Here is a 115,343-nt window from a genome sequence, read left to right as displayed (position 1 = left end):
AGCCGGCGTATCGCGCGGCGCTGCCGCACGCGGCGCGGCTCGCGGAAGCGGTCGGGCTCAGCGTCGCGCTGTCGGTACCCGGCGCGCTCGGGCCGACGATCGTGCGCATCGAGCGCGGCGGCTATCCGCTGCACGTGAACCTGCACGTCGGGTCGGTGATGTCGCTCGACACGACAGCCACCGGCCGCGTGTTCCGCGCGTTCGGCGAGCCCGCGCAACTCGACGCGATGGCGGCGAGTCAGGCCGGCGCCGGCGACACGCTCGCGGGCGCCGAAGGCGATCGGCCGACGTCCGATGCCGGCGCGTGGCAGGCCGAACTCGACGCGATCCGCGCACGCGGCATCGAGCGCGGCGTCGATCGGCCGAGCCCGGGCGTCAGCGCGATGAGCGTGCCGGTGCTGGATGCGGACGGACGCCTGCAACTCGCGCTGACGGTCATCGGTTCGACCGGGTCGATCGACGTCGGCTGGGATGGCCCGATCGCGACGGCGCTGCGCGATGCGGCGCGGCAGGCGACCGCGTCGCTCGACGCAGCGCACGACGTGCCGCCGCTCGTGCCGGGGTCGACCGCCCTTTCGACGGCCCAGCGCATGCCGCCCGCGCTCGCCGACGACGCGAAGACGCAGCGCGGCATCAACGCACTCGACAGCACCGGCGACCTGCTGCTCGCGCTCGTATCGGCTGGCCGCGCGCTGCCGCTGCGCGATCTCGCGGCGGCAGCCGGGATGCCGGCCGCGAAGGCGTTTCCGCATCTGGTGAGCTTGCAGAAAATCGGCCTGCTGAGCCGCGACGACGACGGCTGCTTCGGCGGCGGCCCGCTCGGCCAGGCGCTCGGGCTGATCGCGATGCAGCGCGTGTCGCCGACGCGCGACGCGGAAGCGGAAATCGTCGCGCTGGCCGGTGCGACCGACATGAGCGTGGCCGCCGCGACGCTCGGTCCGCTCGGGCCGACCGTGATCCGGCTCGAGGAATCGGCGCGGCCGCAGCACGTGAGCCTGCAGGTCGGCACGGTGATGTCGCTCGTGAATACGGCGATCGGACGGATCTTCGCGGCCGGCATGTCCGACGACGTGCTGGCCGGCCTGCTGGCCGACGAGCCGGTGCGCCTCGCCGGCCGCGCGACGCAGCTCGACGATGCGTTCCGCGCGCGGCTCGCCGCGATTCGTGCGGATGAGCTCGATTTCGCGTTCGACGCGCCGGTGCCGGGCATCGGGACGATCGCCGCGCCCGTGTTCGATCACACCGGCAGCATCCGGCTCGTGATCGCGATCATCGGCTCGTCGCGCGGCTTCCCGCGCGGGCCCGACAGCGACCTCGCGCATACGCTGGTCGCCGCGACGCGCCGCCTGTCGTGGCGGTTCGGGTGGATCGGCGGGTAATCGCCGCCGCGCCGCCGGCCCCTCTCCGCAGCCTCGCTTTCCCTTCCCCTTTGCTGCGCGTCAACGCGGGAACCGTGCTTCGGCGCGGGTCTCGTCACGCCGGTTCGCCATGCAAAGGCCGGCGCGGCTCATCGCGACACCCGTTGCGCGACAGCAACACAAAGTGTCAGGAATTCTCATATAACGAAATCGCATTTCACAAAGCGGTGACGTTCCTCTATGATTAGGGTTATCCCTAACTCACCACCTATATGGGGCTTCGTCATGCAAACGTCTAATGTCTCCGATCGTTCCACCCAATCCGCTGGCTGGCTCGCACGTGTTGGCGAACTGCTTGCAGAAGCATGGGCACTCCACCTCGAGAACTGCGAAGTCATCGCCGAAGCGCACGCACGTCTGCCGCGCTGAACGCAGCGACCGGCCGCCGTCCGGCGGCACGCTATCCGGTTGATCCGCTGCCGGGACGCGCGCCGAAAGGCCGCCGCGTCCGGCATCGGTGCAGTTGGCAGGTATCAGTAAAAAGGGCTGAATGGCCCTGATGTGAATGCGCTCACGCGACGTGGGCGCGCTGATGGCGTTGCAGTGGCCGCGCCTGCTGTGCCGCTGCGGCGGGAACCGCGCCGGCTTGCGGGATTGCCCGCCGTCCGTTGTGCATTGCGCATTGCGCAGTCGCGGCGTGTCGCGTCATCGGGCGAACCGTGTCATCTGCGGTCGAGCCCTGTCGCTCCCCCGTCGGCCCCTTCGCACCACTCGTCGCGCCCTGTCGGATTGCTGCTCGCGCCGTATCGCACCGCTCATTGCGCCGCATCGCACTTTTCCGGGCGCGGTCGCGACGGAAGAATCATCCTGTTTCTCTGTCTAGTGGATTGGCCCGCCTGAATCCGGCTCCGCGTCCCGCGCACCGGCCGTTCCAGCCCGATTACGCCCCTCTTCTTCACTACGGCCGCGAACCCGCGACCACGACGCTCCGCGGCCTGCGGCCGCCACGTCACACCTGAATCGACGGCACGTCCTTCATGCACCGCAGCGCGAACATCGAGCGGCTGTGCCGGATGCTCGAAATCCTGTACAGCTTCTCGCGCAGAAAGCGCTCATATCCGGCGGTACCGTCCACCGCGACCTTGATCCAGTAGTCGTATTCGCCCGACACCAGATACGCCTCGAGCACCTCCGGCAGCGCCGCGAGTTCCGCGCCGAAACGGGCCAGCGCGTCGTCCTCGTGGCGATCGAGCGTGACTTCGAGGATCACGATGTCCGCATAGCCGAGCATGCGCTGGTTGACGAGCGCGACGTAGCCGTCGATGTAGCCGTCGAGTTCGAGCTGCCGCGTGCGGTTCCAGCATGCGGTGGTCGACATGCCGATCTGTTCGGCCAGTTCGGCGTTCGACAGACGCGCATTTTTTTGCAGTGCACCGAGGATCTTGCGGTCCTGGTTGTCGAGGGTTTTCGGCGTGCGTTCGCGGGTTGCCATGATAGGAAGAATCTTCTACTGAAAATCCAAATTCTAGCTGAACAGAATTCCGGTTTCAGACTGATTTTGCTGGAAAACAGGAAGCCTTTTAACCGGCCGGCTTGATACATTTTCTCCATGCCTGTCGTCCGGCACGCTCCCCGCGACAACCCCTTCGCACGGGAGGCCCGGCCGCAATCACGAGTTGCGGCGCCGGACACGCAGGCATGCAATGTCCCGCCTCCCGCGCGCCTATCCGGTTGCACGGGCCGGCGCCTGATCCTCCGTTTCCGCACTTCCGTCATGTCGTTCAGGCTTTATCTGTCGTTCGTCGCCGCATCCGCCGTCCTCATCTACGCCCCCGGCCCCGTCAACCTCCTCACGATGAATCACGCGTTGCGCGCCGGCTGGCGCCGCGCGCTGCCGTGCGTGTGGGGCGGCACGCTCGCCGTGCTGCTGCAACTCGCGCTGACCGCGCTGTGCCTGAATTCGCTGGTCCACCTCGACGAGCACGCGCTGACCGTGCTGCGCTGGGCCGGCGCCGCTTACCTCGTCTGGCTCGGCTGCAAGCAATGGCTCAGCCGCGCGCCGGCCGCGGCAGCCGCCGCATCGGCAGAAGCCGGCGGCACGGCTGCCGACGACAGCGACGGCGACACCGGACGCGCGCTGTTCTGGCGCGGCGTCGCGACGTCCGGCCTGAACCCGAAGACGCTGCTGTTCTTCCCGTCGTTCTTTCCTCAGTTCATCGTCCCGGACGCGGACTGGAGCCTGAACGCGCAATTCCTGCTGCTCGCGGCGACCTTCACGGTGCTGTTCGCCGGCGGCGTCGCGTCGATGGCGCTGTTCTCGCACCGGCTGAGCCGCGCGTTGCAGCGCCCGGCGCGGATGCGCGCGATGAATCGCGTGACGGGCGGGCTGCTGGTCGGGATGGGCGCGATCATGGTCGGCTGGAACTGAACGGCCGGGCACGGCTGCCGTCAGGCGCGGTCGTTCCGCGCGGCAGCCGCACGCCGCGTCATGCCGCCCGGCGCGCGGCCGGTACAATCGCGCGATGTCCGAACTGCTCACTACGGCGGCCTGTTCGCCGTGTCGATGGTCGCGGCGACCCTGTTCCCGCTCCAGTCCGAAGCCGTGCTCGCCGGCCTGCTGCTCGCCGGGCGCGAACCCGTATGGGCGCTGGTGCTGGTCGCGAGCGCCGGCAACGTCGCGGGCTCGGCGATCAACTGGGTTCTCGGCCGCGGCATCGAGCACTTTCGCGACCGCCGCTGGTTTCCGGTCAAGCCGGCCGCGCTCGCCCGCGCGGAAGGCTGGTACAGGCGCTATGGGCGCTGGTCGCTTCTGTTGAGCTGGGCGCCGGTGATCGGCGATCCGCTGACGGTCATTGCCGGCGTGCTGCGCGAACCGTTGCCGACCTTCGTCGCGATCGTGACGATCGCGAAGGTCGGACGGTATCTCGCCGTCGCGTGGCTCGTGACGGCCTGACATCGGCCGCCCCGGGGCCGCGCCGCCGCCGCCCCGTATCGCGGTCTGCATCGCCCCGTCGCGGCGGCACCTGCATTGGCCCTTCGCATTGGCCTTTCGCATTGGCCCTTCGCATTGGCCCTTCGCATTGGCCTTTCGCATTGGCCTTTCGCATTGGCCCTTCGCATTGGCCTTTCGCATCGGCCTTTCGCATCGGCCCTTCGCATCGGCCCTTCGCATCGGCCCTTCGCATTGGCCCTTCGCATTGGCCCTTCACAGCGGCCCTTAGCATCCAGCCGTCGCATCGCCTCATCGGATCGCCCGTACGGATCGCGCCGTCGCGTCGCGCCTCCGCATTCGCCCGTCGCGCTTCCCGGTCGCATCGCCCCGTCGCATCCAGCCGTCGCGCTGTCCCTTCGCATCCCCCTGCATCGCACCGCTAAAGATTTCGCCGAAGCTGCCGTATTCCTTACAGTGTCGCGGTGACGCGTGCGTTCCGCCCTTGTCCCACCCCACTCAGGATGCCGCATGAGATTGACTCAATTGGGCCGGGCGAGCGTCGGCGCGCGCCTTGCCGCGCTCGCGTGTGCGCTCGTCGCGCTGCTGTTCACCGTCTTTGCATGGGCGCTCGCACACTTCGCCAGCCAGCAACTCGCCGACGAGGCGCACGCACGCATCGCGGACAAGGAGCAGTCGATCCGCGCGATGGTCGAGATGTTCGACAAGGCGCTGTCCGCCGAAGCCACCCGCGCGATGACGCTGTTCGCGAGTTTCCTGCCGCCCGATTTCTCGCTCGACGCGACGCGCACCGTCGACATCGGCGGCGTCGCCGCGCCGGTGCTGTCCGCGGGCGGCCAGCCGCTCGATCTCGATTACGCGATTCCCGACCAGTTCCTGAAGAAGAGCGGCGCGATCGCGACGATCTTCGCGCGCGACGGCGACGATTTCGTGCGCGTCACGACGTCGCTGAAGAAACAGGACGGCACGCGCGCAGTGGGCACGCGCCTCGATCGCGCCGGGCCCGCGTACGCGCCGCTCGTCGCCGGACGCAGCTATACGGGGCTCGCGAAACTGTTCGGCCGGCCGTACATCACGCAGTACAAGCCGGTCACCGACGCGACGGGCCGCGTGATCGGCGCGCTGTTCGTCGGCCTCGACGTCGGCGCCGAACTGCAGGTGGTCCAGGACGGCATCCGTGCACTGAAGATCGGCGACAACGGCTACTACTTCGTGCTCGATGCGTCGCAGGGCGCGCCGCGCGGCACCTTCGTCGTCCATCCGGATGGGGCCGGCCAGCGTGCCGACGACACGCGTGCGCCGTACGCGCAGATGCTCGCGGCCGGCCAGGGCCGGCTCGCGTACACGTCGGCCGACCCGGCCGCGCACGATGCGCGGCCCACCGCGAAATTCGTGTCGTTCACGACGATCCCGCAATGGCAGTGGCTGGTCGGCGGCATCGCGCTCGACGACGAGCTGCTGGCCGGCATGCGCACCATCCGCAACCGCTTCCTGATGATCGCGGCCGTGCTCGTCGCGGCATTCGCCGCGCTGTTCGTCATGGTCGTGCGGCGCGTCGTGAGCCGGCCGCTCGATGCGGCGGCCCGCGCCTCGGAACGTTATGCGGCCGGCGATCTCAGCATCCGGATTCGCGACGGCGCGGCCGCGCGCGGCGCCGCGGGCAACGACGAGATCGGCCGGCTCGTGCAGGCGGTCGACGGCATCGGCGACGGCCTCGCGCGGATCGTCGCGCAGGTGCGCGGCAGCGCGTCCGACATCGCGCGCGGCACGGTCGGCATCGCGGCCGGCAGCGGCGACATCGCCGCACGGATCGCGACGCAGGCGAGCAGCGTCGAGCAGACGGCGGCCAGCATGGAGCAGATCACGGCCGCCGTGCAGCAGAATGCCGAGCACGCGGCGCAGGCGAACGCGCTGGTCGCGGACGCATCGGCCGCCGCGACCGACGGCGACACCGCGGTGCAGCGCGTGGTCGCGACGATGGACGACATCGGCCGCGCGACGCGCCGCATCGCCGAAATCACGAGCACGATCGAAGGCATCGCGTTCCAGACCAACATCCTCGCGCTGAACGCGGCGGTCGAGGCCGCACGCGCGGGCGAACACGGCAGGGGCTTCGCGGTGGTCGCGGCCGAAGTGCGCGCGCTCGCGCAGCGCAGCGCGGCCGCGGTGAAGGAAATCGACGCGCTGAGCGCCGAATCGTCGACGACCGTCGAACAGGGCTACCGGATCGCGGACGCCGCGCGCGGCACGATGCGCGACATCGTCCAGCGCATCGAGCAGGTCAGCACGCTGATCGGCGAGATCAGCGCCGCGTCGCGCGAGCAGTCGACCGGGATCGAGCAGGTGAACCAGGCCATCACGCAGATCGGCGAGGCGACGCAGCAGAACGCGACGCTGATCTCGGATGCGGAGCGCGCGGCCGTCGCGTTGCGCGACCAGGCCGCGCAGCTGTCGGAAGCCGTCAGCGTGTTCCGGCTCGAGCGCACCGCGTGACACGCGACGAACGGCCGGGCCGCCGCCCGGCCCGCCCGTTACTTCTTGTCGCCGGCCAGATCGATCGCCTTGTCGGAGCCAACCGCGTTGCGCAGCTGGAATTTCTGGATCTTGCCGGTCGACGTCTTCGGCAGCTCGCCGAAGCGCACGGCCTTCGGCACCTTGAACCCCGCGAGCAGCTGTCTGCAGTGCGCGACGATCTCCTCCTCGGTCGCGCTCGCGCCGTCGCGCAGCTCGACGAACGCGCACGGCACTTCGCCCCACTTCGGGTCCGGCATCGCGACGACCGCCGCGACCGCGACGGCCGGATGCCGGTACAGCGCATCCTCGACCTCGATGCTCGAGATGTTCTCGCCGCCGGAAATGATGATGTCCTTGCGGCGATCCTTGATGCGGATATAGCCGTCCGGCGTCAGCACGCCGAGATCGCCCGTATGGAACCAGCCGCCGTGGAATGCTTCGTCGGTCGCCTTCGGGTTCTTCAGGTAGCCCTTCATGCAGATGTTGCCGCGGAACATGATCTCGCCGAGCGTCTCGCCGTCGGCCGGCACCGGCGCCATCGTGTCCGGGTCGAGTACCGTCGCGCCTGCTTCCAGGTGATAGCGCACGCCCTGCCGCGCATTGAGCCGCGCGCGTTCGTCGTCGGGCAGCGCATCCCAGTGCGCCTGCTTCGCGCACACGGTCGCCGGGCCGTAGACTTCGGTCAGCCCGTACACGTGCAGCAGGTCGAAGCCGATCTCCTTCATCTTCGCGATCACGGCCGGCGCGGGCGCCGCACCGGCGACCATCGCGTGCACCGTGTGATCGATGCCTTCGCGCAGCTCGGCCGGCGCGTTCGCGATCGCGCTCTGCACGATCGGCGCGCCGCAGTAATGCGTGACGCGTTCGCGGCGGATCAGGTCGAACACGGTCTTCGCGTCGAACTTGCGCAGGCACACGTTCACGCCCGCGCGCGCCGCGACGGCCCAGGGGAAGCACCAGCCGTTGCAGTGGAACATCGGCAGCGTCCACAGATACACCGCGTGCTTCGGCATGTCCCATTCGAGGATGTTGCTGATCGCCGCGAGATACGCGCCGCGGTGGTGATACACGACGCCCTTCGGGTCGCCTGTCGTGCCCGACGTGTAGTTCAGCGCGATCGCATCCCATTCGTCCGCGGGCAGCGTCCATGGATGCTCGGGGTCGCCGCTCGCGACGAACGCCTCGTAATCGGTCGCGCCCGCGAAGCGCGCGGCGTCGGCCGGCATCGCGTCGGCGACGCTGACGATCTTCAGCCCCGGCAGTTCGAGCGCCGCGCGCTGCGCGAGATCCGCGTATTCGGTATCGACGATCAGCACCTTCGCCTCGCCGTGACGCAGCATGAACAGCACCGACGAGATGTCGAGCCGCGTGTTGATCGTGTTGAGTACCGCGCCGGCCATCGGCACGCCGAAGTGCGCCTCGACCATCGCCGGAATGTTCGGCAGCAGCGCCGCGACGGTGTCGCCGCGCGCGACGCCGGCCTGCGCGAGCGCGCTCGCGAGCTGCTTCGCGCGCGTGTACGTTTCGCCCCACGTGCGCCGCACGTCGCCGTGCACGATCGCGAGGCGCTCGCCGTAGACCTCGGCCGCGCGGACCAGAAAATCGATCGGCGTGAGCGGCACGTAGTTGGCATCGCGGCGGCCGAGTCCGGCCTCGAACATCTGCGTCATGATCCTGTCTCCCGGTTTCTATCGACCGGCGTGCATGCACCCCGGATCGTTTTGATGTGGTTCAATTGCCGACAGCCTAACGGGCGCTATTGTGAGCCGTCTGTCATCGAAACGACAGAGTACCCCGCGAGCGCTGCGCGTTATCCCTATCCTCGCAAACCCGCATCCATGCACGACCGCTCCGTTGCGCCGCCCGACGCGGCCGCCCTCGCCTCCGGCCCGCCGGCCGACACGCCGCTCGAACCGGGCCCGTTGCCGCCGCTCGCCGCGCTGTTCGGCCAGTGCGCGTGGTTCCGCGCGCTCGCGCCGGAACATCAGGCGCTCGTGCTTGCACAGTCGCGCGCCGAGCAGCGCGAAGCCGGCGACGTGGTCGCGCAGCGGCTCGCACCATCCGAATACTGGATCGGCGTACATCGCGGGCTGCTGAAGCTCGCGATCTTCAACGCATCGGGGCGCGGCTGCACGTTTTCGGGCGTGCCGTCGGGCGGCTGGTTCGGCGAAGGCAGCGTGATCAAGCGCGAGTTGCGCAAATACGAAGTGGTCGCGGTCCAGCGCTCGACCGTGCTGTTCGTGCCGGTCGACACGTTCCATGCGCTGCTCGACACGAGCCTGCCGTTCACGCGCTTCGTGATCCATCAGCTGAACAACCGGATGGGCGAGTTCATCGCGTCGATCCAGAACAGCCGGCTGCTCGACGTCGACGCGCGCGTCGCGCAGGCGCTCGCGCAGCTGTTCAACCCCGACCTGTACCCGGACACCGGCCCGTCGCTCGCGATCTCGCAGGAAGAACTGGGGATGCTCGTCGGCGTGTCGCGGCAGCGGATCAATCAGGCGCTGCAGCAGCTCGAGAAGCGCGGCGTGCTGCGGCTCGCGTACAACCAGATCGACGTGGTCGACCTGGCCGCGCTCGCGCGGGTCGGGATGGAGCAGATCTGAGCGACGCGCGATGAACGGAATCGTCGACGCGGCGGCATGCACGGCCGGTGCGGCTGCCTCGCGTTCGCCGCTGCGCGCGCACGCTTTTGATCCGATGAATCGGGCAGCCATCGCCGCGTGCCAACCTGACAATCCCGCCAGTTTCGCGCCAGTAACCCGTTCCGCCCCGACGCCTATCATTCGGGTTCCCTTCACCGACGCCTGACCACCGCCTGTCCCGCCGCCTCCATGTGGATCGTCAACCTCGCGCTCAGGCGCCCCTACACGTTCATCGTGATGGCCATCATGATCGTGCTGGCCACCCCGCTCGCGCTGATGCGCACGCCCGTCGACGTGCTGCCCGCGGTCAACATCCCCGTGATCAGCGTGATCTGGAATTACAACGGCTTCTCCGCGCAGGAGATGACCAACCGCATCACGGCCGTCCATGAACGAATCCTGACGACCACCGTCGGCAACATCCAGCACATCGAGTCGACGTCGCTGCCGGGCATCGCGGTCGTGAAGGTGTTCCTGCAGCCCGGCGCGAACGTGCAGACCGCGATCGCTCAGACGGTGTCGTCCGCGCAGGCGATCGTGCGGCAGATGCCGCAGGGCGCGACGCCGCCGCTCGTGATCACGTACTCGGCGTCGAGCATTCCGGTGATCCAGCTCGGGCTGTCGAGCAAGACGCTCAGCGAACAGTCGCTCGCCGACATCGCGCTCAACTTCCTGCGCCCGCAACTGATCACGATTCCGGGCGCGCAGATCCCGTTTCCGTACGGCGGCCGCACGCGCGTCGTCGCGATCGATCTCGATCCGCAGGCACTGCTCGCGAAGGGCCTGACGCCCGCCGACATCGTCAACGCGGTCAACGCGCAGAACCTCGTGCTGCCGACCGGCACCGCGAAGATGGGCCAGACCGAATACCGGATCGACACGAACGCGTCGGCCGACACGATCGCCGACATCGACAACCTGCCGGTCCAGACCGTCGGCGGCGCGACGACCTACCTGCGCGAAGTCGCGTCGGTGCGCGACGGCTTCGCGCCGCAGACCAACGTGGTGCGCCAGAACGGCCAGCGCGGCGTGCTGATGTCGATCCTGAAGACCGGCGACGCATCGACGCTGAAGGTGGTGTCGGACCTGAAGGCGCTGCTGCCGAAAGTGATCCCGACACTGCCCGAGGGGCTCACGATCACGCCGCTGTTCGACCAGTCGGTGTTCGTCAACGCCGCCGTGCAGGGCGTGATCCACGAGGCGCTGATCGCCGCGGTGCTGACCGCGATGATGATCCTGCTGTTCCTCGGCAACTGGCGCAGCACGCTGATCATCGCGATCTCGATTCCGCTGTCGATCTTCACGTCGCTGATCGCGCTGTCCGCGCTCGGCGAGACCATCAACATCATGACGCTCGGCGGGCTCGCGCTCGCGGTCGGCATCCTGGTCGACGATGCGACCGTCACGATCGAGAACATCGAGCGGCACCTGCATCTCGGTACCAATCTGCACGATGCGATTCTCGAAGGCGCGGGCGAAATCGCGGTGCCCGCGTTCGTGTCCACGCTGTGCATCTGCATCGTGTTCGTCCCGATGTTCTTCCTGACGGGCGTCGCGCGCTACCTGTTCGTGCCGCTTGCGGAAGCCGTGGTGTTCGCGATGCTCGCGTCGTACGTGCTGTCGCGCACGCTCGTGCCGACGCTTGCGATGCTGCTGTTCCGCCCGCAGCAGGCGAGCACCGGCCCCGACCATTCGACGTCGCATTTCGCGCGCATCCATCACGCGTTCAACGATGCGTTCGAGCGGCTGCGCGCGTGGTACATCGTACTGCTCAGCATGCTGCTGGTGCGCCGCCGCTTCTACGCGATGTGCTTCCTCGGCTTCTGCGTGCTGTCGACCGGCCTCGTGTTCGTGCTCGGCCGCGACTTCTTCCCGAATGCCGATTCCGGCAACATCCGGCTGCACATGCGCGCGCCGACCGGCTACCGGATCGAGGAAACCGCGCGCCTCGCCGACCAGGTCGAGCGCGTGATCCGCGCAGCGGTGCCGCCCGACGAGCTCGGCGCGATCGTCGACAACCTCGGGCTGCCGGTGAGCGGCATCAACCTGTCGTACAGCAACAGCGGCACGATCGGCTCGCTCGACGGCGAGCTGATGATCGCGCTGAAGCCGGGCCATCGCCCCACGCAACACTACGTGCAGACACTGCGCACGCTGCTGCCGCAGCGCTTCCCGGGCGTCGAGTTCTTCTTCCAGCCGTCGGACATCATCACGCAGATCCTCAACTTCGGTCAGCCCGCCGCGATCGACCTGCAGGTGCTCGGCAACGATCTCGCGAGTAACATGGCTATCGCGAGCAGCCTGATGAAGAAGATCAGGCAAATCCCCGGCGCCGTCGACGTGCACGTGCTGCAGCGCAACGACGAACCGACCCTGGTGGCCGACATGGACCGTACGCGCATGCAGCAGCTCAGCCTCTCCGCGCAGAACGTCGCGCAGAACATGCTGATCTCGCTGTCCGGCAGTTCCCAGACGACACCGTCGTTCTGGATCAACCCGCGCACCGGCGTCCAGTACCCGCTGCAGATCCAGACCCCGCAATACAACATCGCGTCGATCGACGACCTGCTCGGTACGCCCGTTTCCGCGAGCGGCCGCACCGGCATGCCGCTGCAACTGCTCGGCAACCTCGTGCAGATCCGTCCGGTCGCGAGCCCGGCCGTGATCACGCACTACAACATCCGCCCGGCGATCGACCTGTACGTGAGCGTCGAAGGCCGCGACCTCGGCTCGGTCGCGGGCGAGATCGACCGGATCGTGTCCGACGCGCGCGCGACGCTGCCGCGCGGCACCGAGCTGTCGGTGCGCGGCCAGGTCGAGACGATGCGCACGTCGTACCTCGGCCTCGGCGCCGGCGTCGCGATGGCGATCGTGCTCGTCTACCTGCTGATCGTCGTGAATTTCCAGTCGTGGCTCGATCCGCTGATCATCGTCAGCGCGATGCCGGCCGCGCTCGCCGGCATCGCGTGGATGCTGTTCATCACCGGCACGCACCTGAGCGTGCCCGCGCTGACGGGCGCGATCATGACGGTGGGCGTCGCGACCGCGAACAGCATCCTCGTCGTGTCGTTCGCGCGCCAGCGCCTCGCGGCCGGTGCGCCGCCGCTGACGGCCGCGCTGGAGGCCGGCGCGACGCGGATCCGCCCGGTGCTGATGACGGCGCTCGCGATGATCATCGGGATGGTGCCGATGGCGCTCGGTCTCGGCGAAGGCGCCGAGCAGAACGCGCCGCTCGGCCGCGCGGTGATCGGCGGCCTGCTGTTCGCCACCGTTTCGACGCTGCTGTTCGTGCCGCTCGTGTTCGGCGGCGTGCATGCGCGGCTGGCCCGCCGGCGCGCGCGCCGCGCCGGACACTGACTTTCGCTCCACTACCCGGTTGAATTGGTTGAATTCATGGAACAGAAACATCACAGCTCCGTCGGCATCCAGGTGGACGAACACGGCATGCACCTGCCGACGCGCACGTCGGTGTCGCGGCGCGGGCGGATCGTCCTGATCGTGATCGGCGTGCTGCTGGCCGCGGGCGCCGCGCGCACGATCGTCGTCAACGTGCTGAACCGTCATCGCCTCGACGCGGTCGCCGAGCAGAACACGCGCCAGTATGTGAGCGTCGTGCATCCGGTCGACGCGGCGACCGGCGGCAAGCTGACGCTGCCCGGCACGCTGCGCGGCTTCGTCGAGGCGCCGATCTACGCGCGCGCGAGCGGCTACGTGCTGCGCTGGCAGGCCGACATCGGCGCGCACGTGAAGCAGGGGCAGGTGCTCGCCGAGCTCGATACGCCCGAGTTGAACCAGGAACTGGCGCAGGCCACCGCGCAGCGCCAGCAGGCGCAGGCCGCGCTCGCACTCGCGAAGACGTCGTTCGATCGCGCGCAGCAGCTGCGGCAGCGCGATGCGGTGTCGCAGCAGGAGCTCGACGACCGGCAAGGCGCGTTCAACCAGGGCACCGCGACCCTCGCGGCGGCCGATGCGAACATGCGCCGCCTCACCGAGCTGAAGGGCTTCCAGCGCATCGTCGCGCCGATCGACGGGATCGTCACGCAACGCAACGTCGATGTCGGCGACCTCGTCAGCTCGGGCAATGCGGGCCGCGCGCTGTTCACCGTCGTGCAGGCCGACCGGCTGCGCCTGTACGTGCAGGTGCCGCAGGCGTACGCGCAGCAGGTGAAGGTCGGCCAGCACGTGAGCGTCGCGCAGGCCGAGCTGCCGGGCCAGACCTTCGACGGCACGATCACGCGCACGTCGCAGGCGATCGACGTCGCGACGCGCTCGTTGCAGATCGAGATCACGCTGCCGAACCCGGACGGCCGGCTGCTGCCCGGCGCGTACGTGCAGGCGACGCTGCCGATGACGCCGGTCGGCCGCCTGCAGATTCCGGCCAGTACGCTGCTGTTCCGTGCCGAAGGGCCGACGGTCGCGGCCGTCGACGCGGACGGCCACGTGCATCTGAAAGCCGTGACCGTCGTGCGCACGATCGGGCAGACGCTCGAAGTCGACGGCGCGCTGACGCCGAACGACCGCCTCGTCGCGAACCCGAGCGACGCGCTTGCGAACGGCGACACGGTCGTCGTGCAGGCGGCGCAGACCGCGAAACCGGCGTCCGCGGCGGCGGGAGCGAAGTCGTGAGCGCGATGCGCGCCCGCGTGCGCCCCGCCGCGATCGGCGCCATCGCGGTCGTCGCGGCCGCGGCGCTGTCAGGCTGCACGGTCGGCCCCGACTACCGGCGCCCGGCCGTCGACACGCCGGCCACGTGGCGGCTCGATCCCGCCGATGCCTACTGGCACCCGGCCGCGCCGGCCCGCGCGCCGCTCGATCCGGCCTGGTGGACCGCGTTCGGCGACGCGCAGCTCGACGCGCTCGAAGCCGATGCGCTGCGCAACAACCAGAACCTGAAGGCCGTCGCCGCGCGCTACGATCAGGCGAAGGCGACGCTCGCGTCGGTCGCGTCCGCGCAGTATCCGGCCGTCGGGCTGAACGCGAGCGGCCAGCGCTTCAAGATCTCCGCCGACCGGCCGCAGACCAACTACGCGACGAAGAGCATGTCGACCGTGCAGAACGAGATCCAGGTCGGTGCGAGCGTCAGCTACGAACTCGACCTGTTCGGCCGCGTGCGGCGCACCGTCGAAGCCGCGCAGGCCAGCTCCGAGCAAGCGCGCGACGATTTCGCGAACGCGCGTCTGGTGCTGACCGCCGACCTCGCATCGAGCTATTTCATGCTGCGCGAGCTCGACACCGAGATCGACGTCGTCCGGCGCTCGATCGACCTGCAGCAGAAGGCGCTCGACTACGTGAGCGCGCGCCACGATCTCGGCGCGGTGTCCGGCCTCGACCTGCTGCAGCAACGCGCACAGCTCGACGCGACGCGCACGCAGGCGCAGCTGCTGATCCAGCAGCGCGCGCAGGTGGAAACCGCGATCGCGACGCTGGTCGGCACGCCGGCGCCCGCGTTCGCGCTGCCGCCGCGCGTGGTGCCGATCAACGCGCCCGCGCTGCCGACCGGCATGCCGAGCGACCTGCTGCAGCGGCGGCCCGACGTCGCGTCGGCCGAGCGCGCGATGGCCGCCGCGAACGCGCAGATCGGCGTCGCGCGCGCCGCGTATTTCCCGCGCATCGCGCTGTCGCCGGACCTCGGCTGGGATGCGACGCGGTTCTCGGGCCTGTTCACCGTGCCGGCGCTGCTGTGGTCGATCGGCGCGTCGGTCAGCCAGCCGCTGTTCCAGGGCGGCAAGCTGAAGGCCGGCGTCGATTTCGTGCAAGCCGGCTACGTGGCCGCGCAGGCCAGTTACCGGCAGACCGTGCTCACCGCATTCCAGGAGGTGCAGAATGCGGTGACGGGCCTGTCGGTGCTCGCACAGGCCGCGCAGCAGGCGTCCGCGGCGGTCGACGACGCGCGCCAGCTCGTGTCGCTCGCGCAGGACCGCTACGCGGGCGGCCTGACGCCGTTCATCGACGTGCTGACGGCCCAGCAGCAGTTGCTGACGAGCGAGCGCCAGGCCGTGCAGATCCAGGGCCAGCGCGCGGCGCTCGTCGTGTTTCTCGCGAAAGCGCTCGGCGGCGGCTGGGACGGCGGCGCCGCACCGACCGACGTCGCGGCGGCCGGCCCGCAGCCTGCCGCGAGCAACGGCCCCTAACCCGGTTACGCACACACGCCTATGAAAGTCCTGATCGTCGAAGACGAACCGAAAGTCGTCGAATACCTGAAGAGCGGCCTGACCGAGGAAGGCTGGGTCGTCGATACCGCGCTCGACGGCGAGGACGGCGCATGGAAAGCCGTCGAATTCGAATACGACGTGGTCGTGCTCGACGTGATGCTGCCGAAGCTCGACGGCTTCGGCGTGTTGCGTGCGCTGCGCGCGCAGAAACAGACGCCCGTGATCATGCTGACCGCGCGCGACCGCGTCGACGATCGCGTGCGCGGCTTGCGCGGCGGCGCCGACGACTACCTGACCAAGCCGTTCTCGTTCCTCGAACTGATCGAGCGGCTGCGTGCGCTCACGCGCCGCGCGCGCGTGCAGGAATCGACGCTGATCTCGATCGGCGACCTGCGCGTGGACCTGATCGGCCGCCGCGCGACCCGCGACGGCACGCGCCTCGACCTGACCGCGCAGGAATTCCAGCTGCTCGGCGTGCTTGCGCGGCGCAGCGGCGAGGTGCTGTCGAAGACGACGATCGCGGAACTCGTATGGGACGTGAACTTCGACAGCAACGCGAACGTGGTCGAAACCGCGATCAAGCGCCTGCGCGCGAAGCTCGACGGCCCGTTCGCGGAGAAGCTGCTGCACACGATCCGCGGGATGGGCTACGTGCTCGAGGCGCGCGACGAAGGCGACGCGGAGAAGCACGCATGAAACGCTCGATCACCCTGCGGCTGTCGGCGATGTTCGGCATCGTGTCGCTGCTCGTGTTCACGCTGGTCGGCTGCGGGCTGTTCGTGATGATGGAGCGCCAGCTGTTCGCCGAGCTGCGCGCGACGATCGACACGCGCGCGAAGGTCGCGCAGATGATTGTGTCGCACGCGACCACGGCCGCGCGCGGCCGCCTGATGCAGGAAAAGCTCGCCGACCTCGAACCGCCCGACGGGTCGACGCGCTACCAGGTCGACAGCCCCGACGCCGATTTCCGCTTCGGTCATCCGGTCGACGGCGTGCCCGTCGGCAAGCCGTTCGGCGCGTTCCAGCAGTACGCGCTCAACGGCAGCAGCTACGACGTGATGACGAAGACCGTCGCGATCGCGGGCAGCGGCGAGCGGCCCGACCTGAAGCTGATCGTCGCGACGTCGTGCGAGCGCACGCAGAGGATGCTGCGCCGTTTCGTGTGGACGCTCGCAGCGCTGATCGCGACGGCCACCGTGCTGACGCTGCTGCTGAGCCGCGCGGTCGCGCGCTTCGGGCTCGCGCCGCTCGAGCGGCTGTCGCAGGACGCGGCGGCGATCAGCGCGACCAATCGCCGCCAGCGGCTGCAGACCGACGCGCTGCCGACCGAGCTGCGCGACCTCGCCGCGTCGTTCAACGGCGCGCTGGAGCGCATCCAGCAGACCTATGCGCGGCTCGAGGCGTTCAATGCGGACGTCGCGCACGAGTTGCGCACGCCGATCAGCATCCTGATCGGCCAGACCCAGGTCGCACTGACGAGCCGCGACCGCTCGGTCGACCGCATGCGCCAGACGCTGCAGTCGAACCTCGAGGAATTCGAACGGCTGCGCGTGATCATCAACGACATGCTGTTCCTGTCGCGCAGCGATCGCGGCGAACGCGCGACCGACCTGAAGCACGTGTCGCTCGCCGACGAAGTGCGGCGCATGCTCGATTTCCTCGAAATCCCGCTCGACGAGGCGCAGTTGCGTGCCGAACTGCACGGCGATGCGCGAGCGGCCGTCGATCCGTCGCTGTTCCGCCGCGCGATGACGAACCTGCTGATCAACGCGATCCAGCATTCGGCGCCGGGTGCGACGCTGAACGTGACGATCACGCGCCGCGACGCGCTCGTCGACGTGTCGGTCGCGAACCCCGGCGAGCCGATCGACCCCGTGCAGCGCGCGCACGTGTTCGAGCGCTTCTACCGGCTCGAGGAAGCGCGCGCGAACAGCAAGGAGAACCACGGCCTCGGGCTGTCGATCGTGAAGGCCGTCGCGGAGATGCATGGCGGCAGCGTGTTCGTCGCATGCTCGGGCGGGATCAATACGTTCGGTTTCTCGGTGTCGACGCAACCGTGCGGCGGCGGCCCGCTGCGCACGAACGATGCCGGCGACCCGCAGCCGCTGCGCCCGGCCCCCGCTCCGCGCGCATTGCACTGACGGCGGCCGCGCCGCCGAGGGCAGTTTTCTTCAATACGGGCACGCGCTGCTTCTTTAGTCTCGATGCGACTTCGACTTTCGCATGGAGACACCTGATGAGCATGCTGATTTCGATGGCCGCGTTCGCGCTGGCGTCGTCGATCACCCCCGGTCCCGTCAATATCGTCGCGCTCAGTGCGGGCGCGCGCCACGGTCTCGGCGCAAGCCTGCGCTATGCAGCCGGCGCGACGCTCGGTTTCGTCGCGCTGTTCCTGCTGATCGGCCTCGGGCTGCACGCGGCGCTCGCGCGCTGGCCGATGCTGACCACGGCGACCCAATGGTCTGGGATCGCGTTCCTGCTTTACCTCGCGCTGCGGCTCGCGCTCGACGACGGCCGGTTGTCGGCCGACCCGGACGCGCGTGATGTGGCGGGCCCGTCGGCGGTGGCCGGTGCAGCGATGCAGTGGTTGAATCCGAAGGCGTGGCTCGCGTGCGTGGCCGCGATGGGCGCGTATGCAGCCGACGGCGATCGCGCGCAGGTGTGGCTGTTCGCGGCGCTGTATCTGGTGATCTGTTTCGCGTCGATCTCGTGCTGGGCGTATGCGGGTGCATCGCTGCGGCATCGGCTCGCGAATGCGCGGCGGATGCGGTTGTTCAACCGCGCAATGGCGCTGCTGCTTGCGGGCAGTGCGCTTTATTTGCTCGATGCGTAGGAGCGTCGCGGCGAGGTGAATTGTTGCGGGAGATGTCGCCAGCAGGCGATGAGCGACGCGTCGCCGGGTTTGCGGTTTGCGGTTTGCGGTTTGCGGTTTGCGGTTTGCGGTTTGCGGTTTGCGGTTTGCGGTTTGCGGTTTGCGGTTTGCGGTTTGCGGTTTGCGGTTTGCGGTTTGCGGTTTGCGGTTTGCGGTTTGCCGTTTGCCGTTTGCCGTTTGCCGTTTGCCGTTTGCCGCTCGCAGTGTGCCTCTCGCGGTGCGCCGCGCGCAGTGCGAGATGCGCGATGCGCATGCAGCACCGAACCGCCCTTTCCCCGCTCAGTTCGCCGCGCTTCGATACTGCCCCGGCGTCGCGGCCGCGATGCGACGGAACGCGCGCTGGAAATGCGCCTGGTCCGCGAAACCGGCATCGAGCGCGACGTCGGCGATCGGCCGTCCGCGGCGCAGCTGCGCGCGGCCGTACTGCACGCGCCGGTCGATCAGGAACGCGTGCGGCGTCATCCCGTAACGCGCATTGAATGCGCGGATCAGATAGGACGGCGACAGATCGGCCGCCGCGCAGATCGCATCCAGCGTGACGGACTGCCGGCAATGGGCGGCGATGTAGTCGGCCGCGCGCGCGAGCTTCGCGTTGTCGGCACCGCGCCGCGTATCGTCAGGCAACGCGCGATCGAGCGCGCCGTGCAGCCGCGTGAAGAATTCGACCGCCGCGCTTTCCTTGCCGAGCGGATCGATGCCCGGCGCGACGAGTATCCGGTAAAAGCGGCCGAACTGCGCGAACAGGTCGCGGCGTTCGGTCAACTTCGGCGAAAACCCGTGAAAATCGCGGTTCGGGTCGCGCCCCAGCGAATGCTGCAGGCGCGCGAGCCACGGCACGTCCACATAGACCATCCGGTAAGCCCATGCGTCGGGGCCGTACGGATTGCACGCATGCACCTGCTCCGGATCGATGAGCACCAGCACGCCGCGCCCGACGTGCTCCTTCGTCGCGCCGTTCAGATAGGTGCTCGTGCCGCCGACGATCGCGCCGACCGAAAACGTGTCGTGCGTGTGCTTCGCGTAGCAGATCGCCCGCCCGTCGTCGACGGTGCGCGCTTCGATGAACGGCAGCGCGGCGTCGCGCCAGAATGGCGACGGCACGGTAACGGTATGGACGGAACGGCTCACGCGACGGGCTCCCGGATCGAACGGCGAACGCACACCGTACAAGACTGCGCGGCCCGATGCAACCGCGAACCGACGCTCCGCGGCCGGATCGCCTAAGCTTTGGATTCCGGCCGCCGCGCCTGACGCGGCGGGTTCCGTTCCCTGTTCCAACCGGTACCGCTCATGCACATCGATCTGACAGGCAAGACCGCGGTCGTCACCGCTTCCACCGCCGGCATCGGGCTGGCAATCGCCGAAGGGCTCGCGCGTGCGGGCGCACGCGTCGTCGTCAACGGACGCAGCGACAAGTCGGTCGAGTCCGCCCGCGCGCAACTGCGCGCCGCGGTGCCCGATGCGGACGTCGACGGCGTCGCCGCCGACCTGTCCGACGCCGCCGGCGCCGCGCGCATCGCGCAGCACACGCCGGACGCCGACATCCTCGTGAACAACGCGGGCATCTATGGGCTCAAAGCGTTCTTCGACATCGACGACGACGAATGGAACCACTACTTCCAGATGAACGTGATGTCCGGCGTGCGTCTCGCGCGGCACTACCTGAAAGGCATGCTCGCGCGCAATACGGGGCGCATCGTGTTCATTTCGTCGGAATCGGGCCTGAACATCCCGGTCGACATGATTCACTACGGATTCACGAAAACGGCGCAGTTGTCGGTCGCGCGTGGCCTCGCGAAGCTGGCGGCCGGCACGAACGTGACGGTCAACTCGGTGCTGCCGGGGCCGACGATGTCGGAAGGTGTGCGCAAGATGCTGAAGGCGCAGGCCGACGAAACCGGCCGCAGCATCGACGATGTCGCGGTGGAGTTCGTGCGCAGCGAGCGTGCGAGCTCGATCATCCAGCGGCCGGCGACGACGGAGGAAGTCGCGAACCTGGTCGTGTACGTGTGTTCGCCGCAGGCGTCGGCGACGACGGGCGCGGCGTTGCGCGTCGACGGCGGCGTGGTCGATACGATCGCGTGACCGCAGCATCACGCGATGGCGCAACGCGCCGCCGCTCCCCTATCGCGCCGCGCTCTTGCCCGCCTGAAGCGCGCCCTTGCGATCGGCGTCCATGCAGGTATCGAAGCCGTGTTGCGTGACGGCGCCGGCATTGTCGAACACGACGAAGAAAGCACGGTGATCGTTGCCGTGCTCGATGAAGTAGTTGTAGCAGACGCCGCTGCCGTTGCGGACCATCCACACGCTGCGCGGGTTGCCGCCGGCGCGCACGACGTCGGCGCGCGTCGCGCCGTGCCGCGACGCGGCCCGCGCGAGCGGCGTGCGCGAATACGAGAACGGCAGCCACGAGTCGAACCACGCACAGCCGTGCAACATCAGGCAGCTGGCGGCCAGGGACAGCGTCGCTGCGGGACGGGACATCGGAATCAATCGCATGCTCGGAAAAATCTGCTGCGCCATGCCGGCGTGATCGAAAGCCCCATGCTACTCGACCTTTGGGTCCGGATCGAAAAGAAATGTAGAGACTTGTTTCCGATGCGCGGCACGCGGCGGCCCGGCACACGCCCGATCGTCACGAACCGTTGCGATGCAGGGCCGGCCCGCGCGCACATCCGCACCCCGGCGCCCACGCGGCGAATCGGCTCGACGGATCGCACCGTCACGCGACCCATTCCGCCCACAGCATCGTCAGCACGGTCATCAGCGCGGGACCGACGAACAGCCCGATCAGCCCGAACGTCTCGGCGCCGCCGAGAATCCCGAACAGCACGAGCAGGAACGGCAAGCGGGTCGAGCTGCCGATCAGCACCGGCCGCACGAAATGCTCGGCGACGAACACGACCACGAAACCGATCGCCAGCACCGCGACGGCCCACACGGTCGAGCCCTGCACGAACAGCCAGAGCGCCGCGCCGCAGAACACGATCGGCGCGCAGAACGGCAGCATCGCCGCGACGGCCGTGACGAGGCCGAGCAGCGCCGCGTGCGGGACACCGGCAAACGCATACGCGACGCCGAGGATCGCGCCTTCACCGAGCCCGACGACGACGAGGCCCGTCACCGTCCCGTACACGGCCGCGACCATCCGCTCGATCAGCTCGCCGCCACCGGGCCCGAACGCGCGCCGCGCGCCGTGCTGCAACGCGCCCGACAGCTTGTGGCCGGCCCGCATGATCACGAACAGCGTGACCAGCATGAAGCCGAACTCGAACAGCGCATGCGCGAGCTTCGAGCCGAACTGCCGGCCGAACGCGATGAACTTCTCGCCGTTCGCGCCATGCATCGCCGTGCCCGCGTGCAGCGGATGACCGAGATTGGCCTGCCACCACTCGGTGATCTGCGCGGAGCCGTAAGGCAGGCGGCTGACGACGTCCGGCAGCGCAATCCCGTTGTCCTGGATCGAGTGCAGCCAGATGCGCAGGTCGTGCTCCTGCGAGATCGCCTGCCCGAGCGCGATCGCGACCGGCAGCACGACGAGCAGCGAAACGCCCGCGGTGATCACGGTCGCGATCAGGGTCGGCCGGTTGCGAAACCAGCGGTCCGATTCGAAACGTTTCAGCAGCGGCCACAGCGCGATCGCAATCACGCAGGCCCATGCGATCGCGGGAAGGAAATCGCGGATCACCCACAGCGCGAGCACCAGCAGCGCCGCGTACAGCACGGCGCGGGCGATCTGCTGCGCGCGCGGCCGCGCGGCGGAATCGGAAGACGGCGGGACGTGTGCGCCCATGGCACCTCTGTCGAAATGAAAAATGGCGGTTCGCGCAGGCCGAAAGCCTGTTCGAACCGCCATTCTATCCATCGATGCCGCAACGGCATGCGCACGCCGTGCCAAGCATTGTCAAATGCGTGCCGTCGAAGCCGTCGAAGCCGTCGTGTCGCGCGGCGCGGCGCGTGCTCAGGCCGCCTTGTCGGCGACGCGGTAGCGTTCGAGCCAGTGCGCGTACGGCGCGGGCAGCGTCCACGACGGACGCTCGACGCCGAGCTGCTTGGCCGCATAGTACGGCCAGTGCGGATCGGCCAGATGCGCGCGCCCGACCATCACGAGGTCGAGCTGCTGCTCGGCCACGACGCGATCGGCGAGTTGCGGCGTGTCGATTCCCCATGCGGACGACACCGGCAGGCCGGCCTCGCGGCGCACGCGTTCGGCGATCGGCGCGAGGAACGCCGGTCCCCACGGAATCTGCGCGTCGGGCGTCGAGAAGCCGACCGACACGCTCAGCATGTCGAGCCCTTCCTGCTTCATCCTCTGCGTGAGCGCGATCGATTCGGCGAGCGTTTCTTCATCGCGGCCGTCGTATTCGATCACGCCGAGACGCGCAGTCAGCGGCAGATGCTCCGGCCACACCTGACGAACGGCCTTCAGCGTGTCGACGAGAAAGCGGCCGCGATTCTCGGCCGAACCGCCGTACTCGTCGTCGCGCTGGTTCGAGTGCACCGAGAAGAAGCTCTGGCCGAGATAGCCGTGCGCGAAATGCAGCTCGAGCCATTCGAAGCCGAGGTCGCGGGCGCGCTTCGCCGACGCGACGAAGTCGGCCTGCACACGGGCGATGTCGTCGTGCGTCATCGCACGCGGCGTCTTCGGCAGGTGCGCGCCGAACGGGATCGCCGACGGGGCGATGGTCTGCCAGCCGCGCGGATCGCCGTCGGGGATGTGGTCGTCGCCTTCCCACGGACGGTTCGCACTCGCCTTGCGGCCCGCATGCGCGATCTGGATGCCCGGCACCGAGCCGGCCGCCTTGATCGCCGCGACCGACGGCGCGAACGCGTCGGCCTGCGCATCGGTCCACAGCCCGGCACAGCCCGGCGTGATGCGGCCTTCCGGCGACACGGCCGTCGCCTCCGCGATCACGAGACCCGCGCCGCCGCGCGCGATGCCGGCCAGATGCACGTGATGCCAGTCGTTGACGACGCCGTCTTCGGCGACGTACTGGCACATCGGCGGCACCGCGATACGGTTGCGCAGCGTGACATCCTTGAGTTTGAACGGTTCGAACAGGGCAGACATCCACCACTCCTTTGCTTGGTTCTGCGAAACGACTGGATGAGCCGCCGTGCGGGGCGCACGACGGAACGGTTCGGGCCGCCGCCGGGCCGGTCGGGCCCGGCGGCGGAAACGGCCTGACGCCGGCGCTGCCGGCGCCGCGGCCGGCTTACTGGCGGCCGAGCTTCGCGAGCAGCGCCTCGGCCGCGGGCTCTGACGATGCGGGGTTCTGCCCCGTGATCAGCAGGCCGTCGGTGACGACGTGCGGCGCCCAGTCGGCGCTGCGCTCGAACTGCGCGCCGTTGGTCTTCAGCATGTCCTCGACGAGGAACGGCACGACCTCCGTCAGTTCGACGGCCGCTTCCTCGCTGTTGGTGAAGCCCGTCACGCGCTTGCCGCGCACGACCGACTCGCCGGTTTTCGGGTCCTTCACGTGGCGCAGCACGCCCGGCGCGTGGCACACGGCCGCGACCGGCTTGCCGGCCGACAGCGCACGCTCGATCAGACCGATCGAATGCAGATCCTCGGCAAGATCCCACAGCGGGCCGTGCCCGCCCGGGTAGAACACCGCGTCGTAATCGTCGATCGACACGTCGGCCAGCTTGCGCGTGGCTGCGAGTTCGGCCTTGGCCGCCGGATCCGCGTCGAAGCGGCGCGTCGCGTCGGTTTGCGCGGACGGATCGCTGCTTTTCGGGTCGAGCGGCGGCTGGCCGCCGTTCGGCGACGCGAGCGTGAGCTCGACGCCCGCATCCTTGAACGCGTAATACGGCGCGGCCAGTTCCTCGAGCCAGAAGCCGGTTTTCTTGCCGGTGTCGCCGAGCGTGTCGTGCGAGGTCAGGACAACCAGAATCTTCATGATCGGACACTCCTTCGAAATGGGGGAACGGGGCCGCGTCGCGGCGGCAGCGCTTCGCGCATGCGACGGTCCGCGGCGGCGGCGCGCCTGCCGGTTAGGCCGCACGCACGCGCCAACGTGCGGCGCGTCTGCCGAAAAAATTGCTCTCGTCTATTAGACCAGTCGTCTAGAAACAGACTCGAAAAAATGACGGCGTCTCTGCCCGACAGCATCCCGGTGCGATGTGGCATTTTCGCGTCGAGTGCGTATGCGGCAGGAACGGCGTCGCATCCATGGACCGGATGATAGCGCCGGATTAGACCGGTCGTCTAGAAGCATCCCTGCCATTGTCATGGCTTTTACCAAAGAGCGGCGCGCGGCACGCGCATACGCTGCCGCCCGATGCGTCGCGCCAGCCCTCGCCGCCCCCATCAGCCGTACAGCGGCCCGTCCGTATCGCCCGCGTCGATCACCGGCGTCTCCAACCGCTGCCCGTGGGCGCCGTCCGCGAGCAGCGCGAGCATCAGTTCCGCGAGCGAGCGCCCCGTCGCGTGTCCGGTCGGCTGCACCACCGCCGTCACGCGGTGCGGATGCGCGACGTCCGGCGGCACGCCGTCATAGACGATCAGCGACATGTCCTTCCCCAGCCGCACGCCGCCGTCGGCGAGCGCCCGAAACGCGCCGGCGCCCGCGATGTTGTTGTCGACCAGCAGCGCGGTCGGCCGCTCGGCCAGCGCGAGCAGTGTCTGCACGCCCTGCTGCCCGCCGTCGCGCGTGAACGCGCATTCGACGAGCAGCGCCGGATCGGGCGCGATGCCGGCCTCGCGCAGCGCGGCGAGATAGCCGGCGCGGCGCTGCATCGCAAAGTTCAGCGACAGCGGCGCGCTGATCATCGCGATGCGGCGATGGCCGAATCCGATCAGCCGCCGCACGGCATCGCGCGCGCCTGCCTCGTTGTCGAAGTCGAACCATGCGTACGGCTCGACGGCCTGCGTCCGGCCATACGCGACGTATGGAAATGCATTCGCCCGCAGGTATGCGAGCCGCGGATCGTCGACCAGCGTGCGCGCGACGATCAGCCCGTCGACCAGCTTGCCGTCGACGAGCCGCCGATACGTGTCCAGTTCGGCGTTCGGCCGCGCGGACGCGATGATGAAGTCGAGATTGCGCTCGGCCAGCCGCTCGGTGATGCCGGCGACGACCTCGCCGAAGCGCGGATCGCCGAGATCGCCGGCGCCGAACGGATAGACGATGCCGATCGTATCGGCGCGCCCGGTCGCGAGCCGGCGCGCGGTCGGATCCGCCACATAGCCGAGTTCCCGCGCGGCCTTCATGACGCGCTCGCGAGTCACCTCGCTCACGTCGTCATAGCCGTTCAGCGCGCGGCTGACCGTCGTGCGCGACAGCCCCAGCGCGTCCGACAGCGCCTTCAGATTCACCTTCACGTCGCTCCTCGCGTAGTGCATTCCATCCGGCAGAAGCCGCGTCGAACGGCAATTATTTCCGAATGGCAGTTATTACCGTCAAATATTTATCTTTTGACGTCCAAACCGGTTTGAAATAGCATCCAAACCGGTTTGGACATCGATGCCGCCGTAGCCGTTCCCTTTCACCGTCAACGGAAGACAACGCCGACATGACTTACTTGCCCTTTTGCCGCGCGAGCGCGGCCAAACGTTTGCTGTTCGCCGGCGCCGCAGCGGCCGCCTTCGCGTCGGTCGCGCATGCGCAGACCGCCGGCGCACCCGCGCCTACGCCCCACACGCAGCAGGCTTACGATCCCGAAAGCAACTTCACGATGCGCTGGACCCGCGCCGACATCCGCCAGATCGTCGCGCAGTCGCACACGGCCGGCGCCGACCGCAACTCGCTGCCGCAGGCGCTGACGATGCCGGACATCCCGCAGGATTTCCCGCTGATCAACCCGAACGTCTGGGTCTGGGATACGTGGCCGCTGGCCGACCTGCGCGCGAACCAGCTCAGCTACAAGGGCTGGGAAGTGATCTTCTCGCTGACCGCCGACCCGCACGCCGGCTACACGTTCGACGATCGTCACGTCCATGCGCGCATCGGCTTCTTCTATCGCCGTGCCGGCGTGCCCGCGTCGCAGCGGCCCGCGAACGGCGGCTGGACCTGGGGCGGCCATCTGTTCCCGGACGGCGCGAGCGTCAAGGTGTTCGGCACGTCGCCGATGACCAACAACGCCGAATGGTCGGGTTCCGCGCGCCTCACGCACGGCGACAACGTGAGCCTCTACTACACCGCGACGTCGTTCAACCGTTCGGCGCCCGGCGGCGCCGACATCACGCCGCCGCAGGCGATCATCACGCGCGCCGACGGTCACATCCATGCCGACGACAAGCACGTGTGGTTCACCGGCTTCGACGATCACAAGGCGCTGCTGCAGCCGGACGGCAACTACTACCAGACGGGCCAGCAGAACACCTACTTCTCGTTCCGCGATCCGTTCGTGTTCACCGATCCCGCGCATCCGGGCAAGACCTACATGGTGTTCGAAGGCAATACCGGCGGCCAGCGCGGCGCGCGCACCTGCACCGAAGCCGACCTCGGCTATGCGCCGAACGATCCGTACCGGGAAGACCTCAACGCGGTGATGAACTCGGGCGCAGTGTATCAAAAGGCCAATGTCGGGCTGGCCGTCGCAACGAACCCGCAGCTGACCGAATGGAAGTTCCTGCCGCCGATCCTGTCGGCGAACTGCGTCGACGACCAGACCGAGCGTCCGCAGATCTATCTGAAGGACGGCAAGTACTACCTGTTCACGATCAGCCACCGCACGACGATGGCCGCCGGTGTAGACGGCCCGGACGGCGTCTACGGCTTCGTCGGCAACGGCATCCGCAGCGACTTCCAGCCGCTGAACGGCGGCAGCGGGCTCGTGCTCGGCAATCCGACCGACTTCTCCGCGCCGGCCGGGGCGCCGTATTCGCAGGATCCGAACCAGAACCCGCGCGAATTCCAGTCGTATTCGCACTACGTGATGCCGGGCGGGCTCGTCGAGTCGTTCATCGATGCGATCGGCCCGCGCCGCGGCGGCACGCTCGCGCCGACGGTGAAGGTCAACATCAACGGTACGTCGACGTCGGTCGACCGCTTCTATGGCCGCGGCGGCCTCGGCGGCTACGGCGACATTCCGTCGAACCTGCCGGCCACGGGCGCCGGTCACAACGACGGCGGCCCGGGCACCCGGCCGTGAGGCCGTGAGGCCGTGAGGCCGCGAGGCGAAAGTCCGTGCGGCCCTGACGCCGTAATGGCGGCGACCCTGTAGTCCGCCGGTTCGGCAGGAAGGCATCGCGCGTGTCGCGTGCCCGCCTGCCTTTTTTGTTCCGCAGACCGTGCATGCCGCCGTCGCCGGCAGCATGCGCCCTTCTTTCCGCTTCGCGCCGCGAAGCACGGAATCCCTGCATGAGATCGATGTTTTTGCGCTTTTCCTTCCGGCTCGCCGGACTCCTGCTCGCGTGTGCGTCCGGCCTGCAGACGGCACACGCAACCTGTGCCGCGCCGCTCGCGAGCGACACGCCGCAATGGCGCCCCGCGCTGCACTACACGCCGCAACGCAACTGGATGAACGATCCGAACGGCCTCGTGTACGAACACGGCCGCTATCACCTGTTCTACCAGTACAACCCGTTCGGCAACGACTGGGGCAACATGTCGTGGGGCCACGCGACCAGCACCGACCTCGTCCACTGGCGCGAGCAGCCGGTCGCGATGCGCACGAACGCGACGGAGGAAATCTTCTCCGGCTCGATCGTCGCCGACACGCACAACACATCCGGTCTCGGCGCGCCCGGCGACACGCCGCTCGTCGCGCTTTACACGAGTGTCTACAAGGCCGGTTCCGGCCATGCACCGGGCACCCAGGCGCAATCGCTCGCGTACAGTCTCGACCACGGCGCGACGTGGCAGCCCTATGCGCACAATCCGGTGCTCACGCTCGATCCCGAATCGAAGCAGTTCCGCGACCCGAAGGTGTCGTGGTACGCGCCGGGACGCTACTGGCTGATGACGACCGTCGTCGCCGACGCGCAGGTCGTGAAGCTCTACCGGTCCGACGACCTGATTCACTGGTCGTTCCTGAGCGACTTCACGCTGCCGGACGTGCCGCATGCGGGCGCGCTGTGGGAAATGCCCGACCTCGTGCCGCTGCCGGTCGACGACGATCCGCGGCACGTCAAATGGGTGATGATCGCGAACGTCAACCCCTGGTCGATCGCCGGCGGTTCCGGCGCGATGTATTTCGTCGGCGACTTCGACGGCCGCACGTTCGTCCCGGATCGCGTCGCGCCGGCCGGCTCCGATCCCGCGCAGTTCCGCTGGGTCGATCATGGCGCCGACTTCTATGCGGCCGGCACGTTCTCCGGCGCGCCGGGCGCGCGTCCGGTCGCGATCGCGTGGATGAGCAACTGGGATTACGCGGCGAACGTGCCGAGCGCGCCGTGGCGCGGCGCCGCGACGTTGCCACGCGAACTCGCGCTGAAAACGATCGGCGGCGAACCGACGCTGGTCGTGACGCCGGCTGCCGCGTTCGATGCGTGGGCCGACCGGCAGCCTGCCGTGCATGAAGGCGATCTGAGCGTCGACTCGACCATGCGCGTATTGTCGGCGGCCACGCGCGGCATCGTGCAGCGCATCACGGTGACGCTCACGCCGCAGCGCGCGGCCCGTGCCGGGCTGATCGTGCGCGGCTCGGCGGACGGCAAGATCGGCACGCGAATCGTGTACGACACGGCGAAACGCACGCTGACGCTCGACCGCTCACGCTCCGGCGCCACGGCTTTCAGCGGCAAGTTCAGCCGCGAACACATCGTCGATTTGCCGCTCGAGCACGGGCGCTTGCAGCTCGAAATCGTCGTGGATCGCGGTTCGGTCGAAGTGTTCGCGAACGGCGGCCGCACGGTGCTGACCGACCTGATTTTTCCGCCGCTCGACGCCGACCGCGTTGCCGTATTCGCCGAGCATGGGAGCGCGACGTTCTCCGGGCTCACGGTGACGCGGCTCCACGGCGGCGATCGTGCCGATGCGGGCGGTGAGGCCTGTGCGGCGCGATAGCGTCGCGCGATTGCACCGCGGGGCTGCGTCTTCCGGCGTCTCGTCGGCCGCTGCAGCGCCGCCCCGTTCGAGCTTCCGTACGTAAGGCAACGCCGGACGGCGTTCCAGTCGGATGGCGCCGCTGCACCGTGTGCGACGGATGCGGCGGGCCGGCCGACATGCCGCGCGAAGCACCGTGTCCCGCCCCGACGGCTCTTGCGGGACGTGCTCGGCGTTCGCGCCACGCATACGCATGGTCGAGCGGGACGCACTCGCTCGCGTGCATTCCCCGCGGTCAACCGGGCGTGCGACTTCCGGTATGCTGACCGGCATCAGATTCTCGCATCCGAGGTAACCACCACTGCGATGGACATCGCGATCCGCATCGACGGCCGTCACGACCTGACCGGCCAGATCTTCCGGCAGTTGCGCACCGCAATCGTCGACGGGCGGCTCGAAGGCGGTGCCCGGCTGCCGTCGACGCGCGATCTCGCGAAGCAGCTCGGCGTGTCGCGCAAGACGACGCTCGACGCGTTCGAGCGCCTGGTCGCCGAGGGCTACCTCACCACGCGCGCGGGCGACGGCACGTTCGTCGCCGACGGTCTCGCGCGCGTACCGCATGCGGCGGGCCCGACGCCGTCGCTCGTCGACGACACGCCGCCAATCCATGCGCTCGACGCACGGGCGCTCTGGAACGACCTGCCAGACGCGCTTGCGATGCCCGCGCCGCAGGACACGCCTGCGTTCGACTTTCGCGGCGGCGTGACCGACAAGACGCTGTTCCCGTTCGACGCGTGGCGCCGCTGCCTGCATCACGCGTTGCGCCAGCAGGCCCGCGGCCCCGGCCAGTATCACGACCCGGCCGGCGATCCGCAGCTGCGCGGCGCGATCGCGCGCTACGTCGCGTTCAGCCGCGCGGTCGCGTGCGGCTGGGACGACGTGCTCGTCACGCAAGGCGCGCAACAGGCGCTCGACCTGATCGCGCGCGTGGTCGTGCGGCCGGGCGACGTCGTCGCGGTCGAGAATCCCGGCTATCCGCCGGCGCGCGCGGCGTTCGCGTCGCTCGGCGCGACGGTGATCGGCGTGCCGGTCGACGCGCACGGCCTCGTCACCGAACGGCTGCCCGACGAAGCCCGCCTCGTCTACGTGACGCCGTCGCACCAGTTTCCGCTCGGAATGCCGATGTCGCTGGACCGGCGCGTCGCGCTGCTCGAATGGGCACAGCGCCGCCGCGCGGTGATCATCGAGGACGACTACGACGGCGAATTCCGCTTCGAGGGCCGGCCGGTGGAGTCGCTGAAGAGCCTCGATCGCACGGGCCTCGTCGCGTACGTCGGCACGTTCTCGAAGACGATCTTTCCGGAACTGCGGATCGGCTACGCGATACCGCCGCGCGTGCTGCGCGGCGCGCTCGCGAAAGCGAAGCAGATCGTCGACTGGCACACCTGCACGCTGACGCAGGCGGCGCTCGCGCGCTTCATGCTCGAAGGCGATTTCGCGCGGCACCTGCGGCGCGTGCAGAAGCACTACGACGCGCGCCGCAAGATGCTGCTCGCACATCTGCGCGGCGGCCTCGCGCCGTGGTTCGACACGATCGCGCCGTCCGCCGGCATCCACCTCGCCGCGCACCTGAAACCGGGGCTCGACGAAGCCGCGCTGATCCGTGCGGCCCGCGCGCACGACATCGGGCTGTACGGAATTTCGGCGTTCCACGTCGGTTCACCGGCACGCGCCGGGCTGCTGTTCGGCTATGGCGGAATCGACGCGCTGCGCATCGACACCGCGCTCGCGAAACTGGCCGTGCTGCTGGATTCGGGCGAAGCAGCCGGTTCGCCACTGGTTACCTGAATTTTCCGGAAATTGGCCATTCAAGCAGTCCAGTGGCACGCATAAAGTGGGTCCTGTCGCGCCGCCGTGCGCATCAACCGGAAAAGGACCTGCCATGCAACCGCGCCTGAACTTCTATGCCGCCAGCCCGAACGCGATCAAGGTGATGCGCAACGCGGAGGAATTCCTCGCGAAGAGCTCGATCGAGAAGCCGCTCGCCGAACTCGTCCGGCTGCGCGCGTCGCAAATCAACGGCTGCGCGTTCTGCGTCGACATGCACACCACCGATGCGCGCAAGGGCGGCGAGACCGATCGCCGCCTCGCGACCGTCGTCGCGTGGCGCGAAACGCCGTTCTTCACCGAGCGCGAGCGCGCGGCGCTGGAATGGACCGAAGCGCTGACGCTGATCGCCGACCACCACGTGCCCGATGCCGTGTGGGAAGCCGTGAAGCCGCATTTCAGCGACGAAGAGCTGTTCGACCTGTCGTTGCTGATCGCAACGATCAACTCGTGGAACCGCTTCGCGATCGCATTCCGCAAGATGCCCGAGTAAGGGGGCGACGATGATGCGCTGCCCTTCCCGCTCCACGCCGCGCCGCGTGCTGGTGTGCGCGTCGCTCGCGCTCGGCGCCGTGCTGCCGGCCGCTGCCGATGCACACGATGCCGGCGCCAACGTGCACGCGATCATGCGGCAGGCCGTGCCCGAGGCGCCCGGCAAGCTCGCCGTCGTCGCGACGGTCGACTACGCGCCCGGCCAGGCGTCCGAGCCGCACCGCCATCTCGGCTCGGTGTTCGCGGTCGTGTCGAAAGGTGAAGTGCTGTCGCAGGTGAACGACGGCCCCGAGCGCCGCTATCGTGCCGGCGAAGGCTGGTACGAACCGCCCGGCTCGCGGCATCAGGTATCGCGCAATGCGAGCGCGACGGAACCCGCGCAACTCGTCGTGTTCGGGCTTACCGGCGAACACGATCCGCTGAAGTCGCCGATCGATCGATGACGACGCTTCAGGGGCGCGCGCCGTGTCGGGCACGCGCCCAAGGGCCGGGCTGTCGGGCGGCGAACAGCAGGGTCCGGCGCGGGTGCGCGCGCTCGCCGGCGGCCCGCGCGGGCTGATCGTCGACGAACCGGCTGCGCTGCCCGCCGCGCAATTGCCGCGACGGCCCACCGCGGTGGTTCCGCCTCGCCGCTCCCCGACATCTTCTCGCGCAGTTCGCGCCGCCGGCCGTCCCCGGCTTTCCCGTTAGCCGCTTCCTACATTCGACGGCCGGCACGCGCACGTTCGTCGCGCCGCTAACCCGCGATCCCGCGCCACCACTCGCCGCCCGCCCGGCCGCGCCACCGCGCGCGAAAACCCTTCCTTGAAATTAACTAACTCATCAATTAGCGTCGTCTGCATGAACGCGAAAGCCACCGTCGCCCGGCCGCGCGGGCGCCGCCCGTCGGTGCACGACTTCGACCTGCGCGACCACATGCTCGACGTCGCGATCCAGCTGTTCGCGGAACGCGGCATCGCCGCGACGACGGTCGCGCAGATCGCCGCGGCCGCCGGCGTCACATCGGCGATGGTCCACTACTACTTCACGAATCGCGAGCAACTGCTCGATGCGATCGTCGAGGAACGGCTCGCGCAGGTGATCGCGTTCGTGTGGCGGCCGACCGCGCCGCAGACCGAAAACGATCCGTTTGCGCTCGTGGCCGAACTCGTCGACCGGTTCTTCGACGTCACGCACCGGATGCCGTGGCTGCCGTCGATCTGGCTGCGCGAGATCGTCCATGAAGGCGGGCTGCTGCGCGAGCGGATGATCCGGCGCATTCCGCTCGAGCATGTCGCGCGTTTCGCCGAACGCATCCGCGCCGCGCAGCAGCGCGGCACGCTGAATCCGTCGCTCGAACCGGCGTTCCTGTTCCATTCGATCATCGCGCTGGTGATGCTGCCGCTCGCGACCGCGAAGCTGTGGCAAAGCGCGCGCGGCCTGCCGCCGATCGATCGCGACGTGCTGCATCGCCATGTCCGCGCGCTGCTCGAGTCCGGCATGCAGCCGCCCGGCGCCGCACCGCCCGCACGCGCCCGCTCGTCACGGAGGCGCTCGTGAGCCGGGCCCGTGCGCTGCCGCTCGTGCTCGCCGCCGGTGTGCTGCTCGCCGCTTGCGGCCGGCCGGCAGACGACGGCACGGCGTACCAGGGTTATGTCGAAGGCGAATTCGTCTACCTGTCGTCGTCGCAGCCGGGCACGCTGACGCAACTGTCGGTCGAACGCGGCCAGGCCGTCGCCGCCGGCACGCCGGTGTTTGCGCTCGACGCGGTCAGCGAAACGGCCGCGCTGCAGCAGGCACAACACCAGCTCGCGGCCGCCCGCGCGCAGCTTGCCGACCTGCAGACCGGCAAGCGCCCGCCCGAAGTCGCGGTTACGCGCGCGCAGCTCGCGCAGGCCACTGCACAGGCCGCGCGGGCCGCCGCGCAACTCGCGCGCGACGAACGCCAGTACGCGGCCGGCGGCCTGTCGAAACAGCAGCTCGACGATACGCGCACGGCCGCGCAGACGAGCGCCGCGCAGATGCGCGAGCTGCAGAACCAGGTCGACGTCGCGCGCTTGCCGGGCCGCACGCAGCAGGTCGCCGCGCAGGCTGCGCAGGTCGATGCCGCGCAGGCGGCCGTGGCCGAAGCGCAGTGGAAGCTCGACCAGAAGCGCGTGGCCGCGCCGGCCGCCGGGCGCGTGTACGACACGCTGTACCGCGTCGGCGAATGGGTGCAGGCCGGCAATCCGGTCGTGCAGATGCTGCCGCCGCAGAACCTGAAGGTGCGCTTCTTCGTGCCGGAGGCCGCGATTGCGTCGCTCGCGCCGGGGCGCACGATCGCGATCCATTGCGACGGCTGCGCGGCCGACGTGCCCGCACGCATCACGTACGTGTCGAGCAACGCCGAATACACGCCTCCGGTGATCTACAGCAACGAAAGCCGGACCAAGCTCGTGTTCATGGTCGAGGCGCGCCCCGCGCTCGCCGACGCGCCGAAACTGCATCCCGGCCAGCCCGTCGCCGTGAGGATGCGATGAACGCGCAGCCGGCGCCGTACGCGATCGACGTCGACCGCCTGAACAAGCGGTTCGGCGACAAGCACGTCGTGAAGGACGTGTCGTTGCGCGTCGCGCGCGGCGAGATCTTCGGCTTTCTCGGACCGAACGGCAGCGGCAAGACCACGTCGATCCGGATGATGTGCGGGCTGCTCACGCCGGACTCGGGCAGCGGCACCTGCCTCGGCTACGACATCGTGCGCGACAGCGCGCAGATCAAGCGGCGCGTCGGCTACATGACGCAGCGATTCTCGTACTGGGAAGACCTGTCGATCCGCGAGAATCTCGATTTCGTCGCGCGCGTGTACGGGATGCCCGATCGCCGCGCGGCCGTCGCGCGCGCGCTCGACGGGCTCGGCCTCGCGAGCCGTGCGGACCAGCTCACCGGCGCGCTGTCCGGCGGCTGGAAACAGCGCCTGGCGCTCGCCGCATGCATGCTGCACGAGCCTGAACTGCTGCTGCTCGACGAACCGACCGCCGGCGTCGACCCGGCTGCGCGCCGCGACTTCTGGGAAGAACTGCACCGGCTCGCCGCGCAAGGGATCGCGGTGCTCGTCAGCACGCACTACATGGACGAAGCCGAGCGCTGCCACAAGCTCGCGTACATCGCGGACGGCGAACTGCTCGCGCAGGGCACGTCGGCGGAGGTCGTCGCGTCGCAGCACCTGTCGACCCGCGTGGTCACCGGCGCGCACCTGGCCGAACTGGCCGCGCGCCTGCGCACGATGCCGGGCATCGACCAGACGGTCGTGTTCGGCTCGGTGCTGCACGTGAGCGGGCGCGACGCCGCGCGGCTCGACGCGACGCTCGCGCAGGTATGCGGCGACGCGTCGTGTCAGGTCGCCTCGATCGACACCGGGCTCGAGGACGTGTTCATCTACATGATGGGCCGCGCGCACGGCCCCGTCGGCGGAGCGCCGGCATGAGCGCGCGGGCGACCCTGCGCGGCGCGTTCTCGGTCGCGCGCTGGTGGAGCATCGTGCTGAAGGAATTCCTGCAGCTGCGCCGCGATCGCGTGACGTTCGCGATGATCGTCGGCGTGCCGATCATCCAGCTTGCGCTGTTCGGCTTCGCGATCAACACCGATCCGAAACATCTGCCGACCGCGGTAATCGTCGCCGATCAGAGCCCGTTCGCGCGCAGCTTCATCGCCGCGATGCGCAATTCCGCCTATTTCGACATCGTCGGCACGCTGCCGGACGAAGCCGCCGGCCGCCATGCGCTCGCGCGCGGCGACGTGCAGTTCGTGCTGAGCGTGCCGGCCGGTTTTTCGACGCAGTTGCTGCGCGGCGAGCGTCCGTCGCTGCTGGTCGAGGCGGACGCGACGGACCCCGTCGCGACCGCCTCGGCGATCGGCGCGCTGCAGGGGCTCGTGCAGCCCGTCGCGGACAAGGACCTGACCGGCCCGCTCGCGCACCTGAACGGCCGCCCGCCCGCGTTCGACGTCGTGCTGCACCGCCTGTACAACCCGGAAGGCATCACGCAGTACAACGTCGTGCCCGGCCTGATGGGCGTGATCCTGACGATGACGATGGTGATGATGACGGGCCTCGCGATCACCCGCGAACGCGAGCGCGGCACGATGGAGAACCTGCTCGCAACACCCGTGCGCCCGCTCGAGGTGATGACGGGCAAGATCGTCCCGTACGTGTTCATCGGGCTGATCCAGGTGACGATCATTCTCGCCGCCGCACGGTACGTGTTCGAGGTGCCGTTCGTCGGCGGCGCGTTCGCGATCTACCTGTCCGCGCTGCTGTTCATCGCCGCGAACCTGACGGTCGGGATCACGCTGTCGTCGCTCGCGCAGAACCAGCTGCAGGCGATGCAGCTCGCGATGTTCTATTTCCTGCCGAACATCCTGCTGTCGGGCTTCATGTTCCCGTTCGCCGGCATGCCGAAATGGGCGCAGTTCATCGGCAACCTGCTGCCGCTCACGTACTTCAACCGCCTCGTGCGCGGGATCCTGCTCAAAGGCAACGCGTGGGCCGACCTGTGGCCGTCGGTGTGGCCCGTCGCGCTGTTCACCGTGGTCGTGATGGGCGTCGCGCTGCGCTTCTACCGGCGCACGCTCGACTAGGAGACGGACAATGAAACCGGCTTCACGTCGCGCGTTCGGCATATCCGCCATGTCCGACGCCTTCGGCACGTCCAGCACCTTCGGCACGTCCCGCACCTCCGGCACCTCCGGCGCCGCCCGCCGCGGCGCGCTGCTCGCCGCTGCGCTGCTCGTCGCCGGATGCGCGGTTGGGCCGGATTTCCGCGCGCCGGACGCGCCGGCCACGCAGCGCTACACGCGCGATGAAGTGCCGGCGACGACGGCGGCCGCGAGCGGCCCGGCGGGCGACGCGCAGACGTTCGCACCGGCCGCGCATACGCTGCAACGCTGGTGGACGCGGTTCGGCTCCGAACCGCTGAACCGCCTCGTCGATACCGCGTGGCAGAACAGCCCGACACTCGCCGAGGCCCGCGCGCGGCTCGACGAAGCGCGGCAGAACCACGCGGCGCAGGCCGGTGCGACGATGCTGCCGCGCGTCGACGCGAACTTGTCCGCGACGCGCGAGCAGGTCGACATTGCCGCGTTCGGGCTACCGGCCAACGTGCCGAATCCCGGGCCGTTCACGCTGTACGACGCGTCGGTGAGCGTGTCGTATGTGCTCGACGTGTTCGGCGGTAACCGGCGCGCGCTCGAAGCGCTGCGCGCGCAGGTCGACTATCAGGCGTACATGCTCGACGCCGCGCGGCTGACGCTCGCGGCCAACGTCGTCGCGACCGCGATCCTGCGCGCGTCGCTCGCCCAGCAGATGGCGCTCACGCGGCAGCTCGTCGACGCGCAGACGCGCCAGTTGCGCATCGTCGAAGCGCGCTTCGCGGCCGGCGGCGTGTCGCGCGCCGATGTGCATGCACAGCGCGCGCTGCTCGCGCAGACGCAGGCATCGCTGCCGCCGCTCGCGGCGCGCTACGCGCAAGCCGGCCACCGGCTCGCGATCCTGCTGGGCGCGCCGCCGGCCACCGCCGAGTTGCCCGACCTCTCGATCGATGCGCTCGCACTGCCGCGCACGGTGCCGGTCGCGCTGCCGTCGACGCTCGCACGCGAGCGGCCCGATATCCGCGCGGCGGAGGCCATGCTGCATCAGGCGAGCGCGAACGTCGGCGTCGCGACCGCGAACCTGTATCCGCGTTTTTCGGTTTCGGCCGGGATCGGTTCGGAACGCACGCGCATCGCCGATATCGTCAGCGGGCTCAATGTCTGGAACGTCGGCCTCGGCCTGACTCAGCCGCTCTTTCACGGTGGCGAGTTGCGCGCGAAGAAGCGCGCGGCGCAAGCTGCGTACGATGCCGCGTTCGCGAGCTATCGGGAAACCGTGCTGGTGGCGCTGCAGCAGGTGGCCGACGCGATGCGTGCGGTCGAACACGACGCGTCGGCGCTCGCGGCGCGCGACACGGCCGCACGGGAAGCGGCGGCGGGCAACGCGATCGCCGGCGACCGCTACGCGGCGGGCGGAATCAGCACGTTCGCGCTGCTCGACGCGCAGCGACAGGCGCTGCAGACCGCGCTGGATCGCACACGCGCGCAGGCCGACCGGCTTGCCGATACGGCGGCGCTGTTCCAGGCGCTCGCGGGGCGCTGGACCGACGATTCCGCCGAGTGATGGACGAGACTGCTTCGGCGCCGCGGTGCGAGTTTCGTCGACCGGCGACCGAACATGGCACGCATCCATCAGGATTGCAAAGCGCGCGTTCCAATAAAAAAACCGGCCCGAAGGCCGGTTTCTTTGATACCGCATGCCGTGAGCGGCGCTCGCGCGCCGCGCGACATTTAGAAGCGGTGGATCAGGCCAACGCCTGCAGCGATCTGGTTCTGCTTCGAACCTGCGCCCACGCCGTCGCCGATCGACGTCGTTGCAGCCTGGATGCCGCCAGCCTTGTTCAGCGTGTTGCCGGTCGCGTGCTGGTAAGCCTCGACTGCGTACAGGCCCGTGCGCTTCGACAGGCTGTAGTACTGCGACAGCGTGACCTGGTGGTACTTGGCCGCGCTGGAGATGCCGTTCGACTGCGTTGCCGCCGTGTACGAGTAGCCTGCCGCGAAGTCCCACTGCGGCGCTGCCTTCCAGTGCAGCACGGCGCCTGCCGTGTTGAAGATCGCCGTGTTGCGGAACGCCGAACCGACGCCCGGGACGTACTGGACGTTCGTGTACGACACGGACACGTCCCATGCCGGCGTGAACTGGTAGCCGGCCGTCACACCGAGGCGCTGCTGCGTTTGCGCCGTCTGGTAGCCGCTGTTGATCGACGACACTGCCGGCTGGCCGCCGCTCGTGACCGTCGAGTTGTCGCCCCACACGCCGCCGCCGAGCGTCGAGTTGTTGACCTTCTGGAAGCCGACCGCGATGCCTGCCGGGCCGTTCAGGTACTGGATCGCCGCGCTCCACGTCGAGCCGCGGTTGAAGCTGCCTGCGACGCCGCCGAGCGAGTACGAACCGCCGACCGTGAAGCCGTAGAACTTCGGCGACATGTAGACGAGCGAGTTGTTCGCGCGGTAGCTGGTGTCCAGCGAGTCGATATCGCCCGGGTGCGCGCCGTAGTAACCGGTCAGCCAGGTCGTCGGGCTATACGGCGACAGCAGCGTGTAGTACGCGGTGTACTGGCGGCCGGCCGTCAGCGTACCGTACGTCTGGTTGGTCAGGCCAACCCACGCCTGACGCGTGAAGATGCCGTTCGCCCATTGCGACGAGCCGTTGTTCGCGTTGAAGCCGGCTTCCAGTTGGAAAATCGCCTTCGTGCCGCCGCCGAGGTCTTCGCTGCCCTTCAGGCCGAAGCGGCTGCCTGCCCAGATGCCGGTGGCCATCTGCACCTTCGAGTGACCGCCCGTGGTCGCGCCGGTTGCCGACGAGTTGTTCTGCCAGGCGATGGCGTTATCGACGATACCGTACAGGGTCACGCTGCTCTGAGCGTGGGCTGCGGTAGCGGCTGCGAGACCCACTGCCGTCATGGCGAAAGCGACGCGCTTTTTCATTGATTCTCCGTCCTCAAAGAATGATTTCTTTTCTGGTGTGGTTTTATGCACATGTGCGAGTACATGCCGGTGCGATTCTGACGGATTACCAATCGTTTCCCAATACGTGCAGTCGGTCATCGTATGATCGACGCAACGCACGGGTTCACCAAACGGTTACAAGACACCTGAAAACGCTTACGCGGCGGGCGTTTCCGGCATTTCCCGGTGAAAACCCTAGCTTTACATTTTTACTGGTGCATCGCGACCGTCCAATGTCGTCAGACGCCTTCGGCACGAACCATCTTACGAATGCGTGACCGCGGCCGGGTGCCGCGGTTCACGCCGCCGCGCAGGATCGCTGACATTCATGACAGCCACGTTTCGGGAAACGAGATCGTGAAAACGTTTCAGTACGTGTGGCGGGAATCGGACGGGAACGGCCCGCGAACGCGGGCCGGTGGGCAGAAGAGGAAACCGGCGCCTGTCGCGCCGGTATCGTCCGGGGCGATTCAGTGCTCGGCCGGTTGCGCAAGCCGCGCGGTCACGGCGTCGACCAGCGCGTTCATCCGCGCGCGGATCGCCGCGTTCGAGCCGACGAGCGCGAGCGACTGCAGCATGATCCGGTAGATCCGCTTGCGCGGCACCTTCGCCGGCCGGGCCGGATCGAGCCAGGCGTCGTGGGCCGCCAGCAGTTCGAGCGTTTCGAGGCCGATCATGATCGGCCACAGGCACGCGAGCCGCAGCCGGACGAAGCGGCGCGGAATCGCCAGCGTGTACCGGCACGCGTCGCGATATTGGTCGAGGGTCACGCGCAGCAGGTCGACCAGCACGCCGCGCGCGCGCGCCGACGCGTCCGGCGACATCAATTCGGCGACGGCGATCCGGTGCGCGGCCAGCACGTCGTCCGGCAGGTAGCAGCGGCCGATCCGCAGGTCCTTCGCGCAGTCGCGCAGGATGTTGGTCATCTGCAGCGCCTTGCCGAAGCGGATGCCCTTGTCGCGCATGTCGGCGAGGTCCCAGCCGCGCGCGGCCCGCGTATGCGCGCCGGTCATGTCGGTCCAGAATTCGCCGACGCAGCCGGCGACCAGGTACGTGTAGCGGTCGAGCATGTCGCGGTTCGGCAGCGACGCGACCTGCCCCGACTGTTCGTCCGGGAACGTGCGCAGGTCGAATTCCATCCCCGACGTCAGCGTCGCGACGACCTTGCGGATCGACGCGCGGTCCGCTTCCGGCTGCGCGCGCAGCAGCGCGAGCATCGGCTGCATCGAGCCGAGCAGCACGTGCTCGTGCGAGTCCGCCTGCATCCGCGTCACGTCCTCGAGCGCGCGCGACAGCGCCGCACCGTCGCCGAGCCGCTCGACCTCGTCGCGCAGGCCGGTCAGCAGCGCCGCGCGGCGATCGGGCGCGACGAGCGCCGTGTCGGCGATCGTGTCGGCCGCGCGCGCGAGCAGATAGGCGAGGCCGACCGGGTCGCGCATGCCGTCGGGCAGCACGCGCAGCGTCAGGTAGAAGGAGCGGGAAACGTTCTTCAGCAGGTCGCCGAGCAGGTAGGCGGAATCGGTATGAGTCGTCATGGGTCGGTAAAAATCGGCCGGCGCGGGCCCCGGACGCACACGGGCGCCGGGCGCCCGCGCCGGCCCGCGAGTCGCCGCATCGCGATGTGCGGGCGGGCGTCGGCCCGGCGCGGCGATGCAAAAGTCCCGCAAGTTTAGTGCATCCGGCGCGCCGGCTCCCGCGATCGGCGGATCGCACCGTGTGCACCGCCGCACCTGCCGGCCGACGCACACGATCGCACCCCGAACGAAACGGAAAGGCGAAAGTAATACATATGTAATGATCGGGTGCGACGATCGCGTCCCGTTCGATCCCGGGCGGCCGGCATCAGGCCGCGCTGCCGCGTCGACCGCCCTTTCACCGACTTCCGTTCGAAGGTTCACCGACATGCTCTTCACGCGCCCGATCGCCCTGCGCTGCATCCCGTTCGCCTGTGCCGCCGCCCTGCTGCTTGCCGCCTGCGGCGGCGACGATATCGCGGGCTCCGATCCCACGCAGCCGCTTGCCGCGAAGGTCCAGGTGGTCGGCCATCGCGGCGCGAGCGCGCTGCGCCCCGAGCACACGCTCGCGTCGTACCGCAAGGCGATCGAGGACGGCGCCGACGTGATCGAGCCCGACCTCGTCGCGACCCGCGACGGCGTGCTCGTCGCGCGCCACGAGAACGAGATTTCCGGCACGACGAACGTATCCACGCTGCCGCAGTTCGCGAGCCGCAAGGCGACCAGGACGATCGACGGCACGCCGCTGACGGGCTGGTTCACCGAGGACTTCACGCTCGCGGAACTCAAGACGCTGCGTGCGCGCGAGCGCATCCCGCAGATCCGCCCCGCGAACACCGCGTACAACGACCAGTTCGAGATCCCGACCTTCGACGAGATCGTCGCGCTCGCGAAGCAGATGTCCGCGCAGACCGGCCGCACGATCCACCTGTACCCGGAAACCAAGCACCCGACCTACTTCCAGTCGATCGGCCTGCCGCTCGAGGACCGTCTCGTCGACGCGCTGCTGAAGGATCCGTACACGGCACGCACGGCGACCGTCTACATCCAGTCGTTCGAAGTCGCGAACCTGAAGGCGATCCGCAACCGGATCAAGGCGAGCCAGCCGAACTGGAAGCTCGTGCAGTTGATGGACGAAGCCGACCAGCGGCCGTACGACTTCGTGAAGGCGAACGACAAGCGCACCTATGGCGACCTGTCGACGCGCGACGGGATGCGCGAGATCGCGTCGTATGCGAACGGCGTCGGCCCGTACAAGACGTCGATCATCGCGGTGGCCGCGGACGGCACGCTGCAGCAGCCGACGCAGTACGTCCGCCATGCGCATGAGGCCGGCCTCGTCGTGCATCCGTACACGTTCCGGCCGGAGAACAACTTCCTGCCCGCGTCGCTGAAGGACGGCGGCACGCCGGCCACGCGCAACCCCGCAGGCTCGGTGCGCGAGATCCACGCGTACCTGCGCGCGGGCATCGACGGCTTCTTCACCGACGATCCGGCCGTGGGCCGCACGGCCGTCGATACGTTCAGGCGCTGAACCGCCGGGCGACCGGCAACCGGGGCGCGACGCATGCCGCCGCGCGCGCCGTTTGCCCCACCGTGCCCGGCGCGTCGGGCCTCAGATCACGCGGAAGTGGTGCGTGCCGTCCCGCTTCAGCTGGTCGACCAGCCCGTATTCCCAGTCGAGATACGCCTGCATCGCGGCGGCCGCATTGTCGGTGCCTTCGTACGGGCGGCGGTAGCGGTCGATACGCGGCGACGCCAGATGCGTTTCGCCGTGCTCGAGCGGCAGCCCCGCGTCGATCCAGGCGGCCGTGCCGCCCGTCAGCACGGAGATCGAGGCCGACGCCGGCAGCAGCGCACGCGCGTCGTCCGCGGCGAAGCGCGCAAGCAGGCTCGAGCCGCACGTGAACACGTAGCGTTTCGCCGGCGGGATCGCCGCGAGCGCGTCGCGCAACTGCGCGCGCACGGCGAACCACGCGCCCGGAATATGGCGCTTCACGTAGTTCGCGCTGGCGGTCACGTCGACGATCGCGATCTCGCCCGCCTCCGCCTCCTTCAGCCAGCCCGCGAGCGTCGCCGGCGATACCTCGGTCACCTGCGGCGTCGCCGGCACGCCGCGCGGCGGCTGGCCGCGCTCGGTGAACGCGGCCGGGCCGGCCGGCTCGACCACGCGCACGTCCCAGCCCATCTGCGCGAGCCATGACGCGGTCATGTCCGCGCGCACGCCGTCGTCGTCGGCGAGCACGATCCGCGCGCCGCGCACGGCCGCGTGATGGTCGGTCTCCTGCACGAGCTGGCCGCCCGGCGTGCTCAGGAAGCCCGGCAGATGGCCGGCCTCGTATTCTTCCGGCGTGCGCACGTCGAAGCGGTACAGCGTGCGGCCCGGCTCGTCGAGCGCGGCGAGCTCCGCGAGCGCGATGCGCGGCACGCCCGCGCGCTCGGCCACCGCGCGTGCGGCGCGGCGGGCTTCGTCGCGTTGTGCGGGCGCGATGTCGTCCGGAAAACGTCGCGCGGCGCCGCGCTCGAGCGTCTGGCCGGCCAGCGTCCAGCCGATCGTGCCGTTGCGCAGCGCGGCGACCGGGTTCGGCAGCCCCGCGTTGATCAGCGACTGCGTGCCGATGATGCTGCGCGTGCGGCCCGCGCAATTCACCACGACCTGCGTGGCCGGATCCGGCGCGAGCGCGCGCACGCGCAGCACGAGTTCGGCACCCGGCACGCTCGTCGACGTCGGGATGTTCATCGTCTGGTATTCGTCGAAACGGCGCGCGTCGACGATCACCACGTCGGCCTTCGCGTCGATCAGCGCCTGCACTTCCTGCGCGGACAGCGACGGCGTGTGGCGCTCGGCCTCGACCCATTCGCCGAACGATTTGCTCGGCACGTTCACGTCGATGAACAGCTCGCCGCCGGCGGCGAGCCAGCCCGCGAGGCCGCCGTCGAGCAGCCGCACGTCGGTATAGCCGAGCTGCGCGAGCTTCTCGGCCGCGCGCGGCGCGAGATCCTCGCCGCCGGCTTCGCCGAACACGACGATCGGCGTGTCGCGGCGCGGAATGCGCGTCCACGCGTCGAGTTCGAGCTTCGACAGCGGGAAGTTGGCGGCCCACAGCGGATGGCCCTGCGCATAGGGATCCTCCTCGCGCACGTCGATCAGCGCGAGCTCGTCGCGGGCCAGCAGCCGCGCGCGTACGTCCTGGTACGACGCGACGGGGAAACGGGAAGTGGAATCAGCGGGTTGCGTCACGATGTCTCTGTCGGATTCTGTTGAAGTCGGAAAAGAAAGCAAAACGGGGCGATCCCGGGCCTGCGCGCGCCATGCGGGCGATCGCGCGGCCGGTCATGCGTTCGAATAGCCGGATACGAACGGCTTCACGGTGCCGTCGTCGAGGAATACCGCGCGCTCGACCTTGCCGATGTTCGCACCGTACACGTGGATGCTGATCGACACCTGGTCCGCGAACGCATTGGTCACGCGATGGACGTCGCCGATGCGCGGCGACACGGCCTCGACGTCGCCCGGCTGCAGCCGCGCCGCGTCGCCCGACGGCACCGGCCTGCCGGCCTCGTCGAACCGGTACGGCTGCGAAAGCTCGCCGCCGCGCAACATGCCGATCAGCCCCCACACCGTGTGATTGTGGATCGGTGTCGTCTGGCCCGGCCCCCACACGAAGCTGACGACGGAAAACCGCTCGTCCGGATCGAGATGCAGCAGGTATTGGCGGTAGCGCTCGGGATCGGGCTGCGCGAACGCGTCTGGCAGCCAGTCGTCGTGCGCGACGAGCGCCGCGAGCAGCGCACCGCCCTCGTCGAGAATGCGCGCCTCGTTCGCGCCGGACGCGAGCAACGCGCCGAGGGCGTCGACGAACGGACGCAGCGGCGTCTGCTGCAACGAAAGCGTACTCATCGGCGGTCTCCTCGAATATGATGCCGAATATGATGGATCGTCATGATGCACCCGAAATACCATGCAGAACAAACATGAAAATTAGCGATATCGACGCTTTTGCAGCGGTCGTCCGCTGCCAGAGCCTCAGCCAGGCCGCGGCCGAGCTCGGCATGACGCAGCCCGCGATCACGCGGCGCGTGCAGAATCTCGAGGAAGCGCTCGGCGTGACGCTGCTCGACCGCAACACGAAACCGCCGCGGCCGACCGACATCGGCCGGCAGGTGTTCGAGCAGTGCCGCGCGATCCTGCGCGAAGTCGATGCGCTGCGCGAGCTGACGGCGGGCCAGCGGCCGCCCGAAGGCGAATTCCGCGTCGGCCTCACGCAAGGGCTCGGCGAGCCGATGCTGCCCGGCCTGATCGCGCAACTCGCCGCGCGATGGCCGGCGCTCGCGACGCAGGTCACGACCGCGTGGGGCGGCGTGCTCGTCGAACGCATCGCGCGGCGCGAACTCGACGCGGCACTCGTGTTCCTCGCCCGCGAGATGGTGCTGCCGGCGCAGGTCGACGGCATGCGGCTGCTGGCCACGCGGCTCGTCGCGGTCGGCCGCAAGGGCGACTGGCCGCGCCGCAGCTACCGGCTCGCCGACTGCCATGCGCGCGGCTGGGTGCTCAATCCGGACGGCTGCGGCTTTCGCGCGGGCCTGCGCCGCGCGCTCGACGCGCAGGGGCTGCCGATGCCCGTCACGCTCGATACCCATGGCCGCGACCTGCAATTGCAGAGCGTCGCGAACGGGTTCGGCATCGGGCTGATGCCGCTGCCGCTGCTCGAAGGCAGCCCGCTGCGCGACGCGCTCGACATCGTGCCGCTCGCCGATTTCAAGCCGCAGATCGATCTGTGGCTGCTGCACCGCCAGGATGCCGCGCGCTTCGCGGCGCCGCTCGCGACCGTGGCCGCGCATGCGCGCACCGCGTTCGCGCTGCCCGCGGATGCCGGCGAGCACGACGAGGCCGCTTGACCCGAACGGGCACGGGCGCCACGGGGGCGTCCGGTTTGCGGCGACCGCCGCACCACCCCGCTCACGCATCGCTTCGATCGGATACGGGCGCGCTGTGTGATGCTCCGCCCGCTTCCGCTTCCGCATTCGCTTCCCCCTCCGCCTCCGCGTTCGTAGTTGCGGTTCGCGCCGGCGTGTTGCGTGAGGTTGCATTCGCGTCAGTGCCCACGTCAGCGCCCGTGCCCGTGCCCGTGCCCGTGCCCGTGCCCGTGCCCGCGTCAGCGTCAACGTCAGCGTCAACGTTCGGCATGGTGCGCCGCGCCGCGGCCGCCGCGTCCAATGCCGCGCGTCCGGCGGCGACCGCGATCGCATCGTCCTGCGGCGTATGCACGCGGCTGCACAGCACGTCGCGATAATGACGTTCCAGCGGATTGTGGCGGCTCAGCCCGTGATTGCCCGACAGCCTCAACGCGTGCTCGACGGTGCGGATCGCTTGCTCCGTGACGGTTCGCTTCACGAGGCCGCTCGTCGTGACCGCCGGCGCGTCGCCCGCATCGGTGCGCGCGATGTGCTCGTCGAGCAGCACGCGATTCGCATGCAGCCATCCCTCGATCTCGCCGACGGCTTCCTGCACGCGCGGCAGCGTCGCGAGCGGCGCACCGAGCCCGCTCGGCGCACGTGCCGTCGCGAAATCGAGCAGCCAGTCGCGCGCCGCACGCGCCACCGCGTCGTAGAGACTGCCGAGCAGCGCGACCATCCACGCCTGCTGGTCAGCCTGCGCGTCGACATCCGCATGGCTCGCGGCCGACACGGCCCACGCATCGGGCGCACGCACGTCCACGGCGTGGTCGGCCGGGAGCCACACGTCGTCGAACACGACCTCATGGCTGCCCGATGCGCGCAAGCCAAGATGATTCCAGCTTTCGATCACGCGAATGCGCGCGTCGTCCGCCGCATCGCGCTCGCGCCGCACGACGAACACGCCGACGCGCGGCTCGCGCTCGTCGGTACGCGCCCACACGGCCAGCCAGCGCAGCGCCGGAATGCCGGTGCTGTACAGCTTGTGGCCGGACAGCCGCCAGCCGTCGCCGTCGCGGCGCGCAATCGTGTCCGGCAGCCCGCCGCGCGACGGCGAGCCGAGCGCCGGTTCGACCCGCAGCGCGTTGATCAGCGCACCTTCTTCGACTGCACTACGAAACACCGCACGCCGCACCGGCTCCGGCCAGCGGTTGTCCGCGCGGCCGAGCGCGCGATGCTGCAGATACGTCATCGTCAGCACCAGCGCAGTCGCGGGATCGGCGCGCGCGACGGCGGCCACGATCCGGCTCGCCTGTGCGAGTGTCGCGCCCGCGCCGCCATGCTCGCGCGGCACGACCTGTGCGATCAGCCCGGCCCGATGCAGCCGCGCGAAATTCTCGTGCGGAAACCGGCCGTCGACGTCGTTGCGGGCCGCGTCGGCCGCGAGCGCCGGCGCAAGGCGCTTGAGCAGCGCGGCGACGCGTGCATCGTCGGCAGGCAGGTGGCGCAGCGACGACTGTTGTGGCTGCGGCGAGGAAGCAGCAAGGCTGGCGGACATCGGTTCGGATTCTCTCGGTGACTGATTGGCTGATTGGCTGATTGGCTGATTGGCTGATTGGCTGATTGGCTGGTTGGCTGGTTGGCTGGTTGGCTGGCTGGCTGGTTAACGCAAGCGGCAAGCGCGCTAACAGCGGCGATCGATGTGCGGGTGGCGCGGCGGCTCGTAAAGCCGGCAGCAATCGGCCGGCAAGCAACGGCAGTCGGCAGCAAATTCCACGCGCCCGATCTGCGGGCATCAGCCGCGACCGCTCGGGCACGCGCTGAAGCAGCGACATCGGGATCGGCGCTCGAACCATGCCGTCGCCACCGAATCCGCCTGCCGATCCGCGACCGGCCCCGCTCGGCAAACCCCGCACGACACACTGCCGGCGCCGTTTCGACCGATCGCGAGCCCACAGCGTATGCGCAACGCACACACACCCAAACCATGCAAATCTGATATTCAAATCGGGATTGATTATTTCCGTTCCGCATGATCCCGGCGGTAATCTGCGCTCCATTCCCGACGCCGGCCTTTGCCGGCCGCGCCGGGCCGTCCTTGCATCGGAGACCCAGATGAGCGTCGAATTCATCGGCATGATCCAGAGCCAGAAGCAGTCGGAAATTCATCCGCCCGCCGGCCCCGTCGTCGATCCCGACTACGTGCGCGACTTCGCCCGCGCCCACGAAACGGCCGGCTTCGACCGGATCCTCGTCCCGCACCACTCGACCGGACCGTCGGCGACGCTGACGATCGCGTTCGCGGCCGCCGCGACCGAGCGCATCCATTTCATGCTCGCGCATCGTCCGGGTTTCACCGCGCCGACGCTCGCCGCGCGTCAGATCGCGACGCTCGACCAGTTCAGCCGCGGCCGGCTCGCCGTGCACTTCATCTCCGGCGGCTCGGACAGCGAACAGCAGCGCGACGGCGATTTCCTCGACCACGACGCGCGCTACGCACGCACTGACGAATACCTCGGGATCCTGCGGCGCATCTGGACCGAAGCGCAGCCGTTCGATCACGACGGCGCGCATTACCGCTTCAAGCAAGGCTTTTCGGAAGTGAAGCCGTTCCAGCAGCCGCACGTGCCGATCTACTTCGGCGGTGCGTCGGAAGCGGCGCTCGAAGTCGCCGGCAAGCATGCGGACGTCTACGCGCTGTGGGGCGAATCGCTCGACCAGGTGCGCGACCTGACCGCGCGCGTGCGCGCCGAAGCCGCGAAGCACGGCCGGCAGGTGCGCTTCTCGGTGTCGTTCCGGCCGATCCTCGCGGCGACCGAAGACGAAGCGTGGGCACGCGCGCATCGAATCCTCGCTGAAACGCGCCGGCTGCGCGAAGCGGCCGGCCTAGGCACCGGCGGTCCGCAGCAGAGCGAAGGCGCGCGGCGCCTGCTCGCCGCGGCCGAACGCGGCTCGCGTGTCGACAAGCGGCTGTGGACCGAGATCGCGAAGCTCACCGGCGCGCGCTCGAATTCGACCGCGCTGGTCGGCACGCCAGAACAGGTCGCCGATGCGCTGCTCGACTACTACGACCTCGGCGTGACGACGTTCCTGATCCGCGGCTTCGATCCGCTCGACGACGCGCTCGACTACGGCCGCGAACTGATCCCGCGCGTGCGCAGCGCCGTCGCGGCACGCGACGCGGCGCGCCGCGCAGCCTGACGCCACCGGAGCCACGCCCCATGTCCGCCGTCCTGTCCTCTTCGTCGCCCGCGCGCACCGCATCGGGCCTCGTGCTCGCCGACACGCCGCGCCAGCATTTCTGGTTCGATCCACCCGCGCCGCGCGTCGACGTCGCCGCCGAACGCCGCCATCGGCAGGAGCGGCTCGCGGCCGCGTTCCGGCTGTTCGCGCGCTACGGCTTCGCGTCGGGCCTCGCCGGTCACATCACCGCGCGCGATCCCGAGCTGCCCGATCACTTCTGGGTGAATCCGCTCGGCGTGCATTTCTCGCAGATCAAGGTGTCCGACCTGCTGCTCGTCAACGCGCGCGGCGAGACCGCGATCGGCACCCGGCCGCTGAACAAGGCCGCGTTCGCGATCCATGCGGCGATTCACGATGCGCACCCGCACATCGTCGCGGCCGCACATACGCATTCGACGTACGGCAAGGCGTGGTCGACGCTCGGCCGCCCGCTCGATCCGCTGACGCAGGACGCGTGCGTGTTCTACGAGGACCACGCGCTGTTCGACGACTTCACCGGCATGGTCGTCGACACGAGCGAAGGCGCGCGGATCGCGGACGCGCTCGCGAAGCCCGGCGGCACCACGCACAAGGGCGTGATCCTGAAGAACCACGGGATCCTGACGGCCGGCCCGACCGTCGAGGCGGCCGCGTGGTGGTACATCGCGCTCGACAACGCCGCGCACACGCAATTGCTCGCCGAAGCGGCCGGCACGCCGCAACCGATCGATCACGCGACCGCACAGCACACGCACGGCCAGATCGGCGGCCCCGAAGGCGCACTGCATGCGTTCGACAGCCTGTTCGCGCGCGTCGTCGCCGACGAACCCGACCTGCTCGACTGAGCGCCCTCGCACGAGACCGGAACCGCAACCGGAGACCACACGATGACCGAAACCACCGCCCCCGCGCCGACCGGCGCCCATGACGACAAACGCCGCCGGCTGCTGCGCGCGGCCGGGGCCGCCGCACTCGCCGCGCCGGCGATCACGCTCGGCCGCAAGGCCTGGTCCGCACCGCCGCTGAAGAAACTCACGTTCGCATGGAACCAGAACGCGTTCTGCCTGACGCCGATCGTCGTCGCGCAGGAGAACGGCTTCTTCGAGAAGAACGGGCTGAAGGTCGAGCTGATCAACTACAGCGGATCGACCGACCAGCTGCTCGAATCGATCGCGACCGGCAAGGCCGATGCGGCGGTCGGGATGATCCACCGCTGGCTGAAGCCGCTCGAAGCCGGCTTCGACGTGAAGATCATCGGCAGCTCGCACGGCGGCTGCGTGCGGCTGCTCGGTTCGAAGACGGCCGGCGTCACGACGCTGCAGGCGCTGAAGGGCAAGACGGTCGGCGTCAGCGATCTCGCCGCGCCCGGCAAGCACTTCTTCTCGATCCTGCTCGCGAAGAACGGCATCGATCCCGAGCGCGACATCACGTGGCGGCAGTATCCGGCCGACCTGCTCGGCGTCGCGGTCGACAAGGGCGAGATCCAGGCGATCGCCGACGGCGACCCGAACCTCTATCTGCTCGAAAAGCGCAGCAACGGCGCGTATGCGGAACTCGCGACGAACCTGTCCGGCGAATACGCGCGCAAGGTGTGCTGCGTGATCGGCGCGCGCGGCGACCTGGTGCGCAACGATCGTCCGGCGGCCGCCGCCCTCGCGCGCTCGATCGTGCAGGCCACCGAGTACACGCACGACAATCCGAACGAAGCCGCGAAAGCGTTCGCGAAGTATTCGCCGAAGATCAATCCGGACGACCTGCGCAAGCTGTACGCGACGCTGACCTACACGCACCATCCGACCAACGTCGACCTGCAGCAGGAAATCGCGTTCTATGCGGACGATTTCCGCCGGATCAGCGTGCTCAAGAAGAGCACCGACCCGCAGCGCTTCGCGCAGCAGGTCTATGCGAACGTGCTGGGGTGACGCGATGTCGACGATCGAACACACGCCCGCCGCACGCACTGCCTCGGCGCCGGCCGGCGGCGCCACCGTCACTGCCGTCACTGCCGTCACTCCCGGCGCTGCTGGCACTGCCGCTGCACCGCGCGCCGCTTGCACGGCCTGCGAAGCGACGCTCGCGGCCGAAGCGCGCCGTGCGCGTACGTGGCCGACCGGCATCGCCGCGGCACTTGCCTGGGCCGCGCTCGGCATGCTCACGCATCTGTGGCCGAACCGCGTCGTCGGCTTCACCGACTGGGCGTACACCGACACGTTCGGCACCGCCGCGTGGGTCGTCGCTGCGCTGCTGCTGATCGCCGCGACGCTCGGCCATCGCGTGCCGGCCACGCGCACCCGGCTCGCGCGCGTGCGCCCGGCCGGTCCGTGGCTCGTCGCGCTGCCGCTCGTGCTCGCCGCGTGGGAGATCGTCACCGCGAAGACCGGCTGGCTGCCGACGCCGTTCTTCGCGCCGCCGCAGGCGCTGATCGAGGTCTACGTCGACGACTGGCCGCGCCTCGCCGGCAGCGCCGGCAATACGCTGAAGCTGCTCGCGCTCGGGTTTGCGTACGGCGTCGCGGTCGGGTTCGCGGTCGGCGTCTCGATCGGATGGTCGCGCCGCATCGGCTACTGGGTGCATCCGCTGCTGCGCGTGCTCGGCCCCGTGCCGGCCACCGCGCTGCTGCCGCTCACGTTCTACTTCTTTCCGACGAGCTATTCGGCCGCCGCATTCCTGATCGCGCTGTCGACCGGCTTCCCCGTCGCGGTGCTCACGTGGTCGGGCGTCGCGAGCGTGAACCGGCAGTACTACGACGTCGCGCGCACGCTCGGCGCGAACGCGCGCTTCCTGGTGCTGCGCGTCGCGATACCGGCCGCGCTGCCGCACGTGTTCGTCGGCATCTTCATGGGCTTGAGCGCGTCGTTCACGGTGCTCGTCGTCGCCGAGATGATGGGCGTCAAGTCGGGGCTCGGCTGGTACCTGAGCTGGGCGCAGGGCTGGGCATCGTACGTGAACATGTATGCGGCGCTGATCGTGATGGCGCTGCTGTTTTCCGGGCTGATCGCGCTGCTGTTCGCGGTGCGCGATCGTGTGCTCGCGTGGCAGAAAGGAACCGTCAAATGGTAAGCGCCGCCGTACTCGAACCGTCCGTTGCGACGCCACCTGCCGCGCGCGGCGCGCGCATCGACATCCGTCGCGTGAGTCACGCATTCGACGGCCCCGGCGGCCCGCTGCCGGTGCTCGACGACGTCACGCTGTCGGTCGCGGCCGGCGAATTCGTCGCGCTGCTCGGCCCGAGCGGCTGCGGGAAATCGACGCTGCTGCGGCTCGTCGCGGGCCTCGACGCCGCGCGGCAAGGCGCGATCGCGCAGGACGGCGCGCCGATCGAGCGGCCCGATCCGTCGCGCATCGTCGTGTTCCAGGATCCGACGCTCTATCCGTGGCGCCGCGTGCGCGCGAACGTCGCGCTCGGCCTCGAAGCGCGCGGTGTCGCGCGTGCCGCGCAGCATCGCGTCGACGATGCGCTCGCGCGGGTCGGGTTGCAGGAATTCTCGAACGTGTTTCCGCATCAGCTGTCCGGCGGGATGGCGCAGCGTGTCGCGCTCGCCCGCGCGCTCGTCAACGATCCGCGCCTGCTGATCCTCGACGAGCCGCTCGGCAAGCTCGATTCGCTGACGCGGCTGACGATGCAGGCCGAGCTGACCGCGCTGTGGCGACGCGACGGGTTTTCCGCGCTGCTCGTCACGCACGATGTCGAGGAAGCGCTGTTTCTCGCGCAGCGCGTGATCGTGTTCGGGCCGCGACCTGCACGCATCGTCGCGGAGTTGCGGGTCGATCTGCCCTATCCGCGCCATCGCGGCGACCCGCGTCTCGCCGGGCTGCGCCACGAGGCGCTGCGGCATCTCGGACTCGACGCGAGCTGGTAGATGCGCGGTGTCGTTCGCAGGGCCGCCCGGGCGCGGCAGAGGCCGCGCCGATGAATGCACCGCCGTTCGCCGACTGGGCACTGCTGTTCCTGCAACTGCTGTATCGCGCGCAGATCGCGTTCGCCCGCGCACTGCATGCGGCCGGCCTGACCGGCGACGCCGACGGACAGGCCGCGTGGCCGTGGGCGCACCGGATCGCGCTCGAAACGCTGCGCATCGACGCCGGCCTCACGCGCCAGTTCGCGTTCGCGATCGCGGTGACCGCGCTCGCCGTGGCGCTCGGTTGCGTCGCGCTCGTATCGCGCAAGTGGCGTGCGGCATCGGCGCTCGCCGCGCTGACCGTGGCCTGGTTCGCACCGTGGCCGCCGGCATCGCTGTGGCTCGCGCCGGCCGTTCCCACCAGTTTTCAGCGCAATCGCGCGCCGTTTTCCGTCGCGAACGTGATGCGCGGCGCACATCTGTATGCGCAGCATTGCGCGGCCTGTCATGGCACGGACGGCCGCGGCGAAGGGCCGCTCGCGGCGACGCTCGCGCATTGGCCGCCCACCTTCGCGGGCGCGCTGCTCGCGCGCCGGCTCGACGGCGAACTCTACTGGCGCGTGCGGCACGGTACGCGCGGCGCACGCGGTGCTTCGTCGATGCCCGGCTTTGCCGCAACGCTCGGCCCGGCCGACACGTGGGCCGTGCTCGATTACCTGAAAGCGTTGTCAGCCGGCAGCGGCGCGCAGGCGGAAGGCGCGTGGCCCGTGCCCGTTCCGCTGCCGGCGCTCGACGTGCGCTGCGGCAGCGCCGCGCCGCAACCGCTCGAGCGCTGGCGCGAAGGCCAGCGCGTGCGCATCGTCGCGCTCGCACCGGGCGGCACGCCGCCGCAGGAAGACCCGCGCTGGCAGACGCTGCTCGTGATCGGCGCCGATACGGCCGCGCCGCCACCGCCGACCGGCACGCGCGCGAACTGCGTCGCAGCGACGTCCGATGCATGGCAGGCGTTCGCGACGATCGCGGGCGTGCCACCCGACGCATTCGGCGGCACGCAATTGCTCGCCGACCGGCGCGGCTGGCTGCGGGCGCGCGCGCTGCCCGGCAGCGCGGGCTGGTCTGCCGACGACCTGCTGTGCCGCTCGGATGCGCGTACGAGACCATCGGCTGCCGCCGCGAACGCCGATCCGCTGACCGCGCTGCTGCTGCGCGTCGATGCCGAACCCGTACGCGACGTGCAGGCCGGGCTGCCGCATTGAATCTCTGAACCATTTCCCGACCGATCGAACCCACGATGAATCCGACCCGACGCCACTTCCTCGCGCAAGCCAGCGCCCTCGCCGCCATTGCCACCGTCGGCGCCGCGCCGGCGGCGCTGCATGCGCAATCCGGCCCGCGCCCGCTGCTGCGTGCCGGCGACCAGAAAGGCGGGCTGCGCGCGCTGCTCGAAGCAGCCGGCGAACTGAACGGCCTCGCATACGACATTGCGTGGACCGAATTCCCGGCCGCCGCGCCGCTGGCCGAAGCGCTGAACGCGGCGGCCGTCGACTGCGGGCCGATCGGCGACGCACCGGTGATCTTCGCGCTCGCATCGGGCGCCCGCATCAAGGTGATCGGCGCGAACCGGTCCGATCCGTTCGGCACCGCACTGCTCGTGCGGCCCGACGCGACGCTGAAGGATGCGGCCGACCTGAAAGGCAAGCGCATCGGCACCACGCGCGGCTCGATCGGCCATTTCGTCACGCTGAAGGCGCTCGACGCGGCCGGCCTGCCGCCCGACGCCGTATCGTTCCGCTTCCTGCCGCCGGCCGACACGATGCTTGCGCTCGCAACCGGTTCGATCGACGCATGGGCGACGTGGGAACCCTATACCGCGCTTGCCGAAACGAGCGGCCGCGCGCGCGTGCTCGTCAACGGCCGCGGGCTGTGGTCGGGCCTCAGCTACGTCGCGGCGACCGACGCGGCGATCGCATCGAAGCGCGACCTGCTGCGCGACTTCGTGCAGCGCGTCGTGCGGGCGCAGGTGTGGTCGTACCGGCACGTCGATGCGTATTCCGCGGCGCTCGCGCGCATCATCGGCATCCCGCCGGCCGCCGCGAAGCTGCAGTTCGAGCGCCGCCACACGCGCTGGCAACCGATCGACGCGACGGTGATCGCCGAGCAGCAGCGCACCGCCGACTTCTACCTGAAGGCCGGGCTGCTGCGCCAGCCGCTCGACGTACGCACGACGTTCGACCTGGGCTTTCCGCTCGCGTGATGCGCAGCCGGGCGCGGTGCGGGGCGCACCGTGGCCTACTCCGCCTCGCGGCACGCGACCGCCCGAACGGCTTTCGCACGATCTGGCACAATCGCGATTCGACCATCCCGCCTTTGCCAGCCAGCGTCATGCCAGCCATTTCCGAACTCTTCGTCTACCCGATCAAATCCTGCGCCGGCATCGCGCTGTCGCGCGCGCAACTGCTCGAAACCGGCCTCGCGTACGACCGCCACTGGCTGATCACGACGCCGGACGGGATGATGATCACGCAGCGCACGCACCCGCGCCTCGCGCTGATCCGCCCCACGCTCGACAGCGATGCGCTCGTGCTGAACGCGCCAGGCATGCCCGAGATCTGCACGCCGCTCGACGGCGACGCGACGCCCGCCACGCCGAAGATGGCCGCGACCGTGTGGCGCGACACCGTCGACGCGATCGACACGGGCGCCGAAACGGCCGCGTGGCTCAGCGAATTCCTCGGCACGCCGTTGAAGCTCGCGCGCTTCGGCGCCGACGCGCGCCGCGGCTGCAACCGCAAATGGACCGGCGACATCGATACGCACACGCAGTTCGCGGACGGCTATCCGCTGCTCGTGATCGGTCAGTCGTCGCTTGACGACCTGAACGCGAAGCTCGTCGCGAAAGGCGCGCCGGCGATTCCGATGAACCGCTTCCGTCCGAACATCGTCGTATCGGATCTCGACGCGTATGAAGAGGATTTCATCGAACATCTCGACGCCGAAGGCGCGACGCCGGTGCGGCTGCGCCTCGTGAAGCTGTGCACGCGCTGCCCGATGCCGACGATCGACCAGGTGACCGGCGCGCCGAATCCGGAATGGCCGCACGAGCCGACCGACACGATGCAGACCTATCGCGCGAACCCGAACTACGACAACGCGCTGACGTTCGGCATCAATGCGATCGTCGTCGAAGGCGCGGGTGCGTGGCTCGAGGTCGGGCAGTCGGTCGAAGCGGAAATCGGCTTCGGCGATTGAGCATGACGGCGGACCGCGCATCGCTTGCGTCGCCGCCACCCTCCACCACGCGCCGCGGTTTCCGCGCCCGATCGAAGCGGCCGCGCTACTGCGCTGCCGCCCGCACCATCGGCAGCGTCACCGTCACGATCAACCCGCCCCCCGCCGCATCGCCGAGCGTCACGCTCCCCTGATGCACGCGCGCGATTTCCCGCACGATCGACAGCCCGAGCCCGGTGCCTTCGACCGTCTGCGTCTTGCTGCCGCGATGGAAGCGCTCGAACACCGCGTCGCGCTCGCCGGCCGGAATGCCCGGCCCGTTGTCGATCACGTCGAGCCGCGCGTGCTCGCCGTCGCGCGACACGCGCACCGTGATCACCGCGCGGTCGCCCGAGTAACGAATCGCGTTGTCGATCAGGTTGCCGATCATTTCGCCGAGCAGGTCCGGCTGCCCGAGCACGTCGACGTCGGCCTCGTGCTCGAAACCGAGGTCGATGTCCCGCGAGCGCGCGACCGGCGACCAGTCGAGCGTCACGCTGCGTGCGAGCCTGTGCAGCGCGACCGGCTGGTGCGCGATCGCCTGCCCGCTGTCCGAATCGAGCCGCGACAGCGACAGCAGTTGCTGGACGATCTTCGCGGCCTGCCGCACCGCACCGTTCACGCGCCGCAGATGCACGTTCACGCGCGGCTGCTCGTCGAGCCGCAGCGCCAGTTCGACGCCGGCCTGCACGGCCGCGAGCGGCGTCTTCAGTTGATGCGCTGCGTCCGCGAAGAAGCGTCGCCGCGCGACCTGCATTCGCTGCGTGCGGCCGATGTACTGATTGATCGAATCGACGAGCGGCGCGAGTTCGCTCGGCATGCCGCCGGTGTCGAGCGGCGTCGGATCGCCGTCGCTGCGCGCGGCGACCGTCGCCGACAGCCGGTTCAGCGGGCGCAGCCCGCGCCCGACGCCGAGCCATACGATCCCGAGCGCGAGCACGACGAGCAGCCCTTCCTGCAGCAGCGAGCCCATCAGGATTTCGCGTGCGAGCGCCTGGCGCGCCTCGATCGTCTCGCCGACCATCACCCAGACGATGCGCGTCTGCGCGGTCGGCACATCGTGCACCGGCACGCGCAGCGCGGCCATGCGCAACTGCTCGCCGCGATAGACGACGTCGTAGTAGCGCGTCGCGAACAGCGCGCCATTGTCGTGCGGCAACGGCAGGTCCGGATAGCCGGTGATCGTGCGGCCGTTGTCCTCGCGGATCAGGTAGTAGATCTTGCCGCCGTCGCCCGACTCGAACATTTCGAGCGCGAGATACGGCAGGTCGACCTCGATCTCGCCCTCGTTGAGCCGCACGCCTTCGCGGATCGACTTCAGCGACGACGACAGCGTGCGGTCGAACGCGACGTGCGCGGCGCTCATCGCGCGCTGGTACGTGAGCCACGAGTCGAGCGCGAGCAGCCCGAGCAGCGGCAGCAGCAGCCACAGCGCGACTTGCGTGCGCAGGTTCGGGCGGACGGTCACTCGGCGGCCTTCGCTTCGAGCAGATAGCCGAGCCCGCGCAGCGTGACGATCGCGACGCCGGTGTTCTCCAGCTTCTTGCGCAGCCGGTACACGTAGATCTCGATCGCATCCGCGTTGACCGACTCGTCGAGCCCGAAGATCTTCTCCGACAGCGTCTCCTTGTTGATCGCCCGGCCGTTGCGCAGGATCAGCACCTCCAGCACCGAGCGCTCGCGCGGCGTGAGCGGCAGCGGTTCGCCGGCGAGGTGAAAGCTGCGGTCGATACTGTCATACGAAAGCGGCCCGCACTCGACCCGCGAATGCTCGTGGCCGAGGCTGCGCCGGATCAGCGCACGGGCGCGCGCCTCCAGTTCGGTCAGCTCGAACGGTTTGGCGAGATAATCGTCGGCCCCGAGATCGAGCCCCTTCACGCGGTCCTCGACCGAGCCGTGCGCGGTGAGGATCAGCACCGGCACCGGATTGCGGCGCGCGCGCAGCCGCCGCAACACCTCGAGCCCGTCGAGCTTCGGCAGCCCGAGATCGAGGATCACCAGCGCGTAGTCCTGCGTGCGCAGCACGTGATCCGCCGCCTCCCCGTCCGCCATGTGATCGACCGCGAAACGCGCGGCACTCAGCGCGTCGTTCAACGACTGCGCGAGGTTCGGGTTGTCTTCGACGAGCAGTACACGCATGGGGACCTCGGGAAATCCATGACACAAAGGACGCTATTGTGAACCGAAATGAAAGCAGGCTGAAAGTGCGCCGCAATTACCATCCGCGTCACTCGAACAACACACACGCGTAACTGGAGGAAGACATGCCGTTTGCACCGAAGCAGCTCGCCGCCGCGCTGGCGATCGTCCTGGGCACCACCGCCGGCACCGCCGCCGCGCAGGTTCCGGCCGGATATCCGGGCAGCTACCAGGGTGTCGTCGACGCCGCGAAGCAGGAAGGCAAGCTGATCGTCTACTCGACGACCGACACGGGCCTCGTGCGCCCGCTGATCAAGGACTTCGAAAGCCTGTACGGCGTGAAGGTCGAGTACAACGACATGAACAGCACCGAGCTGTACAACCGCTACATCAGCGAGAACGCCGCGAGCAGCACCAGCGCCGACGTGCTGTGGAGCTCGGCGATGGACCTGCAGGTCAAGCTCGTCAACGACGGCCTGATGGCGTCGTACGATTCGCCGGAAAGTCCGAACGTGCCGCAATGGGCGCAATACCAGAAGCAGGCGTACGGCACGACGTTCGAGCCGCTCGCGATCGTCTACAACAAGCGCCTGATTCCGGAGAACGAGGTACCGAAGACCCGCGCCGACCTGATCAAGCTGCTCACCACGCAGGCCGACAAGTTCAAGGGCAAGGTCACGACTTACGACATCGAGAAGTCGGGGGTCGGCTTCAACTACCTGACGCAGGATGCGCACGTGAACGAGAAGGTCACGTGGGAACTCGTGAAGGCGATCGGCGCGACCGGCCCGAAGCTGCAGTCGAGCACCGGCGCGATGATGGAGCGGATCTCGTCGGGCGAGAACCTGATCGGCTACAACATCATCGGCTCGTATGCATACGCGAAGGCGAAGAAGGACAAGTCGATCGGCTACGTCTTCCCGAAGGACTACACGCAGGTCGTGAGCCGCCTGGCCACGATCTCGAAGAAGGCGAAGAATCCGAACGCCGCGAAGCTGTGGGTCGACTACCTGCTGTCGAAGCGCGGCCAGACGCTGATCGCGAACCAGGCGAACCTGTATGCGATCCGCACGGACGTGAACGGCGAAACGTCGGCCGCGAGCCTCACGAAAGAACTCGGCGATTCGCTGAAGCCGATCCAGATCGGCACCGGCCTGCTCGTCTATCTCGACCAGTCGAAGCGGCTCGCGTTCCTGAAGCAATGGCAGCAGGCGATCAAGCGTTGATCCGCTGATCCGTTGATCCGCTGATCCGCCGATCGGCTTCGGCCGATCGACGGCCGCCCGCCGCACGCCGCGCGGGCGGCCCCTTCCCCTTACCGACTTCCTAGAGGCGGCCATCCGGATGGCCGCAGGGGCGAACTCATGCTTACCACCAGCACACGCGGATCGGCGCCGGCCGTTCCGCCCACCACCGGCCAGGGTGGCGCGATTCCCGCGCTGCCGGTCAGCAACCTGCAGCCGCTCGCCGGCATGCTGCGCTGGATCGTCGTCGCGGTGCTCACCGTCGCGGTCGCGCTGCCGCTCGGCTTCATCCTGTTCCAGAGCCTGCTGTCCGCGCCGTTCTTCGACGCGAACAAGACGCTCGGCATCGAAGGGTTCCGCTTCATCTTCACCGATCCGGACTTCTGGTCCGCCGTGAAGAACTCGTTCATCATCGCCGGCGGGATGCTGTTCATCTCGATCCCGCTCGGCGGCATCCTCGCGTTCATGATGGTGCGCACCGACCTGCCCGGCCGCCGCTGGCTCGAGCCGCTGCTGCTCACGCCCGTGTTCGTGTCGCCGATGGTGCTCGCGTTCGGCTACGTGGTCGCGGCCGGCCCGGTCGGCTTCTACTCCGTGTGGTTCAAGGAATTATGCGGGGTGCAGAACGTACCCTGGAACGTGTATTCGATCTTCGCGATCACGGTGATCGTCGGCCTCACGCATGTGCCGCACGTGTACCTGTACTCGTCGGCCGCGCTGCGCAACCTCGGCTCGGACGTCGAGGAAGCCGCTCGCGTGACGGGCGCCCGTCCGTTCCGCGTCGCGCTCGACGTGAGCCTGCCGATGACGATGCCCGCGCTGCTGTTCGCCGGCGTGCTCGTGTTCTTCCTCGGCTTCGAGGTGTTCGGGCTGCCGCTCGTGCTCGGCGATCCGGAAGGCCACCTCGTGCTCGCGACCTACCTGTACAAGCTGACCAACAAGCTCGGTGTGCCGTCGTACCACCTGATGGCGGCGGTCGCGGTGTGCATCGTCGCGATCACGTTCCCGCTCGTGCTGCTGCAGCGCCGCCTGCTGAAGACCGCGAACCGCTTCGTCACCGTAAAGGGCAAGGCCGGCCGCGCGACGGTGCTGCCGCTCGGCGTATGGCGCTGGGTCGCGCTCGCGATCGTCGCGCTGTGGCTGGTGCTGACCGTGATCGTGCCGATCTCGGGCATCGTGCTGCGCGCGTTCGTGACCAACTGGGGCGAAGGCGTGCCGCTCGCCGAAGTGCTGACGCTGTCGAACTTCATCGACCTGTTCGAGCAGGACAACCTCGTGCGCGCGATCGTGAACACGCTCGGCATCGGCGTGATCGGCGGCGCGATCGCGATCGGCTTCTACTCGCTCGTCGCGTTCGCCGGCCACCGCCGCCACGATTGGGCGACCAAACTGCTCGACTACCTCGTGCTGCTGCCGCGCGCGGTGCCGGGCCTGCTCGCCGGTCTCGCGTTCCTGTGGATCTTCCTGTTCGTCCCGGGCCTGCGCGAGCTGAAGAACTCGATGTGGAGCATCTGGATCGCATACACGGTCGTGTGGCTCGCGTACGGGATGCGGCTCATCCAGAGCGCGTTGCTGCAGGTCGGCCCGGAGCTCGAGGAAGCCGGCCGCAGCGTCGGCGCGACGCGCAGCCGCGTGTCGCTCGACGTGACGCTGCCGCTCGTGCGCTTCGGGCTGCTCGCCGCGTGGCTCCTGATCTTCATGATCTTCGAGCGCGAATACTCGACCGCCGTCTATCTGCTGTCGCCCGGCACCGAAGTGATCGGCGCGCTGCTCGTGTCGCTGTGGGCGACCGGCGCCGTCGACCAGGTCGCCGCGCTCTCTGTCATCAACATCGCGATGGTCGGCGCCGGTCTCGGCGTGGCCCTGCGCTTCGGAGTGAAACTTCATGGATAAGCTCATCGTCGACGATCTGCACCTCAGCTATGGCGCGAACCCGATTCTCAAAGGCGTGTCGTTCGAACTGAAGGCCGGCGAAGTCGTGTGCCTGCTCGGCGCGTCGGGCAGCGGCAAGACCACGCTGCTGCGTGCGGTGGCCGGCCTCGAACAGCCGTCCGACGGGCGCATCCAGCTCGACGACCGCGTGTTCTTCGACGGCGCGCAACGCATCGACCTGCCCGTCGAACAACGTTCGCTCGGGCTCGTGTTCCAGTCGTACGCGCTGTGGCCGCACCGCACCGTCGCCGACAACGTCGGTTACGGGCTCAAGCTGCGCCGCGTAGCGCCTGCGGAACAGAAGCGCCGCGTGCAGAACGCGCTCGACCAGCTCGGCCTCGGCCATCTCGCCGAACGCTTTCCGCATCAACTGTCGGGCGGTCAGCAGCAGCGCGTCGCGATCGCGCGTGCGCTCGTCTACAACCCGCCGGTGATTCTGCTCGACGAGCCGCTGTCGAACCTCGATGCGAAGCTGCGTGAGGAAGCACGGGCGTGGCTGCGCGAACTGATCGTGTCGCTCGGGCTGTCGGCGCTCTGCGTGACGCACGATCAGACGGAAGCGATGGCGATGTCCGATCGCATCCTGCTGCTGCGCAACGGCCGCATCGAGCAGGAAGGCACGCCGGCCGAGCTGTACGGCGCGCCGCGCTCGCTGTATACGGCCGAATTCATGGGCAGCAACAACCGCATCGACGCGCGCGTCGCGGCCGTCGACGGCGAACGCGTGACGCTCGCCGGCGACGGCTGGGAGTTGCAGGCGCTCGCCCGCGACACGTTCGCGCCGGGCCAGGACGCGCAGGCCGTGATCCGCCTCGAGCGCGTGCAGGTCGCCGACGGCCCGGGCGCGAACCGTCTGCAGGCCGACCTCGTCACGTCGATGTATCTCGGCGACCGCTGGGAATACCTGTTCCATTGCGGCGAGATGCGTCTGCGCGCGTTCGGTCACGTGCCGCGCGCGGCCGGCAAGCACTGGATCGAATTCCCGGCCAACGACTGCTGGGCATTCGCGAAAGCCGGCTGACCCGCCGCGCGGCGGCCCGCGCGCCGCCGCGCATGCATTCACGCGCGCACCCGTTTGCATCGAGATCCGGCGAACGCTTGCCGGCGTCCGCCGCGGGTTGCTGCGCGCCGCGTATCCGTTTCACCAACCCACAACAACCAAGGAGACACCGTCAATGAAGTCACGCGCAGAACGTTCCCTTCGCATCGCCGTCCTGACCGGATCGGCCGTCGCCGTCGGCCTCGCGGCCGGCGCCGCGCACGCGCAGTCGTCGGTCACGATGTACGGGATCATGGATGCCGGCATCGAATACACGAACCATGCGGCGCCCGACGGCGGCAATTCGTTCAAGCTGAAATCGGGCAACAAGAACACGTCGCGCTGGGGCTTGCGCGGCGTCGAGGATCTCGGCGGCGGGCTGAAGGCCGTGTTCCGCCTCGAAAGCGGGATCGATCTCGCGAACGGCGCGTCCGACGACGGCCCCGACTCGATCTTCGCGCGCCGCGCGACGGTCGGCCTGAAAGGCAAATGGGGCGAAGTCACGCTCGGTCGCAACTTCACCGTCACGTACGACTACATGCTGCCGTTCGACCCGATGGGCTATGCGCAGAACTACTCGTGGGCGACGTCGTCGATGGCGACCGGCGGCCGCAAGGACGGCCTCTTCACGCGCTCGTCGAACGCGGTGCGTTACGACGGCGAATTCGGCGGTTTCAAGTTCGGCGCGCTGTACGGCTTCGGCAACGTGCCCGGCAGCGTGAAGACCAGTTCGAAGTACGACTTCGCGCTCGGCTACGAGACCGGCCCGTTCGCGGCCGTCGTCACGTTCGACCGGCAGAACGGCGCGGCCGACAGCGTCACGCCGGCCGATACCGTCAACTACATCCAGGGCATTCACGCGGGCCTGAGCTACGACTTCGGCAACCTGAAGACGATGGCCGGCTACCGCAATTACAAGCGCACGTTCCGCACCACGGCCGCGAACCAGTTGAGCGACATGTACTGGCTCGGCGGGTCGTACCAGTTCACGCCGACGTTCTCGCTGATCGCGGCCGTCTATCACCAGAACATCAAGGGCGGCACGGATGCCGATCCGACGCTGGTGTCGGTGCGTGCGCAATATGCGTTGTCGAAGCGCACGGTGTTGTATGCCGCCGGCGCGTTCGCGATCGCGAAGCACGACCAGAAAGTCGGTGTGTCGCGCGATTTCGCCGGGTATGGCACGACGCAGGTCGGGGTGACGGCGGGGATTCAACAGCGGTTCTGAATTTGACGCCGCGGGTGGCGTTGCCGAGTGTTCGACAACGCCCCCCGCTTTGTGCGCTGCCGTGCGAACACGGACAGTGCACGATCACGGCACAGCCCGACACCCGCTTCGCGGGCGCCCTCGCCGCACGCCAGCCGCCGTTCACTCGCCGCGCATCACGAACACGGTGCGTACCCGGCTATCCGCATCGGCCCAATGCTCCGCTACCGCCGACAGCGGCACGGCACGCGTGTCGATTGCGAGACCCGCGGACCCGGCGGCGTCGAACACGCCGCGGATGGCGGCCAGCATGCGCGGCAGCGGCACGCTGCCGAGGCCGCTGCCCATCAATTCGATCGCCGTCGCGCGCAGCACGGCACCGGGCAACAGCACGTCCGCGCCGCCGATCGAACCGATCTGCACGAAGCGCAGCCGCCGGCCTTCAGGCGTGGCCTTTGCCGCCACGGCGAGCAACGCCTGTGCGCCAGCGCCCCACAGATAGTCGAGCACGACGTCCACGCCCGCCCGAAAATGCGGTTCCAGCGCGCGGGCAAGCTGCGCATCGTCCTGCTGCAGCGGCACGATCGCATCCGCGCCGGCAGTCAGCAACGCGTGCAGTGCAGCCGTATTGCGGCCTGTCGCGATTACCTTCGCGGCACCCAGATGCTTCGCGATCCGCACCGCCAGTCGGCCGGACGTGCCCGTCGCACCGTTGACGAGCACCGTTTCGCCCGGAGTGAACCGCGCGCGCTCGGTCAGAGCCGCCCACGACGACATGCCGGGAATCGCGATCGCCGCGGCCGTGAAGTCGTCGACGTCATCCGGCAGCGGCACGCACTGCGTATCGGCCACGAGCGTGCGTTCCGCCATCGCGCCGAACGGCGCAGGCGCGCCGAAGAAGTACACGCGCTGTCCGTCGTCGCCGCGCCCCACGCCATCGACGCCGGCGACGAACGGATAGCTGCCGCCGGCCGAATAGTGCGTGCCCGCCGCGCGCCCCTGCGCAAGCCGGCTCAGCGCGGATGCGGTCACGTCGATCAGACGGTGAGCCGGCAACGCGCGCGGCGATTCGAAGTCCGTATGAACCGGACGCTGTCCGGCACGCTCCACGACTGCTGCTTTCATGTCGGTTCCTTGCTGTTTGCGGGTGTCGTATCGCCACCGAACGGGGCGCCCGTGCTTATCGCGCGTCGAGCCATGCGCGCAGCGCCGCGTCGCGCACTTCGAGGACATCGAACAATCCGAGCGCCCGCAGCGCGGGCAGCGTGTCGATCAGGTCAGCCTCGGCTGTCGCGCGCTCGGCGGCCGACGCACCAGGATCGGCCAGCACGCGCGCGTTGGCGATGAACGCGCCCACCGTGCCCTTGCGGATCGTCGTTCCGTCGACCTCGATCCGGTCGGCATGGTCGGGAAGCATCTGTTCGGCTCGCATCGCGGCGCACTCCGGTTGTCATCGATGGACGCATTGTAGGCGTGCGAATCCGGCCGATCTCCGGTATAACAGCCATTCGATACCGCTATCCAGCCATGTCCGATCCGCTCCTGCCCGCCCGCTTCGTGACCTCCGACGACGGCCCGTTCGTCGTCGCCGCCGTGCTGTCGCAACGCGATCCGCGCGTGACGCCGCCGCACGCGCATGCGCGCGGCCAGCTCGTCGGTGCGTCGAGCGGATTGCTGACGATCGGTCTCGACGACCAGGAGTGGGTCGTGCCGGCGATTCATGCGATCTGGATTCCGCCGCATTGCCGGCATTCGCTGCGCTCGTTCGGGCCGATTTCCGGCTGGTCTGCGTTCGTCGCGGAAGCGCGCTGCGCGACGTTGCCGGACACGCCGCGCGCGATCCGCACGTCGCCGTTGCTGCGTGAAGCCGTGCAGCGCGCGGCAGGCTGGGACGGCTCGGCACTCGACGCGGCGCAAACGAGAATTGCCGACGTGATCCTCGACGAAATCGCGTCGTCCGGGGTGGAATCGCTGGCACTCGCGCGGCCGCGCGACGCGCGGCTCGTGCGCATCACCGACGCGCTGGCCACGAACCTCGCGGACAATCGGCGGCTGGAGGAATGGGCGGAGTGGGCCGGGATCAGCGCGCGTACGATGAGCCGCCGTTTCGTCGCCGAAACCGGGCTCACGTTCGCGCAGTGGCGTCAGCAGGCGCGGCTGCTGCGTGCGCTGGAGAAGCTCGCCGACGGCGTGCCGGTCACGACGGTCGCACTCGATCTCGGGTACGACAACGTCAGCGCGTTCATCGACATGTTCCGGCGGGCGATGGGAACGACGCCGGGCAAATACATTGACATGGACGTCGAGCGGCGCGACGGATAACGGACCATGGCCGTGTGCATGATCCGCACTGAATCCACTGGATGCAGCAGGCAGGCGTAACGCGCAGACGGCCTGCCTGTTCCCGACGCTTCGTCAATACGTGCCGTCGCCGTCCTTCACGACGGTGCCCTTCCCCTTGAACTGCGCGGCAAGCCGTTCCGCACTCCTCGCCAGCAGCGTCGTATCGACACCGACCGCGACGAACAGCGCGCCCGCTTCGAGATACCTCCGCGCCGCCGCTTCATCCGCGCTCAGAATCCCCGGCGCCTTGCCGGCCGCCTTGATCGCGCGGATCGCATCGTCGATCGCCGCCTGCACATCGGGATGCCCGGGATTCCCAAGATGCCCGAGATCCGCGGCCAGATCGGCCGGCCCGATGAACACGCCGTCGACGCCTTCCACGCGCGCGATCGCATCGATCGCCACGAGCCCCGCGCGCGTCTCGACCTGCACGAGCACGGCCATCTCGTCGTTCGCGCGATGCAGGTATTCGCCGATGCGGTTCCACCGCGACGCGCGCGCGAGCGCACTGCCGACGCCGCGAATTCCGTGCGGCGGATAACGCGTCGCGGCCACCGCCGCGCGCGCTTCGTCGGCACTCTGCACCATCGGCACGAGCAGCGTCTGCGCGCCGAGATCGAGCACCTGCTTGACGATCACCGGATCGTTCCACGGCACGCGCACGACCGGATGCGACGGATACGGCGCGATCGCCTGCAACTGCGCGAGAATCGTCGGCACCGTGTTCGGCGCATGTTCGCCGTCGATCAGCAGCCAGTCGAACCCGGCACCGGCAACGACTTCGGCGCTGTACGGATTCGCCAGGCCGAGCCACAGCCCGACCTGCGCATCGCCGCGCGCGAGCGCGGCCTTGAAGACATTCGACGGAATCTGCATCGTCCGCTTACCTCATTCGAAATAGCACTGGATCGTCCCGAGCGGGCCGTAGTCGACGCTGAACGTGTCGCCCGGCCGCGCCGCGCACGGCCGCGTGAACGAGCCGCCGAGCACGATCTGCCCCGGCTCCAGCGCGACGTCGAAGCGCGACAGGCGGTTCGCCAGCCATGCGACGCCGTTGGCCGGATGATTCAGCACGCCGGCCGCGACGCCCGTCTCCTCGACCACGCCGTTGCGCGACATGATCGCCGCGACCCAGCGCAGGTCGACGTCCTGCGGCCGCACCGGGCGCCCGCCGGTCACGACGCCCGCGTTCGCCGCGTTGTCGGCGATCGTGTCGAACACCTTGCGCGGTCGCTTCGTGTCGGGATCGATCGACTGGCTGCGCGCATCGATGATCTCGAGCGCGGGCACCACGTAGTCGACCGCGTCGTACACGTCGAAGATCGTGCAGTTCGGGCCCGTGAGCCGCTTGCCGAGCACGAACGCGAGTTCGACCTCGACGCGCGGCACGATGAAGCGTGCGGTCGGAATCGTGCCGCCGTCGTCGAAGAACATGTCGTCGAGCAGCGCGCCGTAATCGGGCTCGTCGATCTGCGACGTGTTCTGCATCGCCTTCGACGTGAGGCCGATCTTGTGCCCCTTGAGCGTGCGGCCTTCCGCGAGCTTCAGCGCCACCCATGCGCGCTGGATCGCGTACGCGTCGTCGATCGTGATGTCGGGATGGTCGAGCGAGATCTGGCGGATCTGCGTGCGTGCGCGCTCGGCGTCGTGCAGGCGCCGCGCGAGCTGGTCGATGAGGGCGGGTTCGAGCATGGTCGGGTCGGGAATGGGTTCAGCCGGCCCGCTTGTAGCGGGCGTGAATGTTGTTGTGCTTGTACGAGCCGCTTTCGCTGAACTCGGTCAGTTCCATCGACAGCGCGAGATAGCGCTTCGCGTACAACTCCGCGAAGTGTGTCTTGATCGCATCGAACAGCGCGTCGCACGCGGCTTTTTTCGTTTCGTCGCTGCGGCCCGCGCCGATCTTCAGCGTCACGTGGACGAACGCGTCGTCCTCGGTGCCGTCGGCGACGCAGTAATCCTGCAGCTCGATCGCGCGCGAGCGGATGCCGCCCGTCGGAAATACGCCGCCCTGCGCGATCAGCGTCGTGTTGATCGTGCGCAGCAGCGCGGGAATGCGCGCGTCGTCGCGGATGTTCGCGGTGTATTCGACGACGATGTGTGGCATGACGATGCTCCGGATAGGTGATGCGGCGCTCAGGCGAGCGGAAAGATCGCGTTGATCTGGCCGGTGCCCGAGCTCGCGAAATAGTCGGTGACGATCTCGACCGGCTTGTCGTAGCGATCCCAGCCGAGCAGGCCGAGCAGCATCGCCGTGTCGTGCATGCCGCCTTCGCCGTGACAGTGCGTGTTGTACTCGGGCAGCATCGCGCAGAAGGTCTTGAAATCGCCCTGCTTCCACAGCTCGACCACGCGCAGGTCGACTTGCCGGAAGAATTCGCGGCTGATCTCGTGGATCGATTCCTCTGGGCTGCCGTTGTCGTTGAAGCGGTGCGACAGCGAACCGCTCGCGAGGAACGCGACGTTCGAATCGCTCTTTTCGATCGCCTCGAGCAGCGCCTCGCCGAAGCGCCGGCTCTCGTCGAGTTGATGCCACATGCACCAGCCGGCGATCGACACGACCTTGAAGTGCTGGTCGCCATTCATGTAACGCATCGGCACGAGCGTGCCGTATTCGAGCTCGAGGCTGTCGATCTCGTGCGCGCGCGTCGCGATGCCGCGCTCGGTGGCCGTCTCGGCGATCAGGCGGCCGAGTGCCGGGTTGCCCGGATACGCGTACTGCATGTCGCGGATGAAATGCGGCAGCTCGTTGCTCGTGTACGTGCCCGAGAACCGCGCGTTGCAGTTCACGTGATAGCCGGCGTTGACGAGCCAGTGCACGTCCGACACGACGATCGTGTCGACGCCGAGCGCGCGGCAGCGCTCGCCGATCAGCCGATGGCCGCGGATCGCCGCTTCGCGGCAGCCGTGATGCCTGCCGGGCAGTTCCGACAGGTACATCGACGGCACGTGTGTGATCTTCGCGGCGAGGGACAGTTTGCCCATCCTCAGTCTCCTGTCGACCGGAGTTAGCGCTTTAGCGCTTACTCCGGTCCCATGCTTCGCGGTCGACCCGAGTTAGCGCTTCAGCGCCTACTCCGGTCCCATGCTTCGCGGTCGACCGGCGTTGGCGCTTTGGCGTCGACTCCGGCCCGATGCTTCGCGGTCGCCCTGAGCCGGCGCTTCAGCGCCTACTCCAGCCCCATGCTTGGCCGGCGCGCCGGCTGTGAAATCCTTCATGCGGCAAAACGGCCCGCGCCCGTTACACGCCCCAGCGCGGAATGTGATGCGAGCCCATCGAGATGCACACGTTCTTGATTTCCGCGAACACCTCGAAGCTGTACTCGCCGCCCTCGCGCCCGGTGCCCGACTCCTTCACGCCGCCGAACGGCTGGCGCAGATCGCGCACGTTCTGGCTGTTCACGAACACCATCCCGGCCTCGATCCCGCGCGCGAGGCGATGCACCTTGCCGACGTCCTGCGTCCAGATGTAAGACGCGAGCCCGTAGGACGTGTCGTTCGCGAGCCGCAGCCCTTCTTCCTCGTTCTCGAACGGGATCAGGCACGCGACCGGCCCGAAGATTTCTTCCTGCGCGATGCGCATCCGGTTGTCGACGTCGGCGAACACGGTCGGCCGCACGAAGTTGCCGTTGCGCAGATGGTCGGCGAGGCCCGCCGGCTTGTCCGCGCCGCCCGCGACCACGCGCGCGCCTTCCTGCTCGCCGATCCGGATGTAGCCCGTGACCTTTTCCCAGTGTTGGCGCGTGATCATCGCGCCGAGATTCGTACCCGGATCGGTCGGGTCGCCGACCACCAGGTTGTTCGCACGGCGCGCGAATTCCTGCACGAAACGATCGTAGATCGTGCGCTGCACGAAGATCCGCGAGCCCGCGGTACAGCGCTCGCCGTTGATCGAGAAGATCGTGAACAGCGATGCATCGAGCGCGCGGTCGAAATCGGCATCGTCGAAAATCAGCACCGGCGACTTGCCGCCGAGCTCCATCGAATACTTCTTCAGGCCCGCGCGCTCCATGATCCGCTTGCCCGTGACCGTGCCGCCCGTAAACGACACCGCGCGCACGTCGGGATGGCGCACGAGCGCGTCGCCGGCCGTCGCGCCGTAACCCTGCACGACGTTCAGCACGCCCGGCGGAATGCCGGCTTCGAGCGCGAGCCGGCCGAGCTGGTCGGCCGTCAGCGGCGACAGCTCCGACATCTTCAGCACGGCCGTGTTGCCGAGCGCCAGGCACGGCGCCGTCTTCCATGTCGCGGTCATGAACGGCACGTTCCACGGCGACACCAGCGCGCACACGCCGACCGGCTGGTACAGCGTGTAGTTGAGCATCTGGTCGTCGACCGGATACGTGCGGCCGTTCATCTGCACGCACACTTCGGCGAAGAAGCTGAAGTTCTCGGACGCGCGCGGGATCAGCTGCTTGCTCGTCTGCGCGATCGGCAGGCCGGTGTCCTGCGTCTCGAGCGCGGCGAGCATCGGCACGTTCTTCTCGATCAGCTCGCCGAGCTTGCGCATCAGCTTCGCGCGCTCCTTCGCCGGCGTGTTCGCCCACTTCGGGAACGCCTCCTTCGCCGCGCGCACCGCCGCGTCGACCTCGGCCTCGCCGGCCGACGCGACGTCGGTGATCACGTCGCCCGTCGCGGGATTCAGCGTCGTGAAGGTCTCGCGGCTCTCGACTTCGCGGCCGCCGATCCAGTGCTTGATGGTCATGGGTTCTCCTTGGGCGACGGGCTCAGCCGGCGCGATAGTAGTCTGCTTCGCCGACGATCGTGTTCACGAGCCGGCCGATTCCTTCGATTTCGGTCACGACCTCGTCGCCCGGCTTCGTGTCCGCCAGTCCTTCCGGCGTGCCGGTCAGGATCAGGTCGCCCGGCGAGAGCGTCATGAAGCTGCTGATGTGCTCGATCAGCGCGGGAACGTCGAAGACCATGTCGCGCGTGCTGCCGCGCTGCGTCTGCTGGCCGTTCACCGTCGTGCGCAGCATCAGGTCGCCCGCATCGCCGATCTCGTCGCGGCTGACGAACCACGGCCCGAGCGGCGTGCACGTGTCGCGGTTCTTCACGCGCAGGTTCGGGCGGTAGTAGTTTTCGAGGTAATCGCGGATCGCGTAGTCGTTCGCGACCGTGTAGCCGGCCACGTAGTCCATCGCCTGCGCGCGGCGCACATTGCGCGCCGGGCGGCCGATCACCACCGCAAGTTCGCACTCGTAGTGCATGTGCGTCGCATCCGCCGGACGCACCGTGTGCGACCGGTGGCCGATGAACGTGTTCGGGCCCTTCAGGAAGATCAGCGGCTCGCTCGGCGCACTGAACGCGAGTTCCTTCGCGTGGTCCGCGTAGTTGAGGCCGAGCGCGAACGTCGTGCGCGGCACGACGGGCGGCAGCCACGTGACGGCGTCCTCGGCGAGCTCGCGGCCCGTGTCGAGCCGGATCGCGCCGTCACCGGCCGGCTCGGCCGCATGCAGTGCGCCGTTGTAGATCACGCGCGCCGTCTTCATCGTGCCTCCTCCGCAATCAGCGTATGCCGCAACGTGCCGATGCCGGCCGCGGCGATCTCGATCGTGCTGCCCGCGCGCGCCCGCGGCGCGCCACCCGCGACGCCGAGCAACAGCACGTCGCCCGCGTCGAACGACATGAAGGCCGTCACGTCGGCGATGAGTTCGCGCACCGGGCGGATCAGCGTGGCGGTCGACGCGGACACGACCACCTCGCCGTCGATCCGCACGGTCAGCCCGAGCGCGTCGACATCGGCAACGGCGGCCGCGGGCACGATCGCCGGGCCGAGCGGGCAAAAGCCGTCGCGGCACTTGAAGCGCACGGCCGGACGGTAGTAATCGGGGTGCGGGACCGACACGTCGCTCGCGAGCGTGAAGCCGTGCACATAGTCGAGCGCCTGCGCGGCCGGCACGCGCGTCGCGCGCCGCGAGAACACCACGGCCACCGACGCGCCGATCTCCAGCGCGTCGACACCCGCCGGCACGACGACGGCCGCACCGTCCGCCGCATGCGTGTTGGCCGGCTTGATGTAAAGGATGGGTGCCTGCGGCGGACGACCGTAAGGCGGCGCGTGCACGGCATCGCCGAGCGCGTCGAGCGCGGCGCGCTCGTTGAGCAGCGCACCGTAGACGGTACCGATGGCGACCGGCAGCGGCGGCGCCGCGGCGGTCCTGCAACACAGCTCCATGCGTCATTCCCCTGCCGCGCGTCGCGGCGCATCGTCAATAGTTAATATCTTAAGTAAACAATTGCGGGCTGGCAACCTCGATTACCCTGAGACACGAAATTCGTCACCGTCGGCTGTTAAGATTGATGCGTCCCCGTCCATTTCCCACCCCGATGAACCGTACGCTCGACCATCGCAACCTGGCCATGCTGCTGCTCGAGGCCCGCGAAACGCTGATGGGCCTGTTCCGCCCCATTCTCAAGGAATTCGCACTGACCGAACAGCAATGGCGGATCATCCGCGTGCTCGACGGCGAACCGGCGCACGCGCTCGAAGCCGGGCAGATCGCGCGCCGCTGCTGCATTCTGAGCCCGAGCCTCACGGGCGTGCTGGAACGGATGGAACGCGACGGGCTGATCACGCGCACGCGTGCGCAGGAGGATCAGCGCCGGCTGCTGGTGAGCCTGACGCCGCAAAGCAGGAAGCTGGTGACCGAAATCGGTCCGCGCATCGACGAGCAGTACCGTCAGCTCGAAGCACGTTTCGGCCAGGACGGCCTGGACGACATCTACCGCGCGCTCGACCGGCTGATCGAGCTCGGCAACGCGTCGTAGGCGCTGCCGGTGGCGGGCCGGCGTGAACGCTCGCGCGAACTAAGCGCGAACTAAGCGCGAACTAAGCGCGAACCGAGCGCGAGCCCGAACGTGAGCGCGAACGGCGGCGCACGCGAACCGGCAGGCCGCGGATTGCGAGCGGTCAGCGCAGCGCGCCGCGCATCAGCTCGGTCACCGCGACGCCGCGCGACGTGCGCATGCACTCCTCGACGTAATCGATGAACGGCAGCGGCTCGAAATCGATTTCGTCGCGCACGCGGCGGTTGTCGAACACGCGATCGACGGTCGCGAACTCCGCGCAACGTTGCAGCGCGCGACCGATCACGCGCTCGAGCGCCGGCTCCGGCCGCCCGAGCACGTCGCGCACCACGAGCGGCAGTTCCGCCGGCGCGCACGCCGCGTAACGCGGCGCACCCGTCATCCCGGCCGCCTCGTCCATTGCACGGACGATTTGCGCGACCTGCGGCGCCTCGTCGCCGGCCGACACGTGGTACACGTCGTGCATCAGCGTCGGCTTCACCGCGAGCAGCATCGTCGCGCGCGCGACGTCGTCGACCGACACGATGTCGATGCGCGTCATCGGCCGCGCGGTGAAGCGGCGCGCCGCGTGCGCGACACGGAACATCCAGAACGAATTCGGCGCGGGGCGCGTACCGAGCACGGTATGGCCGACGACGTGCGACGGGCGCACGACGACGAGCGGCAGCCCGAGCCCGCGCAGGCGCTGCTCCGTTTCCGCCTTCGCGTGCAGGTAGTCCGCGGCGAGCACAGCGCCCGGCAGGCCGTCGCGGCACGGCGCAGCCGCGCTCGCCGCCTCCTCGTGGACGATCCCGCCGCGGCCCGCATGCGCATACGCGGTACCGACGTACACGAAACGCTGCAGCCGCGGCGCGTGCGCGAAGCGCGCGGCGAAGCTCAGCGCGTCGGCGATGTCCGCGCGCAGATGCACGCCGCCGGCCGGCGACGCATGGCCCGCGCAGTGGATTACGTGCGTCGCGCCGGCCAGACGCTGCGCGTCGGCGCCGTCCCACACGCCGCCGAGCGCGCCGACGATCACGTTCGCGTCGCCGAGACGCGACGCCCAGTACGGCGCGAGCCCCGCGCGCAGCGCCGCTTCGCGCACGCGCGCGACCGCGTGACCGCGATTCTCGGCACGCACGACGCAGACGATGCGCTCGAGCAGCCCCGCGTTCACGAGCGCGGTCAGCACGGTACTGCCGATGAAGCCGGTGGCGCCCGTGAGCACAAGCCGCTCGACGTTGGCCGCCGCGACCGGTGCGCTGGCCGGCGATACGAGGCTCGTGCGCCAGTTCAGCGACAACGCGGTTTTCCAGATCAGCACGATAGTCTCCTTCGAAGAATCGGCCGGACGGCGCGACCGCCCCGGATCGCGGAGCGGCGCACGGCGGTCGGCCGGGCCGGGGCCGACGCTCGCCCCGGCGGATCCCGATCGGGCGGCCCGCGATCGCGTCGATCGCGTCTCCGGCACGAGGCGGCGGCCCGCCACGGACGGGCGTCCGCGGCACAGGATCGGGAAATGCCAAGTGTGGGGCCCGATCGCGCGGAAGTCTGTCCCGAAAGTTTCGTGAAAGTGTGTGGATTTGTACGCGAATGTCGGCGTGTGTCATGCCGGCCGGTCTGGCCGGCAGGGCCCAACGTCCGGCCGACGGCATTCGCGGCGACGTCGTTGAACCGCGGATGCTGCGGGCCATCGCCGCGGCGCGACACTTCGACGCGGCCCGGGCTAGTCATCGCATCTCCGGGGCGCGTCACCGTCCGGTCGCGACAGCTGAATCGTGGCACCGCATGCGTCTGCGCGCGGGGCCGGAATCCGCGCGGATCGTCAGACGTCCTTTCATCCGAAATGCCAATACCGGCAATTTGGATTTATTGAGGATTATCACTTGCGTTTCAGCGCAGTCTATCTAGACTGTTCAAACCCAAACGGTCGAATGTGTGATTTCCTTCTTCAGGAGACGATCCAAATGCGCCTCACTATCCGGATTAATGGCAGCGAATCGGCAACCCGGCACTCGTTCGCAGTGTTGTGGGTCGACACCGACGAGGGGCTGTGGTCGCGCGAGGCACACCAGGGCATCGATCTTCCGACCTGGGGCAAGGTGCGGGACGTGGAAGGCGCAATGGCCCTCTGCGCGGCCGACAGCGGCAACGCCGTGTGCCAGCTGGAGGGCCTGTCGTTCAGCGCGACGCAGCGCGAGCAGGGTCCGGCAGTGCTCGCCGGCGAGCACCCCGCCGGCGCATGGCGGCTTCAGGCGGTCGATCGTTCCACGGTACAACCGGAATACCAGGAATTTATTTCCGTTGCGCGATAGGTATTTTTGACAGTATTCCTCTGCGGTTTTCGGGTTTATTCCAGTTTCCGCGATATTCATTTCGATATTCAGCAATGACGGCGCCTCGCTTCGAGGCGCTTTTTATTTTTCGCTTCCCACGGCAATCGGGGACGGGTTAATCCGATTGCGGAAAACGATTACTTCCTAAAATCATGACGACCGGTCGGTCGATTTTGATCTCATCGGCGGCGGCATGGCGTACACCTCCGCTGTACCAGCGCTCCGAGCCTTACCTTCCCCCACCGACGTCCCGAATGAAGCCCTTTTTACGGGGCCGAATCACAGTTTCCCCACATGATGTTTACTCATTTATTACAATCCCATTATTCCGACTGACCCGCCGCCGTTCGGCGGCCCGACCCGGCCCTTGCATGAGCGTGAAAAAGAAGACCCACCCCGCCGATCCGTACGCCGCCGCGACCAAGCATCCGATGCTCGCGTCGCGCCTGCCGATGTGGCGCTCGAAGCTGGTCGTGATCATGGTGTCCCTCGGTTTCGCCGCACTGATCGGCCGCGCGTTCTGGGTGCAGGTCGCGAACCAGGATTTCTACGTCGGGCAAGGCCAGAAGCGCTACCAGCGCACGATCGAGCTCGACGCGATGCGCGGGCGCATCGTCGATCGCAACGGTGCGATGCTCGCCGTCAGCCTGTCGACCTACGAGATCTGGGCGAACCCGAAACAGGTCGCCGAAGTCGACTATCCGCAGATCGCGAAGCTGCTCGACATGCCGCTCGCGGAAGTGAAGCGCCGGTTGCGCAACGACCGGACGTTCGTGCTGCTCAAGCGGCAGATCGACGCCGACACCGCGAGTCGCCTCGACAAGCTCGATATCGACGGCATCACGCAGATCGCCGACTCGAAGCGGTTCTATCCGGAAGGCGAATCGGCCGCGCACGTGGTCGGCTTCACGAACGTCGAGGACAAGGGTCAGGAAGGCGTCGAGCTCGCGGCCAACGCGCGGCTGTCGGGCACGTCCGGGCAGCGCGAGGTGATCCGCGACCGGCTCGGCCGCATCGTGTCGGACACGCGTCCGCTCGTGCCCGCGCAGCACGGCGCGACGATCGAGCTGACGATCGACCGGCGCATCCAGCAGCTCGCTTTCAGCCAGCTCAAGGCCGCGGTGCTCGAGAACAATGCCGTGGCCGGCAGCGTCGTCGTGCTCGACGCGCAGAACGGCGAGATCCTCGCGCTCGCGAACTACCCAACCTTCGATCCGAACGACCGCGCGCGCCTCACCGGTCAGCAGTTGCGCAATCGCGCGGTGATCGACACGTTCGAGCCGGGCTCGACGATCAAGCCGCTCGTCGTCGCGCTGTCGATCGACGAGCGCAAGGTCACGCCGAACACGATCATCAACACGTCGCCGGGCACCTACAAGATCGGCCCCGCCGTGATCCACGATACGTCCAATCACGGCTCGCTGACGGTGTCGCAGGCACTGCAGAAGTCGAGCAACGTCGCGCTCGCGAAGCTGGCGCTGAACCTGCCGGCCGAAACGATCTGGAACAAGTACCAGGAATACGGAATCGGCCGCGCGCCGGAGCTGACGTTCCCGGGCGTCGCGTCGGGCCGCCTGCGCGGCTACAAGCGCTGGCGGCCGATCGAGCAGGCGACGATGGCGTACGGCTACGGGCTGTCGATGTCGCTGCTGCAGATCGCGCAGACCTACACCGCGTATGCGGGCGACGGCACGCTGCACCCGGTGTCGCTGCTGAAGAACGGCACCGATCCGCAGACGGTCGATGCGCATCGCGGCCACCGCGTGACGTCGCCGCAGACCGCGGCGGCGATCCGCTCAATGCTCGAAGCAGCGGTCGGCGAAGGCGGCACGGGGCGCCGTGCGCGCGTCGACGGCTACCGGATCGGCGGCAAGACCGGCACTGCGCGCAAGCAGGTCGGCGCAACGTATGCGAAGGGAAAGTACCGCGCGCTGTTCGCCGGGATGGCGCCGATGAGCAATCCGCGCCTGATCGTCGCGGTGATGATCGACGAGCCGCGCGGCAAGGGTTACTACGGCGGTACGGTGGCCGGCCCCGTGTTCTCGTCGATCACGAGCGGTTCGTTGCAGTTGCTGGGCGTGCCGCCCGATGCACCGGTCGAGCCGGCGCCGAATGCGCCGGGCAAGGCTGCACCGCAGAAGACGGTCGCGGCGCCGAAGGCCGCGACGCAATCGACCACAGCGGGTGCGCAGAAGGCAACGGCCCCCGTGAAGACGGCAGCGCAATCGAGTGCGAACGTGCAGACGAAGGTGGAGGCAGGCTGAGGGCTGAGGGCTGAGGACTGACAGCTGTCGGCTGACAGATGCCGGGTTGAGCCGGGCGCGGCCGGCGACGAGTACGCCGCCCAGTCGCGAACGTCGAACTTCGCGCTCACTTGCGCGAACGTGCAGACAAAGGTGAAGGTGGACTGAGGGCATCCGGCCGCCGGATGCCGGGTTGTCCCGGCCGCGTCCGGCGACGAGTACGCCGCCTGGCCGCCAGCGTCGAACTTCACGCGCACTTCCGCCGGCCAGCGCAGCGCCGCTATCCGTGCAGCACTATCGAGCGGCGCCATGCGGGCGCCGCGCGACGCCCGACACGCGACGCGGGCCGCGGCTCAATGCGCGGCCGCCGCCGGCTTCGCCATCCTGCCGAGCACATGCTCGGTCATCCCGCGCGCGAGTTCGCTTTCGCCCATGAACACGGTGCCGACGCCCTCGCTCGACAGCAGCGCGGCCTCGTCGTTGCTGTTGGTGCACAGCACGACCTCCAGCGTCGGGTTCAGCGTGCGCGAGATCTCGACGATCTGCCGCACGTCGAACACATCCGGCAGCGTGACGACGAGCATCCCGGCGCGCGCGATATGCGCCTGCACGAGCACGACCGGCTCGATCGCGTCGCCCGACACGGCCGCGACGCCGTCCGCGCGCAATTTCTCGACGAGCTCGCGGTTCTGCTCGACGACGACATAGGCGATCCCGCGCTCGTCCAGCGCATGCGCGATCCGCGTGCCGACCTTGCCGTAGCCGACGATCACGACCTGCCCGGTCAGGTGCGTCTGCGGCGTCGACATCGGCAGCGCGGCGAGCGGATCGTCGCGCGCCTCGAGCTTGCGCGCGAATGCCGAATGCTGGCGGATCCACGCGAGCGCCGGATCGATCATCGCGAACAGCAGCGTGTTCATCGCGATCGAGATCAGCGCGACCGCGAGAATCAGGCTCTGCCCTTCGGCCGACAGCAGCCCGAGCGCCCGGCCGAGCCCCGCCAGGATGAACGAGAACTCGCCGATCTGCGCGAGGCCGGCGCCGACCGTCAGCGCGGTGTTCAGCGGATAACGGAATGCGATCACGAGCGCGACAGCCGCCAGCGTCTTGCCGATCAGCACGATCGCCGCGACCTCGATCACGTGCAGCGGCTCGGCCACCAACACCTTCGGGTCGAACAGCATCCCGACCGAAATGAAGAACAGCACCGAGAACGCGTCGCGCAGCGGCAGCGTCTCGTCGGCCGCGCGCCGGCTGAACTCCGACTCGCGCATCATCATCCCGGCGAAGAACGCGCCGAGCGCGAACGACACGTCGAACAGCTTCGCCGCGCCGAACGCGATGCCGACCGCCGCGGCAATCATGCAAAGCGTGAACAGCTCGCGCGAGCCGGTGCGGGCGACGAGCCACAGGATGCGCGGGAACACGCGCTTGCCGACCACGAGCATCAGCGCAATGAATGCGGCGACCTTCAGCATCGTGACGCCGAGCGTGCTCCATACGCTGCCGCCGGCCGCGTGCGCGTCGCCGGGCGGCGTGCCGCCGAGCAGCCCCGCGACGGGCGGCAGCAGCACCAGCACGAGCACCATCACGAGATCCTCGACGACGAGCCAGCCGACCGCGATGCGCCCGTTCACCGTCTCGACGAGCCCGCGCCCCTCGAGCGCGCGCAGCAGCACGACCGTGCTCGCGACCGACAGCGCGAGCCCGAACACCAGCGCCGCGCCGATACTCCAGCCCCACATGAGCGCGAGGCCGCCGCCGAGCAGCGTCGCGACGGTGATCTGGACGATGGCGCCCGGCAGCGCGATCTTGCGCACCGCGAGAAGATCGCCGAGCGAGAAATGCAGGCCCACGCCGAACATCAGCAGCATCACGCCGACTTCGGCGAGCTGCTGTGCGAGCGACAAGTCGCCGACGAAACCGGGCGTGCCGGGACCGATGACGATCCCGGCGAGCAGATAGCCGACGAGCGGCGGCATTTTCAGCAGCGACGCGAGGTAACCGAAAATCATCGCGAGACCGAAACCGGCCGCGAGCAACGCAATCAGGCTGACGTCATGAGGCATCCCCCCTCCCGAGGTCTTGTAACTATTTAGTAAGGTTCAAGAATCAAAGGATAAGGGATGACACGGAAAAATGGCGCGCCGCCGCGAAAAATTCACGGGTTGGCGCGCCATTGCGGGATGCAACCCCGAGACTGGCGGCAGACGCGGCGCGGGCCGGGCCGGCACTGTGCGACCTATCGGGGGCGGGGCGAACGCCCCGCCCCGCGCATCAGCGCGACGCCTGCGGGAACCGCGCACCAGGCGGCGGCTCCGGTCGCGTCGGCGGCACGCTCTTGCGCACCTTCGCGACCTGCGCGGCGGTGATCGGCGCACCGGTGTTGCCCCAGCTGGTGCGCACGAAGTTCGACACGTCCGCGACTTCCTGGTCGGACAGACGCCAGCCGAACGGCGGCATCGTGAAGGTCGACGGCGCGGTGCGCGTGCCCGCCAGCGCACTGCCTTCTAGCACGACGTGGATCAGCGACGTCGGATCGTCGCCCTGCACGACCGGATTGCCGGCCAGTGCCGGGAACACGCGCGTGTAGCCGTGGCCGTCGCTGCGGTGGCACGCCATGCAGTTGTCGCGATAGACGGCCGCGCCCGGCTTGCTCGCATCGCCGGTCTGCAGCGCCTTCGCGGCGGCCGCGTCGTACACGTGCGGCTGCTCGCCCTGCACGCGCGGCGGCAGCGTCTTCAGGTAGCGCGCGATCGCGGTCAGGTCGCCGTCGGTCATGTGCTGCATGCTGTGGCCGACCACGTCGGTCATCCCGCCGAACGCGGCGGTGCGCAGCGTGCGGCCCGTCTTCAGGAACTGCACGATCTCGGTTTCGTTCCACGCGCCGAGCCCGGTGCGCGGCTCGCCGCGCAGGCTGGTCGGCACCCAGCCGTCGATCGCCGCGCCGCCGGCCAGGAAGTCGAGGCCGCCCGCGTCGGTCAGCGCGCGCTCCTGCATCGTCGCCGCGCGCGGCGTATGGCACGCGCCGCAATGGCCGAGCCCTTGCACGAGATACGCGCCGCGCGCGACGACCGGATCGGTATACGGCGTCGCGTCGAACGGCTTCGGCGCCGGCGCGAACATCTTGCGCCAGAACGCCAGCGGCCAGCGCATCGACAGCGGCCACACGATGTCCACGTTGCGGTTCTCGTGCTCGACCGGCGCGACGCCGTGCATGAAGTACGCGTACAGCGCCTTCACGTCGTCGTCGGTGAGCCGCGCGTACGACGGGTACGGCATCGCCGGATACATCGTGTCGCCGTTCTTGCGCACGCCCTCGCGCACCGCGCGGCTGAAATCGTCGAGGGTCCAGCCGCCGAGGCCCGTCTTCCGGTCCGGCGTGATGTTCGTCGAATAGATCGCGCCGATCGGCGTGTCGAACTTCAACCCGCCCGCGAACGGCTTGCCGCCGCTCGCGGTGTGGCACGCGACGCAGTCGCCCGCGCGCGCGAGATATTCGCCGCGCTTGACCAGGCTCGCATCGGCCGATTGAGCTGCCGGTGCTGCCGGGCCGGCCGCCGGCGCCGCCGGGCCGGAAGCCGCCGCGGACGCGGCCGGTTGCGCAAACGCCGACCCGCCGGCGAGACCGAACGCAACCGCTGCCGTGCCGATCGCCAGTGCGCGCCGCAGCGCGGCCGCGCACCGCGCGGCGTTGTGGTGGTTCATCGTCCTCTTCATGCGGTCACCAGCGGGGCGGGATTTTTCAGGTATTGCTCGCGGATCGCGCGTGCGGACCAGTACGCCAGCGCCGCGACGATCCCGGTCGGGTTGTAGCCGATGCCCTGCGGCAGCGCCGACGCGCCCATCACGAACACGTTGTGCACGTCCCAGCACTGCAGGTAGCGGTTCAGCACGCTCGTCTTCGGATCGGTGCCCATGATCGCGCCGCCGACGAGGTGGGTCGTCTGGTACGCACGCGTATCGAAGTGCTTGCCGAACTCGCGCGTCGACACGCCGATCGCCTTCGGCCCCATCGCCTCCGCGATCTTCTTCATCTGGCCGGTCACGTACTGCGCCATCTTTATGTCGTTGTCCTTCCAGTCGAAGGTCATCCGCAACAGCGGCTGGCCGTACGAATCGCGATAGGTCGGATCGAGGTCGAGGTACACGTCGCGGTACGACATGTTCGTGCCGTGCGCGTCCATCGAGATCGTGTGTGCGTAGTTGTCCTTCACGGCCTTCTTCCACGCGGCGCCCCACTGCGGCGTGCCCGGCGGCGTCGCGATACCGCTGATCGGCTTCACGCCTGCCTGGTTCACCCACAGCGGCGAGCCGCCGACGAAGCCGAGCGGGCCGTGGTCGAAGTTGTCCGCGTTGAAGTCGTCCACCGCGACGCCGTTGCCGCCCGCGCCGATGAACGGGTTCGTGTAGGTGTCCTTGTCGAAGAACGCCTTGATCGTCGACAGGTTCTGGTACGCGAAATTGCGGCCGACGACGCCTTCGCCCGAGATCGGGTCGTACGGCTTGCCGATCCCCGACAGCAGCAGCAGGTGCACGTTGTGATACTGGAACGCGGCGACGATCACGAGATCGGCCGGCTGGTGCACTTCACGGCCGGCCGGATCGACGTACGTGACGCCCGTCGCGCGCTTCTTCGTGTCGTCGAGGTCCACGCGCAGCACGTGGCACTTCGAGCGCAGCTCGAAGTTCGGCACCTGCTTCAGTGCGGGCAGGATGTTCAGGTTCGGCGACGCCTTCGAGTACATGTAGCACGCGTAGCCGCTGCAGTAGCCGCAGAAGTTGCACGGCCCCATCTGCACGCCGTACGGGTTCGTGTACGGCCCAGACGTGTTCGCCGACGGCAGCCGGTACGGATGCAGCCCGAGCGACTTCGCCGCATCGAAGAAGCGTTGCGCGGAGTATGTGTTGAGCTGCGCGGGCAGCGGGAAGTTGTCGCTGCGGTTCGCCTCGAACACGTTGCCGTCGCCGACCACCTTGCCGCCGACCTTGTACGCCTGCCCCGACGTGCCGAACACCTTCTCGGCGAAGTCGAAATACGGCTCGAGTTCGTCGTAGCTGACGCCCGTATCCTGGATCGTCATCCCTTCGGGGATGAACTTCTTGCCGTAGCGCTCTTCGTAGTGGCTGCGCAGGCGCAGTTCTTCCGGCGTGATCCGGAAGTGCACGCCCGACCAGTGCAGCCCTGCGCCGCCGACGCCCTCGCCCGGCAGGAACGCCGCGAGCTGCCGGTACGGCAGCGCGGTGTCCTGCACGCCATGGCGGATCGACACGGTCGTCTTCGACAGGTCGAGGAACAGCTTCTTGCGGACGTTGTACGTCAGCTCGTCGATGGTGTTCGGATACGCGCCGTCCGGATAGGTGTCGCGATACTCGCCGCGCTCGAGCGCGACGACGTTCAGGCCCGCTTCGGTCAGTTCCTTCGCGAGAATCGCGCCGGTCCAGCCGAAGCCGACGATCACCGCATCGACGTGCGGCTTCTTTTCTGCGGCCATCAGGTACGCTCCCCGTTGATCGAAACCGGGCCGTACGGATACGGCTTGCCGTTCTGGTTGACGAAGTCCATGAAGTCGGCGCGCGCACCCGGAAAACCGATCATCTTCCACGCGGCCATGTCGCGATTGCCACCGTGCACCGGATCGCAGAAGTAGCCCTCGCGCGTGTTCTGCAGCAGCTGGCCGAAGAACACGGTGGACGGCACGTCGTCGATCTGCACGCCGCCTTTTTCCAGTCCGCCGAGCACGGTGTCGCGGGTCGGCGCGTCGAGATCGGCGAACGCCTTGCCGTGGGCCTTTTCGCAATAGCGGTTGACCGCGGCGATGCCGAGCCGGTAGATGTCGCGCGGCACCAGCTTCAGCTGGTAGCCGAGCTCGGGCACGCCCTGCTGGAACGGCCCCTGCATGTACCACGTCGCGCCGTGCGCATACGGGGTTTCCAGCTGGCGGTCGATGAATTCCGGTACGCCCGATTCGAGTGCGCCGGGGCCCTCGGCGTCGGCCGGGATCAGCCGGTCGACGGCGGCCTGCACGAATGCCCACTCCTTCGCATCGAAGAAGGTCGGCTTGTACGGCGCGCGGTCGGCGCCGGCCGATGCGGCGGACGCATTGCCGGCCGTGGTCGCGGTCGATGACGACGAGCGCAGGTCGCAACCGGCGACCGACGCGATCGGCACGAGTGCGACCGACGTGCGCAGGAAGCGGCGACGCGAATTGGGTTTGTCGGGTGGCGTGGACATGGTCGGATGTTGATCGTTGGGGAGCGTGGTTCAGGCACGCGCTTTCGCATGCGGCATGCCCGACACGGCAGCCATGCCGCGCGCGGCCGGCCGTCCTGTTCTTGCGGTGTTGCGCACAAACTCGATACGGGCGCCGGCCGCCCGCTGCGCGGCGGCGCCGTCATGCAGCCGCGCGCGCACCACTACCGGCGCCTGCGCGGCGTCGACCTCTTCACGGGTCTGATCGTCGGACAAATACACGGCTACCGCCCGCATCTGCCCGCCATCGCCATGGCCCTGTTTCAACTTAGACGCCGCGCCAGCCGACGGCAAGCGCAACGTGCACGACCCTCATTTCGGGCCCGGCGACGAGTGCCGCGAATTATAGATGGAACCGGTTCCATTGCCAAAGAGTTCAGTGCAATTCATTACATCGAAAACCGCAATAATTGAAAGATCCGGAAGCCGCGACCCGAAAGGATCGAGCGATGGCCGACCGCATCGCGACATCCGCGCGTCATGCGCCGCAGCGCGTATTGCGGTGCAGCGCGCGGCCCGTCGCGCCGGGCCGCCGCTTGACTTCGCTCAGGCCACCGCTACCCTTTTATTCCGATGCGGCAATCGCACCCTGCATGCGCAACGGTCTCGTCGACGCCGTTCGCCGGTACGCGCAGGCACGACAACAACGATGAATTCCCATGGAGGCGACTCATGCTGATCGGCGTGCCGAAGGAAATCAAGAACCATGAATACCGCGTCGGCCTCACCCCGGCCGGCGCACGCGAACTCACGCGGCATGGCCACCGGGTGCTCGTGCAGCGCGGTGCGGGCACCGCGATCGGCCTGCTCGACGACGACTACACGGCCGCCGGCGCCACGCTGGCCGACGACGCGCGCGACATCTTCGCGCGGGCCGACATGATCATCAAGGTCAAGGAGCCGCAGCCGGCCGAATGCGCGATGCTGCGGCGCGGGCAAATCCTCTATACGTACCTGCATCTCGCACCCGATCCCGCGCAGGCGGCGGCGCTCGTGAAATCCGGCGCGGTCTGCATCGCGTACGAAACCGTGACGGGGCCCGGCGGCGGACTGCCGTTGCTCGCGCCGATGAGCGAGGTCGCGGGGCGCATGTCGATCCAGGTCGCGGCGACCCACCTCGAGAGCCCGCGCGGCGGCCGCGGTGTGCTGATGGCCGGCGTGCCGGGCGTGCCGGCCGCGCACGTGGTGATACTGGGCGCGGGAGTCGTGGGCACCGGCGCGCTGCAGATGGCCGTCGGTCTCGGCGCGCGCGTGACCGTGCTCGACACGAACGTGAACCGGCTGCGCCAGCTCGACCTGATCTTCGCGAACCGGATCGCAACCGTCTGCTCGAACGCGCACACGATCGACGAAGCCGTGCGCGACGCGGACGTCGTGATCGGTGCAGTGCTCGTGCCCGGCGCGTCCGCGCCGCGGCTCGTCACGCGCGACATGATCGCGACGATGCGCACGGGCGCCGTCGTCGTCGACGTCGCGATCGACCAGGGCGGCTGTTTCGAGACGTCGCATGCGACGACGCATGCGGAGCCGACTTTCGTCGTCGACGGCGTCGTTCACTACTGCGTCGCCAACATGCCGGGCGCGGTCGCCCGCACGTCGACGTTCGCGTTGAACAACGCGACGCTCGGCCATGCGCTCGCACTCGCGGACAAAGGCTGGAAACGCGCGATGGCCGACGATCCGCATCTGCGCGCGGGGCTGAACGTATGCGACGGACACATCACGTACGAGGCCGTCGCGCTGGCGCTCGGGCTGCCGTACGTGCCGGCGGAAGACGTGCTGGCGTGAGTTCGCGGTGCATGACGGCGGGCACGGGCGTCGTCATGCGCCCTTCGGGCGGCCGCGCTTCGTCGTGCCGCTCGTGCCGCTCGTGCCGCTCGTGCCGCTCATGCCGCTCATGCCGCTCATGCCGCTCATGCCGCTCGTGCGCATCGTACGCGCCAGCAGCGGCCGCAGTTGCGCAAGCGTGCGCGTGTTGAGCACGTCCTGTCGCGTGAGCCAGCCGCGCCGCGCATGGCCGATGCCGTAGCCGAGGTTGTCGAGATCGTCCGCGCACAGCGCGTCGGAGCCGATCGCCACCGCAACGCCGGCCTTCGCGGCCTCGCGGCACCACACGTCCGGCAGATCGAGCCGCCGCGGATCGCCATCGAGTTCGACGAAGCAACGACGGGCGGCGGCCGCGGCGAGCACGCGCGGCACGTCGAGTTCGCACGCGCCGCGTTCGCCGAGCAGCCGGCCGGTCGGATGCGCGAGGATCGTGAAATACGGACGATCCATCGCGCGCAGCACCCGCCCGGTTTGCGCGTCGCCGGGCAGGTCGAAACCGTCGCGCACCGCGCCGACGACGAGGTCGAGCCGGGCGAGCACGTCGTCGGGCACGTCGAGGCTGCCGTCCTCGCGAATGCGGGCCTCGACGCCCTTCAGCAGCACGAAATCGTCGAACGAGGCGTTCAGGCGATCGATCTCGTCGATCTGCCGTTCGAGCCACGCGCAATCCGTGCGACCGCTGCCGTCGTCAGGCGCGCGGTCGGTGACGGCCAGATACCGAAGCCCGCGTGCGCGCGCCGCGTCCGCCATCGCGCGCAGCCCGTCGCGTCCGGCCGACGCGTCGGTATGCGCGTGCAGGTCGCCATGAAGGTGCTTGCGTTCGACCAGCGCCGGCAACGCGCCGACGCGTGACGCGTCGATCTCGCCGCGCGCTTCGCGCAGCTCGGGCGGCACCCAATGCAGGCCGATCGCGTCGTATACGGATGCCTCGGTCGCGCCCGCGATCCGCTCGTCGCCGCGGAATACGCCATATTCGTTGATCTTCAACCCGCCTGCCTGCGCGATCCGGCGCAATGCGATGTTGTGCGCCTTCGATCCGGTGAAATAGACGAGCGCCGCGCCGAACGCCTCCGTGTCGACGACGCGCAGGTCGACCTGCAAGCCGTTCCCGAGCACGACGCTCGAACGCGTCTTGCCGTTCGCGAGCACGCGCGCGACCTCGCCGTAGCCGACGAACGCGGCGGCCACCGCAGCCGGATCGCGCGCGGTCACGAGAATGTCGAGATCGCCGACCGTCTCGCGGCAGCGGCGAAAGCTGCCGGCCGGCACCGCTTCGCCGACCCCGGCCACCGTGCGCAGATGCGCGAGCAGCGGCATCAGCGCATGCGCGGCATCCGGCAGCAGAAAGCGTTGCGGCCCGCGCTGCAGGCGCTCGTCGATCGCATCGAGCAGATGGGCCTCGGTTTTCGCGCCGAAGCCGGGCAGCGCGCGCACGTGCCCGCTCTTCGCTTCGGCGCGCAGCTGTTCGAGCGAGTCGACGTGCAGCGCATCATGCAGCGCCTTCACGCGTTTCGCACCGAGGCCCGGCACGTCGAGCAGCTCGACGATCGCGCCCGGCAACGCCTGGCGCAGCGTTTGCTGCAGCTCGCAGGTGCCGGTCGCGGCAATTTCGCGCAGCTTCGCCGCGAGGTCGGCACCGATCGACGGGATCTGTCCGAGATCGCCGCCGTTCGCGATCATCGCTGGAATGTCGCGCCCGTAGTCGGCAATCGTGCGCGACGCGTTGCGGTACGCGCGTACCCGGAACGGATTCGCGCCCTGGATTTCGAGCATGTCGGCGATTTCGGCGAATACGGCCGCACACTCGGCATTGCGGATCGGCATGATCGGCGTGGCTCCCGTTCCACGTGGATGGCGCCGTGCGCTGGCGCGACGGCGTCGGCCCGCCCGTTGCCGCATGTCGACGGCGGCGGACGCCCGGTGGTCATCCTGCGCCGGCTGTCCGTATGCCGGCTGCCCGTACGCCGGCAGCCCGTACGCGGGCTGCCCGGATCGTGCTGCGCGGGGCACGCCGCCTGCGCGGCCCCGGCGCCGACATCAGAGCGATGCGCGCGGTGTCGTCGCGTAGCGACGCTCGTACACCGACTGGCAATGCGTGCAACGTTCGGCGGTGGGCCGCGCGAGCAGACGTTCGTAGCCCACCGGCGCATCGCAATCGATGCACTCGCCGTAGCTGCCGTCGCGCATGCGCTGCTGCGCACGCGCGATCGCGCGCAATTCGGCCAGCTTCATTCCGATCAATGCGTGATCCATGTCGACGAACAGATCGGCGTTCGCTTCGTCGCCTTCGTCCGGCGCAGCGCCGGCAAGTTCCGCATAGGACTCCAGCGCGCGCTGATCCTCGCTCGTGCGGATTTCCGCCCGCAACGCCTGCTCGCTGTCGGTCAGCCGCCGCTGCAGCGTCTGCCGTTGTCGTGGGTCGAGCGCCATCGCCGTCTCTCCTTTCCCGGTTCCGCGCAATGAGGCATGCGGCGCGCGGTTGTCGCGCCGGTGCGCGGCGATCACGCATGACCGCCGCCGCGCCCGGATGCGCGTCCGGCCGCACGAAGCGGCGAACGCATTCGACGCAGCATAAACCCAATGAACACGCATGTGTTGACCGGCATCGACCGCAGCGCGCCGCACACGAAAAGCGGGGACGGACGCGAATACGCGCGCCGCTCATTCGTCTGACGCAGCGACCGTTGAGATCGGTCAATCCCCTGTACAAAGTTGCGTCATAGATTGAACGCATGCGCGGCGGATTCGCGCGCCTTACTTTTGCCGGGAGAACGTGATGTTGTTCGGCGTCGTCATCTGGGTGGCCCTTGCGGCCCTGTTCCCGACGATGGTCGTGCCGACGATCCAGCACGCCATCCAGCCATCGAGCGCGCAAGCCGCGCCCGACGGACACCCTGCCGTCTCGCCCGCCGCGTTGCCGGCGGCCGCACCGCCGCCGGCGGATGGCTGAAGCGCGACCGGCCATTCGCGATCGCGGCGGTCATCGACTTCAGTCCGGAACGTTTGCTTTTCCCGATAATTCGCAATCCTCTTCGTCAGAACGCGTTGCGCCCGATGAAACCGCGCACGACCGTCAGCAGGATGATCTTCATGTCGAACCAGAAGCTCCAGTTCTGCATGTAGAACAGGTCGAACTTCACGCGCGCGGCCATCGCCTCGACCTTGCGCGTCTCGCCGCGATAGCCGTTCACCTGTGCCCATCCCGTGATCCCCGGCCGCACGCGATAGCGGTACATGTAGCAGTCGATCAGTTGCCGGTAGAAGTCGTCGTGTTCGATCGCGTGCGGACGCGGGCCGACCACCGACATCTGGCCGAACAGCACGTTGAAGAACTGCGGGAGCTCGTCGAGCGACGTACGCCGCAGGAACGCGCCGACCTGCGTGATGCGCGCATCGTTGCGCGATGCCTGCAGCACGACGCCGGGCTGCGCCCGATGTGCGCGCATCGTTCTGAACTTCAGGATGTGGAACTCGCGGCCGTCGATACCCTTGCGCCGCTGCCGGAACAGCACCGGCCCCGGCGACGACAGCTTCACCGCGATCGCCAGCACCGCGAGCAACGGCAGCAACGGGATCAGCACGGCGACCGCGAACAGCCGGTCGAACGCGAATTTCGCCCACAATTCCGGCGCCGAGCGCGGCGTGGTCGCGAGGTTGATCGCGGGCATGCCGAGCACGTCGGTCGCGGAGCGCTCGACGACCGCCATCTGCCGCACGTCGGGCAACAACCGCAACTCGACGAACTCGTCACGCAGTTCGCGCACGATGCGCCGGATGCGCGACTCGTGCGACATCGGCAGCGTGAGCCACACTTCGTCGATGTCGCCGCGCCGAATCATGCGCGTCAGCGCGCCCCAGTCGCCGATCACCGGCACGCCGCCGATGCCGTCCACCGCCGCGGCGGCCGATCCATCGTCGTCGAACACGCACGCGGCCGCGAACGGTCCGTCCGGCTCCAGCTGCATCCGTTCGATCGCCACGCGTCCGTACGCGGTTGCGCCGACGATCGCGACCCGCCGCTGGCGCGCGCGCGGGTGACGGCGGTTCCGCGCAAGCGCGCACAGCGCGAGCCTGCCGAGCAGCAGTGCCGCGTCGCCGGACAGCACCGTCCGCGCGATCCAGCGCGTCGTGACCGTGCCGCCGCGGTTCATGATCCACATCGTGCCGGCCACCGTCAGCGTGCTCGCGCACACGACGGCCACCGCCGTACGCGTGAGCATCGAGCTGCCGCGACGCGTCGACGCGCCGCGTTGCGACATGCGCACGGCACGCGGCAGCAGCGCGACGGTCAGCACGCACAACAATGCAATCGCGCCGCGCTGCGCATCCGACAGATCGTGCCATGCGAGCCGCATCGCCGCCTGCGCCGCGAGCGCGCCGGCGAGCACCAGCGCGACGTCGGCCGCGGCGAGCGCTGCGCGCCGTATCGCAGTCGTTCCACCCGACATCGAATGCATCGTCACGCACCGTGCGCCGGGAAGCCGCCGTGCATCTCGGGCAGCCGCGGCCGCATCGGCATCGACCTCGTCGCGCCGGCTCGCGCGCCGAGCAGGCGCCGGTAATCCGCGCGGATCAGCTCGTAGCATTCGCACGCCTGGCGCTCCAGACCATCGCGGTCGATCACGGTGATGCGGCCGCGACGCTGCCGGATCAGCCCGGCGTCCTGCAGGTTGCCGGCCGCTTCCGTCACGCCTTCGCGGCGCACGCCGAGCATGTTCGCGATCGTCTGTTGCGTGACGGCCAGTTCGTCGCCGTCGATCCGGTCGTGCGCGAGCAGCAGCCAGCGGCTCAACTGTTCGCTGACCGAGTGATGCCGGTTGCACAGCGCGCTGCGCGAGATTTGCGCCATCATCGCCTGGCAGTAGTTCAGCAGCAGCCGGTAGGTCGCGGGCGAACGCTCGAATTCCGAGCGCATCACGCAGGTCGGTATGCGGTAGGCCATCCCGCCGATGCGGACTTCGACGCGGTTCGACACCGCGGTGCCGCCAACCAGCGTCGCGAGCCCGACCACGCCTTCGCGGCCGACGACCGCGACCTCCACCATCGCACCGTCCTCCATCAGATGCTGCACCGACATCATGGCGGTCGTCGGGAAATGCAGGTGGCGCATCGGCTCGCCGACCCGGTCGAGCATGCCGGCCTTGATCCGGACCAGCTCGAGGTGCGGTGCGATGGCCCGGAGGCTGTCCTCCGGCAAGGCATCGAGGATGGCATTCGCCGAGAAGCTCGAGTAAAGATGAAGCATGGCTGTATCCCTTTATTGGTCCGCGCCGCATGCAGCCGCGTCAGCGGAATTCGTTATCGCGATGCGGGTACGAACGACGACCCGGGTTGCGGCCCACAACCCTCGATCCAATCGAACGCCGGCTTCTCGCCGGCGGATCGATTCGGCAGTCCCGTTTCGACACGCCCGGCCGAATAAGCGATTTACGTGCCAATAGCGGCTCACCCTTAATATATGAATGGCTCTCGATTTAGAACGGACGAATAACCGGCGTCGGACTGCAAAAAATGTCTCATTTCCGGACACCCCGTGCCGCGGCGGACACGTCGCGCGATTCGACTGATCAATGGCAGCGCGGCGCGCGGCGGCGCCACCGGCTCGGCTCGGGGCTTATCGTTCAAATACTTACAGACCCTTTTCAATCGTTTCCGTCACGTCTCGCGCCGCCCGCGGCAGTCGCCCGGCCGTCGAATGATCGTTTGAAACTGTCTCAAATCTGAATCGTCACATTTATTATCGAATTTGTAATCGAGCGCACATATGCACCGCAACTTCATGATTCCATTGCTGAAATTCGCACCGATATCCGGATTGTAAAATAACGTTCAATACCGTCTGCGGGATTTTCTTGTACGATACAAGGCACCACCCGATTGATTCCCGATCGGCACTGAATTCCCCGGAGATACGCCAATCCGTTTCAAGTCGATTAATTCACGAACGCGTAAACTTCAAATCCATATAACATTCTGCATTTACGTCACGATCGTCAAACTTTGTGAAGTGACGGAATGCTGGATTTATCGAATTAAATTGCGTGCTAGCCTTTTTCCGCCGTCGGCATTCGAATTCCGACGAACCCACAATCCGCACGCGCGTGCCGAATCCCGCGTGGATGCCGCCGCATGCCGTGCGATCGCCCCCTGCGAGGATGCGCCGTGACCCACCAGGCCAATGACGCCGCCGCCCACCCGAGCGGCATGATCGAGCTTTCCCACAGCTTCGACACCAACCGGTTTCTCGCGGCCCTCGACCGCGACGAACGCGCCGCGCTGCTTGCCAATCTGCAGCTCGTGCATCTGAAGTCGGGGCAGGTGCTGTGCGAACCCGGCGAAATGCTCGCCGCGGTCTACCTGCCCGTCACGACCGCGATCTCGCTGCAGTACGTGTCATCGGGCGGCATGACGCTGGAGGTGGCCGAGATCGGCAGCGAAAGCATCGTGTGCGACGACGTGATCGGCGGCAGCGGCCGGATGCCGTGCCGCGCCGTCGCCTGCCGCGACGGCTTCGTGTACCGGCTCGACCGGCGCATCTTCGCCGCCGCGTTCGACGCGTCGCCGGTGATGCGCCATCTCGTGTTCGTCTGCGTGCGGCTGCTGATGGCCCAGGTCTCGCAGATCACGTTCTGCAGCCGCCATCACGTGCTCAAGCATCAGTTGTGCAGATGGTTCCTGCTCGCGTACGACCGCTCGCGCAGCATCGAGATCCAGGTGACTCACAGCATGCTCGCGCAGATGCTCGGCGTGCGCCGCGAAACGGTCACGGACGCCGCCGGCGAAATCCAGAAGCTCGGGCTGATCCGCCAGTACCGCAGCTCGATCGTGCTCGGCGATCTGGGCGGCCTCGAGAAGCTGTCGTGCGGCTGCCGCGCGATCGTGCGCGACGAGATGAAGCGCATCCTGTCGTCCGATTCGGGCGTGGCGGCCGCGGCACGCGCGTGATCCGCGCGTCGTTTCGGCGCAAGCGTGCGCGCCGAGTCAGCGGATTGTAGGGTGGCGAACAGATCGCCGTGCGTGCGGATGGTCTACTGATGCCGGACTGCCGGGGGGATGTCAGCGCGATGCGCGCGTCTGCCCGTGCGGACGACACCACGCACGCCGGAGCAGCACGTGAAAAACGACATCAGAACCATCCTCAAGCACGTCGCCCATCTCGAAGCCGCGATCGATTCGATCGGTGACGGGGACGACCTTTACGAAGCGGGCCTCTCGTCGCTCGACACGATCCAGCTGATGCTCGCGATCGAAAAGCAGTTCAACATCGAGATTCCCGACGAGATGCTGAACCGCAACCTGTTCCGCAGCATCGACGCGCTCGCGGACACGATCGCCACCCTGCAACGCGCCGAGCATTCCGCATGAGCGCGCTACTTCCCGAACTCGCGCCCGGCGACGAAACGCGCCGCCTCGACGAGGCCGCCCGCGCGGTCGCGCAGATCGCTGCCCAGCATGCGGACGCGGTCGATCGCGACGCGCGCTGCCCCGTCGAGGCAATCGAGGCGATGCGTGCGCGCCGCCTGCTGAGCGCGATGGTCCCGACCCACCTCGGCGGCGCCGGCGCGTCGCTCGCCGACGTCGCATCGGCATGCTCGATTCTCGGCCAGGCGTGCGCGTCGTCGGCGATGGTGTTCGCGATGCACCAGATCCAGGTCGCCTGCATCGTCGACCACGCAGCCGACCAGGGCTGGCACAAGCTGTTCCTGCAGCAGCTCGTGCGCCATCAGTGGCTGCTCGCATCGGCGACCTCCGAGGACGGCGTCGGCGGCAACCTGCGCGCGAGCCAGTGCGCGCTCGAGACCAACGGCAGCGAGTTCCGGCTGCACAAGTCCGCGCCGACGATCTCGTACGGCGACTACGCGGACGGCATCCTCGCGACCGCGCGGCGCGACGCGGACGCACCGCCGTCCGAACAGGTGCTCGTCACGCTGCTGCGCGACGGCTACACGCTCACGCGGCGCGGCGAGTGGGACACGCTCGGCATGCGCGGCACGTGCAGCAACGGGTTCGTGCTCGACGCGCAAGGCGCGACCGTGCAATGCCTGCCGGTGCCGTTCGCGCAGATCGCCGAGCAGACGATGGTGCCCGTGTCGCACATCCTGTGGGCCGCGGTGTGGATCGGCGTGGCCGGCGACGCATTCCATCGCGCGCACCAGTTCTTCCGTGCACAGGCGCGCCAGACCGACGGCGCGCCGTCGCCCGCATCGCGACGCATCGCCGAATCGCTCGCGCTGATGCAGGCGATGCAGGCGCGCGTCGACAACGTGCTGCGCCTCCAGGCCAGTCCGACGACGCGTTCGTGGTCGGCCGGCATGGCCTGGGCCGCCGAGATCAACACGTTGAAGACGTACGTGTCGTCGACGGCGCTCGAGGTCGTCCAGCAGGCGATGATGATCTGCGGGATGGCCGGCTACAAGCACGGCACGCCGTTCAGCATCGGCCGCCACCTTCGCGACCTGCACGCGGCGCCGCTGATGATCAGCAACGACCGCATCGCCGCCAACACCTCCAACCTGCTGCTCGCACTGCGTCCCGCGACGCTGGAGAAACACTCGTGAACGATCGCCTCTCCGTGCCTTCCCCCGCCCCCGCCGCTGCACCGTCCGACGCACCGCTCGACCGTGCGGGCGTCAATCCGCTGCGCGACGAACTGATCGACGCCGGCCTGCTCGTGTCGACCGGCATCCAGGGCCTGTTCGGCCGCAGCGAGCGGTTCGAGCGCGTCGTCGAAGCGCTCGATGCGTTCGTCACGCGCGTCGGCGCCGACCAGCAGGCCGAAGTGCTGCGCTTCCCGCCGGCGATGAGCCGCACCGAATTCGAGCGCAGCGAATACATGAAGAGCTTCCCGCAGCTCGCGGGCAGCGTGCATGCGTTCTGCGGCGACGAACAGCGGCACCAGCGCGTGCTGCAGTGCCTCGACCGCGGCGAGGACTGGACCGAAAGCCAGAAGCCGACCTACGTCGTGATGACGCCCGCCGCGTGCTACCCCGTGTACCCGGTCGTCGCGCGCGCGGGTGCGCTGCCCGCCGACGGCCGCATCGTCGACGTGTTCTCGTACTGCTTCCGCCACGAGCCGTCGCTCGACCCGACCCGCATGCAGCTGTTCCGGATGCGCGAGTACGTGCGGATCGGCACGCCCGAGCAGATCGTCGCATTCCGCCAGACGTGGATCGAGCGCGGCACGCGGATGATCGACGCACTGCGGCTGCCCAATGCGGTCGATCTCGCGAACGATCCGTTCTTCGGGCGCGGCGGCAAGATCGTCGCGAACAGCCAGCGCGAGCAGAACCTGAAGTTCGAGCTGCTGATCCCGATCGAGCACGACGGCCGCCAGACCGCGTGTCTCAGCTTCAACTACCACATGGACCACTTCGGGCTGCTGTGGGACATCCGCACCGCGACGGGCGACGTCGCGCACACGGGTTGCGTCGGTTTCGGCCTCGAGCGGCTGACGCTCGCGCTGTTCCGCCATCACGGCTTCGACATCGACGCATGGCCCGCGGACGTGCGCGACGTGCTGTGGGGCACGCGATGAGATTCGTATCCCGCGACGGCGAGGATGCGTCGTTCGAGGACGTGCGCCACCGCGCACGCCACTACCGGCCGCACCCGCTGCACAGCCAGGAGATGGTCTGGAAACAGACCAACTGCTACGTCGACATGTGGCTCGAGGTGCTCCGCTGGTGGGGCCTCAATCCGTATGCGGCGCTGCCGTTTACGATCGCGATGGATTTCGAGGGCGACCAGTTCACGTTCTTCAAGTTTCCGCACGACGAACTGGAGCGCCTCTACGGAATCGTCGTGCAGGAACACTCGATCTACGAACCGCTCGACCGGCACATCGAGACGCAGGTCGCGCGCGGTCACCTGATGATCGTCGAGGTCGACGCGTGGTTCCTGCCCGACACGCGCGGCAGCAGCTACCGCACGCAGCATACGAAGACCACGATCGGCATCGACTCGATCGACCGCGCGCATCGCCAGATCGGCTATTTCCACAACAGCGGCTATTACGTCGCCGACGACTTCGACTACAGCGGGCTCGTCGGCGACAGCTCGCCGATGCCGCTGCCGCCATATGTCGAATGCGCGAAGCGGCGCTTCCCGCCGCTCGACGAGCGCGTGCTGTGCGACGTCTCGCTCGCGTCGCTGCAGCGGCATTTGCGGCGCCTGCCGGTCGTCAATCCGGTCGCGGCGTTCAGGCGCCAGTTGCAGATCGATGCGCCCGTGCTCGCCGATTCGCCGCTCGAGCGCTTTCACGCGTACTCGTTCAATTCGGTGCGGCAACTCGGCGCGAACTTCGAGCTGTTCGGCCACTACGCGCGCTGGCTGCAGGCAAGCGGCTGCGTCGGACCGTTCGCCGAGATTCGCGCGGCGTGCGATCGCATTGCGTCCGAGGCGATGGTGCTGGAATTCCGGCTCGCGCGGGCCTGCGCGCGCGGCAAGGAGGAACGCGGCGATGCGACGCTCGACGCGATCGAGGCCGCGTACGCCGACCTGATCGATTGCGCGCGACAGATCGCCCCGCCGCTGCGGCATACGGCACCGGTGGTGCGTGTCGGCGCGGCCGCCGTGCCGCTGACGCGGTGACGCGCACGCGCGCCCCACGCGCGTGGTCGATGCTCGCGACGGCCGCAGGCGCCGCGCGCGAGCCGCGCGATCTGCCGGCCGGCGCGGACTGGATCGCGGCCCCCGTGCCGGGTACGGTCGCGCAGGCGCTGGCGCTGGCCGGCCGGCCCGACGAGACGGCGTCGCTCGCCGAGCGCGACCACTGGTATCGCGTCGACCTGCGCGGACACGGGCCGCGCGTGCTGCGCTTTCACGGCCTCGCGACGCTCGCGGAAGCGTGGCTCGACGGCACGCCGATCCTGTGCTCGGACAGCATGTTCGTCGCGCACGACGTGCCCGTGACGCTCGACGGCACGCATCGGCTGTTCGTCTGCTTCCGCGCGCTCGCGCCGCACCTGCGCGACGCGCGCGCGCCGCGCCGTGCGCGCTGGCGCACGCGGCTGGCCGAACCGGCGACGCTGCGCACCGTGCGCACGTCGCTGTTCGGACACATGCCGGGCTGGTTCCCGCGTTGCGTGCCGACCGGACCGTGGCGGCCCGTCGACGTACTCGACCCGGCCGACGGCCCCGTGCTCGTACATTGCGACCTGCATGCACGCGTCGACGGCGACACCGGCTGGCTCGATGCGGAACTCGCGTTCGCGGCACCGCTGCCCGACGCGTTCGCCGCCGGTCTGTCGTGCGGCGAACATCACGCGACGCTCGAGCGCAGCGGCGCCGACCGGCTGCATGCGACCGTCGCCGTGCCGAACGTGCGCCGCTGGTGGCCGCACACGCACGGCGAACCGGTGCTCTACGACATCGCGCTGCACATCGGCGCAGACCGGCGGCCGCTCGGCGCGACCGGCTTCCGCTCGATCGAGCAGCACGCGGGCGACGACGGCAAGGGTTTCGGGCTGCGCGTGAACGGCGTGCCGGTGTTCGCACGCGGCGCCTGCTGGAGCAGCGCCGCGCCGCTCGCGCTGCACGCGGACGACGCCACCTACGGCCGCCTGCTCGGGCACGCGCGCGACGCCGGTTTCAACATGATTCGCGTCGGCGGCACGATGACCTACGAGGCCGACGCATTCCACGCGTGGTGCGACCGGCTCGGACTGATGGTCTGGCAGGATTTCATGTTCGCGAACTTCGACTACGGGCTCGACGATCGCACACTCGCGGACGCAGTCGACCGCGAAGCCGGACAGTTCCTCACGCGCCATCGCGCGTCGCCTTCGCTCGCGGTCTTGTGCGGCGGCAGCGAGATCGCGCAGCAAGCCGCGATGTCCGGGCTCGGGCCGAAGCAGCGCTTCGTCGAGTTGACCGCCGAACGCCTCGCCGCCCATGCGGCAGCACGACGACCCGACACGGTCTACGTGCCCGACTCGCCCGACGGCGGCGTGCTGCCGTTCGTGCCGCGCGAGCGCGTGTCGCACTACTACGGCGTCGGCGCGTACCTGCGCCCGCTCGACGACGCGCGCCGCGCCGACGTGCGCTTCGCGAGCGAGTGCCTCGCGTTCTCGAACGTGCCGTGCGATGCGATGCTCGAGAGTCTCGGCTGGCCGGGCGTTCACGAGCCGCGGTGGAAAGCGGCCGTGCCGCGCGACCCCGGCACGTCGTGGGATTTCGAGGACATTCGCGACCACTATCTGCGCACGCTGTACGACGTCGCGCCCGATCGCTTGCGGCGCGAGGATCCGGCGCGCTACTTCGAGCTGTCGCGCGCAGCGATCGCCGACGTGATGCGCGACACGTTCTCCGAATGGCGGCGCGCCGGCTCGCGCTGCGCGGGCGCACTCGTCTGGCAGTTTCAGGACGTGATGCCGGGCGCCGGATGGGGCTTGATCGATGCGGCGCATCGGCCGAAATCCGTGTGGTATGCGCTGCGCCAGGTGCTGCAGCCGGTGCAGGTGCTGCTCGTCGACGAAGGGCTGAACGGCATCGACGTGCACGTGATCAACGAACGCGCGGCGCCGCTGTCGGCCACTGTCGAACTCGTCGCGCTGCGCGACGGCCGCACGCCCGTTGCGCGGGCCGCCGGACCGGTACGGATGGCCGCGCACGACGCGATGCGGGTCGGCTCCGCCGAATTGCTCGGCCGCTTCTTCGACTGGACCTACGCGTATCGCTTCGGCCCGTGCGAACACGATACCGTCGTCGCGACGCTGCGCGCCGACGACGGCACGCTGTTGTCGCAGGCGTTCTACTTTCCGTCGCGTACGCATCCGGCGGTGTTTTCGCGTCGCGAACCCGGCATCGACGCATGCGTGTCGCGCAGCGGCGATACGTGGCACGTCGACATCGACACGCGCCACGTCGCGCGCCACGTGCAGATCGACGCGCCGGGATACGTGCCGCGCGACGACTGGTTCGATCTCGCGCCCGGCACGCCGGCGCGCGTCGCGTTGGTCCCGCTCGCCAGCACCGGCGAACCGCGCACCGACGATGCGCCGCCGAACGTCGAGATCCGCGCGGTCAACGCCGCCCGTACCGTACGCGCGACGCCGGCCGCCTGACGCGGCAACGCGCCGGTTCGACACGACACGCGCGCTCGCCCGGCCGCGCCCCGCGTGTCAGTCCGACGAACCCGTACCGCGCGGCCGCTCGATGCCGTACGCCTCCATCCAGCGATACAGCGTCGCACGCGATACGCCGAGCTCGCGCGCGGAAGCGGCGACGCGTCCGCGCGTGCGCAGCAACGCCGTTTCGATCGCTTCACGCTCGATCGACTTGCGGATGTCCGCGACCGACGGCGACGCCGCATCGAGGCAGTATTCGAGTTCGAGGTCCTGCGCGGTGATCAGCCGGCCTTCCGTCATCACGACCGCGCGGCGCACGCGGTTGATCAGCTCGCGGACGTTGCCCGGCCAGTCGTGCTTGTAGAGCGCCGTGATCGCATCGGTCGAGAAGCCGCGCACGCGATGGCGCGCGTCGCCGCGAAAACGTTCGAGCATGTGATGCGCGAGCAGCTCGATGTCCTTGCCGCGCGCGCGCAGCGGCGGCTGGTCGATGCGCATCACGCACAGGCGGTGGAACAGGTCCGCGCGAAACCGCCCTTCTTCCATCGCTTCGCGCAGATCGACGTGCGTCGCAGACACGATCCGCACGTCGACCGGCACCGGATCGCTGCCGCCGAGGCGATGAATCGAGCGTTCCTGCAAAAAGCGCAGCAGGCTCGCCTGGCTCTCGTGCGGCAAGTCGCCGATTTCATCGAGCAGCAGCGTGCCGCCGTTCGCGGCTTCGACGTAGCCGATCTTGCGCGCGTTCGCGCCGGTGAATGCGCCGCGCTCGTAGCCGAACAGTTCCGATTGCAGCAGGTGCGGCGGAATCGCGCCGCAGTTGACCGCGACGAACGGGCCGTTGCGCCGTTCCGAATGACGATGGATCGCGACGGCCGTCAGCTCCTTGCCGGTTCCCGTCTCGCCGAACACGAACACCGGTGCGTCGGTGCGCGCGAAGCGCCGCACCGTATCGAACAACCGCAGCATCGCGCTGCAGGTGCCGACGATGCCGTGCTCCTGCGATTCGAGCCGCTCGCGATCGCGCGCGAACAGGCATTCCATCCCGTACGCATGGCCGACCGTATCGGCGATCCTTTGATGCGACGCGGGCAACGTGATGTAGTCGAAGCAATAGTCGCGCAACAGCGCGCGCACGTTCGGCGACGCGGTCTGGCCGGCCTCGACGAGCGCGACCCACACGACGTCGCGCATCGACGCGCAGGTGGACGCGATGCTGCCGATCGCGTCGGCATGGCCGCCGCTCAGGTCGAGGATGCCGCAGGTGATTTCGCCGGACGTGTCGCGCAGCTCGTTTGCATGCGCGACGATCGCCACTTTCCAGTCGCGTCGCGCGAGTTCCTTGCGAAGCATGACGGACGGCGACTGGGTCCAGTAAATCAGAGGACGCTGCCCGTTGGTCCTCCCCCCGTCGGCGCTCTTATCGCGCGTTATTGGCATATTCATAACGAACCATCACTTTTTGCACTCCGCGGACCATTCGCGTGCGCGCGGATGGCGGCGCATGACCGCCTGTCCGCACTGCGTTTCCACAGCTTTGGCGAAGATCGAAAATACACACGGCGAGAGCCCCCGGAGGTCGAGCCGGATGTCATCCGGCCTCGTTGTCATCGAACTCGAAGGGAATGCGCGGCCACCGGGCCGCGGCATTCCGGCTTTGATGCGACGTGCCGTCAGGCGGGGCACGCCGGCAAACGGAAACTCCGTCCGCACTTGCGTCGCGTCGTACACGACAGTCGCGCTCGATGCTGAACCGGATGGCCGCCAACCCGTTCCCGGAATGACGCCCTCGTTTGATCCGCTCCTGAATTTACACCGCGGTTGAAATGGCCTTGTTACCAAAAGAAAACGTCGATTCAGCCGGTTACGCGACCGGCAGCCCGGTGCGGCGCCGGTTTAGCGACTCAGATTTGATTATCCACGACCATTCCCGTCAATCAGTGGCAAATACTACTTTTCTGCAACATCGGCGTTGGTCATTGCCCGCGATTCTCGCCGAAATCGCAGAAAAAATCCGGAGAGCGTGTTTCGCGTGTCGTTAATGGCGTGTCGGCCGCGACACCAGCATGACACATCGCGCACACGCCGCGCGGGCACGTTCGTTACAAGGTCGTAACGAACCGGACGGCCGTGCCGGCCGCGGCCAAGACTGCACGACGCGACGCCGGGCTGCCGCTCGAAGACGTCGACCGGTCGGCGCGGCCCCCGCCGACCGGAGCTGCTGCCGCAATGCAACACGGCCGCCGGGGACGGGGCAGCCCATCCGGGCTCGCGACGCGCGGACGCAACATGTGCCGGGGCGCGCGCGGCTGCAGGCGCCCTGAAAGGAATGACCGACGCACTCAATTATCGGAAAGCCCGTGCCCGGCCACTGTGTGCTGCCGCACATTGCGCCGCTCGCGGCACGCGCCCGTGGCGCGCGGCCGGGCGCGCGCCGTGCGAAACCGGAACGTGAGTACGCTTTCGAACAGACCGTCGCGCGCGGCGTGCGCATCATGGGCATCGCCGCGCCGTAACGAAACGAAACCAACGCGTTCGTGCGGCCCGGCGTGCTGAAGGCTTCACACGAGGACCGCATCATGGAATGGCATTGTTGTGAATTCGAACATCTGAGCGCCGTCGATCTGTACGCGATCCTGCGCGCGCGCAATGCGGTGCTGGTAGTCGAGGACGCGTACACGCATCTCGACATCGACGGCAAGGATGCGCACGCACTGCACGTGTACGCGCGGCTGCACACCGGCGAGGCCGCGGAAGTCGTCGCATACGCGCGCGTGCTGCCCGGCGACGAAGTCGATCCGGACGTCGTGATCGACAAGGTGCTGACGAGCGAGGTGTGTCGCGACGACAGCACGCTCGAGCAGCTGATGCAGCGCGCGCTCACGGCCGCGCGAGCCGCGTGGCCCGACGTCGCGGTACGCACGCACGTTCCCGAGCAGCGCCAGGCGTTCTACAAACGCTTCGGATTCCGCAAGGCCTACGGCCCGTACCTCGAACAGGGTACCCCGTTCGTCGGTCTCGTGCGGCCGGCGGATCGCGCGACCGGCGCGCTGCGTCAACTGCTGTCGCGGGCCGTCTCGGCACCGCGGTCGCCCAGCGGTGAGCCGCGCGTCGACGGCCACGCACACACCCGGCTGTCCGCCGATACCGGAGCCAATCGATGACCACCACCCTTCGTCCGGTCCCGGAACCCGAACTGCCCTGCATCCTGCCCGTCATTCTCGCCGGCGGGTCCGGCACGCGACTGTGGCCGCTGTCGCGCGAGCAGTATCCGAAGCAGCTGATCGAGCTGACCTCGAACGAATCGCCGCTGTCGGCGACCGCGCGCCGCCTGAACGGCATCGCCAATGCGTCGCTCGGCGACACGCTGCTGCTCGTGTGCGGCGAACAGCATCGGATCATGAGCGCCGCACAGGTGCTCGGGCGCGCGGCGCCGGCCCGCATCCTGCTCGAACCGGCCGCGCGCAATACGGCGCCCGCGCTGACGCTCGCGGCGCTCGATGCCAGCGCGCTCGCGAACGATCCCCTGCTCGCCGTGATGCCCGCCGATCACGTGATCGGCGACGTTGCGGCATTCCAGGATGCCGTCGGGCGCGCGGCGCGCTACGCGCAGGAAGGCGCGATCGTCACGCTCGGCGTGCTGCCGCGCCGCGCGGAAACCGGCTACGGCTACATCCAGGTCGGCGAACCGCGCACCGGGCGCCTCGGCGGACAAGGCGGCTATTCGATCGGCCGTTTCGTCGAGAAGCCGAACGCCGCGCTCGCCGACCGCTATCTGCAATCGGGCGATTACTGGTGGAACAGCGGCATTTTCGTCACGCGCGCGTCGATCTGGCTGAAAGCGATTCGCGCGCTCGCGCCCGACATCCATTCGGCATGCGAAGCGGCGTGGCGCGCCGGCATCGCCGAGGATCCGTTCTTCCGGATCGATGCGACGGCCTTCGACGCATGCCCGTCGGACTCGATCGACTACGCGGTGATGGAACGGCTGTCGGAAAGCGCCGAGCTCGGCATCGAAGGGATCGTCGTGCCGTTGTCGGCAGGCTGGTCGGATGTCGGCACGTGGGACGCGATCTGGGAAATCATGCCGAAGGACGATCAGGGCAATGTCGCGCGCGGCCCGGTCGTGTTCGACGAGACGCAGGACAGTCTCGTGCGCTCGGAAGGCCGGCTGATCGCGTGCGTCGGGATGAAGGACGTCGTCGTGATCGAGACGCCCGACGCGGTGCTGGTCGCGAACAAGCACGACGTGCAACGCGTGAAGGACATCGTCGCGCGCCTGAAGACCGAGCGGCGCCCGCAGGCAAGCGAGCACCGCAAGGTGCAGCGGCCGTGGGGACACTACGATTCGATCGATCTCGGCGAACGGTTCCAGGTCAAGCGGATCGTCGTCGAACCCGGCAAACGGCTGTCGTTGCAGATGCATTACCACCGCGCCGAGCACTGGATCGTCGTGCGCGGCACCGCGAAAGTCACGCGCGGCAACGAGAGCTTTTTGCTCAGCGAAAACGAATCGACGTACATTGCGGTCGGCGAGGTTCACCGCCTCGAGAATCCCGGGCGGATTCCGCTCGAGATCATCGAGGTGCAGTCGGGCGATTATCTCGGCGAGGACGATATCGTGCGGTTCGATGATCAGTACGGGCGGGCGGTCGTCGGCACCGCGCCGCCACGGACGAGGGTGACTTCCGCGCAGCTGGCGCCGACCGTACCGCTGTCGGGCGGCGAACCCGGCAAACCGGACGAGCCGCAGGAGGAAGCGGAGGAACGCGACGCCGTTCGATAGGTGCATGCGCGCCGTTCCGCCGCGCTCGCCGCGCGGTGCGGACGCGCACATGCGTATGCGGCACGATCAATCGATGCCGCGTGGCGACCAGCACGCGCGCCTGACGGATTCGCGCACACGCGGCAGCAACGACGTATCGGCGCCGCGGGCGTCCGGCGCGCCCGGCTGCGCCCGGCGTGCGCTTGCACACGGCGCGCCCTTTGCCTGGCTGTCGGCAGCATGGGCCGCCGGCGAGCCGGCCGCGCAATCCGGTCCAGGGCCGACCCGCACCGGCATACCGCCGATCCCGGACAGCTGGTTGTCCGCCAGCTGTACGCCCGACACGTTGCCCCACAACCGGATGCCGTCGAATCGCGCGTTCGACACGCGGTTGCCGACCACGGTCACGTGCGAAACCGAGCCCGACCACGTGCTGACCTCGATCGCCGCCTGCCGTGTGAGCGGACGCGAATCCGTCCGGCCTGCCGCGGTCTGGATCTCGGCAATCACGTTGCGCTCGATCCGGACGTCGGACGAGCCGGCAGTGCGGTTGCTGTCTTCCTGCGCGACGAGAATGCCTGCGCTGACCTGCACGTTGCGCACGATGTTGTTCGAAATCGTGACGTTCCGACCGCCGACGACGGTAATGCCGCGCCCCCACGGATTACCTTCCAGCGAGTTGCCGGTAATCATCACGTTGCGCGTCAGTACGCCTTCCGCCTGGTAGCTCACCACGGCGATCATGTCGTCGCCGGTCCCACGCACGACGTTGCCCTGCACCAGTATGTCGTGCGAGCCGTGCGTCATGTGAATGCCGTCCGCCAGCGTCGACAGCACCTCGTTGCCGACGATCGCGACGTCCGCACCGCCGAACACGAAGATGCCGGCGCTGGCGCCGCCGTCGACGATATTGTCGAGCACCTGCACGTCACGCCCCGTTACTTCGATCTTCGTCGACTCCGGCGTCGTGAGTCGCGTCGTGCCGGTTCCCGCGAGCCGGAACCCGACGAGTGTCGTACCGTCGCCGCGCAGTTCGATCGTCTGATCATTCGGCGCGGTGGCGATCAGCGTCGCACCGAATCCCGACAGCACCACACGCGCCTGCCGCACGACCAGCGAACGGCCGACGACATAGCGCCCCGGCGCGAATACCAGCCGCTGCCCAGGCTGCAGCGCGTCGAGCGCCCGTTGCAGCGCGTCGCCTTGGTCGGCCGCGGCCGGGTCGGGACGCACGTACGCGTCCGGCACGTTCGCGTGAAGCGCGACCGGTCCGGCCGCGGCGGACGCGCCCACGGCGAGTCCCGGCCACGACAGCCCGCCCGCCATGCACATGCCGGCGATCACGCTGCAAATGGGCGACAGGCGTTGCAATCCATGCATATCGAATCGTTTCCGTGGCAAGTCCTCGTGCGCGGCGAACCCTGCGCGCGCGTTGACGCGCAGATCGCCGGGCCCGCCCGCGATGTCGCCGAAAGTGACGACACTTCGGCGTCGATTAGATCACTGCCCCGTGGCCGGCTTCGGTGCGTCATCAGACCAAGCGTTCCAACACTGCGTCGACGACGCGATATTCGCTGCGCAACGCGAATTCCCGAACGGTAGGCTCGCGAACTGTGCGCTGCCGCGCAATCCGTATCATGGCCACGACCGTCCGCACGCCGCTCGTCCGACTTCCGCTCATGACCGACCTGACCATCGCAATCTGCAACTACAACCATGGTGCGTACCTGCGCGACGCGATCGACTCGGCGCTCGCGCAGACCGTGGGCGGCGTTCGCGTGCTGGTCGTCGACGACGGCTCGACGGACGATTCGCGCGACATCATTCGCTCGTACGGCGAGCGCGTAACCGCGGTGTTCCAGGAGAATCGCGGCCAGGTTGCCGCGTACAACCGTGCGCTGGAGCATGTCACGTCGCGCTACGTCATCCTGCTCGACGCGGACGACCTGCTCTATGCCGATGCCGCGGCACGCGTGCTCGCCGCGTTCGCATCCGGCGATTTCGTGAAGGTACATTTCCGGCTCGACGTGATCGCGCACGATGGCGTCCGGACCGGTGCGAGCGTGCCGCAGTCGGCAGTCGATACGGATTGCGGCCGCCTGTTGCGCGCGGGCTGGCTGTACCCGTCGCCGCCCGCATCGGGCAATGCATATCGGGTCGCTGCGCTGAAGCGTATCTTTCCGGTGCCCGTCACCGCCGACAATCTGCATGGCGCCGATTTCTACGCAATCTATGGCATCGCGCTGCTCGGTGCCGTCCACATGATCGACGCGACGCTCGGCGGCTATCGCGTGCACCAGCAGTCGACCGCAAGCACGGCAGACGGCCCGGCACTCGCCCTCACCAATTCGGAGGACGCGGCCACCGGCGCCGCGAAGGCCGAACGCCGCTGGTCCACGCTGCGCACCCTCGCGGGCACGCGGCTGCAGGAAGCGCTCCCGATCGCCCCGCTCGACTTCGCGATCGAGAAGGCACGCTTCGCGAGCACGCTGTATCGCGCGCCGCTGGCGCGGCGCTGGCACTGGTTCCTGTGCGAATCCGGACGCTACTGGCACACCGTGCTGCGCAATCCGTTCTGGCGCCCTGCCAAGAAAGCGGCCGTCGCCGCGCTGTCGCTCGCCTGTCTGCTGCCGTCGTCCGCACTGAGCAATCGTGCGATCCGCTACCTCTCCAATCCGCTCGCCCGCGTGCGCAAGCCGTCCAGGCAACGCACCGACATGCAATGAACGGCGCCGATCGCAATTGCGCGGGCCAAATCGATCGTTCGGTTAGCCATCGCACCCAGTGCGTCCGGCCTGCGCTGCACAATGGTCTGAACGCATCGATGCGCGCGTGACGAAGGGTTCGCGCCGCGTGGCGCGCTAGCGAAACCGATCCCGACCTTCCGGAAGCAATGACGGAGACGATCACGCATTCATCAATCAGGAATGCGTAATACCTCGAACAACTCTCCCGGTTCGCGCGACTCGCCGGCGACTTGACGATACGCCGCCCCGGCGTCCTGCCGAGCAGCGAACCGCGCGATCGAATCGACAGACCCAGAGATGACCAAAGAAAAGATCGTTCATATTGCCGAAGCATTCGGTGGCGGCGTGCTGTCGATGCTGACCTATCTGGCCAATCACGCCGCCGCAGCGGGCGTCGACGTGACGGTGCTTCACTCGATCCGGCCCGAAACCCCGAGCGATTTTGCGACGCTGTTCCGGCCCGACGTGAAGCTCGTCCACGTCGACATGGTGCGCGAGGTCAACGTCCGGCAGGATCTGCGCAGCCTGCACGCGCTGGTCCGGAACCTGCGCGACTGCAAGCCGACCGCGATTCATCTGCACTCGTCGAAGGCCGGCGTGCTGGGCCGCATCGCCGCCCGGATCGCCGCGCCGAATGCGACGGTGCTCTACTCTCCGCACGGTCTGTCATTCCTGCGCTGCGACGTGTCGCGCATCAAGCAGTTCGCGTATCTGAGCTTCGAACGCATCGCGGCACGCATCGGCGGCACCATTGTCGCGTGCTCGGGCAGCGAGCTCGGCGAGATCAACCGCAAAGTTCGGCCGAAATCGGCCGTGCTGGTGGAAAACGGCGTGAACGTCGCGGAGATTCCGCCGCGCCGAACCCGCGACGATCGCAAGATCGTCGTCGGAATGAGCGGTCGCGCGTCGTTCCAGAAGAACCATCAAGCATTCGTGCAGCTCGCCGACGCGCTGCACGGCTCCGACGTCGAATTTCTGTGGATCGGCGGCGACGCGGCAGAGATCCCCGACTCCGCCACGCGGCACGCCGTCCTATGCAGCGGCTGGGTGACCCGCGAGCGTGCGCTGACGCTCACGTCGGAACTGGACATCTACGTGCAGACCTCCCGCTGGGAGGGCATGCCGGTCGCGCTGATCGAGGCGCAGGTGGCCGGGATCCCGGCCGTGGTGACGAACGTCGTCGGCAATCGCGACGTGGTGATTCATGGCGTGACGGGCTACGTCGCGTCGACCGCCGACGAGATGGTCGAGTACCTGACCGCCCTCCGCGACGATCGTCAGCTTCGTGAGCAGATGGGCGAAGCCGCACGAAAACGGGCCGTTCAGCGGTTTTCGATGAGTGCGATCTTCCGGCAATGGCATGCCCTTTACGGACTGGGCTCCGACGAGGCGCGCGGCGCCGCGCGTGAGTTCGAGCCGGTCGCCGCGGATCACGTCAAAGCCTGATTTCGATTTCGCCATTCAATGACTGACATGACCGCCTTGAAGAAACCGCCACAACTCGTCTATAACGGCCGCTTCACGACGCAGAAGACCACCGGGGTGCAACGTGTCGCCCGCGAGCTGATCGCCGCGCTGATCAAGGTTCGCCCGCGTGATCCGGTGACCGTCCTCGTGCCTCCTCAGCCTGCCGTCGCGGTGAACGGCGCGACCACGGTCAAGGTAGGCTTTTACAAGGGCGTGGTCTGGGAGCAGCTGGTGCTGCCGCTCTTCGCGCGCCGCGGCCGCATCGTCAATCTCGGCAATTCGGCTTCGATCTTCATCCGCAGCCAGATCATCTACATGCACGATGCAGCCGTGTTCGACACACCGGCGCATTTTTCCAGGACGTTTCGCGTGTGGTACCGGGTCATGTTCTGGATCCTCGCCCGCACGTCCGTGTGCGTGCTGACCAACTCCCGCTTCTCGCGCGATCGCCTCGCGCACCACTGCGGCGTGCCCGCCGAGAAAATCCGCGTCGTGCCGCTCGGCGCCGATCATCTCGATGCGCTGGAGCCGGACACGAGCGTGCTCGACAAGCACGGGCTGACACCGGACCGCTTCGTGCTCGCCGTCAGCAGCATGAATCCGACCAAGAATTTCGGACGGCTGATCGCGGCATTCCGGCAGCTCGGCGATCCTGGCGTCGACCTCGTCATCGTCGGGATGCAGAACGCCACCGTATTCGGCCGGCAGGATCATGTCTCGGCAGCAGAACCGAACATCAAGTACGTCGGCTACATCAGCGACGAGCAATTGAAGGCGCTGTATCAGAACGCCGCGTGCTTCCTTTATCCGTCGATCTATGAAGGCTTCGGCATACCGCCGCTCGAAGCGATGCGCTACGGCTGCCCGGTCGTCGTCGGCCAGTCCGCGGCGCTGCCGGAAGTCTGCGCCGATGCCGCGCTGTACTGCGATCCGTATTCGCAGGACGACATCGCGCGGAAATTGCGGACCGTGCTCGACTCCGCCGAGCTCAGGACCGAGCTCAAGCGCAAGGGCCGCCTGCACGCGGAGAAATACCGCTGGAGCCGAAGTGCCGAGATGATGACGGAGATCTTCGACACGCTGTAGCGTGCGCGACACGCCGGCGCTGCAACGGATGCCGGCGTGCGCTGCCGGCCGCGCGGCTCATCCGGCGTTGATCGCGCTGCCCGTCGCGATCCGGCGACGGCCGAACAGGCGCGTGCCCAGGTACGACCGGACGGGTTCCTCGACGAATTTCGCGAGACCGGCGGCGGCCGCGATCGACAGCAATGCGGCCAGCATCGCCGTCCTGACAACGTGCAGGTCGGCCTGCGGCGCATACGCGAACACCAGTCTGCCGATCGGATAGTGCACGCAGTAAAGCGGATACGAGATCCAGCCGAGGAACGCGCTGATTCGTGCCATCGTCCTGCCGCTCGGTGCGAGCATGGCGCCGCGATGGACGAGCGCGGGCGCGACGAACAGCAGGATCGCCGCCGAATACGTGCCCTTGATCGACGTCGGAAACGCAACGACCAGCACGAAGGCAACAAACAGCATGTAGTCGTTCCTGATGAATCCGGCGACGAACCAATGCGGTTTCGCCGGCAGCTTGGCCTCGTACATCTTGCCGATCGCGACGCCCAGCAGGAACCCGTAGCCGACCCTGAAGAAGCCGCCCATGAAATTGTCGGCCGACCAGCCCTGATTCAGAATGATCGACAGCTTGCCGTTGTCGAAGCCCACGAGCACGCCGTATACGACAAAGGCACCGAAGCACGCGTATGCCAGTCTCAGCAGGCTGCGCTCGCTCATCCTGATTGCGGCGATCAGCGCAACGCTCGCGAACGACTCGAAGAACAGCGACCACGCGGGCGGATTCAGCGGAAACACGCCGGGATCGGTGACGGCCGGCACGCTGTGAGTCGCAGCGCCGGCGAAACCCGATACCGCGAAACGACCGAGATACGGAACGACAAAATAGTTCTGACCGGTCGCAGCCGCCAGATTGCCCGGCGAAAATGCGGCCGACGAATGAATGCGCATGACGACGAGGCTCACGAACCCGATCGTCATCCCGATGCATATCATCGGATACAGACGAATCGCGCGTCGCTTCAGATACTCGTCCCGCCACGCGCCCTGGGGCAATCTGTCGCCGTAAGAGTACGTCAGGATGAAACCGCTCAGCATGAAAAAGACGTCTACCGACAGATACGCGCTCTGCAATATCGGAATCGGCAGGTCCTGCAGGAAATGCATGAACATCACGCTGATTGCCGCGATGCCGCGCAATCCGTCCAGAATTTCGAATTTTTGTTTGTGAGTAGCCATGGAAGGTAGCGGCAGCCGGGAAATGATCAAGCGGGATCGACGACGTAGATTCGGCGCGGCATGTCCGGTACCGCGCGGTCATCGCTTCTATCGCGACAACACGGGATCGGCGCCCGTCACGCGAGCTTCCGACGGCGCGCGCGCGGGGGTCTTCGCGAACCAGCGGAACACGACGATCAACAGTACGACCGGCACGAAATTCCGTCCGCTGAACAGGTTCGGCGTTCGCATCACCTCCATCACGGACACGAACAGCACCGCATGGACGCAGCACCAGAACCCGTTGCCGCTCCGCCAGCCCGCGTAACTGCGACCGACCGCCCAGCCGAGCGCGACCGCATCGAGCAAGCCGAACCAGCCCCACTCGTAGAAGTGGACGAAGATGCCCGACGGGTTGTTGAATTCGGGGTCGGCGTAGCCGTTCAGGAACAGGTTGATGCTGTCGCCCGAGTCGAGCCACGGCTGCAACGTCGCACCGATGACGGGGAAGCGCAGCAGCCAGTCGAACGTGAACATCGGATGGCCCTGGTTCCAGCCCAGCACGCTCACGATTCCCGCGCCGTTGTTCAGCGCGGTCGAGTAATACAGGCCGAGACGCTCAAGCGCAAAATCGAACAGGTTGTCGTAGATGTTGACGTAATAGGCTTCCCACGACCGGTTGTACTCGTTCGCGATGAACAGCGCGAACAGCAGCGGGATCGCCGCATAAGGGCCGAGCGTCAACAGACGCGAATATCTGCCGCCGAGCCGGAACCGCACGACCATGAGGGCAAGCGGCATGACCATCTCGATCAGTGCAAGGCGTTCGGCAAAGATGAAACTGCGCAGCAGCGTCAGCACCGCGAGCACGGCAAAATAGAGCTTGTAGCGATTGAGTCCCTTTACCGGCGTCCTGAACACATAGAAATACAGCACGACGAACGGTGCCGTGGCCTGCGTAAACGTGCTGAGGCCCGTGATGCGCCCCTTCAGTTCGAGCATGTCGTATGCATTCGCCTCGCCTCGCGCAAACGCGACCAGCAGCGCCGGATGCGCGAGGATGCCGCTCAGCAACAGCGCATAACCGAACAGCGCAAGCGCGAACACGGCATCGAGCACGCGAGGCGACAGCTCGACTGCGGCGGCAGGCGGCCCGCGCCGCGTCCGGACCTCGGCCGTCGCGAGCCAGGCCGCCGTCATCAGCAGCATCAGGAACAATGCGCCGACGAACGCGTAATAGCCGTCGAAATAGATCCGTGCAATCGACTTCTGGTTGCCGAGCAGGCTGAGCGAAAGCAGGCCATACAGCGGCAGGATGAACATCAGCACGAGCCGCGCCGGATCTTCCCACCAATAGCCCGTACAACCGCCGGTTCGATCGCGCATGCGCACCACGCTGCGGCGCGTCACGGCGCCCAGCCGCGACCGGGCCGCCGTCCTGCCCGCTCGCCGGTTCATGACGCGCGTTCCACTCGTTGCCGCTGTGCCATCGCCCCGGCATATCCGGACGCAGCCTGATGCGTATTCGCATCCGCGTAACCGTAGTCGTACCGTCCGGGTGCGCCGGTGTAATCGTTCAGGATCACGCCGCGCACATCGATATGCGCGTGTTCGAGCCGCCGCGCACTTTCGTCGAGTTCGGTCAGCGTCGTCACGCCGCTACGCGCGACGAGGAACACCGTGCCCGCCAGACGCCCCAGCACGAGCGCATCGGCGACCGGCAGCAACGGCGGGCCATCGAGCACGACCATGTCGTAACGCGACGCAACCTGCTCGATCAGGTCGGCCAGCGCGGGCTGCAGCAGCAGTTCGCCCGGATCGGCAACGACGTTGCCCATCGCAATGAAATCGAGGCCAGGTGACGCGTCGCGCTTGATTGCCTCGTCGAGCGTGTGAGTACCCGCCACCACGTCAGACAGCCCCGGCGCGCGACTATAGCGGAACCAGTCGTGCAACGAACCCTTGCGCAGGTCGGCATCGATCAGCAGGACACGCCGTTTCGCGGCGCCGACGAGCGATGCGATATTCGCTGCGACGAACGACTTGCCAACGCCCGTCGTCGGCCCGGAAATCAGCACGACCGGATTCGACGCGGCCGGCATCGACAATTGCAGCGACGCGCGGAAATTGCGCAGGCTTTCGAGCGCAGCGTCCTGTGCGCCGACTGTCGCCATGGACATGTGCGGAACCCGCCGCCCGCACTCGGCCCGCCCTTGCGCTGCAGCCGCGATCGCGCTGTGCGGGACGGTCGCGAATACGGGCAGCCCCGTCGCCCATTCGATCTCCTCGGCATTGCCGATCGTGCCGACGACACGCTGCCGGGCGATCACGATCGCCGCACCGGCCAGCAGGCCCATCAGCAGCAGGCTCACCGCCGCAACCGCGCGATGCGGGCCGATCGGCTGCTCGGCGACCTTCGCCGTATCGACGATCCGCACGGTACCGGTCTTGCTGGCACGCGCGAGCACCATCTGCTGGCGCGTATTGAGCAGGTTCGTGTACAACGCGGTGTCGACGGCCACGTCGCGCTGCAACTGCAGCACGCCCTGCTCCACGGTCGGCAGCTGCTGGATCTGCGTGCGGGTCATGTCGAGCGAACGCTGCGCATCGGCGAGCTGCGCATCGACGGCCACGACGGCCGGATGCTTCGGCATGAAGCGCGTCCTCAATTCCTCGCGCCGCTGCTGCAGCGTCTGCACGCGCGTCTCGATGTCGACCGACTGTTGCCGCAATGCGAGCGCTTCGTCGCTCGTATTGACCGTCCCGTGCGATGCACGGAATGCGTTGAAGCGGTTTTCCGCCGCTTCCAGTTGCGCCTTCAGCTGCGGCAACTGTCCATCCACGTAGCGGATCAGCTTGTCGGCCGCCTCCGACTTGCGCTGCGTATTCTGTGCCAGGTACGCATCGCCGATCGCGTTCAGCACGCGACTGTCGTGCACGGGATCGGTGCCGTCGAGCGTCACGCCGACCATGTTCGACTGCTTGCCGCGCTCCGAGATCAGCGCATTCTTCTGCAGCCACGTGGTCGCCTCCTCGACGCTGTAACGCGTCAGGTCGAAGCGCGCGCCCGGCTTGCCCGCCACGTCGCGCACGAATACGTCGATCGGCCCTTCCGGCGTCTCGACGTGCAGCGGCTGGCCGATACGGCCCTGCCATATCGGCCCTTTCCGGCCGAAGAAGCCGGAGCGCTGCAGCGTGTAGGCGCCGCCGTCGCCGACGGTCAGCGCGAAACGCTTGCCGAGCAGGCGCTTCGGCACGTCGAAGGTCGGCACGTCGATCCGCTCGGTGCCGTAAACGTATCCGCCGGGCAACGGCGACGACAGCCCGTCGGCCGCGTTCACGAACCGCCAGCCGATCAGCGGCAGGTAATGCGGCCGCGCGTCGACGGCGAGGTTGGTGCTGTCGATCGCGCGGTCGAGCACGGCGCGGGATTTCAACACCTCGATCTCGGTCGACGCATCCGTCTTCAGATCGAACACCGACGACGGATCGCCGGACGGCGACGTCTGCTTCGAATCGGTCTGGCTTTGCTCGACCTGGAACAGGATGTCGGAGCGGTAGACCGGGGCCGCGCACAGCGCATACAGGCCGCCGGCGAACGCACCCGCGAGCGCCGTGCAAAGGATCAGGCGCCGGCCGCCATACAGCATGCTCCAGTAGCGGCGCACCGGATAGGACGGCCGCAGAATGCGCCCGCTGTGCGGGTCAGGCAGGGTCGAAGTGTTCATACAGCATCAGTCCCGTATGGCGCGACGCACGGTCGCGATCACGAAATCCGCCGCGAGCATCACGGCGAAATGGCTTTCGCCGTCAGCGCGCCTTGCGCGGACGATGGAATCAGCAGGTTCACGACGCGGCTCCAGCGCACCAGCGACGATGCATCGACGAACACGACGTCGCGCCGCTGGAGCGGAAACTGGTCGGCAAGCGCAAACGACGCGGGCGAGCTGCCGTCGAGGTGGTACACCCGCGGGCGGTTGTCCGGGCCGCGGCGCACGACGAACACCTGACGCGCGTCCGACGTGTACTGACTCACGCCGCCCGTATCGCCGAGCGCTTCGGCAAGGCTCATCCGGCCGTCGGTCAACGTCAGCGTCGCGGGCCGCGACACCTCGCCGAGCACGAACACCTTCGCGTCGCTCGCCGCGCGCACACGCACGAGATCGCCGTCGCGCAGCAGGATGTTCGACGGATTCACGCCCGCCGCGATCAGCGCGGGCAGGCTCACGTTCACGGTCTTGTCGCCGCGCGTCACCGAAACCTGGGAGCGGTCGGCCGTCGGGGTGAAGCCGCCGGCGCGGTCGATCGCTTCGGGCAGCGTCATCGGCATGTCGTTGACGATCTGCAGACCTGGCGTGCGCACTTCGCCGTCTAGATAGACGCGCTTGCTGCGGTAGCTCTGCACGCGCAGCGCGAGCTGCGGCTTGCGCACGTAGTCGCCGAGCCGCTTCATCAGCAGCGCGCGCGCCTGCGCCTCGGTCAACCCGGCCACGTGAACGAGGCCCGCATACGCGAACTGCACGTTGCCGTTCGCGTCGACCGTGTAGCCCGTCGCGACCGAGCTGGCGCCGACTCCGTCGCCGCCGCCGATCGTCTGCGTCGTCGGCAGGTTCAATTCGGGGTGGTCCCATACCACGATGCTCAACACGTCGCCGGGGCCGATCGTGTACGGCATCGGCTTGCCGAACAGCTGGCGGATTTCCGCGTCGACGTCGGCCGGCCGCCCCGCATGGTGTTGCGCGACGAATGCCGGCGTGATCTCGATCAGGTCCTCGCGCGACACGTTCTGCACGCCATCGAGGCCGCCCGAGCCCGATGCGTCGGCGCTCACGCGCGCATTCGCGTCGCGCTCGGCCGGTGGGTGGTAAGTCATGCCGGGCGACAGCGCGCATGCGCTCAGTGCGCACGCTGCCGCCGCGATCGCCATACGCGACAGCCACGGCGCACGACGGGCGGCGGCCCTGCATGGCCGCGGCGTGCCGAGCGTCGATTCCGGTTGCGTGGTGATTGCCATGGTGTCCTTCCAAAACTGTGCGGTAACCCGCCGAACGCGGCGAATTCCGGCATTACGCTTGCCCGGCGCGGCTCGCATTGCAATGCCGCACCGCCCTCTTCACCGCACGTCACTCCGTACGATCCGTCATGAACTACTCTTCGTCCCTTTCGTCATTCGTCTGCATCGTGTCGGCCGGCTTCGTCGGTGCCGCCGGTGCGCAGACGCTGCCCGGCACCCCGGCCGACACACCGTCTTTCGCGTCGTCGACGCTCGTTGCACCGGTACCGCCACAACGTTCTGCGCAGGCCGCGGCCGCAAGCGCGGCCGCCGAACCCGCCGCGGCCGCGTCCGCGCCCGCGGATGCAGCGGCCGCATTCACGCGTCCCGCCGCGCGGCCCGACGCACGCGCCCGCAGCGCATTGCGCCGCCCGCTCGTGCCAACGCGTCCGCATCGCACGCAAGTGGCCGACGCCCCTGCCGACGACGTATGGCGCAGCGACACGGTGTACGCATCGCCGTACGAGAAATCACCCTATGGGGCGCCGGGCGATCCGGACTGACACATCC

The 115,343-nt window shown here is 68.4% G+C and carries 94 protein-coding genes (1 of these 94 cut by a window edge); 54 read left to right on the top strand and 40 right to left on the bottom strand.

Annotation, left to right across the window (positions count from 1 at the left end):
• A protein-coding gene (locus tag Q3A80_RS10100) for an IclR family transcriptional regulator (RefSeq protein WP_446328901.1) crosses the window boundary here: on the top strand, window positions 1-1,379 show its 3' portion. It extends 280 nt beyond the left edge of the window; the window shows 1,379 of its 1,659 coding nt (coding positions 281-1,659); the start codon falls outside the window, past its left edge; it ends in the stop codon at window positions 1,377-1,379.
• 988 nt (window positions 1,380-2,367) lie between these two features.
• Here the strand turns inward: Q3A80_RS10100 and Q3A80_RS10095 are convergent.
• Window positions 2,368-2,850 (bottom strand): Lrp/AsnC family transcriptional regulator, encoded by a 483-nt coding sequence (locus Q3A80_RS10095; protein ID WP_006755380.1) that lies wholly within the window; start codon window positions 2,848-2,850, stop codon window positions 2,368-2,370.
• 282 nt (window positions 2,851-3,132) lie between these two features.
• On the opposite strand from Q3A80_RS10095, the gene Q3A80_RS10090 reads away from it, so the two are divergent.
• The 3 genes from Q3A80_RS10090 (at window position 3,133) to Q3A80_RS10080 (ending at window position 6,801) form a co-directional block, all read left to right on the top strand.
• Window positions 3,133-3,786 (top strand): LysE family translocator, encoded by a 654-nt coding sequence (locus tag Q3A80_RS10090; protein WP_446328900.1) that lies wholly within the window; start codon window positions 3,133-3,135, stop codon window positions 3,784-3,786.
• A gap of 135 nt (window positions 3,787-3,921) precedes the next feature.
• Window positions 3,922-4,311: a YqaA family protein gene (locus Q3A80_RS10085; protein ID WP_446328899.1), complete on the top strand. Its 390-nt coding sequence runs from the start codon at window positions 3,922-3,924 to the stop codon at window positions 4,309-4,311.
• Between the two features lie 507 nt (window positions 4,312-4,818).
• Window positions 4,819-6,801: a methyl-accepting chemotaxis protein gene (locus Q3A80_RS10080; RefSeq protein WP_446328898.1), complete on the top strand. Its 1,983-nt coding sequence runs from the start codon at window positions 4,819-4,821 to the stop codon at window positions 6,799-6,801.
• A 38-nt stretch (window positions 6,802-6,839) separates the two neighbouring features.
• On the opposite strand, the gene Q3A80_RS10075 is transcribed toward Q3A80_RS10080, so the two are convergent.
• A complete protein-coding gene (locus Q3A80_RS10075) occupies window positions 6,840-8,492 on the bottom strand; it encodes an acyl-CoA synthetase (RefSeq protein ID WP_446328897.1) in 1,653 nt (550 codons plus the stop codon).
• 168 nt (window positions 8,493-8,660) lie between these two features.
• On the opposite strand from Q3A80_RS10075, the gene Q3A80_RS10070 reads away from it, so the two are divergent.
• From Q3A80_RS10070 to Q3A80_RS10040, 7 genes are all read left to right on the top strand, one after another.
• Window positions 8,661-9,428, top strand: coding sequence for a Crp/Fnr family transcriptional regulator (locus Q3A80_RS10070; RefSeq protein ID WP_446328896.1), 768 nt, complete (start codon window positions 8,661-8,663; stop codon window positions 9,426-9,428).
• A gap of 228 nt (window positions 9,429-9,656) precedes the next feature.
• Window positions 9,657-12,824: an efflux RND transporter permease subunit gene (locus Q3A80_RS10065; RefSeq protein ID WP_446328895.1), complete on the top strand. Its 3,168-nt coding sequence runs from the start codon at window positions 9,657-9,659 to the stop codon at window positions 12,822-12,824.
• Window positions 12,825-12,860: 36 nt separating this feature from the next.
• Window positions 12,861-14,093, top strand: a complete 1,233-nt coding sequence (locus tag Q3A80_RS10060) for an efflux RND transporter periplasmic adaptor subunit (RefSeq protein WP_446328894.1) — start codon at window positions 12,861-12,863, stop codon at window positions 14,091-14,093.
• A 5-nt stretch (window positions 14,094-14,098) separates the two neighbouring features.
• Complete coding sequence (locus Q3A80_RS10055; protein ID WP_446329004.1) at window positions 14,099-15,598, top strand: efflux transporter outer membrane subunit; 1,500 nt, start codon at window positions 14,099-14,101, stop codon at window positions 15,596-15,598.
• Between the two features lie 21 nt (window positions 15,599-15,619).
• A complete protein-coding gene (locus Q3A80_RS10050) occupies window positions 15,620-16,315 on the top strand; it encodes a heavy metal response regulator transcription factor (RefSeq protein ID WP_446328893.1) in 696 nt (231 codons plus the stop codon).
• Entirely contained in the window at window positions 16,312-17,760 is a 1,449-nt protein-coding gene (locus Q3A80_RS10045; RefSeq protein WP_446328892.1) for a heavy metal sensor histidine kinase, read from the top strand. The genes Q3A80_RS10050 and Q3A80_RS10045 overlap by 4 nt, the downstream gene beginning before the upstream one ends.
• 95 nt (window positions 17,761-17,855) lie before the next feature.
• The gene (locus tag Q3A80_RS10040) at window positions 17,856-18,452 is read left to right on the top strand and encodes a LysE family translocator (protein ID WP_446328891.1); all 597 of its coding nucleotides are present in this window, start codon (window positions 17,856-17,858) and stop codon (window positions 18,450-18,452) included.
• 318 nt (window positions 18,453-18,770) lie between these two features.
• On the opposite strand, the gene Q3A80_RS10035 is transcribed toward Q3A80_RS10040, so the two are convergent.
• On the bottom strand, window positions 18,771-19,619 hold the full coding sequence (locus Q3A80_RS10035) for an AraC family transcriptional regulator (protein WP_446328890.1): 849 nt from the start codon (window positions 19,617-19,619) through the stop codon (window positions 18,771-18,773).
• A 162-nt stretch (window positions 19,620-19,781) separates the two neighbouring features.
• On the opposite strand from Q3A80_RS10035, the gene Q3A80_RS10030 reads away from it, so the two are divergent.
• Entirely contained in the window at window positions 19,782-20,576 is a 795-nt protein-coding gene (locus Q3A80_RS10030) for an SDR family NAD(P)-dependent oxidoreductase (RefSeq protein WP_446328889.1), read from the top strand.
• 39 nt (window positions 20,577-20,615) lie between these two features.
• Here Q3A80_RS10030 and Q3A80_RS10025 read toward each other — a convergent pair whose 3' ends face one another.
• The 5 genes from Q3A80_RS10025 to Q3A80_RS10005 form a co-directional block, all read right to left on the bottom strand.
• Window positions 20,616-20,990 carry a hypothetical protein gene (locus tag Q3A80_RS10025; RefSeq protein ID WP_446328888.1) on the bottom strand — a complete coding sequence of 125 codons (375 nt, stop codon included), beginning with the start codon at window positions 20,988-20,990 and terminating at the stop codon, window positions 20,616-20,618.
• A gap of 223 nt (window positions 20,991-21,213) precedes the next feature.
• Window positions 21,214-22,284 carry an AI-2E family transporter gene (locus Q3A80_RS10020; RefSeq protein ID WP_446328887.1) on the bottom strand — a complete coding sequence of 357 codons (1,071 nt, stop codon included), beginning with the start codon at window positions 22,282-22,284 and terminating at the stop codon, window positions 21,214-21,216.
• Between the two features lie 168 nt (window positions 22,285-22,452).
• Complete coding sequence (locus tag Q3A80_RS10015) at window positions 22,453-23,562, bottom strand: NADH:flavin oxidoreductase/NADH oxidase (RefSeq protein WP_446328886.1); 1,110 nt, start codon at window positions 23,560-23,562, stop codon at window positions 22,453-22,455.
• A gap of 145 nt (window positions 23,563-23,707) precedes the next feature.
• Window positions 23,708-24,394, bottom strand: coding sequence for a type 1 glutamine amidotransferase domain-containing protein (locus tag Q3A80_RS10010; RefSeq protein ID WP_446328885.1), 687 nt, complete (start codon window positions 24,392-24,394; stop codon window positions 23,708-23,710).
• Window positions 24,395-24,804: 410 nt separating this feature from the next.
• The gene (locus Q3A80_RS10005) at window positions 24,805-25,839 is read right to left on the bottom strand and encodes a substrate-binding domain-containing protein (protein WP_446328884.1); all 1,035 of its coding nucleotides are present in this window, start codon (window positions 25,837-25,839) and stop codon (window positions 24,805-24,807) included.
• A 170-nt stretch (window positions 25,840-26,009) separates the two neighbouring features.
• On the opposite strand from Q3A80_RS10005, the gene Q3A80_RS10000 reads away from it, so the two are divergent.
• The 10 genes from Q3A80_RS10000 (at window position 26,010) to Q3A80_RS09955 (ending at window position 37,970) form a co-directional block, all read left to right on the top strand.
• Window positions 26,010-27,590 carry a glycoside hydrolase family 68 protein gene (locus Q3A80_RS10000; protein WP_446328883.1) on the top strand — a complete coding sequence of 527 codons (1,581 nt, stop codon included), beginning with the start codon at window positions 26,010-26,012 and terminating at the stop codon, window positions 27,588-27,590.
• A gap of 209 nt (window positions 27,591-27,799) precedes the next feature.
• Window positions 27,800-29,446, top strand: coding sequence for a glycoside hydrolase family 32 protein (locus Q3A80_RS09995; protein ID WP_446328882.1), 1,647 nt, complete (start codon window positions 27,800-27,802; stop codon window positions 29,444-29,446).
• 345 nt (window positions 29,447-29,791) lie between these two features.
• The gene (gene pdxR, locus Q3A80_RS09990) at window positions 29,792-31,273 is read left to right on the top strand and encodes a MocR-like pyridoxine biosynthesis transcription factor PdxR (protein ID WP_446328881.1); all 1,482 of its coding nucleotides are present in this window, start codon (window positions 29,792-29,794) and stop codon (window positions 31,271-31,273) included.
• Between the two features lie 94 nt (window positions 31,274-31,367).
• Window positions 31,368-31,805 (top strand): carboxymuconolactone decarboxylase family protein, encoded by a 438-nt coding sequence (locus tag Q3A80_RS09985; protein WP_446328880.1) that lies wholly within the window; start codon window positions 31,368-31,370, stop codon window positions 31,803-31,805.
• 13 nt (window positions 31,806-31,818) lie between these two features.
• Window positions 31,819-32,247 (top strand): cupin domain-containing protein, encoded by a 429-nt coding sequence (locus tag Q3A80_RS09980; RefSeq protein WP_446328879.1) that lies wholly within the window; start codon window positions 31,819-31,821, stop codon window positions 32,245-32,247.
• A 397-nt stretch (window positions 32,248-32,644) separates the two neighbouring features.
• Window positions 32,645-33,343: a TetR/AcrR family transcriptional regulator gene (locus Q3A80_RS09975; RefSeq protein WP_446328878.1), complete on the top strand. Its 699-nt coding sequence runs from the start codon at window positions 32,645-32,647 to the stop codon at window positions 33,341-33,343.
• On the top strand, window positions 33,340-34,302 hold the full coding sequence (locus tag Q3A80_RS09970; protein ID WP_446328877.1) for an HlyD family secretion protein: 963 nt from the start codon (window positions 33,340-33,342) through the stop codon (window positions 34,300-34,302). Before Q3A80_RS09975 ends, Q3A80_RS09970 begins: the two co-directional genes overlap by 4 nt.
• On the top strand, window positions 34,299-35,246 hold the full coding sequence (locus Q3A80_RS09965) for an ABC transporter ATP-binding protein (protein WP_446328876.1): 948 nt from the start codon (window positions 34,299-34,301) through the stop codon (window positions 35,244-35,246). Before Q3A80_RS09970 ends, Q3A80_RS09965 begins: the two co-directional genes overlap by 4 nt.
• Window positions 35,243-36,397, top strand: a complete 1,155-nt coding sequence (locus Q3A80_RS09960) for an ABC transporter permease (RefSeq protein WP_446328875.1) — start codon at window positions 35,243-35,245, stop codon at window positions 36,395-36,397. The genes Q3A80_RS09965 and Q3A80_RS09960 overlap by 4 nt, the downstream gene beginning before the upstream one ends.
• A gap of 49 nt (window positions 36,398-36,446) precedes the next feature.
• Entirely contained in the window at window positions 36,447-37,970 is a 1,524-nt protein-coding gene (locus Q3A80_RS09955) for an efflux transporter outer membrane subunit (protein WP_446328874.1), read from the top strand.
• 167 nt (window positions 37,971-38,137) lie between these two features.
• On the opposite strand, the gene Q3A80_RS09950 is transcribed toward Q3A80_RS09955, so the two are convergent.
• Together Q3A80_RS09950 and Q3A80_RS09945 are read right to left on the bottom strand one after the other, a co-directional pair.
• On the bottom strand, window positions 38,138-39,334 hold the full coding sequence (locus Q3A80_RS09950) for a porin (RefSeq protein ID WP_446328873.1): 1,197 nt from the start codon (window positions 39,332-39,334) through the stop codon (window positions 38,138-38,140).
• A gap of 491 nt (window positions 39,335-39,825) precedes the next feature.
• Entirely contained in the window at window positions 39,826-40,890 is a 1,065-nt protein-coding gene (locus Q3A80_RS09945; RefSeq protein ID WP_446328872.1) for a phytoene/squalene synthase family protein, read from the bottom strand.
• A 367-nt stretch (window positions 40,891-41,257) separates the two neighbouring features.
• Here Q3A80_RS09945 and Q3A80_RS09940 point away from each other — a divergent pair, with 367 nt between their 5' ends.
• On the top strand, window positions 41,258-42,403 hold the full coding sequence (locus tag Q3A80_RS09940; RefSeq protein ID WP_446328871.1) for a glycerophosphodiester phosphodiesterase: 1,146 nt from the start codon (window positions 41,258-41,260) through the stop codon (window positions 42,401-42,403).
• Window positions 42,404-42,484: 81 nt separating this feature from the next.
• Here Q3A80_RS09940 and Q3A80_RS09935 read toward each other — a convergent pair whose 3' ends face one another.
• Window positions 42,485-44,110 (bottom strand): rhodanese-related sulfurtransferase, encoded by a 1,626-nt coding sequence (locus Q3A80_RS09935; RefSeq protein WP_446328870.1) that lies wholly within the window; start codon window positions 44,108-44,110, stop codon window positions 42,485-42,487.
• A 93-nt stretch (window positions 44,111-44,203) separates the two neighbouring features.
• The gene (locus Q3A80_RS09930; protein WP_446328869.1) at window positions 44,204-44,770 is read right to left on the bottom strand and encodes a cysteine dioxygenase; all 567 of its coding nucleotides are present in this window, start codon (window positions 44,768-44,770) and stop codon (window positions 44,204-44,206) included.
• 74 nt (window positions 44,771-44,844) lie between these two features.
• Between Q3A80_RS09930 and Q3A80_RS09925 the strand changes: the two genes are divergently transcribed.
• On the top strand, window positions 44,845-45,768 hold the full coding sequence (locus Q3A80_RS09925; protein ID WP_446328868.1) for a LysR family transcriptional regulator: 924 nt from the start codon (window positions 44,845-44,847) through the stop codon (window positions 45,766-45,768).
• A 61-nt stretch (window positions 45,769-45,829) separates the two neighbouring features.
• On the opposite strand, the gene Q3A80_RS09920 is transcribed toward Q3A80_RS09925, so the two are convergent.
• Window positions 45,830-47,323 carry an acyl-CoA dehydrogenase family protein gene (locus Q3A80_RS09920; protein WP_446328867.1) on the bottom strand — a complete coding sequence of 498 codons (1,494 nt, stop codon included), beginning with the start codon at window positions 47,321-47,323 and terminating at the stop codon, window positions 45,830-45,832.
• A gap of 557 nt (window positions 47,324-47,880) precedes the next feature.
• On the opposite strand from Q3A80_RS09920, the gene Q3A80_RS09915 reads away from it, so the two are divergent.
• From Q3A80_RS09915 to Q3A80_RS09880, 8 genes are all read left to right on the top strand, one after another.
• Complete coding sequence (locus Q3A80_RS09915; protein ID WP_446328866.1) at window positions 47,881-48,966, top strand: LLM class flavin-dependent oxidoreductase; 1,086 nt, start codon at window positions 47,881-47,883, stop codon at window positions 48,964-48,966.
• A gap of 20 nt (window positions 48,967-48,986) precedes the next feature.
• Window positions 48,987-49,832: a class II aldolase/adducin family protein gene (locus Q3A80_RS09910; protein WP_446328865.1), complete on the top strand. Its 846-nt coding sequence runs from the start codon at window positions 48,987-48,989 to the stop codon at window positions 49,830-49,832.
• Between the two features lie 42 nt (window positions 49,833-49,874).
• Complete coding sequence (locus Q3A80_RS09905) at window positions 49,875-50,909, top strand: ABC transporter substrate-binding protein (RefSeq protein WP_446328864.1); 1,035 nt, start codon at window positions 49,875-49,877, stop codon at window positions 50,907-50,909.
• A 4-nt stretch (window positions 50,910-50,913) separates the two neighbouring features.
• Window positions 50,914-52,047: an ABC transporter permease gene (locus tag Q3A80_RS09900; RefSeq protein ID WP_446328863.1), complete on the top strand. Its 1,134-nt coding sequence runs from the start codon at window positions 50,914-50,916 to the stop codon at window positions 52,045-52,047.
• Entirely contained in the window at window positions 52,041-52,847 is an 807-nt protein-coding gene (locus tag Q3A80_RS09895; RefSeq protein ID WP_446328862.1) for an ABC transporter ATP-binding protein, read from the top strand. The genes Q3A80_RS09900 and Q3A80_RS09895 overlap by 7 nt, the downstream gene beginning before the upstream one ends.
• A gap of 50 nt (window positions 52,848-52,897) precedes the next feature.
• The gene (locus Q3A80_RS09890; protein ID WP_446328861.1) at window positions 52,898-54,082 is read left to right on the top strand and encodes a c-type cytochrome; all 1,185 of its coding nucleotides are present in this window, start codon (window positions 52,898-52,900) and stop codon (window positions 54,080-54,082) included.
• A 35-nt stretch (window positions 54,083-54,117) separates the two neighbouring features.
• A complete protein-coding gene (locus Q3A80_RS09885; protein WP_446328860.1) occupies window positions 54,118-55,080 on the top strand; it encodes an ABC transporter substrate-binding protein in 963 nt (320 codons plus the stop codon).
• 128 nt (window positions 55,081-55,208) lie between these two features.
• Complete coding sequence (locus tag Q3A80_RS09880) at window positions 55,209-56,075, top strand: MOSC domain-containing protein (RefSeq protein WP_446328859.1); 867 nt, start codon at window positions 55,209-55,211, stop codon at window positions 56,073-56,075.
• An 85-nt stretch (window positions 56,076-56,160) separates the two neighbouring features.
• Here Q3A80_RS09880 and Q3A80_RS09875 read toward each other — a convergent pair whose 3' ends face one another.
• On the bottom strand, window positions 56,161-57,561 hold the full coding sequence (locus Q3A80_RS09875) for a sensor histidine kinase N-terminal domain-containing protein (protein ID WP_446328858.1): 1,401 nt from the start codon (window positions 57,559-57,561) through the stop codon (window positions 56,161-56,163).
• Window positions 57,558-58,232, bottom strand: a complete 675-nt coding sequence (locus tag Q3A80_RS09870) for a response regulator (protein WP_446328857.1) — start codon at window positions 58,230-58,232, stop codon at window positions 57,558-57,560. The genes Q3A80_RS09875 and Q3A80_RS09870 overlap by 4 nt, the downstream gene beginning before the upstream one ends.
• A 125-nt stretch (window positions 58,233-58,357) precedes the next feature.
• On the opposite strand from Q3A80_RS09870, the gene Q3A80_RS09865 reads away from it, so the two are divergent.
• From Q3A80_RS09865 to Q3A80_RS09850, 4 genes are all read left to right on the top strand, one after another.
• Window positions 58,358-59,458, top strand: a complete 1,101-nt coding sequence (locus Q3A80_RS09865) for an ABC transporter substrate-binding protein (RefSeq protein ID WP_446328856.1) — start codon at window positions 58,358-58,360, stop codon at window positions 59,456-59,458.
• Window positions 59,459-59,596: 138 nt separating this feature from the next.
• Entirely contained in the window at window positions 59,597-61,369 is a 1,773-nt protein-coding gene (locus Q3A80_RS09860) for an ABC transporter permease (protein WP_446328855.1), read from the top strand.
• Window positions 61,362-62,429, top strand: a complete 1,068-nt coding sequence (locus Q3A80_RS09855; protein WP_446328854.1) for an ABC transporter ATP-binding protein — start codon at window positions 61,362-61,364, stop codon at window positions 62,427-62,429. The genes Q3A80_RS09860 and Q3A80_RS09855 overlap by 8 nt, the downstream gene beginning before the upstream one ends.
• Before the next feature lie 154 nt (window positions 62,430-62,583).
• Window positions 62,584-63,675, top strand: a complete 1,092-nt coding sequence (locus Q3A80_RS09850) for a porin (protein WP_446328853.1) — start codon at window positions 62,584-62,586, stop codon at window positions 63,673-63,675.
• Between the two features lie 141 nt (window positions 63,676-63,816).
• Here the strand turns inward: Q3A80_RS09850 and Q3A80_RS09845 are convergent, their stop codons facing one another.
• Together Q3A80_RS09845 and Q3A80_RS09840 are read right to left on the bottom strand one after the other, a co-directional pair.
• The gene (locus Q3A80_RS09845; protein WP_446328852.1) at window positions 63,817-64,779 is read right to left on the bottom strand and encodes a quinone oxidoreductase family protein; all 963 of its coding nucleotides are present in this window, start codon (window positions 64,777-64,779) and stop codon (window positions 63,817-63,819) included.
• 55 nt (window positions 64,780-64,834) lie between these two features.
• On the bottom strand, window positions 64,835-65,086 hold the full coding sequence (locus Q3A80_RS09840) for a hypothetical protein (RefSeq protein WP_446328851.1): 252 nt from the start codon (window positions 65,084-65,086) through the stop codon (window positions 64,835-64,837).
• A 95-nt stretch (window positions 65,087-65,181) separates the two neighbouring features.
• Between Q3A80_RS09840 and Q3A80_RS09835 the strand changes: the two genes are divergently transcribed.
• Entirely contained in the window at window positions 65,182-65,976 is a 795-nt protein-coding gene (locus Q3A80_RS09835) for an AraC family transcriptional regulator (protein WP_446328850.1), read from the top strand.
• A gap of 93 nt (window positions 65,977-66,069) precedes the next feature.
• Here Q3A80_RS09835 and hpaI read toward each other — a convergent pair whose 3' ends face one another.
• The 7 genes from hpaI to Q3A80_RS09800 all read right to left on the bottom strand — a co-directional run bounded on the left by hpaI (window position 66,070) and on the right by Q3A80_RS09800 (window position 72,172).
• Window positions 66,070-66,873, bottom strand: a complete 804-nt coding sequence (hpaI, locus tag Q3A80_RS09830; RefSeq protein WP_446328849.1) for a 4-hydroxy-2-oxoheptanedioate aldolase — start codon at window positions 66,871-66,873, stop codon at window positions 66,070-66,072.
• Window positions 66,874-66,885: 12 nt separating this feature from the next.
• Complete coding sequence (gene hpaH, locus Q3A80_RS09825; RefSeq protein ID WP_446328848.1) at window positions 66,886-67,689, bottom strand: 2-oxo-hept-4-ene-1,7-dioate hydratase; 804 nt, start codon at window positions 67,687-67,689, stop codon at window positions 66,886-66,888.
• A gap of 19 nt (window positions 67,690-67,708) precedes the next feature.
• Window positions 67,709-68,101 (bottom strand): 5-carboxymethyl-2-hydroxymuconate Delta-isomerase, encoded by a 393-nt coding sequence (locus tag Q3A80_RS09820; protein ID WP_446328847.1) that lies wholly within the window; start codon window positions 68,099-68,101, stop codon window positions 67,709-67,711.
• 29 nt (window positions 68,102-68,130) lie between these two features.
• Complete coding sequence (gene hpaD / locus Q3A80_RS09815) at window positions 68,131-68,979, bottom strand: 3,4-dihydroxyphenylacetate 2,3-dioxygenase (RefSeq protein ID WP_446328846.1); 849 nt, start codon at window positions 68,977-68,979, stop codon at window positions 68,131-68,133.
• 256 nt (window positions 68,980-69,235) lie between these two features.
• Entirely contained in the window at window positions 69,236-70,699 is a 1,464-nt protein-coding gene (gene hpaE / locus Q3A80_RS09810; RefSeq protein WP_446328845.1) for a 5-carboxymethyl-2-hydroxymuconate semialdehyde dehydrogenase, read from the bottom strand.
• A gap of 22 nt (window positions 70,700-70,721) precedes the next feature.
• Window positions 70,722-71,486, bottom strand: coding sequence for a fumarylacetoacetate hydrolase family protein (locus Q3A80_RS09805; protein ID WP_446328844.1), 765 nt, complete (start codon window positions 71,484-71,486; stop codon window positions 70,722-70,724).
• Complete coding sequence (locus Q3A80_RS09800; protein ID WP_446328843.1) at window positions 71,483-72,172, bottom strand: fumarylacetoacetate hydrolase family protein; 690 nt, start codon at window positions 72,170-72,172, stop codon at window positions 71,483-71,485. Before Q3A80_RS09800 ends, Q3A80_RS09805 begins: the two co-directional genes overlap by 4 nt.
• Before the next feature lie 152 nt (window positions 72,173-72,324).
• Here Q3A80_RS09800 and hpaR point away from each other — a divergent pair, with 152 nt between their 5' ends.
• Window positions 72,325-72,765, top strand: coding sequence for a homoprotocatechuate degradation operon regulator HpaR (gene hpaR, locus Q3A80_RS09795; RefSeq protein ID WP_446328842.1), 441 nt, complete (start codon window positions 72,325-72,327; stop codon window positions 72,763-72,765).
• Between the two features lie 142 nt (window positions 72,766-72,907).
• Here hpaR and Q3A80_RS09790 read toward each other — a convergent pair whose 3' ends face one another.
• Complete coding sequence (locus Q3A80_RS09790) at window positions 72,908-74,107, bottom strand: SDR family oxidoreductase (protein WP_446328841.1); 1,200 nt, start codon at window positions 74,105-74,107, stop codon at window positions 72,908-72,910.
• A gap of 643 nt (window positions 74,108-74,750) precedes the next feature.
• Here Q3A80_RS09790 and Q3A80_RS09785 point away from each other — a divergent pair.
• Together Q3A80_RS09785 and Q3A80_RS09780 are read left to right on the top strand one after the other, a co-directional pair.
• Window positions 74,751-75,098, top strand: a complete 348-nt coding sequence (locus Q3A80_RS09785; protein ID WP_446328840.1) for a DUF3564 family protein — start codon at window positions 74,751-74,753, stop codon at window positions 75,096-75,098.
• Between the two features lie 392 nt (window positions 75,099-75,490).
• Window positions 75,491-77,383, top strand: coding sequence for a peptidoglycan D,D-transpeptidase FtsI family protein (locus Q3A80_RS09780; protein ID WP_446328839.1), 1,893 nt, complete (start codon window positions 75,491-75,493; stop codon window positions 77,381-77,383).
• A gap of 332 nt (window positions 77,384-77,715) precedes the next feature.
• Here Q3A80_RS09780 and Q3A80_RS09775 read toward each other — a convergent pair whose 3' ends face one another.
• The 5 genes from Q3A80_RS09775 to Q3A80_RS09755 form a co-directional block, all read right to left on the bottom strand.
• The gene (locus tag Q3A80_RS09775) at window positions 77,716-79,431 is read right to left on the bottom strand and encodes a cation:proton antiporter domain-containing protein (RefSeq protein WP_446328838.1); all 1,716 of its coding nucleotides are present in this window, start codon (window positions 79,429-79,431) and stop codon (window positions 77,716-77,718) included.
• A gap of 208 nt (window positions 79,432-79,639) precedes the next feature.
• Entirely contained in the window at window positions 79,640-81,082 is a 1,443-nt protein-coding gene (locus Q3A80_RS09770) for a cytochrome c (protein WP_446328837.1), read from the bottom strand.
• Window positions 81,079-82,857 carry a GMC family oxidoreductase gene (locus tag Q3A80_RS09765; protein ID WP_446328836.1) on the bottom strand — a complete coding sequence of 593 codons (1,779 nt, stop codon included), beginning with the start codon at window positions 82,855-82,857 and terminating at the stop codon, window positions 81,079-81,081. The genes Q3A80_RS09770 and Q3A80_RS09765 overlap by 4 nt, the downstream gene beginning before the upstream one ends.
• The gene (locus Q3A80_RS09760; RefSeq protein WP_446328835.1) at window positions 82,857-83,597 is read right to left on the bottom strand and encodes a gluconate 2-dehydrogenase subunit 3 family protein; all 741 of its coding nucleotides are present in this window, start codon (window positions 83,595-83,597) and stop codon (window positions 82,857-82,859) included. Before Q3A80_RS09760 ends, Q3A80_RS09765 begins: the two co-directional genes overlap by 1 nt.
• Window positions 83,598-83,627: 30 nt before the next feature.
• Window positions 83,628-83,882, bottom strand: a complete 255-nt coding sequence (locus Q3A80_RS09755; protein WP_446328834.1) for a hypothetical protein — start codon at window positions 83,880-83,882, stop codon at window positions 83,628-83,630.
• Window positions 83,883-84,287: 405 nt separating this feature from the next.
• On the opposite strand from Q3A80_RS09755, the gene ald reads away from it, so the two are divergent.
• A complete protein-coding gene (ald, locus tag Q3A80_RS09750) occupies window positions 84,288-85,403 on the top strand; it encodes an alanine dehydrogenase (protein ID WP_446328833.1) in 1,116 nt (371 codons plus the stop codon).
• Window positions 85,404-85,436: 33 nt separating this feature from the next.
• Here the strand turns inward: ald and polX are convergent, their stop codons facing one another.
• Together polX and Q3A80_RS09740 are read right to left on the bottom strand one after the other, a co-directional pair.
• The gene (gene polX / locus Q3A80_RS09745; RefSeq protein ID WP_446328832.1) at window positions 85,437-87,266 is read right to left on the bottom strand and encodes a DNA polymerase/3'-5' exonuclease PolX; all 1,830 of its coding nucleotides are present in this window, start codon (window positions 87,264-87,266) and stop codon (window positions 85,437-85,439) included.
• A 213-nt stretch (window positions 87,267-87,479) separates the two neighbouring features.
• Window positions 87,480-87,872 (bottom strand): TraR/DksA family transcriptional regulator, encoded by a 393-nt coding sequence (locus tag Q3A80_RS09740; protein WP_446328831.1) that lies wholly within the window; start codon window positions 87,870-87,872, stop codon window positions 87,480-87,482.
• A 346-nt stretch (window positions 87,873-88,218) separates the two neighbouring features.
• Here Q3A80_RS09740 and Q3A80_RS09735 point away from each other — a divergent pair, with 346 nt between their 5' ends.
• Window positions 88,219-88,392, top strand: a complete 174-nt coding sequence (locus tag Q3A80_RS09735) for a hypothetical protein (protein ID WP_446328830.1) — start codon at window positions 88,219-88,221, stop codon at window positions 88,390-88,392.
• A gap of 85 nt (window positions 88,393-88,477) precedes the next feature.
• On the opposite strand, the gene Q3A80_RS09730 is transcribed toward Q3A80_RS09735, so the two are convergent.
• Complete coding sequence (locus Q3A80_RS09730; protein WP_446328829.1) at window positions 88,478-89,890, bottom strand: undecaprenyl-phosphate glucose phosphotransferase; 1,413 nt, start codon at window positions 89,888-89,890, stop codon at window positions 88,478-88,480.
• 11 nt (window positions 89,891-89,901) lie between these two features.
• Window positions 89,902-90,687 (bottom strand): Crp/Fnr family transcriptional regulator, encoded by a 786-nt coding sequence (locus Q3A80_RS09725; RefSeq protein WP_446328828.1) that lies wholly within the window; start codon window positions 90,685-90,687, stop codon window positions 89,902-89,904.
• A gap of 917 nt (window positions 90,688-91,604) precedes the next feature.
• Here Q3A80_RS09725 and Q3A80_RS09720 point away from each other — a divergent pair.
• The 6 genes from Q3A80_RS09720 to Q3A80_RS09695 all read left to right on the top strand — a co-directional run bounded on the left by Q3A80_RS09720 (window position 91,605) and on the right by Q3A80_RS09695 (window position 98,506).
• Window positions 91,605-92,387 (top strand): Crp/Fnr family transcriptional regulator, encoded by a 783-nt coding sequence (locus Q3A80_RS09720; RefSeq protein WP_446328827.1) that lies wholly within the window; start codon window positions 91,605-91,607, stop codon window positions 92,385-92,387.
• Between the two features lie 168 nt (window positions 92,388-92,555).
• Complete coding sequence (locus tag Q3A80_RS09715) at window positions 92,556-92,807, top strand: acyl carrier protein (protein WP_040139663.1); 252 nt, start codon at window positions 92,556-92,558, stop codon at window positions 92,805-92,807.
• Window positions 92,804-94,000, top strand: coding sequence for an acyl-CoA dehydrogenase family protein (locus Q3A80_RS09710; protein WP_446328826.1), 1,197 nt, complete (start codon window positions 92,804-92,806; stop codon window positions 93,998-94,000). The genes Q3A80_RS09715 and Q3A80_RS09710 overlap by 4 nt, the downstream gene beginning before the upstream one ends.
• Window positions 93,997-94,977, top strand: a complete 981-nt coding sequence (locus tag Q3A80_RS09705) for an amino acid--[acyl-carrier-protein] ligase (protein ID WP_446328825.1) — start codon at window positions 93,997-93,999, stop codon at window positions 94,975-94,977. The genes Q3A80_RS09710 and Q3A80_RS09705 overlap by 4 nt, the downstream gene beginning before the upstream one ends.
• Window positions 94,974-96,032 (top strand): DUF1839 family protein, encoded by a 1,059-nt coding sequence (locus tag Q3A80_RS09700; protein ID WP_446328824.1) that lies wholly within the window; start codon window positions 94,974-94,976, stop codon window positions 96,030-96,032. Before Q3A80_RS09705 ends, Q3A80_RS09700 begins: the two co-directional genes overlap by 4 nt.
• Before the next feature lie 29 nt (window positions 96,033-96,061).
• Window positions 96,062-98,506, top strand: a complete 2,445-nt coding sequence (locus tag Q3A80_RS09695; RefSeq protein ID WP_446328823.1) for a glycosyl hydrolase 2 galactose-binding domain-containing protein — start codon at window positions 96,062-96,064, stop codon at window positions 98,504-98,506.
• A gap of 57 nt (window positions 98,507-98,563) precedes the next feature.
• Here the strand turns inward: Q3A80_RS09695 and Q3A80_RS09690 are convergent, their stop codons facing one another.
• Complete coding sequence (locus tag Q3A80_RS09690; protein WP_446328822.1) at window positions 98,564-99,955, bottom strand: sigma 54-interacting transcriptional regulator; 1,392 nt, start codon at window positions 99,953-99,955, stop codon at window positions 98,564-98,566.
• A gap of 1,133 nt (window positions 99,956-101,088) precedes the next feature.
• Between Q3A80_RS09690 and Q3A80_RS09685 the strand changes: the two genes are divergently transcribed.
• On the top strand, window positions 101,089-101,673 hold the full coding sequence (locus Q3A80_RS09685) for a drug:proton antiporter (RefSeq protein ID WP_446328821.1): 585 nt from the start codon (window positions 101,089-101,091) through the stop codon (window positions 101,671-101,673).
• Complete coding sequence (locus Q3A80_RS09680; protein ID WP_446328820.1) at window positions 101,670-103,295, top strand: mannose-1-phosphate guanylyltransferase/mannose-6-phosphate isomerase; 1,626 nt, start codon at window positions 101,670-101,672, stop codon at window positions 103,293-103,295. Before Q3A80_RS09685 ends, Q3A80_RS09680 begins: the two co-directional genes overlap by 4 nt.
• A gap of 66 nt (window positions 103,296-103,361) precedes the next feature.
• On the opposite strand, the gene Q3A80_RS09675 is transcribed toward Q3A80_RS09680, so the two are convergent.
• Entirely contained in the window at window positions 103,362-104,654 is a 1,293-nt protein-coding gene (locus Q3A80_RS09675) for a right-handed parallel beta-helix repeat-containing protein (RefSeq protein WP_446328819.1), read from the bottom strand.
• Window positions 104,655-104,953: 299 nt separating this feature from the next.
• Here Q3A80_RS09675 and Q3A80_RS09670 point away from each other — a divergent pair, with 299 nt between their 5' ends.
• From Q3A80_RS09670 to Q3A80_RS09660, 3 genes are all read left to right on the top strand, one after another.
• Window positions 104,954-106,000: a glycosyltransferase family 2 protein gene (locus tag Q3A80_RS09670; protein ID WP_446328818.1), complete on the top strand. Its 1,047-nt coding sequence runs from the start codon at window positions 104,954-104,956 to the stop codon at window positions 105,998-106,000.
• Window positions 106,001-106,318: 318 nt separating this feature from the next.
• The gene (locus tag Q3A80_RS09665) at window positions 106,319-107,467 is read left to right on the top strand and encodes a glycosyltransferase (protein ID WP_446328817.1); all 1,149 of its coding nucleotides are present in this window, start codon (window positions 106,319-106,321) and stop codon (window positions 107,465-107,467) included.
• 27 nt (window positions 107,468-107,494) lie between these two features.
• Window positions 107,495-108,574: a glycosyltransferase family 4 protein gene (locus tag Q3A80_RS09660; RefSeq protein ID WP_446328816.1), complete on the top strand. Its 1,080-nt coding sequence runs from the start codon at window positions 107,495-107,497 to the stop codon at window positions 108,572-108,574.
• Window positions 108,575-108,631: 57 nt separating this feature from the next.
• On the opposite strand, the gene Q3A80_RS09655 is transcribed toward Q3A80_RS09660, so the two are convergent.
• From Q3A80_RS09655 to Q3A80_RS09640, 4 genes are all read right to left on the bottom strand, one after another.
• Window positions 108,632-109,801 carry an acyltransferase family protein gene (locus Q3A80_RS09655; RefSeq protein WP_446328815.1) on the bottom strand — a complete coding sequence of 390 codons (1,170 nt, stop codon included), beginning with the start codon at window positions 109,799-109,801 and terminating at the stop codon, window positions 108,632-108,634.
• Between the two features lie 87 nt (window positions 109,802-109,888).
• A complete protein-coding gene (locus Q3A80_RS09650) occupies window positions 109,889-111,166 on the bottom strand; it encodes an oligosaccharide repeat unit polymerase (RefSeq protein WP_446328814.1) in 1,278 nt (425 codons plus the stop codon).
• 68 nt (window positions 111,167-111,234) lie between these two features.
• On the bottom strand, window positions 111,235-113,508 hold the full coding sequence (locus Q3A80_RS09645; protein ID WP_446328813.1) for a polysaccharide biosynthesis tyrosine autokinase: 2,274 nt from the start codon (window positions 113,506-113,508) through the stop codon (window positions 111,235-111,237).
• A 59-nt stretch (window positions 113,509-113,567) separates the two neighbouring features.
• Complete coding sequence (locus Q3A80_RS09640) at window positions 113,568-114,794, bottom strand: polysaccharide biosynthesis/export family protein (protein ID WP_446328812.1); 1,227 nt, start codon at window positions 114,792-114,794, stop codon at window positions 113,568-113,570.
• 128 nt (window positions 114,795-114,922) lie between these two features.
• On the opposite strand from Q3A80_RS09640, the gene Q3A80_RS09635 reads away from it, so the two are divergent.
• On the top strand, window positions 114,923-115,336 hold the full coding sequence (locus tag Q3A80_RS09635) for a hypothetical protein (RefSeq protein ID WP_446328811.1): 414 nt from the start codon (window positions 114,923-114,925) through the stop codon (window positions 115,334-115,336).
• The last annotated feature ends 7 nt before the right edge of the window (window positions 115,337-115,343 follow it).

It is taken from the genome of Burkholderia sp. SR8, assembly GCF_052851275.1.
The sequence above is the reverse complement of the archived record's forward strand: the minus strand, read 5'-3'. Positions and strand labels throughout refer to the sequence as shown.

Coding starts and splice junctions, on each gene's coding strand:
- Q3A80_RS09965 (WP_446328876.1), top strand. CDS start 34,299: ATGAACGCGCAGCCGGCGCCGTACGCGATCGACGTCGACCGCCTGAAC.
- Q3A80_RS09635 (WP_446328811.1), top strand. CDS start 114,923: ATGAACTACTCTTCGTCCCTTTCGTCATTCGTCTGCATCGTGTCGGCC.
- Q3A80_RS10095 (WP_006755380.1), bottom strand. CDS start 2,850: ATGGCAACCCGCGAACGCACGCCGAAAACCCTCGACAACCAGGACCGC.
- Q3A80_RS09975 (WP_446328878.1), top strand. CDS start 32,645: ATGAACGCGAAAGCCACCGTCGCCCGGCCGCGCGGGCGCCGCCCGTCG.
- Q3A80_RS09860 (WP_446328855.1), top strand. CDS start 59,597: ATGCTTACCACCAGCACACGCGGATCGGCGCCGGCCGTTCCGCCCACC.
- Q3A80_RS09685 (WP_446328821.1), top strand. CDS start 101,089: ATGGAATGGCATTGTTGTGAATTCGAACATCTGAGCGCCGTCGATCTG.
- Q3A80_RS10025 (WP_446328888.1), bottom strand. CDS start 20,990: ATGCGATTGATTCCGATGTCCCGTCCCGCAGCGACGCTGTCCCTGGCC.
- Q3A80_RS10060 (WP_446328894.1), top strand. CDS start 12,861: ATGGAACAGAAACATCACAGCTCCGTCGGCATCCAGGTGGACGAACAC.
- Q3A80_RS09925 (WP_446328868.1), top strand. CDS start 44,845: ATGAAAATTAGCGATATCGACGCTTTTGCAGCGGTCGTCCGCTGCCAG.
- hpaE (WP_446328845.1), bottom strand. CDS start 70,699: ATGACCATCAAGCACTGGATCGGCGGCCGCGAAGTCGAGAGCCGCGAG.
- Q3A80_RS10065 (WP_446328895.1), top strand. CDS start 9,657: ATGTGGATCGTCAACCTCGCGCTCAGGCGCCCCTACACGTTCATCGTG.
- Q3A80_RS09730 (WP_446328829.1), bottom strand. CDS start 89,890: ATGTCGGGTGGAACGACTGCGATACGGCGCGCAGCGCTCGCCGCGGCC.
- Q3A80_RS09665 (WP_446328817.1), top strand. CDS start 106,319: ATGACCAAAGAAAAGATCGTTCATATTGCCGAAGCATTCGGTGGCGGC.
- Q3A80_RS09785 (WP_446328840.1), top strand. CDS start 74,751: ATGCGCCTCACTATCCGGATTAATGGCAGCGAATCGGCAACCCGGCAC.
- Q3A80_RS09905 (WP_446328864.1), top strand. CDS start 49,875: ATGACCGAAACCACCGCCCCCGCGCCGACCGGCGCCCATGACGACAAA.
- Q3A80_RS09885 (WP_446328860.1), top strand. CDS start 54,118: ATGAATCCGACCCGACGCCACTTCCTCGCGCAAGCCAGCGCCCTCGCC.
- Q3A80_RS10010 (WP_446328885.1), bottom strand. CDS start 24,394: ATGAAGATTCTGGTTGTCCTGACCTCGCACGACACGCTCGGCGACACC.
- Q3A80_RS09855 (WP_446328854.1), top strand. CDS start 61,362: ATGGATAAGCTCATCGTCGACGATCTGCACCTCAGCTATGGCGCGAAC.
- Q3A80_RS09805 (WP_446328844.1), bottom strand. CDS start 71,486: ATGAAGACGGCGCGCGTGATCTACAACGGCGCACTGCATGCGGCCGAG.
- Q3A80_RS09835 (WP_446328850.1), top strand. CDS start 65,182: ATGTCCGATCCGCTCCTGCCCGCCCGCTTCGTGACCTCCGACGACGGC.
- Q3A80_RS09820 (WP_446328847.1), bottom strand. CDS start 68,101: ATGCCACACATCGTCGTCGAATACACCGCGAACATCCGCGACGACGCG.
- Q3A80_RS09670 (WP_446328818.1), top strand. CDS start 104,954: ATGACCGACCTGACCATCGCAATCTGCAACTACAACCATGGTGCGTAC.
- Q3A80_RS09845 (WP_446328852.1), bottom strand. CDS start 64,779: ATGAAAGCAGCAGTCGTGGAGCGTGCCGGACAGCGTCCGGTTCATACG.
- pdxR (WP_446328881.1), top strand. CDS start 29,792: ATGGACATCGCGATCCGCATCGACGGCCGTCACGACCTGACCGGCCAG.
- Q3A80_RS09980 (WP_446328879.1), top strand. CDS start 31,819: ATGCGCTGCCCTTCCCGCTCCACGCCGCGCCGCGTGCTGGTGTGCGCG.
- Q3A80_RS09890 (WP_446328861.1), top strand. CDS start 52,898: ATGAATGCACCGCCGTTCGCCGACTGGGCACTGCTGTTCCTGCAACTG.
- Q3A80_RS10070 (WP_446328896.1), top strand. CDS start 8,661: ATGCACGACCGCTCCGTTGCGCCGCCCGACGCGGCCGCCCTCGCCTCC.
- hpaI (WP_446328849.1), bottom strand. CDS start 66,873: ATGCAGATTCCGTCGAATGTCTTCAAGGCCGCGCTCGCGCGCGGCGAT.
- Q3A80_RS10040 (WP_446328891.1), top strand. CDS start 17,856: ATGAGCATGCTGATTTCGATGGCCGCGTTCGCGCTGGCGTCGTCGATC.
- Q3A80_RS09780 (WP_446328839.1), top strand. CDS start 75,491: ATGAGCGTGAAAAAGAAGACCCACCCCGCCGATCCGTACGCCGCCGCG.
- Q3A80_RS09770 (WP_446328837.1), bottom strand. CDS start 81,082: ATGAAGAGGACGATGAACCACCACAACGCCGCGCGGTGCGCGGCCGCG.
- Q3A80_RS09940 (WP_446328871.1), top strand. CDS start 41,258: ATGCTCTTCACGCGCCCGATCGCCCTGCGCTGCATCCCGTTCGCCTGT.
- Q3A80_RS09710 (WP_446328826.1), top strand. CDS start 92,804: ATGAGCGCGCTACTTCCCGAACTCGCGCCCGGCGACGAAACGCGCCGC.
- Q3A80_RS10045 (WP_446328892.1), top strand. CDS start 16,312: ATGAAACGCTCGATCACCCTGCGGCTGTCGGCGATGTTCGGCATCGTG.
- Q3A80_RS09800 (WP_446328843.1), bottom strand. CDS start 72,172: ATGGAGCTGTGTTGCAGGACCGCCGCGGCGCCGCCGCTGCCGGTCGCC.
- hpaH (WP_446328848.1), bottom strand. CDS start 67,689: ATGCTCGAACCCGCCCTCATCGACCAGCTCGCGCGGCGCCTGCACGAC.
- Q3A80_RS09870 (WP_446328857.1), bottom strand. CDS start 58,232: ATGCGTGTACTGCTCGTCGAAGACAACCCGAACCTCGCGCAGTCGTTG.
- Q3A80_RS09920 (WP_446328867.1), bottom strand. CDS start 47,323: ATGTCCGCCAGCCTTGCTGCTTCCTCGCCGCAGCCACAACAGTCGTCG.
- Q3A80_RS09880 (WP_446328859.1), top strand. CDS start 55,209: ATGCCAGCCATTTCCGAACTCTTCGTCTACCCGATCAAATCCTGCGCC.
- Q3A80_RS09930 (WP_446328869.1), bottom strand. CDS start 44,770: ATGAGTACGCTTTCGTTGCAGCAGACGCCGCTGCGTCCGTTCGTCGAC.
- Q3A80_RS09945 (WP_446328872.1), bottom strand. CDS start 40,890: ATGACGACTCATACCGATTCCGCCTACCTGCTCGGCGACCTGCTGAAG.
- Q3A80_RS09760 (WP_446328835.1), bottom strand. CDS start 83,597: ATGTCCACGCCACCCGACAAACCCAATTCGCGTCGCCGCTTCCTGCGC.
- Q3A80_RS09915 (WP_446328866.1), top strand. CDS start 47,881: ATGAGCGTCGAATTCATCGGCATGATCCAGAGCCAGAAGCAGTCGGAA.
- Q3A80_RS09735 (WP_446328830.1), top strand. CDS start 88,219: ATGTTGTTCGGCGTCGTCATCTGGGTGGCCCTTGCGGCCCTGTTCCCG.
- Q3A80_RS09640 (WP_446328812.1), bottom strand. CDS start 114,794: ATGGCAATCACCACGCAACCGGAATCGACGCTCGGCACGCCGCGGCCA.
- Q3A80_RS10050 (WP_446328893.1), top strand. CDS start 15,620: ATGAAAGTCCTGATCGTCGAAGACGAACCGAAAGTCGTCGAATACCTG.
- Q3A80_RS10030 (WP_446328889.1), top strand. CDS start 19,782: ATGCACATCGATCTGACAGGCAAGACCGCGGTCGTCACCGCTTCCACC.
- Q3A80_RS09660 (WP_446328816.1), top strand. CDS start 107,495: ATGACCGCCTTGAAGAAACCGCCACAACTCGTCTATAACGGCCGCTTC.
- Q3A80_RS09910 (WP_446328865.1), top strand. CDS start 48,987: ATGTCCGCCGTCCTGTCCTCTTCGTCGCCCGCGCGCACCGCATCGGGC.
- Q3A80_RS09995 (WP_446328882.1), top strand. CDS start 27,800: ATGAGATCGATGTTTTTGCGCTTTTCCTTCCGGCTCGCCGGACTCCTG.
- Q3A80_RS09895 (WP_446328862.1), top strand. CDS start 52,041: ATGGTAAGCGCCGCCGTACTCGAACCGTCCGTTGCGACGCCACCTGCC.
- Q3A80_RS09840 (WP_446328851.1), bottom strand. CDS start 65,086: ATGCGAGCCGAACAGATGCTTCCCGACCATGCCGACCGGATCGAGGTC.
- polX (WP_446328832.1), bottom strand. CDS start 87,266: ATGCCGATCCGCAATGCCGAGTGTGCGGCCGTATTCGCCGAAATCGCC.
- Q3A80_RS09700 (WP_446328824.1), top strand. CDS start 94,974: ATGAGATTCGTATCCCGCGACGGCGAGGATGCGTCGTTCGAGGACGTG.
- Q3A80_RS10090 (WP_446328900.1), top strand. CDS start 3,133: ATGTCGTTCAGGCTTTATCTGTCGTTCGTCGCCGCATCCGCCGTCCTC.
- Q3A80_RS10020 (WP_446328887.1), bottom strand. CDS start 22,284: ATGGGCGCACACGTCCCGCCGTCTTCCGATTCCGCCGCGCGGCCGCGC.
- Q3A80_RS09765 (WP_446328836.1), bottom strand. CDS start 82,857: ATGGCCGCAGAAAAGAAGCCGCACGTCGATGCGGTGATCGTCGGCTTC.
- Q3A80_RS09985 (WP_446328880.1), top strand. CDS start 31,368: ATGCAACCGCGCCTGAACTTCTATGCCGCCAGCCCGAACGCGATCAAG.
- Q3A80_RS09900 (WP_446328863.1), top strand. CDS start 50,914: ATGTCGACGATCGAACACACGCCCGCCGCACGCACTGCCTCGGCGCCG.
- ald (WP_446328833.1), top strand. CDS start 84,288: ATGCTGATCGGCGTGCCGAAGGAAATCAAGAACCATGAATACCGCGTC.
- Q3A80_RS09675 (WP_446328819.1), bottom strand. CDS start 104,654: ATGCATGGATTGCAACGCCTGTCGCCCATTTGCAGCGTGATCGCCGGC.
- Q3A80_RS10085 (WP_446328899.1), top strand. CDS start 3,922: ATGGTCGCGGCGACCCTGTTCCCGCTCCAGTCCGAAGCCGTGCTCGCC.
- Q3A80_RS10015 (WP_446328886.1), bottom strand. CDS start 23,562: ATGTCTGCCCTGTTCGAACCGTTCAAACTCAAGGATGTCACGCTGCGC.
- Q3A80_RS09955 (WP_446328874.1), top strand. CDS start 36,447: ATGTCCGACGCCTTCGGCACGTCCAGCACCTTCGGCACGTCCCGCACC.
- Q3A80_RS09650 (WP_446328814.1), bottom strand. CDS start 111,166: ATGCGCGATCGAACCGGCGGTTGTACGGGCTATTGGTGGGAAGATCCG.
- Q3A80_RS10000 (WP_446328883.1), top strand. CDS start 26,010: ATGACTTACTTGCCCTTTTGCCGCGCGAGCGCGGCCAAACGTTTGCTG.
- Q3A80_RS09850 (WP_446328853.1), top strand. CDS start 62,584: ATGAAGTCACGCGCAGAACGTTCCCTTCGCATCGCCGTCCTGACCGGA.
- Q3A80_RS09950 (WP_446328873.1), bottom strand. CDS start 39,334: ATGAAAAAGCGCGTCGCTTTCGCCATGACGGCAGTGGGTCTCGCAGCC.
- hpaD (WP_446328846.1), bottom strand. CDS start 68,979: ATGGGCAAACTGTCCCTCGCCGCGAAGATCACACACGTGCCGTCGATG.
- Q3A80_RS09695 (WP_446328823.1), top strand. CDS start 96,062: ATGCTCGCGACGGCCGCAGGCGCCGCGCGCGAGCCGCGCGATCTGCCG.
- Q3A80_RS09960 (WP_446328875.1), top strand. CDS start 35,243: ATGAGCGCGCGGGCGACCCTGCGCGGCGCGTTCTCGGTCGCGCGCTGG.
- Q3A80_RS09725 (WP_446328828.1), bottom strand. CDS start 90,687: ATGCTTCATCTTTACTCGAGCTTCTCGGCGAATGCCATCCTCGATGCC.
- Q3A80_RS10080 (WP_446328898.1), top strand. CDS start 4,819: ATGAGATTGACTCAATTGGGCCGGGCGAGCGTCGGCGCGCGCCTTGCC.
- Q3A80_RS09740 (WP_446328831.1), bottom strand. CDS start 87,872: ATGGCGCTCGACCCACGACAACGGCAGACGCTGCAGCGGCGGCTGACC.
- Q3A80_RS09680 (WP_446328820.1), top strand. CDS start 101,670: ATGACCACCACCCTTCGTCCGGTCCCGGAACCCGAACTGCCCTGCATC.
- Q3A80_RS09690 (WP_446328822.1), bottom strand. CDS start 99,955: ATGAATATGCCAATAACGCGCGATAAGAGCGCCGACGGGGGGAGGACC.
- Q3A80_RS09645 (WP_446328813.1), bottom strand. CDS start 113,508: ATGAACACTTCGACCCTGCCTGACCCGCACAGCGGGCGCATTCTGCGG.
- Q3A80_RS09655 (WP_446328815.1), bottom strand. CDS start 109,801: ATGGCTACTCACAAACAAAAATTCGAAATTCTGGACGGATTGCGCGGC.
- Q3A80_RS09775 (WP_446328838.1), bottom strand. CDS start 79,431: ATGCCTCATGACGTCAGCCTGATTGCGTTGCTCGCGGCCGGTTTCGGT.
- Q3A80_RS09865 (WP_446328856.1), top strand. CDS start 58,358: ATGCCGTTTGCACCGAAGCAGCTCGCCGCCGCGCTGGCGATCGTCCTG.
- Q3A80_RS10075 (WP_446328897.1), bottom strand. CDS start 8,492: ATGACGCAGATGTTCGAGGCCGGACTCGGCCGCCGCGATGCCAACTAC.
- Q3A80_RS10055 (WP_446329004.1), top strand. CDS start 14,099: ATGCGCGCCCGCGTGCGCCCCGCCGCGATCGGCGCCATCGCGGTCGTC.
- Q3A80_RS10005 (WP_446328884.1), bottom strand. CDS start 25,839: ATGCACTACGCGAGGAGCGACGTGAAGGTGAATCTGAAGGCGCTGTCG.
- hpaR (WP_446328842.1), top strand. CDS start 72,325: ATGAACCGTACGCTCGACCATCGCAACCTGGCCATGCTGCTGCTCGAG.